The organism is Symbioplanes lichenis, assembly GCF_030709675.1.
Lineage (GTDB): Bacteria > Actinomycetota > Actinomycetes > Mycobacteriales > Micromonosporaceae > Actinoplanes > Actinoplanes lichenis.
In genome coordinates, this window is the sequence record NZ_JAUZQD010000015.1 from 115344 (window position 1) to 230686 (window position 115343).

Annotated in this window: 102 protein-coding genes, 2 tRNA genes and 1 pseudogene (2 of these 105 cut by a window edge); 60 read left to right on the forward strand and 45 right to left on the reverse strand. The window is 71.4% G+C overall.

Going from position 1 to position 115343, the window contains the following annotated elements; all coding sequences use genetic code 11:
• From RAN62_RS31745 to RAN62_RS31760, 4 genes are all read left to right on the forward strand, one after another.
• Nucleotides 1-754, forward strand: partial view of a sulfurtransferase gene (locus tag RAN62_RS31745; protein ID WP_305788506.1) — the 3' portion only. The gene continues 146 nt to the left of window position 1, outside the view; the window shows 754 of its 900 coding nt (coding positions 147-900); its start codon lies beyond the left edge, outside the window; it ends in the stop codon at nt 752-754.
• 92 nt (nt 755-846) lie between these two features.
• Entirely contained in the window at nt 847-1434 is a 588-nt protein-coding gene (locus tag RAN62_RS31750; protein WP_305788507.1) for an RNA polymerase sigma factor, read from the forward strand.
• The gene (locus RAN62_RS31755) at nt 1431-2276 is read left to right on the forward strand and encodes a zf-HC2 domain-containing protein (protein WP_305788508.1); all 846 of its coding nucleotides are present in this window, start codon (nt 1431-1433) and stop codon (nt 2274-2276) included. The genes RAN62_RS31750 and RAN62_RS31755 overlap by 4 nt, the downstream gene beginning before the upstream one ends.
• Nucleotides 2273-3151 carry an ATP-binding cassette domain-containing protein gene (locus RAN62_RS31760; RefSeq protein WP_305788509.1) on the forward strand — a complete coding sequence of 293 codons (879 nt, stop codon included), beginning with the start codon at nt 2273-2275 and terminating at the stop codon, nt 3149-3151. The genes RAN62_RS31755 and RAN62_RS31760 overlap by 4 nt, the downstream gene beginning before the upstream one ends.
• Here RAN62_RS31760 and RAN62_RS31765 read toward each other — a convergent pair.
• The gene (locus RAN62_RS31765; protein WP_305788510.1) at nt 3146-3352 is read right to left on the reverse strand and encodes a hypothetical protein; all 207 of its coding nucleotides are present in this window, start codon (nt 3350-3352) and stop codon (nt 3146-3148) included. The genes RAN62_RS31760 and RAN62_RS31765 overlap by 6 nt on opposite strands.
• 8 nt (nt 3353-3360) lie before the next feature.
• On the opposite strand from RAN62_RS31765, the gene RAN62_RS31770 reads away from it, so the two are divergent.
• The 11 genes from RAN62_RS31770 to RAN62_RS31820 all read left to right on the forward strand — a co-directional run bounded on the left by RAN62_RS31770 (nt 3361) and on the right by RAN62_RS31820 (nt 16617).
• Complete coding sequence (locus RAN62_RS31770) at nt 3361-4230, forward strand: hypothetical protein (protein WP_305788511.1); 870 nt, start codon at nt 3361-3363, stop codon at nt 4228-4230.
• The gene (locus RAN62_RS31775; protein WP_305788512.1) at nt 4227-4928 is read left to right on the forward strand and encodes a hypothetical protein; all 702 of its coding nucleotides are present in this window, start codon (nt 4227-4229) and stop codon (nt 4926-4928) included. The genes RAN62_RS31770 and RAN62_RS31775 overlap by 4 nt, the downstream gene beginning before the upstream one ends.
• Before the next feature lie 11 nt (nt 4929-4939).
• A complete protein-coding gene (locus RAN62_RS31780; RefSeq protein ID WP_305788513.1) occupies nt 4940-5473 on the forward strand; it encodes a VanZ family protein in 534 nt (177 codons plus the stop codon).
• 33 nt (nt 5474-5506) lie between these two features.
• A complete protein-coding gene (locus RAN62_RS31785) occupies nt 5507-6121 on the forward strand; it encodes a TetR/AcrR family transcriptional regulator (protein WP_305788514.1) in 615 nt (204 codons plus the stop codon).
• 15 nt (nt 6122-6136) lie between these two features.
• A complete protein-coding gene (locus RAN62_RS31790) occupies nt 6137-7471 on the forward strand; it encodes an acetyl-CoA carboxylase biotin carboxylase subunit (protein WP_305788515.1) in 1335 nt (444 codons plus the stop codon).
• 4 nt (nt 7472-7475) lie between these two features.
• Nucleotides 7476-8360, forward strand: coding sequence for a hydroxymethylglutaryl-CoA lyase (locus RAN62_RS31795; protein ID WP_305788516.1), 885 nt, complete (start codon nt 7476-7478; stop codon nt 8358-8360).
• Between the two features lie 69 nt (nt 8361-8429).
• On the forward strand, nt 8430-9551 hold the full coding sequence (locus RAN62_RS31800; protein ID WP_305788517.1) for a hypothetical protein: 1122 nt from the start codon (nt 8430-8432) through the stop codon (nt 9549-9551).
• A gap of 243 nt (nt 9552-9794) precedes the next feature.
• Nucleotides 9795-11051: a chaplin family protein gene (locus RAN62_RS31805; protein WP_305788518.1), complete on the forward strand. Its 1257-nt coding sequence runs from the start codon at nt 9795-9797 to the stop codon at nt 11049-11051.
• Between the two features lie 282 nt (nt 11052-11333).
• The gene (locus RAN62_RS31810; RefSeq protein ID WP_305788519.1) at nt 11334-12860 is read left to right on the forward strand and encodes an acyl-CoA carboxylase subunit beta; all 1527 of its coding nucleotides are present in this window, start codon (nt 11334-11336) and stop codon (nt 12858-12860) included.
• Between the two features lie 19 nt (nt 12861-12879).
• Nucleotides 12880-14037: an acyl-CoA dehydrogenase family protein gene (locus tag RAN62_RS31815; RefSeq protein WP_305788520.1), complete on the forward strand. Its 1158-nt coding sequence runs from the start codon at nt 12880-12882 to the stop codon at nt 14035-14037.
• Nucleotides 14038-14148: 111 nt separating this feature from the next.
• The gene (locus RAN62_RS31820; protein ID WP_438874577.1) at nt 14149-16617 is read left to right on the forward strand and encodes an ATP-binding protein; all 2469 of its coding nucleotides are present in this window, start codon (nt 14149-14151) and stop codon (nt 16615-16617) included.
• A gap of 453 nt (nt 16618-17070) precedes the next feature.
• On the opposite strand, the gene RAN62_RS31825 is transcribed toward RAN62_RS31820, so the two are convergent.
• Nucleotides 17071-17562: a MarR family winged helix-turn-helix transcriptional regulator gene (locus RAN62_RS31825; RefSeq protein ID WP_305788522.1), complete on the reverse strand. Its 492-nt coding sequence runs from the start codon at nt 17560-17562 to the stop codon at nt 17071-17073.
• 100 nt (nt 17563-17662) lie between these two features.
• Here RAN62_RS31825 and RAN62_RS31830 point away from each other — a divergent pair, with 100 nt between their 5' ends.
• A complete protein-coding gene (locus RAN62_RS31830; protein WP_305788523.1) occupies nt 17663-18244 on the forward strand; it encodes a YceI family protein in 582 nt (193 codons plus the stop codon).
• Between the two features lie 67 nt (nt 18245-18311).
• On the opposite strand, the gene RAN62_RS31835 is transcribed toward RAN62_RS31830, so the two are convergent.
• Nucleotides 18312-19703 carry a Hansenula MRAKII killer toxin-resistant protein 1 gene (locus RAN62_RS31835; RefSeq protein WP_305788524.1) on the reverse strand — a complete coding sequence of 464 codons (1392 nt, stop codon included), beginning with the start codon at nt 19701-19703 and terminating at the stop codon, nt 18312-18314.
• Between the two features lie 109 nt (nt 19704-19812).
• Here RAN62_RS31835 and RAN62_RS31840 point away from each other — a divergent pair, with 109 nt between their 5' ends.
• On the forward strand, nt 19813-20682 hold the full coding sequence (locus RAN62_RS31840) for a PASTA domain-containing protein (protein WP_305788525.1): 870 nt from the start codon (nt 19813-19815) through the stop codon (nt 20680-20682).
• Nucleotides 20683-20690: 8 nt separating this feature from the next.
• Here the strand turns inward: RAN62_RS31840 and RAN62_RS31845 are convergent, their stop codons facing one another.
• Entirely contained in the window at nt 20691-20990 is a 300-nt protein-coding gene (locus RAN62_RS31845) for a hypothetical protein (protein ID WP_305788526.1), read from the reverse strand.
• A gap of 538 nt (nt 20991-21528) precedes the next feature.
• On the opposite strand from RAN62_RS31845, the gene RAN62_RS31850 reads away from it, so the two are divergent.
• The 3 genes from RAN62_RS31850 to RAN62_RS31860 all read left to right on the forward strand — a co-directional run bounded on the left by RAN62_RS31850 (nt 21529) and on the right by RAN62_RS31860 (nt 23318).
• Entirely contained in the window at nt 21529-22410 is an 882-nt protein-coding gene (locus tag RAN62_RS31850; RefSeq protein WP_305788527.1) for a helix-turn-helix domain-containing protein, read from the forward strand.
• Entirely contained in the window at nt 22374-22598 is a 225-nt protein-coding gene (locus RAN62_RS31855; protein ID WP_305788528.1) for a DUF397 domain-containing protein, read from the forward strand. Before RAN62_RS31850 ends, RAN62_RS31855 begins: the two co-directional genes overlap by 37 nt.
• Nucleotides 22599-22826: 228 nt before the next feature.
• Nucleotides 22827-23318, forward strand: coding sequence for a hypothetical protein (locus tag RAN62_RS31860; RefSeq protein WP_305788529.1), 492 nt, complete (start codon nt 22827-22829; stop codon nt 23316-23318).
• Nucleotides 23319-23375: 57 nt separating this feature from the next.
• Here the strand turns inward: RAN62_RS31860 and RAN62_RS31865 are convergent, their stop codons facing one another.
• From RAN62_RS31865 to RAN62_RS31880, 4 genes are all read right to left on the reverse strand, one after another.
• A complete protein-coding gene (locus tag RAN62_RS31865) occupies nt 23376-24068 on the reverse strand; it encodes a hypothetical protein (protein WP_305788530.1) in 693 nt (230 codons plus the stop codon).
• Nucleotides 24069-24383: 315 nt separating this feature from the next.
• Nucleotides 24384-25190, reverse strand: coding sequence for a WecB/TagA/CpsF family glycosyltransferase (locus RAN62_RS31870; RefSeq protein ID WP_305788531.1), 807 nt, complete (start codon nt 25188-25190; stop codon nt 24384-24386).
• A gap of 43 nt (nt 25191-25233) precedes the next feature.
• Nucleotides 25234-26307 (reverse strand): NAD-dependent epimerase/dehydratase family protein, encoded by a 1074-nt coding sequence (locus RAN62_RS31875; RefSeq protein ID WP_305788532.1) that lies wholly within the window; start codon nt 26305-26307, stop codon nt 25234-25236.
• 293 nt (nt 26308-26600) lie between these two features.
• Nucleotides 26601-26683, reverse strand: a tRNA-Leu gene (locus tag RAN62_RS31880).
• 168 nt (nt 26684-26851) lie between these two features.
• Here RAN62_RS31880 and RAN62_RS31885 point away from each other — a divergent pair.
• The 8 genes from RAN62_RS31885 to RAN62_RS31920 all read left to right on the forward strand — a co-directional run bounded on the left by RAN62_RS31885 (nt 26852) and on the right by RAN62_RS31920 (nt 36939).
• Nucleotides 26852-27631: an FHA domain-containing protein gene (locus RAN62_RS31885; RefSeq protein ID WP_305788533.1), complete on the forward strand. Its 780-nt coding sequence runs from the start codon at nt 26852-26854 to the stop codon at nt 27629-27631.
• Nucleotides 27632-27636: 5 nt separating this feature from the next.
• Nucleotides 27637-28122: an FHA domain-containing protein FhaB/FipA gene (locus RAN62_RS31890; protein WP_305788534.1), complete on the forward strand. Its 486-nt coding sequence runs from the start codon at nt 27637-27639 to the stop codon at nt 28120-28122.
• Nucleotides 28119-29585 carry a protein phosphatase 2C domain-containing protein gene (locus RAN62_RS31895; protein ID WP_305788535.1) on the forward strand — a complete coding sequence of 489 codons (1467 nt, stop codon included), beginning with the start codon at nt 28119-28121 and terminating at the stop codon, nt 29583-29585. The genes RAN62_RS31890 and RAN62_RS31895 overlap by 4 nt, the downstream gene beginning before the upstream one ends.
• Nucleotides 29586-29668: 83 nt before the next feature.
• Nucleotides 29669-31123: an FtsW/RodA/SpoVE family cell cycle protein gene (locus RAN62_RS31900; RefSeq protein WP_305788536.1), complete on the forward strand. Its 1455-nt coding sequence runs from the start codon at nt 29669-29671 to the stop codon at nt 31121-31123.
• On the forward strand, nt 31120-32622 hold the full coding sequence (locus tag RAN62_RS31905) for a peptidoglycan D,D-transpeptidase FtsI family protein (protein ID WP_305788537.1): 1503 nt from the start codon (nt 31120-31122) through the stop codon (nt 32620-32622). Before RAN62_RS31900 ends, RAN62_RS31905 begins: the two co-directional genes overlap by 4 nt.
• Before the next feature lies 1 nt (nt 32623).
• Complete coding sequence (locus RAN62_RS31910; protein WP_305788538.1) at nt 32624-33943, forward strand: serine/threonine-protein kinase; 1320 nt, start codon at nt 32624-32626, stop codon at nt 33941-33943.
• Nucleotides 33940-35766 carry a Stk1 family PASTA domain-containing Ser/Thr kinase gene (pknB, locus tag RAN62_RS31915; RefSeq protein ID WP_305788539.1) on the forward strand — a complete coding sequence of 609 codons (1827 nt, stop codon included), beginning with the start codon at nt 33940-33942 and terminating at the stop codon, nt 35764-35766. Before RAN62_RS31910 ends, pknB begins: the two co-directional genes overlap by 4 nt.
• Before the next feature lie 87 nt (nt 35767-35853).
• Entirely contained in the window at nt 35854-36939 is a 1086-nt protein-coding gene (locus RAN62_RS31920; protein ID WP_305788540.1) for a threonine aldolase family protein, read from the forward strand.
• On the opposite strand, the gene RAN62_RS31925 is transcribed toward RAN62_RS31920, so the two are convergent.
• The 3 genes from RAN62_RS31925 to RAN62_RS31935 all read right to left on the reverse strand — a co-directional run bounded on the left by RAN62_RS31925 (nt 36926) and on the right by RAN62_RS31935 (nt 40750).
• Nucleotides 36926-37801: a LamG-like jellyroll fold domain-containing protein gene (locus tag RAN62_RS31925; RefSeq protein ID WP_305788541.1), complete on the reverse strand. Its 876-nt coding sequence runs from the start codon at nt 37799-37801 to the stop codon at nt 36926-36928. The two genes, RAN62_RS31920 and RAN62_RS31925, sit on opposite strands and share 14 nt — an antisense overlap.
• A gap of 375 nt (nt 37802-38176) precedes the next feature.
• On the reverse strand, nt 38177-40312 hold the full coding sequence (locus tag RAN62_RS31930) for a (Fe-S)-binding protein (protein ID WP_305788542.1): 2136 nt from the start codon (nt 40310-40312) through the stop codon (nt 38177-38179).
• 174 nt (nt 40313-40486) lie between these two features.
• Complete coding sequence (locus RAN62_RS31935) at nt 40487-40750, reverse strand: cell division protein CrgA (protein ID WP_305788543.1); 264 nt, start codon at nt 40748-40750, stop codon at nt 40487-40489.
• Nucleotides 40751-40935: 185 nt separating this feature from the next.
• On the opposite strand from RAN62_RS31935, the gene RAN62_RS31940 reads away from it, so the two are divergent.
• The 6 genes from RAN62_RS31940 to RAN62_RS31965 all read left to right on the forward strand — a co-directional run bounded on the left by RAN62_RS31940 (nt 40936) and on the right by RAN62_RS31965 (nt 47361).
• Nucleotides 40936-41745: a DUF881 domain-containing protein gene (locus tag RAN62_RS31940; RefSeq protein WP_305788544.1), complete on the forward strand. Its 810-nt coding sequence runs from the start codon at nt 40936-40938 to the stop codon at nt 41743-41745.
• A gap of 482 nt (nt 41746-42227) precedes the next feature.
• A complete protein-coding gene (locus tag RAN62_RS31945) occupies nt 42228-43898 on the forward strand; it encodes a class E sortase (protein WP_305788545.1) in 1671 nt (556 codons plus the stop codon).
• A 10-nt stretch (nt 43899-43908) separates the two neighbouring features.
• The gene (locus RAN62_RS31950; RefSeq protein WP_305788546.1) at nt 43909-44178 is read left to right on the forward strand and encodes a hypothetical protein; all 270 of its coding nucleotides are present in this window, start codon (nt 43909-43911) and stop codon (nt 44176-44178) included.
• Between the two features lie 19 nt (nt 44179-44197).
• A complete protein-coding gene (locus tag RAN62_RS31955; protein WP_305788547.1) occupies nt 44198-44857 on the forward strand; it encodes an aminodeoxychorismate/anthranilate synthase component II in 660 nt (219 codons plus the stop codon).
• Between the two features lie 118 nt (nt 44858-44975).
• The gene (locus RAN62_RS31960; protein WP_305788548.1) at nt 44976-46352 is read left to right on the forward strand and encodes a hemolysin family protein; all 1377 of its coding nucleotides are present in this window, start codon (nt 44976-44978) and stop codon (nt 46350-46352) included.
• Nucleotides 46345-47361, forward strand: a complete 1017-nt coding sequence (locus RAN62_RS31965; protein WP_305788549.1) for a hemolysin family protein — start codon at nt 46345-46347, stop codon at nt 47359-47361. Before RAN62_RS31960 ends, RAN62_RS31965 begins: the two co-directional genes overlap by 8 nt.
• A 219-nt stretch (nt 47362-47580) precedes the next feature.
• On the opposite strand, the gene RAN62_RS31970 is transcribed toward RAN62_RS31965, so the two are convergent.
• Both RAN62_RS31970 and RAN62_RS41275 read right to left on the reverse strand, forming a co-directional pair.
• Nucleotides 47581-47651 (reverse strand) — tRNA-Gly (locus RAN62_RS31970).
• 427 nt (nt 47652-48078) lie between these two features.
• Nucleotides 48079-48393, reverse strand: a pseudogene (locus RAN62_RS41275) (pyridoxamine 5'-phosphate oxidase family protein); the annotation flags it as partial.
• A 164-nt stretch (nt 48394-48557) separates the two neighbouring features.
• On the opposite strand from RAN62_RS41275, the gene dcd reads away from it, so the two are divergent.
• Together dcd and RAN62_RS31980 are read left to right on the forward strand one after the other, a co-directional pair.
• Nucleotides 48558-49136 carry a dCTP deaminase gene (gene dcd / locus RAN62_RS31975; protein ID WP_305788550.1) on the forward strand — a complete coding sequence of 193 codons (579 nt, stop codon included), beginning with the start codon at nt 48558-48560 and terminating at the stop codon, nt 49134-49136.
• A gap of 22 nt (nt 49137-49158) precedes the next feature.
• Nucleotides 49159-49437, forward strand: a complete 279-nt coding sequence (locus RAN62_RS31980) for a YciI family protein (RefSeq protein WP_305788551.1) — start codon at nt 49159-49161, stop codon at nt 49435-49437.
• A gap of 1 nt (nt 49438) precedes the next feature.
• Here RAN62_RS31980 and RAN62_RS31985 read toward each other — a convergent pair whose 3' ends face one another.
• Nucleotides 49439-49987, reverse strand: coding sequence for a phosphoribosyltransferase family protein (locus tag RAN62_RS31985; RefSeq protein WP_305788552.1), 549 nt, complete (start codon nt 49985-49987; stop codon nt 49439-49441).
• Nucleotides 49988-50087: 100 nt separating this feature from the next.
• On the opposite strand from RAN62_RS31985, the gene RAN62_RS31990 reads away from it, so the two are divergent.
• Complete coding sequence (locus tag RAN62_RS31990; RefSeq protein WP_305788553.1) at nt 50088-51215, forward strand: PP2C family protein-serine/threonine phosphatase; 1128 nt, start codon at nt 50088-50090, stop codon at nt 51213-51215.
• 2 nt (nt 51216-51217) lie between these two features.
• Here the strand turns inward: RAN62_RS31990 and RAN62_RS31995 are convergent, their stop codons facing one another.
• Nucleotides 51218-51454 (reverse strand): hypothetical protein, encoded by a 237-nt coding sequence (locus tag RAN62_RS31995; protein WP_305788554.1) that lies wholly within the window; start codon nt 51452-51454, stop codon nt 51218-51220.
• A 247-nt stretch (nt 51455-51701) separates the two neighbouring features.
• Here RAN62_RS31995 and RAN62_RS32000 point away from each other — a divergent pair, with 247 nt between their 5' ends.
• Nucleotides 51702-53558: an acyl-CoA dehydrogenase gene (locus RAN62_RS32000; protein ID WP_305788555.1), complete on the forward strand. Its 1857-nt coding sequence runs from the start codon at nt 51702-51704 to the stop codon at nt 53556-53558.
• Between the two features lie 109 nt (nt 53559-53667).
• On the opposite strand, the gene RAN62_RS32005 is transcribed toward RAN62_RS32000, so the two are convergent.
• Entirely contained in the window at nt 53668-54177 is a 510-nt protein-coding gene (locus RAN62_RS32005; protein ID WP_305788556.1) for a SixA phosphatase family protein, read from the reverse strand.
• Between the two features lie 103 nt (nt 54178-54280).
• On the opposite strand from RAN62_RS32005, the gene RAN62_RS32010 reads away from it, so the two are divergent.
• Nucleotides 54281-54592, forward strand: a complete 312-nt coding sequence (locus RAN62_RS32010; RefSeq protein ID WP_305788557.1) for a DUF6458 family protein — start codon at nt 54281-54283, stop codon at nt 54590-54592.
• 11 nt (nt 54593-54603) lie between these two features.
• Here the strand turns inward: RAN62_RS32010 and RAN62_RS32015 are convergent, their stop codons facing one another.
• Entirely contained in the window at nt 54604-55449 is an 846-nt protein-coding gene (locus RAN62_RS32015; RefSeq protein WP_305788558.1) for an SDR family oxidoreductase, read from the reverse strand.
• 89 nt (nt 55450-55538) lie between these two features.
• Here RAN62_RS32015 and RAN62_RS32020 point away from each other — a divergent pair, with 89 nt between their 5' ends.
• Nucleotides 55539-55901, forward strand: coding sequence for a winged helix-turn-helix transcriptional regulator (locus tag RAN62_RS32020; RefSeq protein WP_305788559.1), 363 nt, complete (start codon nt 55539-55541; stop codon nt 55899-55901).
• Here the strand turns inward: RAN62_RS32020 and RAN62_RS32025 are convergent.
• The 8 genes from RAN62_RS32025 to pdhA form a co-directional block, all read right to left on the reverse strand.
• The gene (locus RAN62_RS32025) at nt 55877-56557 is read right to left on the reverse strand and encodes an alpha/beta fold hydrolase (RefSeq protein ID WP_305788560.1); all 681 of its coding nucleotides are present in this window, start codon (nt 56555-56557) and stop codon (nt 55877-55879) included. The genes RAN62_RS32020 and RAN62_RS32025 overlap by 25 nt on opposite strands.
• Before the next feature lie 11 nt (nt 56558-56568).
• Nucleotides 56569-57246, reverse strand: coding sequence for a PAQR family membrane homeostasis protein TrhA (gene trhA, locus RAN62_RS32030; protein ID WP_305788561.1), 678 nt, complete (start codon nt 57244-57246; stop codon nt 56569-56571).
• Nucleotides 57247-57288: 42 nt separating this feature from the next.
• Nucleotides 57289-59064: an NHL domain-containing thioredoxin family protein gene (locus RAN62_RS32035; RefSeq protein ID WP_305788562.1), complete on the reverse strand. Its 1776-nt coding sequence runs from the start codon at nt 59062-59064 to the stop codon at nt 57289-57291.
• 387 nt (nt 59065-59451) lie between these two features.
• Entirely contained in the window at nt 59452-63207 is a 3756-nt protein-coding gene (locus RAN62_RS32040) for an LppU/SCO3897 family protein (RefSeq protein ID WP_305788563.1), read from the reverse strand.
• A 441-nt stretch (nt 63208-63648) separates the two neighbouring features.
• Complete coding sequence (locus tag RAN62_RS32045; RefSeq protein ID WP_305788564.1) at nt 63649-63789, reverse strand: hypothetical protein; 141 nt, start codon at nt 63787-63789, stop codon at nt 63649-63651.
• 166 nt (nt 63790-63955) lie between these two features.
• Nucleotides 63956-65380 (reverse strand): dihydrolipoamide acetyltransferase family protein, encoded by a 1425-nt coding sequence (locus RAN62_RS32050; protein ID WP_305788565.1) that lies wholly within the window; start codon nt 65378-65380, stop codon nt 63956-63958.
• A 5-nt stretch (nt 65381-65385) separates the two neighbouring features.
• Entirely contained in the window at nt 65386-66375 is a 990-nt protein-coding gene (locus RAN62_RS32055) for an alpha-ketoacid dehydrogenase subunit beta (RefSeq protein WP_305788643.1), read from the reverse strand.
• Complete coding sequence (gene pdhA / locus RAN62_RS32060) at nt 66372-67508, reverse strand: pyruvate dehydrogenase (acetyl-transferring) E1 component subunit alpha (protein WP_305788566.1); 1137 nt, start codon at nt 67506-67508, stop codon at nt 66372-66374. The genes RAN62_RS32055 and pdhA overlap by 4 nt, the downstream gene beginning before the upstream one ends.
• 451 nt (nt 67509-67959) lie before the next feature.
• Between pdhA and RAN62_RS32065 the strand changes: the two genes are divergently transcribed.
• Nucleotides 67960-69645, forward strand: a complete 1686-nt coding sequence (locus tag RAN62_RS32065) for a hypothetical protein (RefSeq protein ID WP_305788567.1) — start codon at nt 67960-67962, stop codon at nt 69643-69645.
• A 227-nt stretch (nt 69646-69872) separates the two neighbouring features.
• Here the strand turns inward: RAN62_RS32065 and RAN62_RS32070 are convergent, their stop codons facing one another.
• The 3 genes from RAN62_RS32070 to RAN62_RS32080 are packed head-to-tail and all read right to left on the reverse strand — an operon-like array spanning nt 69873 to nt 74621.
• Nucleotides 69873-71093, reverse strand: a complete 1221-nt coding sequence (locus RAN62_RS32070) for a hypothetical protein (RefSeq protein ID WP_305788568.1) — start codon at nt 71091-71093, stop codon at nt 69873-69875.
• A 34-nt stretch (nt 71094-71127) separates the two neighbouring features.
• On the reverse strand, nt 71128-72801 hold the full coding sequence (locus RAN62_RS32075) for a GTPase family protein (protein ID WP_305788569.1): 1674 nt from the start codon (nt 72799-72801) through the stop codon (nt 71128-71130).
• The gene (locus RAN62_RS32080) at nt 72798-74621 is read right to left on the reverse strand and encodes a GTPase family protein (protein WP_438874583.1); all 1824 of its coding nucleotides are present in this window, start codon (nt 74619-74621) and stop codon (nt 72798-72800) included. The genes RAN62_RS32075 and RAN62_RS32080 overlap by 4 nt, the downstream gene beginning before the upstream one ends.
• A gap of 910 nt (nt 74622-75531) precedes the next feature.
• On the opposite strand from RAN62_RS32080, the gene dnaK reads away from it, so the two are divergent.
• From dnaK to RAN62_RS32100, 4 genes are all read left to right on the forward strand, one after another.
• A complete protein-coding gene (gene dnaK / locus RAN62_RS32085) occupies nt 75532-77433 on the forward strand; it encodes a molecular chaperone DnaK (protein ID WP_305788570.1) in 1902 nt (633 codons plus the stop codon).
• The gene (gene grpE, locus RAN62_RS32090) at nt 77430-78074 is read left to right on the forward strand and encodes a nucleotide exchange factor GrpE (RefSeq protein ID WP_305788571.1); all 645 of its coding nucleotides are present in this window, start codon (nt 77430-77432) and stop codon (nt 78072-78074) included. The genes dnaK and grpE overlap by 4 nt, the downstream gene beginning before the upstream one ends.
• Nucleotides 78075-78147: 73 nt before the next feature.
• On the forward strand, nt 78148-79347 hold the full coding sequence (gene dnaJ / locus RAN62_RS32095) for a molecular chaperone DnaJ (RefSeq protein WP_305788572.1): 1200 nt from the start codon (nt 78148-78150) through the stop codon (nt 79345-79347).
• 27 nt (nt 79348-79374) lie between these two features.
• Nucleotides 79375-79815 (forward strand): heat shock protein transcriptional repressor HspR, encoded by a 441-nt coding sequence (locus RAN62_RS32100; protein WP_305788573.1) that lies wholly within the window; start codon nt 79375-79377, stop codon nt 79813-79815.
• A 7-nt stretch (nt 79816-79822) separates the two neighbouring features.
• Here the strand turns inward: RAN62_RS32100 and RAN62_RS32105 are convergent, their stop codons facing one another.
• The 5 genes from RAN62_RS32105 to RAN62_RS32125 form a co-directional block, all read right to left on the reverse strand.
• Nucleotides 79823-80992, reverse strand: a complete 1170-nt coding sequence (locus tag RAN62_RS32105; RefSeq protein ID WP_305788574.1) for a hypothetical protein — start codon at nt 80990-80992, stop codon at nt 79823-79825.
• A 55-nt stretch (nt 80993-81047) separates the two neighbouring features.
• Nucleotides 81048-81488: a hypothetical protein gene (locus tag RAN62_RS32110; protein ID WP_305788575.1), complete on the reverse strand. Its 441-nt coding sequence runs from the start codon at nt 81486-81488 to the stop codon at nt 81048-81050.
• A 256-nt stretch (nt 81489-81744) separates the two neighbouring features.
• Nucleotides 81745-82950 carry a cation:proton antiporter gene (locus tag RAN62_RS32115; protein WP_305788576.1) on the reverse strand — a complete coding sequence of 402 codons (1206 nt, stop codon included), beginning with the start codon at nt 82948-82950 and terminating at the stop codon, nt 81745-81747.
• A 9-nt stretch (nt 82951-82959) separates the two neighbouring features.
• Nucleotides 82960-83457: a cation:proton antiporter regulatory subunit gene (locus RAN62_RS32120; RefSeq protein ID WP_305788577.1), complete on the reverse strand. Its 498-nt coding sequence runs from the start codon at nt 83455-83457 to the stop codon at nt 82960-82962.
• A gap of 10 nt (nt 83458-83467) precedes the next feature.
• Nucleotides 83468-84673, reverse strand: coding sequence for a sugar efflux transporter (locus RAN62_RS32125; RefSeq protein ID WP_305788578.1), 1206 nt, complete (start codon nt 84671-84673; stop codon nt 83468-83470).
• Nucleotides 84674-84824: 151 nt separating this feature from the next.
• On the opposite strand from RAN62_RS32125, the gene clpB reads away from it, so the two are divergent.
• Nucleotides 84825-87416, forward strand: coding sequence for an ATP-dependent chaperone ClpB (gene clpB, locus RAN62_RS32130; protein ID WP_305788579.1), 2592 nt, complete (start codon nt 84825-84827; stop codon nt 87414-87416).
• A 52-nt stretch (nt 87417-87468) separates the two neighbouring features.
• Here the strand turns inward: clpB and RAN62_RS32135 are convergent, their stop codons facing one another.
• Nucleotides 87469-87621: a hypothetical protein gene (locus RAN62_RS32135; protein ID WP_305788580.1), complete on the reverse strand. Its 153-nt coding sequence runs from the start codon at nt 87619-87621 to the stop codon at nt 87469-87471.
• A 374-nt stretch (nt 87622-87995) separates the two neighbouring features.
• On the opposite strand from RAN62_RS32135, the gene RAN62_RS32140 reads away from it, so the two are divergent.
• The 4 genes from RAN62_RS32140 to RAN62_RS32160 all read left to right on the forward strand — a co-directional run bounded on the left by RAN62_RS32140 (nt 87996) and on the right by RAN62_RS32160 (nt 91602).
• On the forward strand, nt 87996-88991 hold the full coding sequence (locus RAN62_RS32140; protein ID WP_305788581.1) for a hypothetical protein: 996 nt from the start codon (nt 87996-87998) through the stop codon (nt 88989-88991).
• A gap of 92 nt (nt 88992-89083) precedes the next feature.
• Nucleotides 89084-90400 carry a hypothetical protein gene (locus RAN62_RS32145; protein WP_305788582.1) on the forward strand — a complete coding sequence of 439 codons (1317 nt, stop codon included), beginning with the start codon at nt 89084-89086 and terminating at the stop codon, nt 90398-90400.
• 374 nt (nt 90401-90774) lie between these two features.
• Nucleotides 90775-90915, forward strand: a complete 141-nt coding sequence (locus RAN62_RS32150) for a hypothetical protein (RefSeq protein WP_305788583.1) — start codon at nt 90775-90777, stop codon at nt 90913-90915.
• Nucleotides 90916-91224: 309 nt separating this feature from the next.
• On the forward strand, nt 91225-91602 hold the full coding sequence (locus RAN62_RS32160) for an ArsR/SmtB family transcription factor (RefSeq protein WP_014440216.1): 378 nt from the start codon (nt 91225-91227) through the stop codon (nt 91600-91602).
• 720 nt (nt 91603-92322) lie between these two features.
• Here RAN62_RS32160 and RAN62_RS32165 read toward each other — a convergent pair.
• Genes RAN62_RS32165 through RAN62_RS32175 form a run of 3 tightly spaced genes read right to left on the reverse strand, consistent with a single transcriptional unit; the run spans nt 92323 to nt 97504 of the window.
• Nucleotides 92323-93627 carry a DedA family protein gene (locus RAN62_RS32165; protein WP_305788584.1) on the reverse strand — a complete coding sequence of 435 codons (1305 nt, stop codon included), beginning with the start codon at nt 93625-93627 and terminating at the stop codon, nt 92323-92325.
• A gap of 53 nt (nt 93628-93680) precedes the next feature.
• Nucleotides 93681-96140: a polynucleotide kinase-phosphatase gene (locus tag RAN62_RS32170; protein ID WP_305788585.1), complete on the reverse strand. Its 2460-nt coding sequence runs from the start codon at nt 96138-96140 to the stop codon at nt 93681-93683.
• Complete coding sequence (locus RAN62_RS32175) at nt 96137-97504, reverse strand: 3' terminal RNA ribose 2'-O-methyltransferase Hen1 (protein WP_305788586.1); 1368 nt, start codon at nt 97502-97504, stop codon at nt 96137-96139. The genes RAN62_RS32170 and RAN62_RS32175 overlap by 4 nt, the downstream gene beginning before the upstream one ends.
• A gap of 99 nt (nt 97505-97603) precedes the next feature.
• Here RAN62_RS32175 and RAN62_RS32180 point away from each other — a divergent pair, with 99 nt between their 5' ends.
• The gene (locus RAN62_RS32180; protein WP_305788645.1) at nt 97604-98086 is read left to right on the forward strand and encodes a SigE family RNA polymerase sigma factor; all 483 of its coding nucleotides are present in this window, start codon (nt 97604-97606) and stop codon (nt 98084-98086) included.
• The gene (locus tag RAN62_RS32185; protein WP_305788587.1) at nt 98083-99048 is read left to right on the forward strand and encodes an LCP family protein; all 966 of its coding nucleotides are present in this window, start codon (nt 98083-98085) and stop codon (nt 99046-99048) included. Before RAN62_RS32180 ends, RAN62_RS32185 begins: the two co-directional genes overlap by 4 nt.
• Before the next feature lies 1 nt (nt 99049).
• Here RAN62_RS32185 and RAN62_RS32190 read toward each other — a convergent pair whose 3' ends face one another.
• Nucleotides 99050-100441 (reverse strand): hypothetical protein, encoded by a 1392-nt coding sequence (locus RAN62_RS32190; protein WP_305788588.1) that lies wholly within the window; start codon nt 100439-100441, stop codon nt 99050-99052.
• A 41-nt stretch (nt 100442-100482) separates the two neighbouring features.
• Nucleotides 100483-100680, reverse strand: a complete 198-nt coding sequence (locus RAN62_RS32195; RefSeq protein ID WP_305788589.1) for a hypothetical protein — start codon at nt 100678-100680, stop codon at nt 100483-100485.
• Nucleotides 100681-100849: 169 nt separating this feature from the next.
• Here RAN62_RS32195 and fbaA point away from each other — a divergent pair, with 169 nt between their 5' ends.
• Both fbaA and RAN62_RS32205 read left to right on the forward strand, forming a co-directional pair.
• Nucleotides 100850-101875, forward strand: a complete 1026-nt coding sequence (gene fbaA, locus RAN62_RS32200; RefSeq protein WP_305788590.1) for a class II fructose-bisphosphate aldolase — start codon at nt 100850-100852, stop codon at nt 101873-101875.
• Nucleotides 101876-101970: 95 nt separating this feature from the next.
• Nucleotides 101971-102537, forward strand: a complete 567-nt coding sequence (locus tag RAN62_RS32205; RefSeq protein WP_305788591.1) for a hypothetical protein — start codon at nt 101971-101973, stop codon at nt 102535-102537.
• Between the two features lie 7 nt (nt 102538-102544).
• Here the strand turns inward: RAN62_RS32205 and RAN62_RS32210 are convergent, their stop codons facing one another.
• Entirely contained in the window at nt 102545-103708 is a 1164-nt protein-coding gene (locus RAN62_RS32210) for an LOG family protein (RefSeq protein WP_305788592.1), read from the reverse strand.
• 87 nt (nt 103709-103795) lie between these two features.
• Here RAN62_RS32210 and RAN62_RS32215 point away from each other — a divergent pair, with 87 nt between their 5' ends.
• Complete coding sequence (locus RAN62_RS32215) at nt 103796-104218, forward strand: DUF3151 domain-containing protein (RefSeq protein ID WP_305788593.1); 423 nt, start codon at nt 103796-103798, stop codon at nt 104216-104218.
• An 82-nt stretch (nt 104219-104300) separates the two neighbouring features.
• Here the strand turns inward: RAN62_RS32215 and RAN62_RS41445 are convergent, their stop codons facing one another.
• Nucleotides 104301-105461: a MinD/ParA family ATP-binding protein gene (locus tag RAN62_RS41445; protein ID WP_438874578.1), complete on the reverse strand. Its 1161-nt coding sequence runs from the start codon at nt 105459-105461 to the stop codon at nt 104301-104303.
• Nucleotides 105462-106227: 766 nt separating this feature from the next.
• On the opposite strand from RAN62_RS41445, the gene RAN62_RS32225 reads away from it, so the two are divergent.
• Nucleotides 106228-106722, forward strand: coding sequence for a hypothetical protein (locus RAN62_RS32225; RefSeq protein WP_305788648.1), 495 nt, complete (start codon nt 106228-106230; stop codon nt 106720-106722).
• A 463-nt stretch (nt 106723-107185) separates the two neighbouring features.
• Here the strand turns inward: RAN62_RS32225 and RAN62_RS32230 are convergent, their stop codons facing one another.
• Nucleotides 107186-108106 carry a diacylglycerol kinase family protein gene (locus RAN62_RS32230; RefSeq protein WP_305788647.1) on the reverse strand — a complete coding sequence of 307 codons (921 nt, stop codon included), beginning with the start codon at nt 108104-108106 and terminating at the stop codon, nt 107186-107188.
• Nucleotides 108107-108323: 217 nt separating this feature from the next.
• Entirely contained in the window at nt 108324-109616 is a 1293-nt protein-coding gene (locus RAN62_RS32235; protein WP_305788594.1) for an adenylosuccinate synthase, read from the reverse strand.
• Between the two features lie 218 nt (nt 109617-109834).
• Here RAN62_RS32235 and purD point away from each other — a divergent pair, with 218 nt between their 5' ends.
• Nucleotides 109835-111076, forward strand: coding sequence for a phosphoribosylamine--glycine ligase (purD, locus tag RAN62_RS32240; RefSeq protein ID WP_305788595.1), 1242 nt, complete (start codon nt 109835-109837; stop codon nt 111074-111076).
• Between the two features lie 163 nt (nt 111077-111239).
• Here the strand turns inward: purD and RAN62_RS32245 are convergent, their stop codons facing one another.
• A complete protein-coding gene (locus tag RAN62_RS32245) occupies nt 111240-111692 on the reverse strand; it encodes an SCP2 sterol-binding domain-containing protein (protein ID WP_305788596.1) in 453 nt (150 codons plus the stop codon).
• Nucleotides 111693-111810: 118 nt separating this feature from the next.
• On the opposite strand from RAN62_RS32245, the gene RAN62_RS32250 reads away from it, so the two are divergent.
• Genes RAN62_RS32250 through purB form a run of 3 tightly spaced genes read left to right on the forward strand, consistent with a single transcriptional unit; the run spans nt 111811 to nt 115006 of the window.
• Entirely contained in the window at nt 111811-112359 is a 549-nt protein-coding gene (locus RAN62_RS32250) for an ArsR/SmtB family transcription factor (protein WP_305788597.1), read from the forward strand.
• The gene (locus RAN62_RS32255) at nt 112356-113588 is read left to right on the forward strand and encodes an MFS transporter (RefSeq protein ID WP_305788598.1); all 1233 of its coding nucleotides are present in this window, start codon (nt 112356-112358) and stop codon (nt 113586-113588) included. The genes RAN62_RS32250 and RAN62_RS32255 overlap by 4 nt, the downstream gene beginning before the upstream one ends.
• Complete coding sequence (gene purB, locus RAN62_RS32260; protein ID WP_305788599.1) at nt 113585-115006, forward strand: adenylosuccinate lyase; 1422 nt, start codon at nt 113585-113587, stop codon at nt 115004-115006. The genes RAN62_RS32255 and purB overlap by 4 nt, the downstream gene beginning before the upstream one ends.
• A gap of 49 nt (nt 115007-115055) precedes the next feature.
• Here purB and RAN62_RS32265 read toward each other — a convergent pair whose 3' ends face one another.
• Nucleotides 115056-115343 carry the final stretch of a S1 family peptidase gene (locus tag RAN62_RS32265; protein WP_305788600.1) on the reverse strand. 396 nt of this gene lie beyond the right edge of the window, so the window shows 288 of its 684 coding nt (coding positions 397-684); the start codon falls outside the window, past its right edge; it ends in the stop codon at nt 115056-115058.

The window sequence follows — 115343 nt, forward strand, 5'->3', positions numbered from 1 at the left end:
CGGGCACATCCCGGGCGCGGTCAAGGTCGACTGGCACCTCGAGCTCAACGACCAGACCACCCGTGACTACCTCGACCCCGAGCAGTTCGCGGCGTTGTGCGAGGCCAAGGGCATCGGCCGGGACGACACGATCGTGTTCTACGGCGACAACTTCAACTGGTGGGCGGCGTACGCCCTCTGGGTCTTCAGTCTCTTCGGCCACCGCGACGTCCGCCTGCTGGACGGCGGCCGGCAGAAGTGGGCGGCGGAGGGCCGGGAGCTCACCCGGGACAAGACGGTCCGGGAGAAGGCCGCCTATCCCGTGCCGGTCCGCGACGACTCACAGCTGCGCGCCTTCCGCGACGAGGTGATGCAGCACACCGCCGACGGTCGTCCGCTCGTCGACGTCCGGTCACCGCAGGAATACACCGGTGAGCTGACTCACATGGCGGCCTATCCGCAGGAGGGCGCGCTGCGCGGCGGTCACATCCCGGGTGCGGTCAGCAAGCCGTGGAAGTCGGCGGCCAACGAGGACGGCACGTTCAAGCCGGCCGACGAGCTCACGAAGATCTACCGCGACGAGTTGGGCCTCGCCCCGGACGACGACGTCATCGCCTACTGCCGCATCGGCGAGCGGTCGAGCCACACGTGGTTCGTGCTGCAGCACCTGCTGGGCTACCCGCACGTCCGCAACTACGACGGCTCGTGGACCGAGTGGGGCAACCTCGTCCGGGCGCCCATCGCCCGCGGATCCGAGCCGGGCGGCCTCGCCTGACCTCAGCCCGATGATCATCGACGCCGCCCGGCCGATCCGGGCGGCGTCGTTCGTTGTGAACCAAATCCGCGATCCGTAGCGATAGTCCTTGTGTGAGAGGAAAACGGAGAGCGCCGGTCCCGCCGGTCACCGAGCAGAGCAGCGACGGTGACCTGCTGCGGGCCATCGCCGCTGCCCAGCGCGACGCCCTGCAGCTGTTGCACCGTCGGCACGCGGGCTGGCTGCGGTTCCGCCTCTCCGGCCGCTGCGCCGACCACGACGTCGTTGACGCCGCCCTTCAGGACACGTTTGTCGCCATCTGGCGCAACGCCCATACCTACCGCGAGACGAGCGCCGAGCCCGCGGCGTGGATCTGGACCATCGCCGTCCGCCGGCTCGTCAGCGCGCTGCGCGGGCCCGGCCACCGCTGGCTCGGCGGCCCGGTGCCGCTGTCCGACGTCCCCGAGGAGCAGCTCGCCCTCGTGCCCTCCGCGGAAGACCTGGTGCTCCTCCATGTGGAGCACGGCGAGCTCGGCACGGCCCTCGACCGCCTCCCCTCGGAGCTGCGGGCCGTCATCCAGGTGACGGCGGTGGACGGGCTGACGGTGAAGGAAGCCGCGCGCTACCTGGGCCTGCCCGAGGGCACGGCCAAGACCCGGCTCATGCGCGCCCGAGCCCGGCTGCGGGAGCTGCTGACATGACGACGCGAGGAGAGACCGTGCGGTGGCACATCGACGGGGACATGTTCGCCGCCTATCAGCGTGGTGACCTCACCCCGAGCCGCATGATGGCGGTCGACACCCACCTGCAAGCCTGTGCCACGTGCCGGGCCGCGGTGCCTCAGGACCCCGGCTGGCTCGACGCGAGCTGGTCGGCGATCACCGAGATGCTCGACACCCCGCGGCCCCGGCCGGCGGAGCGGTTGCTCACGCTCGTGGGTGTTCCCCACCATCGCGTACGCATCCTCGTCGCCACGCCGGCCCTGCGCTGGTCTTGGCTCGGGGCCACCGTCTCGGTGCTCGCCTTCGGGATCGCCGCGGCCCTGGCGGGACAGAGCGGTGCGCACATGACGCTGCTGCTCTATCTCGTCTTCGCGCCGATCCTGCCAGTCCTCGCCGTGGCCACGGTCTACGGCCCGCCCGTCGACCCGATGCACGAGATCACGTCGGTGACGCCGGTGGCCGGGCCCGCGCTCGTGCTGTGGCGGTCAAGTGCCGTCGTCGGCCTCTCCGTGGTGATCGGCATGCTGGGCGCCGCTTTCGTGCCGGGGCCGGGGTGGTGGGCCGTCGCGTGGTTGTTGCCGGCGTTGCTGCTGTGCGTCAGCACCCTGGCGCTCGCCACGGTGCTGCCGCTGATCAGGGCGGCCGCCGTGTTCGGTGGCGCGTGGCTGGTCGTGGTGGGCGGGGCTGCCGTCGCCGGCTCGCCCGTCCGCCCGCTCATGTTCGGACCGCTCGCCCAGGCCGGATATCTGGCCGCGGCGGTGGTGGCCGGCGTCGTGTTGTCCGCGCGACGTCGTCGACTCGACCCGGGGGAGATGCGATGACAACCGTCAGCATGCGCGGTCTGACGAAGCGCTATGGCGGCACCACGGCGATCGCGGACCTGACGGCGCGGATAGGCGTCGGCGTCACCGGCTTTCTCGGGCCCAACGGTGCCGGCAAGACCACCCTGCTGCGCTGCCTGGCCACGGCGCTCGCGCCCGACAGCGGCCGGCTGGTGGCCTATGGGCTGGACACGGCGGTGGCGGCCGAGCGCACGGCCCTCCGGCGGCGGCTCGGCTATCTTCCGCAGGATCCGGGGCTCTATCCCAACTTCAAGACGGCCGAGCTGCTCGACTATGTCGCGGTGCTCAAGGAGCTGACAGACACGGGCCGGCGCCGGGCCGAGGTGCGCCGGGTCCTCGCCGAGGTCGGGCTCACCGACCGGGCGACGGTGCGGGTGCGCAAGCTGTCCGGCGGCATGCGGCAACGGCTGGCGCTCGCCCAGGCCCTGCTCGGCGATCCGGAGCTGCTGATCCTCGACGAGCCGACCGTGGGGCTCGACCCGGAGCAGCGCATGCTCTTCCGCGCCCTCGTCTCCCGGCTCGGTCACACCCGGACGGTGCTGCTGTCGACGCATCAGACCGAGGACGTCGGCGCCCTCTGCGAGCGGGTGCTGGTCATGCGTGCGGGCGGCATCGTCTTCGACGGCACCCCGGGCGAGCTGGCCGCGCAGGCGGAGGGCCGGGTGTGGGTGTCCGCGGAGCCGCCCAGCGACGCCCACGTCTACTGGCGTAACGCCGACGGTCGCTACCGCACGCTGGGCCCGCGGCCGATCGGCGGGGAGCCGGGGCTTCTCTCCATCGAGGACGGTTATCTGACGCTGCTCGGGGCCGAGGCCGCAGCGGCGGGTTCCGGTGACGCGGAGCGCGTGTCATGACCGGCGTGGTCGGGCCCGAACCGACACCGCGGCCATCTCCGCCACCGCCACCGCCACCGCCACTGACGCCGCCACCGCCGCCGACGCCGCCGACGTCACCGCCACTGACGCCGACGTCACCGCCACTGACGCCGACGTCACCGCCGCCGACGTCACCGCCGCCGACGTCACCGCCACCGACGTCACCGCCACCGACGTCACGGACATCTTTGGCCGCGCCATCGCTGCCGTCGGCGCCGTCGGCGCGGGCGTTCCGGGCGCTGGCCTGGCGGGAGGCGACGCTGCTGCTCACCGCCCCGGCGGTGTGGGCCGGCGTGCTCCTTCAGGTGGTGCTCGGCGTCCTCTGGTACAGCGCGGACGAGCCGCGCTGGGCCGCTTTCGGGCAGGAGGCCGGCCTCTCGGCGCTCGTCCTCGCGGGCTTTCTGCTGCTCACGAGCCACCTCGCCGGATCCCGTGATCACCGGCACGGCGCCGCCGAGGGCTCGAGCGTCCTTCCCGCCTCCGACCTGCGGCGCACGGGTGCGGTGCTGGCGCTGATCCCGGTCGGGGGAGTGTTGGGCGCTGTGGCGCTGGGGGCCGAGCTCGTGGCAGCCTCGCCCCGGTGGCCCGAGGGCCCGCTGAGCCCGTGGTCGCTGGCGATGCCGGTGCTCATCCCGATGCTGGGGGCCGCGGTCGGCGTGGCAACGAGTCGCTGGTGGCCGACCACGGCTGCCGGGCCACTGACATTCTTCGGCTGCACCGCACTTCTCGCCATGATGCCGGTTTTCGGGCAGAGCCCGCAGTCGCTGTCTTGGGTGCTCTTCCCTGTCCTTTTCGACGACGGTCACGTCCAGGCCGGAATGGCCGCGGCCGAGGCGCAGGGCGGAGGCGGCTGGGGCGTGGCCGCGTGGCATGCCGGCTATCTCGCCGCCCTCGTGGCAGCCGCCGCAGCGGTTGCCGTGCTGCGCCAGCGCCGGCTGATCCCGGCTGTGGTCCTGGTGCTGGCCGTGGCGTTCGGGCTGGTGGCCGTGTGGCAGCAGCATCCCGATCTCGGCCCCGCCCCGGGCGCTGCTTCACCTGTCTCGGGGAGCCAGCCGTGAAGTGGCGGCAACTGGTGCTGCTGGTCGGCGGGCTGGTGAGGCGCGGACCCTGGCGCGCGGTGGGTGTTGCGGCGGGGATGGCGCTGGTGGCCATGGCGCCGGCGCTCGGGGGAGCCCCCGCACCGGCCACCCAGGTGTGGGGGCTGCGCATCGCCGCGCTGGTGCTGGGTGCGACCGCGAGCCTCGTCGTGATCGAGTCGATGGCCGCCGTGTCGGTGACGCCGAGTCCGCGCTGGCTGCGGCAGTGGAGCCGGGTCGCCGCCGGGATCCTGCCCGCGGTCGTCATCTGGCCGGTGCTCTACGTCGTGGCGCTCGCCAGCCTGCCCGGCGCCGCAGGTGCCGGGGCCCTGCCCCTGAGCGATGTGGCCGCGGAGGCGCTGGTCTGCTGCCTGTCCGGTCCCGCGGGTGCCGCCGTGGCCTCCCGCTACGGGCACGGTTCTGCTCTCGCGATCGCCGGGCCCGCAACTCAGGCGATCTTGATGGCCGGGAGCCTCTTTGTCGCGCGTGACATGTCCCCGTGGTTGCTGCCCGGGGCGCCGCATTGGCCCACCGTGCACGACGGGTGGCGCGTCGCTGCCGTGGTGGTGGTCCTGGTGCTCGTGATCGCTAATAGGGAGCCACGGTCCCGGGCGAGGGCGAGGGCGAGGGCGAGGGCGAGGGCGCGGGCCCGGGCGGGGCCGGTTGTTCATGCCTCGTAGATTGCGGCGTCATGGGGGCAGCCTGGCGCGATCACGGACTGACGGTTCTCCTCGCCGTCCTGGTGCTGCCGGGGCTGGGCCTCCTCGCGTACAGGTGGCGCCGACATAAAGCCTCCCGGCGCAACGCCCTGGCGGAGATCGGTCTCGTGCTCGGCACGTTGCCGTGGCTGGTCATGCTCTTCACCCCGCAGCCGGCCGACCGGTCGTTGCAGCTCGTGCCGTTGCGGGATTTGGTGTCGTGGGGTTCGACCGGCACAGGCACGGCGATCGCCCAGACGGCGGGGAACCTGCTGGTGCTCGCGGCGGTGGGGTTCTTCGCCCCGATCCGGTTCGTCGCCGTGGCCACGCTGACCCGGGTGCTCGCGGTGGCGGCCGCGCTCGCGGTGGTGATCGAGGCGCTGCAGTGGCTGCTGATGATCGGGCGCGTGTCGAGCATCGACGACGTGCTCGTCAACACGCTCGGGGCGGGTCTCGCGGCGCTGTTGTCCCGGCGGTGGTGGCGGATCCGGGAGCGGACGTCGTTCCACATCCTGAACGCTCGTTAAGCCAGGGCCTTGACGCCGGGTTAGAGTGGCCCGGTGACGGTAGATCAGCAGCAGCCGGTCGGTGCGCCCGCCCCCCGGCGGCGGTCCCGGCGGGACGAGATCCTGGAGATAGCGGTCGGCCTCTTCGCCGCCAAGGGCTATCACGGTGTGTCGATGGACGACATCGGCTCGGCGGCCGGGGTGACCGGGCCCGCGCTCTATCACCACTTCGCCGGCAAGGAGGCCATGCTGGTGGCCGCGCTCATCCCGGTGAGCGAGGGGCTGCTGCACGGCGGCAAGGAGCGCGTCAGCCGTCACCCCGAGGACGCGCACGCCGCCCTGACCGACCTGATCGAGTTCCACGTCGAGTTCGCGCTGGCCAACCCGGCCGTCATCGCCCTGCACCTGCACGAGCTGGCCCGGCTGCCGGAGGAGCCCCGGCGCCAGATCCGGCGCCTGCAGCGGCTCTATGTCGAGGAGTGGGTGGGCGTGCTGGCGGCGCTGCGGCCCGAGCTGGACCCGGCCGAGGCGCGCGTGCTGGCCCATTCGGCGTTCGGTCTCATGAACTCGACACCCTTCCTCGGCGGCGAGGTCGATCGGCACCGCCGGGCCGCGCTTCTCCGCGAAGCCACCGTTTATGCGCTTGTCGGTCAAATCGGTCACCAATAACGAGAAAGGGCGCCAATGATCGAGTCGCTCCTCGTCGCCAACCGGGGTGAGATCGCCCGGCGGATCATCCGGACCGCGCGGCGCCTGAATGTCCGGGCGATCGCCGTGCACTCCGAGGCCGACGCCGATCTGCCCTTCGTCACCGAGGCCGACGAGGCCGTGTGCGTGGGCCCGGCCCATCCGGCCCAGAGCTACCGCAACACCGACGCGATCCTGGCCGCCGCCAAGTCCACCGGCGCCCAGGCGATCCACCCCGGCTACGGCTTCCTGAGCGAAAACGCGGACTTCGCCCGGGCCGTCGAGGCGAACGGCCTGGTCTGGGTCGGCCCCGGCGCCGACGCGATCACGGCGATGGGCGACAAGATCAACGCGCGCAACCTGATGGCGGCGGCCGGCGTGCCGGTGGCCCCGGGCACTCAGGAGCCGGCCGCCGACGCGGAGGCAGCGGTCGCCGCGGCCACGGAGATCGGCTATCCCGTCATGGTGAAGGCCGCCGCCGGCGGGGGCGGGATGGGCATGGCCGTCGCCGCTGACGAAGCCACGCTGCGCAAGGAGTACGACAAGGTCAGCGCGTTCGCCGAGCGGATGTTCGGGGACGGCGCCGTCCTGATCGAGCGCTACTTCCCCCGGGTGCGTCACGTCGAGGTGCAGATCCTCGGGCTCGCCGACGGTCGCGTGATCGCGCTGAGCGAACGGGAATGCTCGGTGCAGCGCCGCAACCAGAAGCTCGTGGAGGAGGCGCCGAGCCCCGCGGTCGGCCCCGAGCTGCGGGCGCGTCTGCTGGCGGCCGCGGTGCAGGCGGGCGAGGCCGTGCGCTATCGCAACGCCGGCACGGTCGAATGCCTGCTCGACCCGGCGACCGGCGAGTTCTTCTTCCTGGAGATGAACACCCGGCTGCAGGTGGAGCACCCGATCACCGAGCTGATCCACGGCACCGACCTGGTCGAGCAGCAGCTGCGCATCGCGTCGGGGCTGGCGCCCAACTTCGACGTCACGCGTCCGACCAGCGGCCACGCGATCGAGCTGCGCGTCAACGCCGAGGACCCCAAGCGGTTCCTGCCCGGCCCCGGCCAGGTCACGACGTGGGTGGAGCCGACCGGCGAGGGCGTGCGGGTCGACGCCGGTTACGGGCCCGGCACCACGGTCACGCCGTTCTACGACTCGTTGCTGGCGAAGCTCATCGTCACCGGGGCCGACCGGGACGAGGCGATCGCCCGGGCCCGCGCCGCGGTGGCCGGCTTCGCGATCGCCGGCCCCAAGAACAATCTGCCGTTCTTCACCGAGCTGCTGGAGCATCCCGAGTTCCTGTCGGGCGACTACGACACGGGCATCGTGGCCCGGATGAGGTGACGTCATGACCCCCGAGCCGGTGAGCATCCGCGAAGTGGCGCCCCGGGACGGACTGCAGAACGAGGAGCCGATCCCGGCCGACGACAAGGTGCGGCTGCTCGACGCCTTGTCCCGCACCGGGGTCCGGCGCATCGAGGCCGTGTCGTTCGTCCATCCCCAGGCGATTCCGCAGATGGCCGACGCGGACGAGGTCTGGGCGCGGGCCTGGCACAACCCGGAGGTCCGCTACTCCGCCCTCATCCCGAACACGCGCGGCGCGCAGCGGGCCCTGGCGGCCGGCTTCCGGGAGATCGAGGTCGTCGTCTCGGCCAGCGACACCCACAACCGCCGCAACCTCAACCGCTCGACCGCCGAGTCGCTCGACGACATCGCCGGCCTCATCCCGCTGGTCCACGCGGCGGGGGCGACCCTCGAAGTGATCGTGGCGACCAGTTTCGGCTGCCCGTTCGAGGGCGACATCGCGCCGGAGCGGGTGGCGTCCATCGTGGAGCGGGTGCGGGCCGACGGCGCCGACCGCATCGCCTTCGGTGACACCACGGGCATGGCGACGCCCCGCCGGGTCCGTGACCTGCTTTCCGAGGTACGCCCGGAGCTGTTGCACTTCCACGACACGCGCGGCACGGGGCTGGCGAACGTGCTGACGGCCTACGAGCTCGGGATCCGTGAGTTCGACGCGAGTGTCGGCGGCCTCGGCGGCTGTCCCTATGCGCCCGGGGCCACGGGCAACATCGCCACCGAGGAAGTGGTGCACATGCTCGAGGACATGGGCATCGCCACGGGCGTGGATCTCGGTGCACTGATCGAGGTGGCCGCCCTGGCGGAAAAGATGGTCGGCCGGACTCTGCCTTCCGGAGTTCTGCGCGCCGGGCCGCGTACGAAATTGGTGTGAGCATTTGGGTCCTGGATTTCTGCATTTGTGCGCGTGACCCCCTCTTGCCCGTCTCGTTACCAATACCGAGTGGCCGATCGAATGGTCACCGGGGCACGAGCCGACGACGAGGGGCGGGACCACATGACGGGCAGGGAGGTCGAGCGCACAGCGCGCCCGGCGCACCGGCCGTCGACCGGTCCGGCCGATGACTCCACGCCCATGCCGCCCCACAGCCAGGGGGCGGAGCGGCGGTCGGAGCGCCGAAGCGGGCGTACGGGATCCCGATGGGGTCTGCGCACGCTGGTCGTCGGAGGTCTGGCCGGCGCGGCCTGGCTCCTCACCGGAGCTGCCGCCCACGCCGCGGACCAGGATCTCGTGCCCGATGTTCTCACGGCCGGCCAGCCGGTCCTCGGCGTCGTCACGCACGACGCCGACCAGCCGGTCTACGGCGTCGGCACGCACGACGCCGACCAGCGCGACAACAGCGTCGAGCACGATGCCACGTCGCCCGATGTCAGGTCGCGCACCGACGGCGTCCTCCCGGTGGTGCACCGGGTGATCAGCGTGGCCGGTGAAACAAGCGAAGCAGCCGGCAGTCTCCTGGAGACGCCGGCGGAGCTGGTCCAGGCGGCAGCCGCGATGACCACGATCCCTCAGCGGATCGTGCCCGTCGCGGACGAGCCCGACCGGCATCACATCGTCCGGGAACTGCCCGCCCCTGATCGCCTTGCCGGCGAGGCGGCGGATTCCCGGCCCGTAGCCCCGGTGACGAGGCCGGTGACCGAGCTGCCGCACACCGCGGCAGCGCCGGCCCCGGCAGCATCCCCGAAGGGTGAGAACGTTCCGGAACCGCAGGTCGCGCCCGTTTCCGTACCGTCGGAGGCGAGTGTCGTCCCGGTGCCGGTGACACCCGTGCCCGTTCTGCACAAGGACGTCGCCCGGGCCAAGGTGGGAAAGACCGTGACCGAGCGGGTCACGGTCCGCGAGACACCCGGTGGTGATGGACCCGCACCGCTGCGGGCGCGCCTCGGGGCAGCGAGTGGTCTCCCGGCCGCAGGGTCGGGAACCGCGACGGACGGTGGCACCTCCGCGGCCGTCCTCCCGGCCACGGTCGCCGGTGGCACGCCCGCTTCCCAGCGGCTGCCGATCACGACCGATGTCGAGGCCCGGCGGCACGACGCCGAGGCACCGACCGTCTCACCTGACTAGTGACACCCCCCGGGCAGGCCGCGTCAGCGCCCGCCCGACGACACCCCCGCGACCGTCGATTCCTGAAACCGTTTGCGCACAAGCGGCGAATCAATCCGGCGTGGGTCGTCACCGCCGCCGGCGCACGGCACCGGCGGAGTCAGGGCAATTTTTTCAGAGCCAGGGCACCGCTGCGCCCGAAGCGCCATTCAAATTGAATACGCGACTCACCGTAGAAATCATTTTCGAAAGGCTTTTCCTCGCATGAAGACGTGGGCTCGTAAGACTCTGAGCATCGGTGTCCTGGCCGCTGGTGCCCTGCTGCTGGCGCCGGCCGCCGCGCAGGCCGACGACAGCCAGACCGCGGTGGCCAACCACGGCATCCTGAGCGGCAACAACACCGTCATCGACCTGATGATCCCGGTCAACATCGCCGGCAACGGCATCGGTGTGGCGGGCGAGGGCCAGGGCGCCGGGTCCGCCGCCAACTACCTGACCGAGAGCGGCAACCGGGGCGACCGGGGCCGGGGCGGCAAGGGCACGCGCCAGGTCTCCGCGTTCAACCGCGGCATCGGCTCGGGCAACAACACGTACGTCCCGGTGCAGCTGCCGATCAACATCGTCGGCAACGGCGTGGGCGTGCTCGGCTACGGCGAGGGCCGGGGTGCCGCCGCCAACCACCTCCGCGAGAGCGGCCAGGTCACCGAGGGCGGTCACCGCGACCGTGACCGGGACCGTGACGGCCGGGGCGGCCGGGGCGGCGACCAGGTCTCGGCCGGCAACGGCGGGATCCTGAGCGGCAACAACACCAGCGTTCCGGTCACCGCGCCGATCAACATCTGCGGCAACGGCGTCGGCATCCTGGGCTTCGGCGACGGCCGGGGCGCGTGCGCCAACTACGTCGAGGCCGGCTCCGGCCGGCAGGTGTCCGCGGGCAACCGGGGCATCGGCTCGGGCAACAACACCTCGATCCCGGTCTTCGCGCCGATCAACGTCAACGGCAACGCCGTGGGCAACGGCGAGGGCCGCGGCGCGGGCAAGAACGACATCGAGAACGGCCGCCGGGGCAACGGTGGCGACCGTGACCAGCTCAGCGTCGGCAACCGCGGCATCCTGAGCGGCAACAACACCCAGATCCCGATCACCGCGCCGATCAACATCTGCGGCAACGGCATCGGCCTGCTGGGCTACGGCGAGGGCGCCGGCTCCTGCCTGAACGACCTCGACGGCGACCGTGACGGCCGCGGCGACCGCGACTGGGACCGTGACGACCGGGGCAACGGCCACGGGCACCACGGCAACGGTGGCAACAAGGGCGACGACGACAACGACGGCGACCACGGCCACGGCAACGGTCACGGCAACTACGGCGGCAAGGACGACGACGTCCTCGGCGACGGCGGCACGCAGGGTGGCGGCAAGTACGGCGACTCGCAGCGGGAGAAGAAGACCGAGTCCTCCGCGCTCGAGGGCCTGACCCAGAACATCACCAACGCCGGCGGCAGCCTGCTCTCCAAGTAAGACCACACCGCCTGCTCGACAGGCCGGATGTCAGCCCGCCCGGGGACCGTGTGTCGCCGGGCGGGTCGCAGGCCGGGTCGCGCCGGTCCCGGGCGTGACCCGAGCGGCGCCGTGAGGCGTCGTGCAGTGCAAGGTCCGGTGCTCCTCCACAGCACCGGCAGCAAAGGGAACGGGAGTCTCCGCAGCCGCGGGGGCTCCCGTTTCGCGCTTTCCCCGCCGCCCGCGATGCGCTAACCTAACGGTCGTTCACCTTAACGAGCGTTCAGTCGGCGAGGGGGTCCCGTGGCACTCGACGAGGAGGCGCTGGCGCAGGCGCGCAAGCGTGCGGTCGCCGGCGGCGCGGAGAAGTATCACGCGGCGAACGCGGCCAAGGGCAAGCTCTTCGCCCGCGAGCGCATCGCGCTGCTCGTCGACGAGGGCTCGTTCGTCGAGGACGGGATCTTCGCCAACGCCCTGGCCGACGGGCTGCCGGCCGACGGTGTCGTCACGGGCACGGCCACGATCGACGGGCGCCGCGTGTGCCTGATGGCCAATGACTCGACCGTCAAGGCGGGCTCCTGGGGGGCGCGTACGGTCGAAAAGATCATCCGCATCATCGAGCGGGCGTACGCGACGGCCGTACCCATGGTCTATCTGGTCGATTCCGCGGGCGCGCGCATCACCGACCAGGTCGACCTCTTCCCCGGCCGGCGGGGTGCGGGCAAGATCTTCCACACCCAGGTACGCGCCTCGGGCTCGATCCCCCAGGTCTGCGCCCTCTTCGGACCCTCGGCGGCCGGGGGCGCCTACATCCCGGCGTTCTGCGACGTCGTCGCCATGGTCGAAGGCAACGCGAGCATGTACCTCGGCTCGGACCGCATGGTCGAAATGGTGACCGGGGAGAAGACGACGCTCGAGGCCATGGGCGGAGCCCGGGTGCACTGCACCGAGTCGGGCGTGGGCCATTTCCTCTGCAAGACCGAGCAGGAGGCGCTCGACGCCGTCCGGTCGTACCTCTCCTATCTGCCGTCGAACTACCGCGAGGACCCGCCGGCAGCCGAGGCGCGCGACGCGGCCACAGTGGATCTCGGGGCGCTGGTGCCGGTGAGCGAGCGCCAGGCGTTCGACATGCGCCGCTACATCAAGGGCCTGGTCGACCAGGGCTCGTTCTTCGAGATCCAGGCGCTGTGGGCCAAGGAGCTGACCATCGGCTTCGCCCGGCTCGGCGGCGAGGTCGTCGGGGTGCTCGGCAACAATTCGATGTTCAAGGGCGGCGTCCTGTTCGTCGACTCCGCCGACAAGGCGACCCGGTTCGTGCAGCTCTGCGACGCCTTCAACGTGCCGCTGCTGTTCCTCTCCGACGTGCCCGGTTTCATGGTCGGCTCGGCGGTCGAGAAGCAGGGCATCATCCGGCACGGCGCCAAGATGATCAGTGCCGTCTCCGAGGCCACGGTGCCGAAGATCTGCGTGGTGGTCCGCAAGGCGTACGGGGCCGGGCTCTACGCCATGGCCGGTCCCGGATTCGATCCCGAGGCCACGATCGCCCTGCCCACAGCCAAGATCGCGGTGATGGGGGCCGAGGCCGCGGTCAACGCCGTCTATGCCAACAAGATCGCGGCGCTGCCCGAGGCCGAGCGGGACGCGTTCGTCGCCGAGCGCCGCGCCGAGTACGAGCAGGACATCGACATCCTCCGCCTGGCCGGCGAGCTCGTGGTCGACACCGTGGTCGAACCAGGTGACCTGCGGGGCGAGCTGATCCAGCGGTACGCCGCCGCGCGTGGCAAGGACCGCACCTTCTCCCGGCGCCGGCACGGCGTCACGCCAGTCTGATCGTTTTGGAGGGCACGTCATGGTCGACTTCCGGCTCAGCGAGGAGCAGGAGGCCCTGCGGGAGAGCGTGCGCGACTTCGCCCTCGAGCAGGTCGCGCCGGTGATCGCCGAGCACTACGAGCGCGAGACCTTCCCGTACGACCTGATCCGCCAGATGGGCAAGATGGGTCTCTTCGGCCTGCCGTTCCCCGAGGAGCACGGCGGGATGGGCGGCGACTACTTCGCGCTCGGCATCGCGCTGGAGGAGCTCGCCCGCATCGACAGCAGCGTCGCGATCACCCTGGAGGCGGCGGTCTCGCTGGGTGCCATGCCGATCTACCGCTTCGGTACGCCCGAGCAGCAGCAACGCTGGCTCCCCCAGCTCACGAGCGGGGAGTCCCTCGCGGCGTTCGGCCTCACCGAGCCGGGAGCGGGCTCGGATGCCGGCGGCACGACCACGCGCGCGGTGCTCGACGAGGCGACCGGCGAGTGGTTGATCAATGGCACCAAGGCGTTCATCACGAACTCCGGCACCGATTTGACCTGCCTGGTCACCGTGATGGCGGTGACGGGCACCCGGCCCGACGGCGGCAAGGAGCTGTCCACGATCATCGTGCCGTCGGGCACCCCGGGGTTCACGGTGGCGCCCGCCTACTCCAAGGTCGGCTGGTGCGCCTCGGACACCCACGAGCTTTCCTTCGACGACGTACGGGTGCCGGCCGAGAACCTGCTCGGACAGCGCGGCCGCGGGCTGGCGCAGTTCTTGCGGATCCTGGACGAGGGGCGCGTGGCGATCGCGGCCCTGGCCACGGGGCTGGCGCAGGGCTGCGTGGACGAGTCCGTGAAGTACGCCAAGGAGCGTCCCGCGTTCGGCCGGCCCATCTCGGCGTACCAGTCGGTGCAGTTCATGATCGCCGACATGGAGCTGCGGGCCCGCACCGCCCGGCTGGCCTGGCACGACGCCGCGGCCCGGCTGAGCGCGGGGGAGGACTTCAAGCACGAGGCCGCCGTGGCGAAGCTGCACGCCAGCCAGGCCGCGATGGAGAACGCGCGGTGGGCGACCCAGGTCCACGGCGGATACGGCTACATGAACGAGTCGGCGGTGGGCCGCTTCTACCGCGACGCCAAGATCCTGGAGATCGGCGAGGGGACGTCCGAGGTCCAGCGCATGATCATCGCGCGTGGACTGGGACTGTGAAAATTCCTGGACTCAAGGGCAGGATTGGCGGCAAATCCGGCGGTCCAGGCGTCGGTTAGTCGACAATCCACCGCCCCCGCTCGGCATTCATCGTCATGTCTGCCTAGGTTCATGCCCATGACGTCCGATCACGGGGCGGACCAGGAAGGTCCGGGATTCGACGCCGTGCTGCGCAGCTACCGGCTGCGGGCGAAGCTGACGCAGGAGGAGCTGGCGGCACGGGCTGCGGTGGGGGTGCGTACGGTCCGTGACCTCGAGCGGGGCCGGGCCTCGCGGCCGCAGCGTTCCACAGTGGAGCTGCTGGCCGCCGCGCTCGGACTGGCCGGGGCCGACCGGCTGGCCTTCCTGGCCGCGTCACGCGGACGCCCGTCCCACGCCGGGCCGGCGGCGCGCTATGTGCGGCTGCCACCGGCGAGCGACTTGATCGGCCGCGACGGTGACGTCGCCGAGCTGGTCACGCGCCTGTCGCAGCCGGTCGGCGAGACGCCGCGCGGCATCACGCTCGTCGGCCTGGCCGGCGTGGGCAAAACCAGTCTGGCGCTGAGCGTCGCGCACAAGCTCACCGACGCGCATCCGGGCGGCGTGGCGGGCATCGTCGTCACGGACGGTTCGACGGCGGGCGAGGTGCTCGGGGGAGTGGCCGCGGTCTTCGGCGTCGGCCGGCCCGAGGACCTCGTGTCGCGGATCGCCGGCCGGTCGACGCTGCTGCTCATCGACGCCGTGGAGCGCGCCCCCGAGGCGGTGGCCGAAACCGTCGCCGGCCTGCTCGCCCAGCACCCCAGCCTGCGGTTCCTCGCCACGGGCCGCCATCCCGTGGGCCTGCCGACCGAGCGGGTGTGGCCGGTCGCACCCCTGATCGCGCCGCCCGCCATGGCCGGGCCGACCCTCGCCGACGTGGCCGGCTACCCCGCGGCGGCGCTCTTCATGGACCGCCTCGTCCAGGTGCGCGGCGCGCCGATCGAGCCGGACGAGGTCGAGCCCCTCGCCGCGCTGGTCCGGCGGCTGGGCGGGCTGCCCATCGCGCTCGAGCTCGCCGCCGCCCGCGGGCGCCTGCTCACCGTCGCCGAGATCTACGACAGGTACGGCGACCGCGTCCTCGATCTCTCCGGACGCCCGGCCGACGGCGGGGTGGTCTCGGTGCGCGACGCCGTCGCGGCCAGTTATCGCCTGCTGACCGTCGAGGAGCGGCACGCCCTGCACCGCCTCGCCACGTTCCGCAACCGGTGGTCGTTGGACCTTGCCGAGCAGATCGTCGACAGCCGTCCCGCCACCGACGTCGTCCACCTGCTCGACCGCTTCCTGGAGCTCGGGATGCTCAGCGCCCGCGGGGCCCGGGCCTTCCGGTTCCGGCTGCTCGACGTCGTCGGCGACTACGCCCTTGAGCAGGCGGCCGCCCAGGGTGACCTCCCGGCCGCCCGCCGCCGGCACGCCGAGGTGCTGGCCGACCTGGCCCTGGCCATCGCCCCGGACCTCAAGGGCGCCCGGCTGGCCGAGGCCGCCGCCCGGCTGGACGACGTGGCGGGCGACCTGGGCGCCGCGCTGACCTGGGCCGCCCGCGAGGACCCGCACACCGCGCTGCGGCTCGCGTCCTGCCTGCCGCGCTGGTGGCGGTTCCGCGGCCGCGACGTCACGGGCCGGCAGTGGTTGCGCCGCCTGCTCGCCGACCCGCGGACGACCGACGCCGACCCCGCCGTACGCGCCTGGGCCAAGGTCGGCCTGGCCCAGCTCGCCCTCCAGCACGGCTCCGGCGCCGAGGAGATCGACTCCGCGCAGTCGGCGCTCGCGGAGTTCCGGGCACTCGACGACGTGTCGGGCCAGTTGACCGCCCACACCCAGCTGGCCGCGCTGTGGATGACGGCCCGGGTGTTCGACCGGGCGCGGGAGCACGGCGAGGCCGCGTTGGAGCTGGCGCGCGCCGCCGGCCGTACGCAGGACATGGCCATCGCCGAGAACAGCCTGACCTGGCACGAGGTGCGCCGGGGTGACCTCGCGGCGGCCCGGGAACGGCTCGCGGAGGTCGACCGGCTGGCCAGCCGCTGCGGCGAGCACCGGATGCGGGCGATCGCCGTGGCCAACCTGGCCGAGGTCGAGCGGCTGGACGGCCACCTCGACGAGGCCGTACGCCTGGGCCGCGCCGCCATCGCCGAGCTCGAGGAGGTCGGCGACCCGGGGCACCGCCGGCGCGTCCTCGCCACGATCGGCAAGGCGCTGGCCGAGGCGGGGCGGGATGCTGAGGCCGCGGAGGTGCTGGCCGAGCTGCGGCCCGCCGACTCCGGCGCGCTGCCGGACGGCCCGGCCGCGATCGTGGACGCGGCGGTGGCGCTGCGCCGGGGCGAGGACAAAAGAGCAGCCGAGGGGTACGCGACCGCGGCGCGCGCCTATGCGGGCGGCTACGACGCCCGGGATGTCGTGGAGGCGTTGATCGGGCTGGCCCGGGCGACCTCGGATTCCTCCTCGCGGGCGCGGGCGCTGACGCAATTGAGGGAGATGGTGCGGGCGGGCAACATCGCCCTGCTGGCCCGGGAACGTGCTGTTTTGGCCGAGCTGCCGGAGTGGGACCGGCCCGGGGGCTCTGACTAGTGCGGGCCTGGAGCGTGGACGGCCGACGCTTCGTGCCCCCCACAAACGCCGGCCGTCGACACGCCCCAGACAGGCCTCGTCCTGCCGGTCACCACGAGATGTCGTGCCCGGCGGGACAGGGCCCAGACGCAGCGAGGACGAAGGCTCCCCCGTTGTGCCCCGCCCCGGCCTCGGCCGCGCCGCGTCCCCTGCGGAGATCACCCTAGCCGGGCTGGCCTGGCGATTTGGGGCGATAAGCGGTTTTCGGCCGCCTGGCGAAACGGTTCTGCCGGTAGTTCTGCCGGTTCCTCACCCGCCCGTGTCACGCCCCCGGGCGCCGTCCTCACGCATACCGATGGTGACGCTCACGTAGTGCCGATGTGCCCGCCGTCCCGCGGTCGTCGCCGCCCGCCCGCTCCCTCGCGGCCGTCGCTGCCGCTCGCGTGGGTCCGCGCCGACGGAGTGTCGGTTCGGTCAGCGGGTGGGGGCGGGCAGCTCGCTCTCGGTGCCGGCCGTCGCGCACGGGTTGACGGCGTCGCGGATCTTGCGGAGGAGACCGAGCAGCTGGTCGAGCTCCTCCTCACCGAGCCGGCCGATGAACCACTCCTGCATCAGCTGCAGGTGCTCCGGCAGGATCTCCTCGAGCCGCTTGATGCCCGCGGGCGTGATCACCGCGTACGAGCTGCGGCGATCGCTCTCGCACGCCTCCCGCCGGATGAGGCCCTCGCGGTCCATGCGGTCGACCACGCGGGTCACTCCGCTGGTGGACAGGGAGGTCTGGCCGGCGAGGTCGGTCATGCGGAGCCTGTGCTGGGGGGACCGGGCCAGCCGCATGAGCACCTCGAACTCGACCGGCGAGAGGCGGTGCTGCTCGAACTGGGCGGCGAAGCGGTTGGTCAGCCCGGTGTACGCCTCGGCGAAGAGGCCGAACGCCGTGAACCGCGGGTCATTGAAGTCAACTGCCACGGTGCCATCCTACCAGCGATCTCTTGACACGTGGAATATTGCGCGGCATATTGTTGCTCCGTCAGACAAACACCTGGCTCTGCCCCTGAGAGGACCTGTCATGACCGACACCAACGCTCCCGGCATCCGCGAGTTCGAGGGCCTGCAGTTCCCGGCGGCCGGCACCTACGAGCTGGACGGCGCCCACAAGCGCGTCGGCTTCGTGGCCCGCCACCTGATGGTCAGCAAGGTCCGCGGTCAGTTCGCCGAGGCGACCGCGACCATCACGGTCGGCGAGGACCCGCTGCAGTCCGCCGTCGTCGCCGAGATCAAGGCGGCCAGCATCGAGACCGGCCAGACCGACCGCGACAACCACCTGCGCACCGGCGACTTCTTCGAGGCGGAGAAGTACCCGACGATCACCTACCGCAGCACCGGCATCAAGTCCCACGCGGGCGCCGAGTTCGTGCTGAACGGCGAGCTCACCATCAAGGACGTCACCAAGCCGGTCGAGCTGCTCGTCGAGTTCGAGGGCGCGACCGTCTCCCCGTACGGTCAGCAGGTCTTCGGCTTCAGCGCCAGCACCGAGATCGACCGCGAGGAGTGGGGCCTCACCTGGAACGTCGCCCTCGAGAGCGGCGGCGTCATGATCGGCAAGAAGATCAAGATCGAGATCGAGGGCGAGGCCATCCGGCAGGCCTGACCGGCCCGGCCCTCGATCGGAAAAGCGCCGCCCAGGTGGGCGGCGCTTTTTGTATGCGGCCGAGGACTCAGGAAGCGGGCGGACCGGCGGGGTCGGCCGGCGGCGGAATTTGCTCGGTGACCGGGGAATTCGGCGGCGCGGCCGGCTTGCGCGACGTGGACTTGGCCGGCGCCTTGCGGGGAGCCGGCGCCTTGGCGGTGACGCCCTTGGTGGGCGTGCTTCGGGCAGCCGGCGTCTTCTTGGCCGGAGCCGTCTTCTTGATCGGAGCGGTCGGCGGCTCCTCGGCGGCCGTCCCTGAACGGCCGCCGGATCTGATCTGGGCCACGGGCGGGTTGCTCGGCGGCGGCTTCACGGTGGATCGCTTCGGCGGAGCCGGCCGGTCGGCGGTCGGCGTGGAAGGCGCAGGCGTGGAGGGGGCCGGCGTGGACGCGGTCGGCTCGGCGCCGGAGGAGTCGGCAGGATGCGGCGCCTTCTGCGCGGGCACCGGCACGACGGCGGAAGACCTGGCGGCGGCCGAGGAGCGTCCGGACGCCCGGAAACGGCCCGTCGACACCGCTGCCGGCTCGTCGGATTCACCCGAAAGGCGGGCGCTGCGGGCGGACTGACGGGCGGCGGACTGCCGGGCGACCGCCACGGCGGCGGCCGAACCCGCAAGACCGGCGAGCACCGCGTAAGGCGCGATCAGGTAGGCCGACTCCAGCGCCCCGAGCGCGCCACGCAACTGCGGGGCCAGCACGAAGAACGACGCCGCGATCAGCAGCGGACCCACGGCGCCCGAGGTGGCCGTACCGATGCCGTGGTTGCCCCGGCGCGCGGCCGGAGCCGCCGCGAGCACGCCGATCGCGAAGGCGGCCGCGAGGGTCAGCAGGGCGCTCGGCCAGTAGATCGTGCCGATCAGCCCGCCGGTGTCCACCGCGGCGAACTGCCAGCTGGCCAGGTAGGTCGCGGACGGGCGGCGCCAGAAGACGTCCATGACGACCGCGGCCACGGCGAGGGCCCACAGCCAGGCCGCCGTCACGCTGAGGTTGGCGGCGACCGGCCGGGAGACCACGGCCCAGTAGGCGACGACCAGGCCGAGCACGACGCCGGCGACGGCATAGCCACCGGCGATTGTCTCGGGGGAGAACGTGCCCGTACGTACGGCCTCGCGAGCAGGCAGCGCGACCAGCGCAACCGTCAGCAGGGCGCCGACCGCCGCGGACGCCGACAGGGCGAAGCGCCACAGCATGCCCGTCGCCCGGCCGAGTCGCCCGGCGATCACCGCCCCGAGCACCGTGGCGCTCGCGGCAATCCACGTCGTCCAGCCGAGGCTGCCCAGCCACACGCTGTCGTCGGTGGTCGCGACGGCGGGCCACACCACGACCCCGAGCCCGTAGCCGAGCCCGATCTGGGCGGCACTCGTCCCGGCCGCCACTCCCGCCGCGGCTGCCACCTGCTTCGTCCAGCCCTTCGCGGCCATGCCGGGCACTGTAGCGCCAGCCGACGAAGCCTGCGAATCGATGAGCGGACGCACCGGGATTGGCTAAGTTGACTTTGTTGCCCCTGGGGTCCACGGAGAGGATGCTGCGATGTCGGACGACACCGGCGAGTTCTTCCCGTTCCGGGACGAGAGCGAGGACGACCCGGAAGTTCCCCCGAAAGGGCGCCCCCGGAAGGGTGACGGCGACGAGACACGGCTCGCCCCCACGGGCGGCGACGAGACGCGGATCGTGCCGGCGGCTGACGACGCGACCACTGTCTACCGGGCGACTCCCGAGAGCGACGCGACGACCGTTTACCGGCCGGTCGGCGGGCACGACCCGTGGGCCGAGGACGACGACGAGGTCTGGGCCGGTCGTGCGGGGGTCCGGCCGGGCGGGCCGGACGCGCCCGATCCGGCTACGGGCTGGGCCGCCGAGCCGGGCCCCGAGGAGCCGAGGGGCCGCTGGTGGACGCCGATCGTGGTCGGGATCGTGGCCCTGATCCTGCTCGGACTGCTGGGCTGGGGCATTTATCTGATCGTCCAGAACACCGGTGGCGACGAGGAAACCCCAGCTCCGGCCGCCAGCGTGACGGCGACAGCCCCCGCCGCGCCGGCCCCGACGGCGGCGCCGAGCGAGGCTCCCTCCACGACGCCGCCCACCACGACACCCCCGTCGGCCGCGCCGACGACCACCCCGGCCGACCTGACGATCCCGGCGCTGCGGGGACTCTCGCTGGAGGAGGCGCGGGCTGCCCTCAACGGTACGGGTCTCAACTACCGCCTCCGCTACGTCCCCAGTACGGAGGCGCCGCCCGGGACGGTCATCGACAGTGACCCGGCCGAGGGCCAGCAGGTGCCGGCGGACACGGTCGTCAATCTGATCATCGCCAGCGAGCCGACCGCGACCCCCACGACGGCGACGCCCACCACGCCGGCAGCTTCGGCCGGGGCGAGCGTCTCGTCCGATGAGGACTGAGCAAGCTTTCAGCGATTGGCGCGCATCGCCCGGGCCTGCACGGAACCCGAGGTCAACCCCGGCTGGCGCCCGTTGCGAGCCCGCGGATCCGGCGCCTTGCCGACCTGACGCAGCCCGCTGACCTGCACGAAGATCGAGCGGCGCTCCACGGCGTCCCCGGTCGAGTTGAGCTCGTAGCCGTCCAGCCAGATCCAGCCCTCGTACGTGGGCCAGTCGTGGACGCGAATGACCCGGAAGAGCATCGGCGACGCGAACTGGACGCTCGCCGCCTTCGTCACATGGATGACATCGCCGGACCGAGGAAGCACGTCATCTCCTGTCCTGGAACCAAAGTCTCGAGGCAAACACCGATTTGCCGCATGTTGAACACAGATGCACCAGTGTGCCCGGCTCGCACGCATTCAACCCGGAGTGAGGATGCCAATCCTCGCCCCGAAGCGCGAACGTCGCCGCCGGCCCCCGCCAGGACCCCGGACTTCGTAAAGTCCACCTAGGACATCGAGGGTCGCTCGGCGCGATCGGCCGGACCGCGCTGAACAATCCTCGTCGTGGGGGCCGGCCGTCCCCGTTCGGGGAAAGCCGGACCCGGCGGCGTCTGTCGGAAATGTGTACCAGTGACGCTCGCCATACCGAAACATTGCACCACGCCTGCAATTGATGCAAGTTGCAGTTCAGCCGTACGTGATCGAATGATCACCGTCGACGCTTGAAGTATCAAGAGATCAACAGCGAGACTGAGGGTTGTTCCGGGCCGGCATCCGCCCAGGTCGGGCAATCTTTCTGGAACAGACAAAAGCCGCAGGTGGAGCGTCTCGCCGGCTCCGCCGCACCCCGAAGGAGGCGAGCGTGAACCCCCGCCGCAGCCCCACCATCCGACGTCGCCGGCTCGGAGCCGAGTTGCGCAGATATCGCGACGCGGCCGGTGTGACGATCGATGTGGTGGCCGATCGCCTCGGTTGTTCACCGTCCAAAGTGTCCCGCATCGAGACCGGGCACACGAGCGCGACCCCGCGTGACGTCAAGGACATGCTGGACATTTACGGCATCGACGGCGTCGCCTCGGAGGAGCTTGTCCAAATTGCCCGAGAAGCCCGGCAAAAAGGGTGGTGGCATCCGTTCAGCACCGTTCTGACCGGCGCCTATGTCGGGCTGGAAGCCGCCGCGAAGTCCGTCCGCGCCTACGAGCAGCAGGTGATTCCCGGACTTCTGCAGACCGACAAGTACGCAATTGCCATGATTCGCGCCGCCCGACTGGGTGACAGCGACCAAGAAATAGAGCAACGGGTACGAGTCCGCATGGCCCGCCAAGCGTTATTGATTCAGGACGATCCGATCGATCTTTGGGTGGTACTCGATGAGGCGGTGGTGAGTCGCCCGGTCGGCGGCGACGGGGTGATGCGCGAGCAGTTGCACCGTCTGGCCGAGATGGCCGACCTGCCGAACGTGACTCTCCAGATCCTGCCGTTCGCGGCGGGGGCGCACGCCGGCATGGACGGCACCTTCTCGATCCTCGACTTCCCGGAGGCCGAGGACCCCGATGTGGTGTTCGTCGAGAACGCGACCGGCGGGCTCTTCCTGGAGAAGCCGGACGAGCTGCGCAAGTACCACACCATCTTCGAGTCCATCCAGGCGTCGGCCCTCTCTCGCGAGGAGTCCAGGAACATGATCGGAATGCTGGCAGAGGAGCCATTGTGGAAGTCGAGACCAAGGGTTTCCGGATCGATCTGAGCCGTGCACAGTGGTTCAAGAGCACTCGTAGCGGCCCGAACTGCGACAACTGTGTCGAGGTCGCGTTCGTCGGCGCGGCCGTCGCGGTCCGCGACTCGAAGAATCCGGCCGGGCCCGCGTTGATCTTCACCGCGGCCGAGTGGGATGCCTTCGTGGGCGGGGCCAAGGACGGGGAGTTCGATCAGTAGCCCACCTCACCTCTCGCCTGACCTGACGCGCTCAGGTCAGGCGAGCGTCGTGCCGGGGGCCCTTGATGTCGGTTTTTGCCCGATTTTGTACCGTCGCCGCGAAGGAGCCGTCTCGTTGAATGCCGTAAGTGCGGACCGGACCGCGCGCCGGCGCCCGCACAGCGCATCGTCCCCCTCGCGTGACGGTGCGGGCGGACCAGATCAACGAGCGAGGCAAGGCGAATACAGATGACGATTGGTTCCGAGAACCTCAGCAACGGGTCCGCCACGGCGCAGGACAGATTCAGTGGCGGCGTGAGCGCGTACCGGCAGACCCGGCGCGAGTCCGCCCTGTCGGACCTGTCCGACGGCACCGAGGGTGAGCTGGTCTCGCGCAGTGTCAGCGGCTCCGGGCTGTCCTCGTCGGGGCTGCCGACCCGGACGCCCATCGAGCCGACCAGCGCGCTGGACCGCGCGGCGAAGCTGCCGTCGCTCGACCTCCAGGGCCTGAGCGAGCCGGTCTTCCCGCCGTCGGCGGGCAGCTGGGTCGACGCGGCGCCCGCGCCGTCGAAGGCCGAGCACTCGCTGTCGATGGCCGACCACCCGCTGCTGCGCGGGCTGCTGCTCGAGCTCCCGGCGCGCGGCACGATGCCGCCGTCGGACTGGCTGGACCGCTGGTTCGAGGCGGCCCGCTCGATCCTCGAGCTGCTCTACGTGCAGGAAGCGAAGCGCGGCAAGTAGCACCCACCCCGGTCGGCGGCGCGCCCGGGCGCGCTCATGGCGCGGCCGGCCCGTGGCTCAGGCGGCCAGATCCATCGGGCCGGCCGGAGCCGCCGCCGGCTTGGTGGTCAGGACGGAGGTCTCCTCGGGTACGGGCGTGTAGCGCTCGGCACCCGAGCGGACCGAGGCCGGGGCCCGCAGTCCACCGCGGCCCAGCGGGGCCAGCACGGCGAGGTTGAGCCGGCTGTGCCGGACGGCGTGCCGCAGGACCAGGGCCAGCACCAGCACGGCGACGACGGTGATGGCGATCCCGGCCACGTCGGCGCCGGGCACCTCGACGACGCCCCCGGCGATCGGCAGGCCGACGAGCGCCGCGAGCCCGGTGACCTGCAGCGGCGTGGCCACCCAGGGGTGGGCTGCGGCGGCGCGCAGGGCCGGCGGCGCGGGAGCGTGCGGCGCGTCCGTGAAGACACCGGCTCCGCGGCGCAGTTGCGCGAGGCGGCGGCTGGTCATCAACATCACCACCACCGCGGGTACGGCCGGCAGCAGCGCGGCCGCCGGAGCGGACGACTCGCCCGGCAGCAGGCCCGTCAGCACCGGCACGGCGAGCAGCACCGCGATCCCCGCACCGACCATCGTGGACAGGAGCCGGGTGCGCCGTCGAAGCTCCCGGGCTGTCCGGGCGCCCGGCAGCGCGTCGGCGAGCAGCCCGGAGGTGAGCCAGGCGGCGGCGAGGGCGCCGATGAGGATGAGGTCCGTCGCGGTGTTCACATTGACAGGTTTCACCTGTGCCGCAAGTCGCGAAACCGGGATAACACCGGATCGGGCCCCCGTAGGGGTTGCTCAATCGCCTTGAGTAATCAAGCGTTCACTGTGGGCTCTCACTCCGCTGGGCGAAGTGGACATTGCCCCCTGTTGCGGCCGTGACGGGTGTCCTAGTGTCGGGTGCCAGACGCCCGGTGCGGCGCGGGACGGGCAGGGTCCTCGCGCGGCGCCGGCGGTCACGGGCTCGACCTGGGGAGGTCGGCCGGGATTCCGCCCGCACCACGGGACAGGGCGGATCCCGGCACCCCCGCCGGGTGGGTCTCAGACCGCGAAGCTGATCACCTTGTCGGTGGTCGGGGCCGGCGGGCGCGCCTTCCACAGGCCCGTGCGCTGCAGGGCGAGCCGGGCGAGATAGTTGGGGTTGAGCAGGATGTAGCGCTTCCACAGCCGCTTCGGCTCGAGGAAGAGGCGCCAGAGCCACTCGAGGGAGTACTTCTGCATCCACGCGGGCGGGTTCTTGAGCAGACCCGCGTGGTAGTCGAAGGCGGCTCCGACGGCGAGCAGCGGCATGTCGAGCAGGGGCCGCATCGCGTACGCCCAGACCTCCTGGCGCGGGCAGCCGAGCCCGACGAGGACGACGCGCGCGCCGGACGCCTTGATCCGGTCGGCGATCTCGACATCCTCGCCGGGGTGGTTCTTGCGGAACTTGGAGGGCTCCACGCCGGCGATCTTCAGGGCCGGGAACATCCGCTCGAGCGCCGGGAGCAGCGCGTCGAGGGTGGGCTGCGTCGACCCGTACAGGTAGACGGGCAGGCCCTCGGCGGCGGCCTGGCGCAGCACGCGCAACGTGAGCTCGGGCCCGTAGACCCGGTCGGCCAGGTTGGCGTGGTGCAGCAGGTTGAGCGCTCCGCGGACGGGCTGGCCGTCCGGCGTCACCAGGTCGAAGGAATTGAGCCGCGCGTTGTGCGCCTTGTCCTGCACGCCGGTCATGACGCCGTGCACCGCGAGGGCGGTCACGGCATAGTGCCGGCGCAGGCGGGCCGCCTCGATGATCTTCGCCGTGGCGGCCTCGTAGTCGACGGCGTCGACCAGCACGCCGAGAACGTTGCGCTTCCCCTGGTCGATCATGCTGTGCCCTCCGGGCGTGCGGTGCCGGCGTGCGTGCGGTCGATCACGGCTGCGGAACCCACTTGCCGACGTTGGCGTCGTGGATCTCCTGGAGGATCATCGGCACGTCGTAGACCTGCTTCCACTCCGGGTAGTCGGCCTGGAACGCGGCCATCGAGCCGATCCACCACTGGTGGTCGCCGATGCGGTTCTCCTCGACATACTCGGTGATCATCTCGGTGCCGCTGATCTCCTCGGCCAGGGCGAACGCCTCGAGGTTGGAGACGTTCGAGTGGCGGCCGCCGCCGAGGTTGTAGACCTTGGCGGAGCCGGGCTTGCGGAAGAATGCCTCGAACGCGCTGAGCACGTCGTGGCTGTGGATGGCGTCGCGCACCTGCTTGCCCTTGTAACCGAAGATCCGGTACGTCCGGCGCTCCATGTTGGCCCGCATGACGTACCCGAGGAAGCCGTGCAGCTCCGTCGCCGAGTGGGCCGGGCCGGTGAGCGTGCCCCCGCGGAAGATCGCCGTCTTCATGCCGAAGTAGCGGCCGTACTCCTGCGCCATGACGTCCGAGGCGACCTTCGACGCGCCGAAGACCGAGTGCAGCGTCTGGTCGATCGACATGTCCTCGGTGATGCCCTCGTACCACTGGTGCGAGGGGTCGAGCTCCCAGCGCGTCTCCTGCTCGACCAGCGGCAGCCGGTTCGGCGTGTCGCCGTAGACCTTGTTGGTCGAGCAGTGGATGAACGGCGACTCGATGCAGAAGTCGCGCGTGTTCTGCAGCATGGTGAGCGTGCCGCCGGCGTTCACGTCGAAGTCCGTGTACGGGTCCCGGACCGCCCAGTCGTGCGAGGGCTGCGCCGCCGTGTGAATCACCACAGCGATGTCCTTGCCGTACCGTTCGAAGATCTTCCGGACCGCGTCCCTGTCCCGGATGTCGACCCCGTGGTGCTCATATTTGCCGCCGAGCTCCTGCTGCAGCCGCTGCACGTTCCACGCGGTCGAGGCCTCGGCCCCGAAGAACTCCTGCCGCATGTCGTTGTCGATCCCGACCACATCCAGGCCGAGCCCGGCAAAGTGCCGAACCGCCTCGGACCCAATCAGGCCACCTGATCCAGTAACCAGAGCAACGGCCACGAGCGAACTCTCCAAGCCTCAGCCACCAAAAAACAGACGCGAGCATACCGCCCACGCCCCACCCACCCCGCCGACCCGCGACACGCCCGCCCAGCGCAACCCGCGCAAGCGAGCGAAGCGAAGCGTCAACAGCGCAGCGTGAAAAAATTTCGCGTCAGCGACTACGGCCCGCCGCCGGCTCCCGCACAGCGCCCACCGCAACGTGGGGTTTCCGGGGGCTCGGCCCCCGGAGCAGGAATAACGAGTGAGGCCCCGTCCGCGCTTTTGCGGACAGGGCCTCACCGACTCACTCGTGGGGATGGGGGGAGTTGAACCCCCACGTCCTTTCGGACACACGGACCTGAACCGTGCGCGTCTGCCATTCCGCCACATCCCCGTGGCACTGCGTTAGCCGGGACAGACTACGCTGTCTCCAGTTACATCGTGAAGAGGTGCTCCCCGCGACGGAGGAAACATTAGCACGGCGTCGGGGGGCGTCATACGAGGGTCAGGAGCGACCGGCTGCATCGGCGCGGGGATGCGCAAGCGGCGGCCGGATACCATCATGTCCTCGGAACCCGAGGAGGAGCCGGTGAGCGTGCTGCAGCGCTTTGAGAAGCGATTGGAAGGCCTGGTCGAAGGGGCCTTCGCGAAGGTGTTCAAGGGTGTCGTGCACCCTGTCGAGATTCTGAATGCCATGCAGCGGGAGGCCGAGGCCCACAAGGCTATCCTCGCCGGTGGCCGGACTCTCGTGCCGAACCGCTACGTGATCGATCTTTCGCCCTACGACCACAGCAGGCTGGCGCCGTACGCCGCCGCGCTGGCCCAGGAGCTGGCCCAGTCGCAGGCGGAGTTCATCGGCGAGCAGGCCTGGACGGTCTACGGCGACGTGATCGTGGAGATCGAGCGGGGTGACGGGCTGGACACGGGCATGTTCCGGGTCACGGCCGAGGTCTACACCGGCGGCGAGGTCGCCCCGGTGCAGCAGCCCGCCTACGACTCCCAGCCGGCGTACTCGCCGTACGACCAGGGTGGCTACCAGCAGCACGGCGGGCACAACGGCCGCAACGTCGGCCTGGTCTCCGGCGACGGGCGGACCTACCCGCTGCAGATGGGCTCGACGGTGATCGGCCGGGGTGACCAGGCCAACCTGCGTCTGCCCGACGTCGGCATCTCGCGCCGCCACGCCCGGCTGGACTACGACGGCAGCCAGGTCGTGCTGACCGATCTCGGCTCGACGAACGGCACGATGGTCAACGGCCAGCGCGTGTCGGCCGTGGCGCTGAACCCGGGCGACATGATCCAGCTGGGCACGACCACGCTGACGTTCCGAGTGGACGGCTAGGCACCTTGCCCGAATTCGTCCTCACCGTCGCCCGCTTCGGCTTCCTCATCCTGCTGTGGATCTTCGTGTTCACGGTGGTCGGGGTGATCCGGAAGGATCTGTTCGCCGGCGTCCGGACCAAGAGCATCGTCGCCACGCCGAGGGGCGTGGGCGGCGTGATGGCTCCTGGCCGCCCGGCGGCGAAGGCCAAGCGGGGCAAGACCGCGCGGCAACTGGTCGTGACCGCCGGTCAGCTGGCCGGCACCCGGATCACACTTGGTGAGGCGCCGATCACGATAGGGCGTGCCGAGGATTCCACCCTCGTCATCACGGACGACTTCGCGTCGGCCCGGCACGCCCGTCTCGTGCCGCGGGAGGGGCAGTGGTTCGTCGAGGATCTCGGCTCGACGAACGGCACGTACCTCGATCGCGGTAAGGTCTCCGGGCCCACCCCCGTCCCCCTTGGCGTGCCGATCCGGATCGGCCGCACTTCTCTCGAGTTACGGCCATGACTCTGACCCTGCGTTACGCCGCCCAGAGCGACCGCGGTCTGATCCGAGACGGAAACCAGGACTCCGTCTACGCCGGACCGCGGCTCCTTGCCGTCGCCGACGGCATGGGCGGCATGGCCGCCGGTGACGTCGCCAGCAACATCGTCATCGCGGCCATGGCTCCGCTCGACGAGGACGTCCCCGGCGATGCGCTGGTCGACGCCCTCCGTCACGCGGTCGGCACGGCCAACCAGACCCTGCGCGACACCGTCGACGCCAACCCGGCGCTGGAGGGCATGGGCACGACGCTGACCGCCGTGCTGTTCTCCGGCTCCAAGCTGGGCATGGTGCACATCGGTGACTCGCGCGCCTATCTGCTCCGCCAGGGCGAGTTCGCCCAGATCACCAAGGACGACACCTACGTCCAGATGCTGGTGGACGAGGGCCGGATCAGTCCCGAGGAGGCGAGCAGCCACCCGCAGCGCTCGCTGCTCACCCGCGCGCTCGACGGCCGGGACATCGACCCGGAATACTCCGTGCGCCAGGTGCTCAAGGGCGACCGCTATCTGATCTGCAGCGATGGTCTCTCCGGTGTGGTCAGTGCCGAGACCATCGGCGACGCCATGCGGGACATCCCGGATCCGCAGGCGTGTGTCGAGCGTCTCGTGCAGCTCGCGCTGCGCGGCGGCGGCCCCGACAACATCACCGTGGTGATCGCCGACGCGACCGACGCCTTCGTCGAGCAGGCGCCCATCGTGGGCGGCGCGGCCGCCCGCGACCGGGGCAACTCGACCGTCGCCGACAGCTCCACCGCGGCGGCCCGCGCGGCCGCGCTGCAGGCGCCCCGCCCGTCCCAGCCGGAGGCCAGCGCCTACGAGCAGCCGGAGCCGGAGCCGCAGCCCAAGCGGCACCCGGTGCGGACCAGCCTGCTGGCCCTGCTGCTGCTCGGTGTCCTCGGCGGCGGGCTCTACTTGGGCTACCGCTACACCCAGGACCAGTACTACGTCGGCGCGACTGACGCGGGCCAGCTCGCCGTCTTCCAGGGCGTGCCCGGGCAGATCGCCGGGCTCGACCTCTCGAGCGTCGCCGAGACGAGCCCCGCCAGCCTCGACGACCTGACCACGGTCGCGCAGGACCGGGTCAAGCAGGGCATCCACGCGGACAGCAGGACCGACGCCCAGCGCCGGCTGCTCGAGCTGACCAGCGAGGACGCGTCCAACCCCAACCTCAAGCCCGTGTGCGCGGTGCCGTCGGAGACCCCGTCGGTGTCCGCCTCGGCCACCCCGTCCGCGGGGAAGTCACCGGCTTCCGCCCGGGCCGGTGCCACCTCGGCCTCGGCCAAGGCCGGTGCCACGTCGGCTTCCGCCAAGGCCGGTGCCTCCTCGACGCCTGACTCCGAGCCCTCCACCTCGCCGGATGCCCAGCCCTCGGAACCGACACCGCCGGTCACCAGCGACCCGGTCGGGTGCCGGCCCGTCGACTGAGCGCCGCGCCCGACCGAAGTCTGGGGACTGCTTTCTTGACCGCGCCCGCCCTTCCGGCTCCCACACCCGCACCCACGGGTGAGATGCCGCGCGTCTCGGGCACGAAGACGGGACGCAACGCCGAGCTGGGTCTGCTCGCCCTAGCCATGATCATCGTGGCGATCTACGCCGCCATCGTGGAGTCCAACCAGCTCGACAAGGTCACGTCGACCTTCTGGGTGCCGGCCGCGCTGCTCAGTGCCCTGTTCCTCGGCCTGCACACGGTGGTGCGCTTCGTCGCCCCGTACGCCGATCCGGTGTTGATCCCGGCCGTTGCCCTGCTCAACGGGCTGGGCATCGGCTTCCTGCGCCGCCTCGACATCGGCGACGCGCTCGGCAAGAAGCTCGATCCGCCCGGCATCTTCGGCGGGCTCGGCGGCCGCCAGCTGGCCTGGACGCTGATCTCGCTCATCCTGGCGTCGGTGCTGCTGGTCATCATCCGGGACCACAAGGTCGTCTCGCGCTACGCGTACACCCTGGGCCTGGCCGGCATCGTGCTGGTGATGATCCCGGCGATCCTGCCCGCCAGCATCTCCGAGATCAACGGCGCCCGCCTGTGGATCCGGGTCGGCCCGCTGTCGCTGCAGCCCGGTGAGTTCGCCAAGATCGCGCTGGTCTCCTTCTTCGCGTACTACCTGGTGCGCAAGCGGGAGGTCCTCTCCCTGGCCAGCCGCCGCTTCCTGGGTCTTGACTTCCCCCGCGGCCGCGACCTGGGTCCGGTCGTCACGGTCTGGCTGCTCTCGCTGCTGGTCCTGGTCTTCGAGAAGGACCTGGGCACGGCCCTGCTGTACTTCGGCCTCTTCGTGGTCACGCTCTATGTCGCCACCGAGCGGGCGAGCTGGCTGATCATCGGTCTGCTGCTGTTCTTCGGCGGCGTCTATGTCGCCTATCTGCTGGGTGCCGCGATCGGCGGCCCGTTCGCGAACTTCTACGACCGCGCCTCGGTCTGGCTGCACCCGTTCGACCAGGAGAACTACTTCCGGGAGTTCGGCAGCAGCTACCAGCTCGTGCAGAGTCTGCTGGGTCTGGGCACCGGCGGCCTGTTCGGCTCGGGCCCCGGTAACGGGTCGCCCCGGTTCGTGCCCGAGGTGCAGACCGACTTCATCTTCGCCGGCATGGGCGAGGAGATCGGGCTGTTCGGGCTGTCCGCGCTGCTGGTCTGCTACCTGCTGATCGTCGAGCGGGGTCTGCGCGCCGCCCTGGGCGTCCGCGACTCGTTCGGCAAGCTGGTCGCCGGCGGCCTGGCGTTCACCCTCGGTTTGCAGGTCTTCGTCATCCTGGGTGGCATCACCGGGCTGATCCCGCTGACCGGCCAGACCACCCCGTTCCTGTCCGCCGGCGGTTCGTCGCTCATGGCCAACTGGCTGTTGATCGCCATGCTGCTGCGGATCTCCGACGCGTCCCGCAGCCCGGTGACGGGCGGCCCGGCCAACCAGCCCGGCCCCAAGCAACCGCCGGTGCAGCTGCACGGCGCCATGACGGAGGTGATCAAGCCGTGAACGCACCACTGCGCAAGGCCGGCGTGGTCATCATGGTCCTGTTCGCCCTTTTGTTCGCCAACCTCAACTGGGTCCAGGCGTACAGAGCGGACAAATACCGGAACAGCGACTGGAACTCCCGGGTCCAGGTCGCCGAGTACGAGGTGCCCCGCGGCACGATCGAGGCGGACGGCAAGGCGCTCGCCGAGAGCAAGCTGACCGACGATGCCCTCAAGTACCTCCGGACGTACCCGGAGAAGCAGATGTACGCCCCGGTGATCGGCTACAAGCCGGTCAACCTGGGCGAGGTCGGCATCGAGCGCAGCGAGGACGAGTTCCTCTCCGGCGCCAGCGACAAGCTCTTCGCCGACCGGGTGAGCTCCATGTTCACCGGCGACCAGCCCGGCGGCGGCAACATCGTGCTGACCTTGAAGACCAAGGCGCAGGAAGTCGCCTGGAAGCAGATGACCAACAACGAGCGCGGCGCGGAGAAGGGGTCGGCGATCGCGCTCGACCCGCGGACCGGCGCGGTGCAGGCGATGGTCTCGATGCCCAGCTACGACCCGAACCCGCTGGCCAGCCACACCACCAAGTCGGCCGCGGCGGCGTACGACAAGCTGATCAAGGACAAGGACAACCCGCTGCTCAACCGCAGCGTCGCGGAGACCTACCCGCCAGGGTCCACGTTCAAGGTCATCGTCTCCGCGGCGGCGCTGCGGGACGGCATGTCGCAGAACGACGAGATCGAGGCCGGCGGGAGCTACACGGCACCTGGGTCCGGCGCGCCGATCCACAATGCCGAGTCGGAGACCTGCGCCAGCTCGCAGGTCACCCTCAAGGAAGCGCTCACGACCAGCTGCAACACCGGCTACGCCCAGCTCGGCGTCAAGCTCGGCGCCGACAAGGTGAAGAAGGAAGCCCAGGCCTGGGGGTTCGAGCAGGACGACCTGACCGTCGGCAACCTCGACGGCTCGGGCCTGCCGGTCGCCACCAGCCGCACCGGCGCCATGCAGAACGCGGACGGCAGCACCGACCAGGCCGCCCTGGCCCAGTCGTCGATCGGGCAGAAGGACGTCCGGATGACGGTCATGGAGGGCGCCCTGATGGCGGCCACGGTGGCCAACGGCGGCAAGCAGATGCGGCCGTACCTGGTGCAGCAGGAGCTCAACGCGGACCGCAGGCCGATCTACAACGCCTCGCCCAAGACGCTGCGCACGCCGATCGACGGCACCATCGCCAACGACCTCAAGGAAATGATGGTCAGCGTCGTCGAGAACGGCACCGGCCGGCGGGCCCGGATCGACGGCTTCACGGTCGGCGGCAAGACCGGCACGGCGCAGAACGGCCCGAACGCCAACCCGCACGCGTGGTTCGTCGGCTTCGCGTACAACGACAAGGGCGAGGCGGTCTCGGCCGCGTGCGTCATGCTGGAGAACGCGGACGGCAGCAGCGTCAGCGGCGAGGCCGCGCGCATCGCCGGACTCATCATGAAGGCGGCTGCCGGAGGGGGAGGGGACTGACGTGATCAGCCCTGGGGTGACCCTTGGCGGCCGCTACCGCCTGGACGAGCGGATCGCCGGCGGCGGCATGGGGGACGTGTGGCGTGGCACGGACGACGTGCTGGGCCGGACGGTTGCCGTCAAGATCCTGCTGCCCGCGCTGCTGGACGAGCCCGGCTTCGCCGAGCGCTTCCGCGGCGAGGCCAGGACCATGGCCACCATCAATCACCCCGGCGTGGTCGACGTCTACGACTACGGCAGCGACCAGCAGCTCGCCTTCCTCGTCATGGAGTACGTCGAGGGCGACGCGCTGTCGCGCACGCTCAGCCGGGTCGGCCGGCTCACCCCGGCGCGGACCATGGCGCTGGTCGCGCAGGCCGCCGACGCGTTGCAGGCGGCGCACGCGAACGGCATCGTGCACCGCGACGTCAAGCCCGGCAATCTGCTCGTACGCCCGAATGGCACGCTGGTCCTGACCGACTTCGGCATCGCCCGCTCGGCGCTCGTCGGCCAGCTGACGGTCGCCGGCTCGGTGCTCGGCACGGCGTCGTACATCTCTCCGGAGCAGGCCTCCGGCGCGGTGGCGACCCCGGCTTCCGACGTCTACGCGCTCGGCGTGGTCGCGTACCAGTGCCTCTCCGGCCACCGGCCCTTCGACGGGGCGACGCCGATAGAGATCGCGATGAAGCACGTACGGGAGCACCCGCGCCCGCTGCCCGCCGACATTCCGCCCGCGGTGCGCGCGATCGTCGACCGGGCCATGGCCAAGGACCCGGGCACCCGCTGGCCGACCGCCGCCGCGATGGCTGCGGTGGCGCGTCAGGCGGCGTCGTCCATCAACACCCAGGTGCACCAGCCCGCCGTCAACGGATCGGTGCGCCCGCACTCGGGCGGCCCCGCGGTCAACCGGCCGCAGTCGGGTGCGCCCACGTCGGGCAGCCCGCAGTACCCCGGCTCGGGCGCGGCGCGGGTGCCGTACCCGCCGGTGCCCCGGCCCGTCTCCGGCGGCCAGGGCGCGCGGGGTGCGGCCTCGGTGCCTCCGGCCCAGCAACAGCAGCAGCCCTACCGGCATCCCGGTGCGCCGGCCATGCCCCATCCGCAGCCCGCGCCCAAGCAGGGTGACGGCTCCGGCGGACGCCAGGTCCTCATCGTGCTCGCCGTGGTGCTCGCGCTGCTCGTCCTGCTCTGCGCCGGGGTGATCTCGTTCCTGCTCAAGCAGGGAAACACGAATGCCCTGGGCGCGGCCGAACCGCAGACCACGGTGGCGTCGTACCGTCTTACGAAGCAGGCTGGCCCTCCGGCCGGCCTCATCCCGGCGACCGAAGGACGACAGACGTTATGACGGCGCAGGCCCGCCTGCTCGGTGGCAGGTATCAGGTCGGCGAGCTGCTGGGTTACGGCGGTATGGCCGAGGTGCACCGGGGTCGCGACCTCCGGCTCGGCCGCGACGTGGCCATCAAGATGCTGCGCTCCGACCTGGCCCGGGACGCCACGTTCCAGGAGCGCTTCCGGCGCGAGGCGCAGAACTCGGCGGCCCTCAACCACCCCGCGATCGTCGCTGTCTATGACACGGGCGAGGAGACGTCGGACGCCGGCGAGCGGCAGCCGTTCATCGTCATGGAGTTCGTCAGCGGGCACACGCTGAAGGACGAGCTGGCCGCGCAGCAGCGCATCCCGACCCGGCGCGCCCTCGAGATCATCGCGGACATCTGCGCCGCGCTGGAGTTCAGCCACCGGCACGGGATCATCCACCGCGACATCAAGCCCGGCAACGTGATGATCACGGCCAACGGGCAGGTCAAGGTCATGGACTTCGGCATCGCCCGGGCCCTGGCCAGCGGCGCCACCACGATGACGCAGACCAGCGCGGTCATCGGCACGGCGCAGTACCTGTCGCCCGAGCAGGCGCGCGGCGAGTCCGTCGACGCCCGCTCCGACGTCTATGCCGCCGGCTGCGTGCTCTTCGAGCTCCTGGTGGGTCACCCGCCGTTCGTCGGCGACAGCCCGGTCAGCGTTGCGTACCAGCACGTACGCGAGACACCGCGCGCCCCGAGCGACATCAACCACGAGGTGCCGCCGGAGGTCGACGCGATCGTCCTCAAGGCGCTCGCCAAGAACCCGCTCAACCGCTACCAGAGCGCGCAGGAGATGCGGGCCGACGCCCTGCGCGCCGTGGCGGGCCGCCCGGTCATGGCCCCCGCGGTCATGACCGAGGCCGAGACCATGGCGATGACCGGCGGCCTGATGGGGGCCCAGGCGCCCACGGCGATGACCCGGGCCATCCCCAACTCCACCACCGGCGCCCGCCCGGTGGTGCAGCCGCAGCGCAGGAATTCCTCCTGGGTGATGGCCGCGCTGGCCGCCCTGGGCGTGCTCACGGTGATCGCGCTGGGCATCGGTCTCGTCCTGGCCAACAACAACGGCGACGAGAGCGGCGACGCGCCTACGACGAAAGCGCTGCCCGAGGTCACCGGCGACAAGCTGAAGGACGCCCTCAACTCGCTCAAGACCGCCGGCTTCACCAACGTGGTGGAGGGCACCGCCGAGGAGCAGAAGAACTGCGGCGACACGGTGATCCGGCAGGAGCCGGTGGCGACCACGCAGGTCACCCTCGACCAGCAGATCACGCTGATCCCGTGCAAGGACCCGGCCAAGGTCCGCGTGCCCTCCAACCTCGAGGGCGGGTCCGAGGACGCGGCCGTCGAGGCGCTGAAGGGTCTCGGCCTGGTGGCCGAGGTCGAGCGTGTTGACAGCGCCTCCGAGGAGGGTCGGGTCGTCGACGTCGAGAAGGAGGGCGAGCAGGTCGATCCGGGCACGGAGATCACGGTCTCGGTGTCCCGCGGCAACCTGGTCGAGATCCCGGACGTGAAGGGCAAGCAGCTCGAGGTGGCCAAGGCCCTGCTCGAGGAGAAGGGCTTCACCAAGATCCAGGTCGAGGAGTCGAACCAGCAGGGCGAGGCGGGCACGGTGGTCGCCCAGACGCCCGGCGCCAACCAGAAGCGCGGCAAGTCGACCACCATCACGCTGACGGTCATCGCCGAGCAGGAGCCGGAGCCCGACCCCTCGTCGCCCGAGCCCGACCCGAGCGGCTCGACCCCGCCGGACGACGGTGGCGACGGCGGCGGTGACGGGGAAGGCAACGGCGTACCAGGCCTCTTCGGCTGACGCCCGAGTTATCCACAGGGCTTCGCGTTGTCCACAGGCCCGGCCATCGTCTCGGTGGCCGGGCCTTGTGCTGGCTAGCCTTCGTCCATGAGCCGGATTCATGACGTGACGTGGCGGGGCTTCGGCAGCGACAACTATGCCGGGGCGCATCCCGAGGTGCTGGCGGCGATCGCCGAGGCCAACGGCGGGCATCAGGTCTCCTACGGGGCCGATGTCTACACCCAGCGGCTGGCCGAGGTCGTCCGCGAGCACTTCGGCGCGCGGGCCGAGGTCTTCCCGGTCTTCAACGGCACCGGGGCGAACGTCGTGGCGCTCACCGGGCTGCTGCCGCGCTGGGGTGCCGTGATCGCGACGAGCACGGCCCACCTGCACACCGACGAGAACGGCGCTCCCGAGCGAGTCGGTGGGCTCAAGGTGCTGACCGTCGACACCCCGGACGGCAAGCTCACGCCCGAGCTCGTCGACCGGCAGGCGTGGGGCTGGGGCGACGAGCACCGGGCGCAGCCGCTCGCCGTGAGCATCACCCAGACCACCGAGCTGGGCACGCTCTACACCCCCGACGAGGTACGCACCCTCGCCGACCATGTCCACGCCCAGGGCATGACGCTGCACATGGACGGCGCGCGCGTGGCGAATGCGGCCGCTGCCCTGGGCGTGCCGTTGCGGGCCTTCACGACCGATGCCGGCGTGGACGTGCTGAGCTTCGGTGGCACCAAGAACGGCCTGCTCTACGGGGAGGCGGTCATCGTCCTCGACCCGTCCGCCGTGCGGGGGCTGACCTATCTCCGCAAGCTGACCATGCAGCTGGCGTCGAAGATGCGCTTCGTGAGCGCGCAGCTGCTGGCGCTCTTCGCGGACGACCTCTATCTGCGCTCGGCCGGGCACGCCAACGCGATGGCGGCCCGGCTGCGCACGACCCTCGAGCGGGCGATCGCCGCCGGGGAGGTCACCGGGTTGGGCTTCAGCCGGCCGACGCAGGCCAACGCCGTGTTCGCGGTCCTGCCCCGGGAGGCGGCGGACCGCATCCGGGAGAAGGTGCCGTTCTACGACTGGGACCGGGCGACGGGCGAGGTGCGCTGGATGACCGCCTTCGACACCACCGAGGCGGACGTGGACGCGTTCGCGGCGGTGATCCGCGCGGAGCTGGCGGGGGCCAGCCTCAGCCGATCATGAGGAACACGTTGTCGATCTGGCCGGCGTACTGGTCGTTGCCCTTGCCGGCACCCTTCCCGCCGACGCGCAGTGGCTCGGCGTTGGCGATGGAGAGGTTCTTGGGGACGGGCACCGCGGCGCGCTCGACGCCGTCGACGATGAGCGAGAGGCGGTTGGCGCTCCGGGCGCACATGAGGGTGTGCCACTTGCCGTCGGCGACGTCGACGCGGGGCTCGGCGCGATAGATCGTCCGGGTGCGGCCGGCCACCACGCAGCTCGGGTGGCCCTGGGTGTGGTCGACCTGCAGCTTGAACTGGCTGCCGCCGCCGACCGAGTAGCCCTTCTGGAAGACGTTGGCCCCGTCGGCCAGGTCGCTGTGGGACATGCGGATGGAGGCGCCGTACCGCATCGGGCGGGTGCCCGGGTTGAGGTTGTCGTCGCGCAGGCCTTGGAGGATCGCGCGGGGGCACTCGCGCTCGCGGACCAGGGTGCAGCGGTTGGGATATTGGACGGCGAGGCCCTTGCCTTGGCGGACCAGGCTCAGGGTGCCGCCGTTCTGCACGTGCGGGCGCAGCAGGTAGCCGCCGTGGGTGTCGGTGATCGGGCGGTTCACGCCGCCGTCGAAGGTGTAGCGGATCGAGACCGATTCGCGCGCGGTGCCGATCTTGCTCGTCTGGGCCTGGGCGGCGAACGCGGCGGTGTCGCTGGTCAGCACGCCGGCGGAGGGCCGGGGCGAGGGCTCGTGGGACACCGGGCGCGGATGCCGCGGGGCGGCGTCGCTCGGCTCGGCGAAGTGGACGGCGCTGAGCAGGGTGATGCCGAGGATTGCGATGGTCGCCAGCGCACCGAACGGGCTGAACCATGACCGGCGAGTGTCGTACATGCGGCTATTGTCCAAATGCCGGCATTAAGTGTTAAGTCCAAACTCCGGGTCGGCGCAAAAGTGGCATAAAGCACTCCCACGCGGTAGCCCGATCGGCGGTCCCACCCCTCCCGACAGCCCCCAAACCTCCAAGCCTATCGCGTTCCGTTGCGGCGCGATCACCGTGCGACGCTCGCCCGTGCCGTAGAACGTCGGCCGCGTGGCGTGGTGTGAGGCGCGGTCGTGCGGCGTGGCTTGGGGCGCGAACCGAGCGGCGTCGTGTGGAGCGCTGGCTGTTCGCAACAGTCGCAGCAAACGCAACCGCGCTGGTCGTCGCGGCTTGGAAACGGCGAACGCCCGACGGGTGGGCCGTCGGGCGTTCGGTGGAGTTCCGGGTCAGGCCGGGGTTTTTTCCGGCTTGATGCTGCGGAGGAGGACGCTGGCGACGTCGACGACTTCGACGTTGTCTTGTTCGCCCTTGCCGGTGACGCCGTCGCCGATCATGGTGTAGCAGAAGGGGCAGCCGACGGCGATGGTCTTGGCGCCGGTGGCGAGGGCCTCTTCGGTGCGTTCGACGTTGATGCGCTTGCCGATCTTTTCCTCCATCCACATGCGGGCACCGCCGGCGCCGCAGCAGAAGGAGCGTTCGGAGTTGCGGGGCATCTCGACGAGGTTGGCGGCCGAGCCGAGGACCTCGCGGGGCGCCTCGAAGACCCGGTTGTGGCGGCCCAGGTAGCAGGGGTCGTGATAGGTGACGTCGCCCTCGATGGGCTGGACCGGGGTGAGCTTGCCGGTCTGGACCAGGTGCTGGAGCAGCTGGGTGTGGTGGACGACCTCGACCTTCAGGCCCAGCTGCTCGTACTCGTTGCCGAGGGTGTTGAAGCAGTGGGGGCAGGTGGCGACGATGCGCTTGACGTTGGCTTCCTGCAGGGTCTCGACGTTTTGCTGGGCGAGCATCTGGAAGACGAACTCGTTGCCGATGCGGCGGGCCGGGTCGCCCGAGCAGGTCTCGCCCTCGCCGAGGATGGCGAAGTCGACGCCGGCCTCGTGGAGGAGGGTGGCGACGGCCCGGGTGGTCTTCTTGGCGCGGTCCTCGAAGGCGCCGGCGCAGCCGACCCAGAAGAGGTAGTCGAAGTCGGCCTCGCCCACGCGCTTGATCTCGAAGTCGAGGCCCTTGGTCCAGTCCTCGCGGGTGTTCTGCGGGGCGCCCCAGGGGTTGCCCTTGTTCTCGAGGTTGCGCAGCATGACGCCGGCCTCGGCCGGGAACGACGACTCGATCAGCACCTGGTAGCGCCGCATGTCGACGATGTGGTCCACGTGCTCGATGTCGACCGGGCACTGCTCGACGCACGCGCCGCAGGTGGTGCACGACCAGAGCACGTCGGGGTCGATGACGCCCTGCTCCTCCTCGGTGCCGATCAGCGGGCGGTTGCCCTCGGCCAGGGCGAGCACGTCCATGTGGGCCAGCTGCGCCTCGGTGGCCTTCTCCTCACCGGTGAGGTCCTTGCCGCCTCCGGCCAGAAGATAAGGCGCCTTCGCGTACGCATGATCGCGCAGCGACAGTACGAGCAGCTTCGGTGACAGCGGCTTGGCGGTGTTCCAGGCGGGGCACTGTGACTGGCAGCGGCCACATTCGGTGCAGGTCGAGAAGTCGAGCAGGCCCTTCCAGGTGAACTGCTCGACCTGGGCGACGCCGAACTGGTCCTTCTCCGGGTCGGCCTCCTCGAAGTCGAGGGGCTTGCCCTGGCTCATCATCGGGCGCAGCGCACCGAGGCCCGAGCCCGCCGGCTTCTCCGGGGCGCGCTTGAAGAAGATGTTGAAGAAGGCCAGGAAGCGGTGCCAGGCCACGCCCATCGTCACGTTGAGCGCGATGGTGATCAGCCAGCCCATGGAGATGAAGATCTTGACCAGGGCCACCCAGGTCGGGCCGTCGGCCGCGGCGGGCAGGAGCGCACCGACGCCGTGGCTGACCGGGGTCGCCCAGGTCGCGTACTCGAAGGTGTCGTTGGCGACCTTGAACCCGCGGATGAGGAAGCCGCAGATCAGGACGCCGACGATGATCGCTTCGACGAAGTAGCCCTGCCACATCGTCGAGCCCGCGAAGCGCGACAGCTTGGCCCGGCGCGATCGCTGGCGCACATAGATCAGGTAGAGGATGCCGAGCAGGCCCAGGACGCCGATCCACTCGGTGACGAAGCCGTAGACGACCCAGTGGCCGATGATCGGCAGGCCGTGCGCCGGGTCGACGATCTCGAAGTAGGCCTCGAGCACGAGCAGGAACAGGATCATGAAGGAGACCATCACGAACCAGTGCGCCGCGCCGATCGCGCTCCATTTGAGCATGCGGGTGTGACCCAGGGTCTCGACCAGCATGGTCTTGGTGCGGGTGCCCTTGTCGGTGAAGCGGGCCGGGTCCGGCTGACCCTGCCGGATCACTGCCGTCATCGAGATGACGGCGCGCACCGCGAGGACGACGGCCACGATCGTGATCGCGCCGGCCAGGACGGTGGCGACGATCTGAGCGACGCCCATCTGCGTTGTGCCTCCTCGGTCGGGGGTCCCGACCTATGTTACCCATCAGTAATCAGATTCCGCGCGCAAGAACCCCCAGCATGACCCGGGTGTACGCGGCCACGCGCGCGACAAAAGCCGAAAGCGCACCTTCGGGAACGTGCCCCGGAGGTGCGCGGTCGGATCAGAGCGGACTCAGCGCCAGCGCGAGAGGATCGCCAGCGAGGCGACCATGGAACCGAAGCCGACGAGCAGGTTCCAGTACTGCCACGACTCCACCGGCCAGCGCTGCTCGGAGAGGTAGTACACGACCAGCCACGCGATGCCGAAGACGATCAGGAAGACGGCCGTGATCGGCAGCCAGACCGGACTCGGCTTCTTCGACGCGGCCGTGACCGCGGGACGGATGTCCGTCGGCGGCGTGTAGACCTTCTTCTTGCGAACCTGTGACTTCGGCACGGTGCTCTCCTGAGGGCAACAAGTGGTGAACAACCCACCTCTGAGCGGCTCCGGGGACTCCGAAAGCTGCCCGTGGCGAATACTGTTCGATAGCTAGCGTAGTCAAGACGGCACGCGCACAGGCACCCGCCGGTGGCTTTTCGGTCACTGCAGGGTCACGGACATCCTCGGGGAGGAAGGCCGACGTGGAGTACACCACGGGGACGCCCTCGTGGCGACTTGTCATGCGCCGCGCCTTGAGCGCGTTGCGGCCACGGCGTCTGGGGCAGCGGCAGGGCGGCTGGGGGCTGGGCGTGCCATTGATCGCCCTCGCTGCCGGACTGCTCTTCACGACCTCCGCCACGACCGCCGACGGCACGGCTCTGCGCGATGACCGGCGCCCCCAGCTGGCCCAGCTGATCGCCGACAAGCGCGAGCGGGTCGAGCAGCAGGACGAGCGCGCCTCCGATCTGCTCGCGGAGGTCGACCGCGACTCCGCCAAGCTCGCCGACACGGACGTTCCGGTGAAGAAGGCCCGCGAGCGAGCCGACGCGCTGCGGCAGCAGGCCGGCTTCACCGATCTCGGCGGCCCCGGTCTCACCGTGACCCTCAACGACTCCTCCCGGCGGCCCGCGGACATGTCCGGAGACGACGTCCAGAACGACGATCTCGTCGTCCACCAGGGTGATGTTCAGGCGGTCGTGAACGCTCTCTGGGCTGGTGGGGCCGAGGCAATGTCAATCATGGATGTCCGTGTGATCTCCACGAGCGCGGTACGCTGTGTCGGCAACACGCTGCTGTTGCACGGCCAGGTGTTCTCGCCTCCTTTCAAGATCACGGCGATCGGCGAACCCACAGACATGCGCCGAGCGTTGGAGTCCTCTGAAGGTGTTCAACAATTTCGGGACGCCGTGGCCAGTTTCGGCCTCGGCTACACGGAGACCGTCGAGAGGAACGTGACTGTGCGGGCGTACGACGGGTCGAGCGACCTCCGATCCGCCGAGGTCACCGAGTGATGGTGCCGGAGACGGGCAACGGGGGAAGAGCCGGATCCGGCCGGCACCGAGCGCCGGACGGCGACGCGCAGACCGCTTTCATCCCCCGGATCAGCGACGCCTCCCCGGACGGCGTCCCCGGCGGGCCACTCGACCCTCCGGTGGGTCTCGGCGGCACATCCTGGCCCTCCGCAGCGAACGCGCCGGGCCGGGCCACCGACACGCCGACGCCGGGCCGACCGGTGCCGCCGCCGGGCAGCGCCTCGGGGACGCCGGCCTTCGAGCCGCTGCCGACCCGCCCGGGAGACCCGGCGCAGATCCGTCCGGCAGACCCGGCGCAGGTCCGTCCGCCAGACTCGTCGCAGGGGCGCCCGGCACAAAGCCGCCCGGCAGAATCGGCGTCGGCGCAGGCGCAGGCGCAGGGCTGGGCAGGGAACTCCGCATCGAGCGGGACACCGGCTCCGGCTCCGGCTCCGACCGAACTGGCCGGTGCGGACCCCGTGGTGGCCAAGGCCGCCGCGGCCGCCCGCGCCCGGTCCGGAGGGGTGCGGCCGAGCTCGCCCGCCGGCGGTGACTTCAGCTTCTTCCCCGGCGGCCAGGGCACGCCCGACCCGGCCCGGCCGAGCAGCCCCGCACCGGTGAACGGCACGACGCCCATGAACAACGTGACCTCAGGGAACGGCACGACTGCGGCCGACGCCGGGTCACCCGCATGGCCGAGCGAACCGCTTCCGGCCCCGGGCGGCGGCAACGCCACGGTGAGCCGCCAGGGCGACCGCGCGCCAGCGGCTGACGGGACAGGTGCCTTCGACGAGTTGCCGGCCGACAACTATCGGCGTGGCCGGCGTCGGGCCGCCGAGCCGCAGGAGTTCCAGGACCAGGGCACCACTTCCCCGGTAGGCGGCAACGACCAGAGCCGTCCCGGCGACGTCGCAGCGTGGGCCACGGCCAGGGACACCGGGGCCTGGGACCGGCAGGACATCCGCATCGACCGCCCGGACCCGCGCACAGCCGACCCGCACCCTGCGGACTTGCGCGGAGCCGACCCGCACCCCGCGGACTTGCGCGGAGCCGACCCGCGCACAGCCGACTCGCGCACAAGTGACCCACGCGCAGCTGCGCCGGGCCTCGACACCGGCGGCTGGAAGCGCCCCGAGGAGCGCCCCGCCGCCCCGGCCGGGCCCGCCGAGACGGCGATCATCCGGACGGCGGACGCGCCCACGGGACTGCTGCCCGCCGTACCGAAGAAAGACCAGGCCAACCGCCCTCAGGAGACGAACGCAGCCGTGCGCACCCCCCTGCCCGACGGAAAAGACGGCAAGGACAAGGGGACGGCGTCCGTCGCCGCGGCGGCGATCGGGCTGCCGCGGGGCGGGGACGAGCCGGTCGAGGACGACAAGCCCAAGCGCGGCGAGAAGGTCGTCAAGCTGCGGCCCGAGCAGACCGACGCCGGCTACAAGAGCGTCTATTCCGAGCTGACCCGGCCGACCCTCGGCTCGCGGATCCGCGCCGGCGTGCGGGTGTCCGGCGAGTTGATGATCACGTTCGGGCTGGTGGTGCTGCTGTTCGCCGGGTACGAGGTGTTCGGCAACTCGGCGAAGGTCGAGAACGAGCAGGACACCCTGGCGCAGCAGCTCGACGAGGAGTGGAACGATCCGACCGTCGCGCCGAGCGGGCCGGCCAAGGCCGCGCCCGCGGCGCCCGGGGAGGGCAAGATCGGGCGCCTTTACATCCCGAAGCTGGACATGAAGTGGGTCGTCGTCAACGGCGTGCGGCCGCAGGACATCCGCTACGCGCCCGGGCACTACCCGGACACGGCGCTGCCCGGGCAGGTGGGCAACTTCTCCGTCGCCGGCCACCGGATCCGCAAGATCTTCTGGCGGCTGGACGAGCTGCACGACGGCGACGTGATCGGGGTCGAGACCCGCACCAACTGGTACGTCTACAAGGTCAGCTCGAGCGAGGTCGTGAAGCCGACAGCGGTGCAGGTCGTCGCGCCCGTCCCCGACCAGCCCGGCAAGAAGCCGACCAAGGCGATGCTGACGCTGACCACCTGCAACCCGAAGTTCAACAACTATCAGCGGCTCATCGTGCACGCGACGCTCGTACAGACGCTCAAGCGCGACGCCAAGCTGCCCGACGCCGGCAAGCCCGCGGAACTCACGAAGGCCTGAGGAACGATCTGTGTACGCCTGGATCTGGCGCAAGCTGCCCTTCGGGCTCTGGGGCAAGCTGACGGGCTCGATCGTGCTCGCCGTCGCGGTCATGTCCCTGCTCTGGTACGTCGTCTTCCCGTGGGCGACGCCACTGCTGCCCTTCGACGACGTGCAGGTCGGCACCGAGCAGACCGAGCAGCAGGACCCCAACGCGGTCATCCCCGGCGACGAGGGGCCGGACGAGATCCCCTACCCGGTCGACTCCAACAACCCCCACCCGTCGGAGAGCCCCCGATGACAGAGGAAGAGAGCCCGCGATGACCAGCGCACCCATCCTGGTGATCGACAACTACGACTCGTTCGTCTTCAACATCGTGCAATATCTCGGTCAGCTCGGCGCCGAGTGCGAGGTGCGGCGCAACGACGAGATCTCGGTGGCCGACGTCGCCGGGTTCGGGGCGGCCGGCATCCTGCTGTCCCCCGGCCCGGGCACGCCCGAGCGCGCCGGGATCATGCTCGACGTCATCCGGGAGTACGCGGGCCAGGTCCCGATGTTCGGCGTCTGCCTCGGCCACCAGGCGATCGGCGCCGCGTTCGGGGCCACGGTCACGCGCGCGCCCGAGCTGTTGCACGGCAAGACCTCCTCGGTGCTGCACCACGGCGACGGAGTGCTCGCCGGGCTGCCCGACCCGTTCACGGCCACCCGCTACCACTCGCTGGCCGTGGTGCCGGAGACGTTGCCGGCGGAGATCGAGGTCACCGGGCGTACGGAATCGGGGGTGGTCATGGCCATGCGCCACCGCACGCTGCCGATCGAGGGCGTGCAGTTCCACCCCGAGTCGGTGCTCACCGAGGGCGGGCACACGATGCTGGCCAACTGGCTCGCCACGTGCGGTTTCCCGGAGGCTCGGGAGCGCGCGCCGCAGCTGGCGGCCGAAGTCGAGACCCGCCGCCGCGCCGCCTTCGCCGACGCATGAGAAGCGGACGCACGGCCGCACGCGAGAAGCGGCCGCACGGAAGTAAGCGAACGCATAAAAAGCAGTAACGCGAAAACCCGTCCGGTTCCGGCACAATAGGGGCCGAGGTGAACCGATCATGGACGGCCTGCTCCTGACCGCGGTGCTGCCGCTGGCGGCCTTCGCGCTGCTCACGGCGGGCAACGCCTTCTTCGTGGCCGCCGAGTTCGGGCTGGTCACGGTGGACCGGGTCAAGATCGGCGCCCGGGCCGACGCGGGCGACCGGCGGGCGGCGACCGTGCGGCACGCCCTGCACGAGCTGTCGTTCCAGCTGTCCGGCACGCAGCTCGGCATCACGCTGACGACGGTGCTGACCGGCTATCTGGCCGAGCCGGCGCTGTCCCGGCTCTTCACCCCGGCGATCGAGCCACTGGCCGGCGGGCACACCGAGACGGTCACGCACGTGCTGGCCCTGGTGCTGGCGACGCTGCTGTCGATGCTGTTCGGGGAGCTCGTACCCAAGAATGCGGCCCTGGCCCGGCCGATGCGCGTCGCGCTGACCACGGCGGCGCCGCTGCGGACCTTCTCCCGGCTGTTCAAGTGGCTGATCAGCGCGCTCAACGGCTCGGCGAACTGGCTGGTCCGGCGGCTCGGCATCGAGCCGCAGGAGGAGCTGGCCAGCGCGCGGTCGCCCGAGGAGCTGGGCCTGCTCGCCGCGATCAGCGCCCGGGCCGGTGCGCTGCCGGCCGAGACCGCGACGCTGCTGCGCCGCACGATCCGCTTCGGCGAGAAACGCGCGGCCAAGGCGATGACGCCGCGCGTCGACGTGGTCGGCCTCAAGACCACGGCCAGCGTCGCGGACCTGCTGCGGGTCGCGCGCGAGACGGGACACACCCGCTTCCCCGTGTACGAATCCACGCTCGACCTGGTCGTCGGCGTCGCAGGCGTGCCGGACGCTCTGGGCGTACCGATGGATCGCCGCGCGACCACCCGGGTGTCGGCGGTGGCGCGCGAGCCGGTGTACGTGCCGGAGAGCCTCGGCCTCGACAAGGTGCTGAGCGCGTTGCGGGCGGCCGATGCGGACCTCGCGATCGTGGTCGACGAGTACGGCGGGACGGACGGCGTGGTCACCGTCGAGGATCTGATCGAGGAGCTGGTCGGGGAGATCGCCGACGAGTACGACTCCGACTTCCCGGACGCGGCCGGCGCGGACCTGACGGCGCCGGACGGGGGCCGGACGTTCCTGGTCGACGGGCTGCTGCGCGAGGACGAGCTGGCCGAGCAGACCGGTTTCCGGCTGCCCGAGGGCCCGTACGAGACGCTCGCCGGCTTCTTGCTCGCCAAGCTCGGCCACATCCCGGTCGCCGGGGAGTCGATCGAGGACGAGGGCTGGGAGTTCACCGTGCGTGAGGTCGACCGGCACCGCATCGAACAGGTCAGAGTCGTCGCCCCGCCCGACTCGGCCTCCGCTCTCGCCTTCCCGCCGCGATCAAAGGCGGAGCCCGCCGATGACTGAGCTGCTGGTCACAGTGCTGCTGCTGGCGGGCAACGCGCTGTTCGTGGGCGGGGAGTTCGCGCTGATCGCCTCGCGGCGCACCGCCCTGGAGCCGCTGGCCGAGACGTCCCGGCCCGCCCGCTGGGCCCTGTCCGCCATGAACCAGATCCCGCTGATGATCGCCGGCGCGCAGCTGGGCATCACGATCTGCTCGCTGGGGCTGGGCGCGATCGCCGAGCCGGCGCTGGCCCACCTGCTCGAGGGCCCGTTCACGGCCGCGGGGCTGCCGGAGAGCGCGGTGCACCCGGTCGCGTTCGTCCTGGCGCTGGTCGTGGTGGTCTTCCTGCACACGGTCGTCGGCGAGATGGTCCCGAAGAACATCACCCTGGCCGGCCCGGAACGCTCGGCGCTCGTGCTCGGCCCGTTCATGCTGGCCTTCTGTACGGCCACCCGCCCGCTCCTCACCGCGATGCGCTGGGCCGCCCGCACCGTCCTCTCGCTGTGGAAGGTCGAGGCCACAGACGCCGTGCAGACCGTGTTCACGGCGGACGAGCTGGCCGGCATGGTCACGCAGGCCCGGGCCGAGGGGCTGCTCGGCACCGAACAGTACGAGCGGATCCACGCCGCCCTGGGCCTCAACGACCGGCAGGCCGCCGACCTCCTCAAGCCGTGGACCCAGGTCACCACGGTGGCCGACGACGCCTCGCCCGCGACGATCGAGGCCGTGGCCACCCGCAGCGGACGCTCCCGTTTCCCCGTGGTCCAGCGCGAGTCGCGACGGGTGCTCGGCTTCGTACACGTCAAGGACGTCCTCGGCTACCAGGGAGCGCAGCGCCGCCTCCCCATCCCGCCCGAAGTCATCCGGCCCCTGGCCGTGGTCCCACCCGACCGCAACGTCGCCGACCTCCTCCTCACCATGCGCCGCGACCGCCGCCACATAGTCCTGGTCACCGACGGCCGACGGCCACTAGGCGTAATCACCCTCGACGACGTCCTCCACGCCGTAGTGGGCGAACCAGCCGTCCGCTGAGCCCCCACGCCCGCACCGGTCCAATGGCACGTTGATGGCACGCGGCCGCTGACGCGCTCAGAGCACTACCGCACTGTGGGGCTCGGGGGCTCGTCCCCCGGCGGGCGACCACCAACGACCGTGACCACCCGCACCGTGGGGGCGCGGGGGGCTCGGCCCCCGGCAAAATGGCGAGGAGGCCCGGTCCGCGCTTTCCGCGGACACAGGCCTCCTCCGACGAGCGGGTGACGGGAATCGAACCCGCACTGTCAGCTTGGGAAGCTGATGTTCTGCCATTGAACTACACCCGCAGGCGGGCCCCACTGTACCTGATTGGCGGGGACAGTGGGGGACCGCCTCGAGTAGGCGCCGGCTGGGCGTGGCGCGGCCCAGTCCCCTCCCGACCTGGCAGCGCGACGCGGTCGCAGTTCGCGGTGCCCGGCCGGCGCCTACGTTCTTGGGGCCGTGGCTACTAGTTCGAGGGTGATGGTCCTGGTGGGGTGGGGTTGGGCGGGGTCGCGCCGCTCCTCGGGGCGGCGGGCGGGGGTGCTGGGGGCGGCGCGGGGTGGTGTCGGCGGTGGTGGGGCTGTCGGCGGTGTCGCGGCTAACGGGGTAGCGGAGGCTCAGGGCGAGGGGGAGGGCGCCGGCGGGGCCGTGGCGGCGGAGCATGGCGGTCTCGATCGTGAGCTCGAAGAGGCGCCAGTCGACGGCGGGGGAGGCGTGGAGGGCGTCCGCCAGACGGGTGATGACGGATCGGTCGGTGACGGGGTGGGCGTGGCCGGTGACGTAGGCCTCGTCGTCGGCCTCCTCGGGTGGGTAGGAGTGGAGGGCGTAGCGGCCGTCGCGCTCGAGGTCGCGGCGTTTGGCCGAATCCACCACGAAGCAGTAGAGGCCCTCGTCGGTGACCACGGGGGAGACCGGGTGCACACGGGGGCCGCCGTCCGCGCGGACCGTGGCGAGGTAGCCCATGCCGGGGCCGTACTGCAGGAGCAGTGCGCGGATGGCCGAGGCGAGCTGGGGCTCGGCTGCGGTGAAGTCGGACCAGGAAGCCATGGGGAGATTCTATCGAACATTTGTTCGATTGGACCACTTGTCGGGTGGGAGGTTCTTTGTGGTTGCGGGCGGCTCTGCTCGGCCGGGGTGGCAGACTTGGGACTCTCTGTCTGCTGCGGCGGGTGGCGGCCGGGGCGGGCGGGCGTGGCCGGTATGGTGGGCCGATGCTGCTCTCCGACCGTGACCTGGTCTCCGAGATCAAGGCCGGCAACCTCGCTCTCGAGCCCTTCGAGCCCGAGCTGCTGCAGCCGTCCAGCATCGACGTGCGGCTCGACCGCTACTTCCGGGTGTTCAACAACCACCTCTACACGCACATCGACCCGGCTGAGCGGCAGGACGACCTGACGGCGCTGGTCGAGACCGCCGACGGTGAGCCGTTCGTGCTGCACCCGGGGGAGTTCGTGCTGGCCTCGACGCTGGAGGTCATCACGGTGGGCGACCAGTTCGCCGCGCGACTGGAGGGTAAGAGCAGCCTCGGGCGGCTCGGGCTGCTCACGCACTCGACCGCCGGGTTCATCGACCCCGGCTTCTCCGGGCACGTGACGCTTGAGCTGTCCAACGTGGCCAATCTGCCGATCAAGCTGTGGCCGGGCATGAAGATCGGCCAGCTGTGCATCTTCCGGCTGTCCAGCCCGGCTGAGCACCCGTACGGGTCCGCGGTCTACGGTTCCCGCTACCAGGGCCAGCGCGGTCCGACGCCGAGCCGCAGCGCCCTGAACTTCCGCACCTGGCCGACGGCCTGAGAGGACGATCGCCGTGTACCTCATGATCTCCACGTACCTGGCCCCGCTGGCGGAGGTCGACGCGGCGCGTGACGCTCATCTCGCTTTTCTGGAGGAGCTCGAGGGCCGTGGCCTCGTCGTCACGGCCGGTCGTCAGGACCCGCCGAACGGGGGCGTGGTGATCCTCGGCGTCGACACCGAGGCCGAGGCCCGGGAGCTGATCGCCCAGGACCCGTACGTCCAGCGTGGCCTCGCCGAGTACCAGGCGGTCGGCTGGCAGCCCAGCCGCGGCGCCCTCGCCGGCTGGCAGCGCCCCGCCTGAGTCAGTCCAGGTCGGCGCCGGTGAGCAGGCCGCGGATGCCCAGCTCGGCGGTCACGGCCGGCGGGCACTCGTTGACGATCACCGCGATCCCGGCGACCTCGGCGCCCAGGTCACGCATGAGAGTGGACAGAGCGCGACACTGCGCCCCGCTGTACGCCCAGTCGTCGACCAGCAGCACGCGGTCACCCGTACCGATCAAATGGGTGCGCACGCCCAGAGATTGAGGGTCGCCGCGGTGGTCGGCCGGGACGGTTGTCCACGTCATCGGTTCGGCGATGGGGCGGCGGGCGCCGGCTCGGTAGGCCTCGACGAAGCCCGTGCCCAGGGCCTGGGCGACCAGTGGGCCCACGAGAAAGCCCGTGACCTCCGGGGAGACGACGACGGTCGGCCGGGTGTCCGGGAAGAGGCCGGCGAGGCCCGCGCCGAGTCCGCTCAGCACCTGTGGTTCACGCCACCATCCGGATCGGTCGCTGACGAGGAGGCCGGTGCCCGGCTCGGGCTCGGTCCAGCGGAAGGTGGCCCTCAGCAGGGCACGCAGATCGGTTGCCACGCCGTCATGCTGCCACCGGCGTGCCGGCCGACGACGCCGACCGGGCAGAACCCGATCGGCCGAGGGGTCAACCTGATGCCGAGGGGGTTCCGGATCAGGCATGCTGTTCGGCGTACCCATGCCTAAGTTGCCGTCGGGCCGTCGCCCGCTCAGTCCAGGATCCCGCGCCGGTCTCGGCGCGGCCCTCGTGCTGCTCGTCGTCGTGGCCGGCGTCGAGCTGGCGGACGGGGTGCAGGCGAATTTCGTCGGGCTGTTCGCCGCGGTGCCGTTCCTGGCCGCCGTGTTCGCCTACTGGCAACCGGTGATGATCGTCGGTGGGCTCGCGACAGTGGTCGGCCTGGTGTTCGCGACGGCGGACGGGAGCTTCGGCTCGGTCGGCATGATCAATGTGCTCGGCATCATGCTGGCCACCGGCATCGCGGCCGCCGTGGCCAACATCCGGCAGCGGCAGGCCGACCGCATCGCCGAGCTCCAGCGCCTCGCCGCGGTGGCGCAGCAGGCGGTGCTGCGCCCGCTGGGCCCGCAGATCGGCTCGCTCGCGGTCGCGGGCCACTACATCTCCGCGACGGCGGCCGCCGACATCGGGGGCGACCTCTACGAGGCGCTCGACACGCCGTACGGAATCCGCATCATCATCGGCGACGTCCGCGGCAAGGGGCTCGACGCCGTCCGGCTGGCGAGCATCGTCCTGGGGTCCTACCGCCATGTCGCGTACGAGCGGGCGGACCTGCGGGCGATCGTCACCGACCTGGACCGGGCGGTGGCCCGCAGCGTCGGTGACGAGGACTTCGTGACCGCGGCCCTGGTCGAGGAGCGCGGCGGCACGCTGACGATCGTCAACTGTGGACACCCGGCGCCGTTGCTGCTGCGCCGGGGTCAGGTGATCGCGTTGGAGCCGCCGGCCCCCGCGCCGCCGCTCGGGTTCATGCCGGTGGCCCGCCCGCGGGTGGAGCGGCTGGAGCCGGGCGACCGGCTGCTGCTCTTCACCGACGGGCTGGGTGAGGCCCGGCGGGAGGGTGAGTTCTTCCCCACCGCCGACCGGGCCTGGCGGCTGCTCGGCCACGGCACTGTGGCCGACGGCCTCGCCTCGCTGGAGACCGCCCTGCGCGACTGGGTGCACGATCAGCTCGACGACGACATCGCCCTGGTGCTGCTCGAGTACGCCGGCCCCGGAGGGGGACCGGCCGCGCCGATGCCGAGCTGGGAAGTCGGCGCAGCCGGTAGCTGAGGTCAGCCCGCCTTGGGCAACGTCTCCTGGGTTGTTTCCCCGACAGAGGAAGTGGCCAGCGAGGCGGGAGCGACCGGTGCGGCCGGCGAGACCGGAGCGGCAGGTGAGGGCTGGGCCGGCAGAAGGGGCACCGAGGCCCGTGCGGTGACGGTCTCCGGTTGCCGGTGCCGCCCCACGTAGTGCCGCGGCTGGTCCGCCTGACGAGGCTCCGGAATCAGGCTCTTGATCGTGGCGAACATGCAAGACCTCCCCTGGTCTGCGTACGTCCTGTGCGTACACCGGGAGCAACGACGGTCCGCGCACGTCGATACGTGCAAGCGGCGCGGCGGCTTGCAAATGGCCGAAAGGTGGTCCCTTTTCCCATCCGATCGGAGACGTTTGCCCCCCGATCCGTCGCACAGGCAAAGTCTTGTCCGGGCCTACCGATCGGTAATACAGTGGTGTTACTGACGGGTAACTCACGTCCGGAGAGCGGGGCCAGAACACATGACTCACTACAAGAGCAACCTGCGAGACCTCGAGTTCAACCTGTTCGAGGTCTTCGGGGCGGATCGTGCGTTCGGCCAGGCGCCGTACGACGGGATCGACGCGGACACCGCCCGTGACGTCCTCGCCGAGGTGAACCGGCTCGCCCGCGAGGACCTCGCGGCCAGCTACACCGACGCGGACCGCAACCCGCCGGTCTTCGACCCGGCCACGCACACCGCGCCGCTGCCCGAGGCCTTCAAGAAGTCGTACGCCGCCTTCATGGCGTCCGAGTTCTGGCGCCTCGACCTGCCGGAGAGCCTCGGCGGCACGCTCGCTCCCCGGGCGCTGTGGTGGGCCATCGCCGAGCAGGTGCTCGGGGCCAACGCCCCCGTCTGGATGTACTCCTCCGGCCCCTCCTTCGCGCACGTCGTCGAGGTCGAGGGCACCGAGGAGCAGAAGAAGTGGGCGCAGCTCTTCGTCGACAAGCAGTGGGGCTCGACGATGGTGCTGACCGAGCCGGACGCGGGCTCCGACGTCGGCGCCGGTCGCGCCCGGGCGATCCCGCAGCCGGACGGCTCGTGGCACATCGAGGGCGTCAAGCGCTTCATCACCTCGGGTGAGCACGACCTCAGCGATAACATCATCCACTATGTGCTCGCGCGGCCCGTGGGTGTCGAGGGCGCCGGCGGCCCGGGCACCAAGGGCCTGTCGCTCTTTATCGTGCCCAAGTTCCACTTCGACGCCGAGACGGGCGAGCTGGGCGAGCGCAACGGCGTCTACGCCACGAACATCGAGCACAAGATGGGCCTCAAGGTCTCCAACACGTGCGAGATGACCTTCGGCGAGCACGGCACCCCGGCGAAGGGCTGGCTGCTCGGCGACGTGCACCAGGGCATCCGGCAGATGTTCATGATCATTGAGTACGCCCGGATGATGGTCGGCACGAAGGCGATCGCGACCCTGTCGACGGGTTACCAGAACGCCCTCGAGTACGCCAAGAACCGCGTCCAGGGCGCCGACCTGCTCCAGAATTCGGACAAGGCGGCCCCGCGCGTCACGATCACGCACCACCCGGACGTACGCCGATCGCTGATGCTGCAGAAGGCGTACGCGGAAGGTCTGCGGTCGTTGGTGATCTACACCGCGACGTGGCAGGACAAGGTCGCCATCGCGGAGGCCGCCGGGGACAAGGCGGCGGCGAAGGCGGCTAGCAAGGTCAACGACTTCCTGCTCCCGCTGGTCAAGGGCGTGGGCTCGGAGCGGGCCTACGAGCTGCTCGGTCACGAGTCGCTGCAGACCTACGGCGGCTCCGGCTTCCTGCAGGACTACCCGCTCGAGCAGTACGTGCGGGACGCCAAGATCGACACGCTGTACGAGGGCACGACGGCCATCCAGAGCCTCGACCTGATCTTCCGCAAGATCGTCAAGGACGGCGGCGTCGCGCTGGCCACCATCGCGACCGAGATGCAGGGCTTCGTGGAGAGCGAGGCCGGCAACGGGCAGCTCAAGGTCGAGCGGCTGGCGCTGGGCAAGGCGCTCGGCGAGATGCAGGCCATCCTCGGCATCGAGATGGGCTGGCTGCAGGCCGTGCAGGGTGGTGACGCCCGCGAGCTCTACAAGGTCGGCCTGACCTCGCGGCGCGTGCTGCTCGCGCTGGGCGACGTGACGGTGGCCTGGCTGCTGCTGCGCGGCGCGGAGGTCGCCCTGGCCAAGCTCGGCACCGAGCTGAGCGCCGCCGACAAGGCCTTCTACGAGGGCAAGATCGCGGCCGCCCGGTTCTTCGCCCGCGAGGTGCTGCCGCGCATCGGCTCCGACCGCCGGATCATCGAGGCCACCACGCTCGACCTCATGGACCTGCCCGAAGAAGCGTTCTGACGGATGGAGAGGGCCGGCGGACGGCCGGCGCTCTGGCGGATGGAGAGGGCCGGCGGACCGCTGGCGTTCTGACGGATGGAGGAGGCCGGCGGACAGCCGGCCTTCTCGCTCAGCCGCGGGCGGTGTGCCCGAGCACGTACGGCAGGGAGCCCGGCTCGGTGGATGACCAGGAGCTGTCGGTCCGGTGCACGGCGAGCCCGGCCGTGCGCAGGGACAAGGCAACCGGCTGAGCCGACTGGAGCAAAGTGGACACGTCCGACATGGTCGGGTTGTGGCCGACGATCAACACGGTGGGCACGGTGTCGGGCACGGCTCGGAGCAGGTCGACGACTTCGGTGCGCCCTCCGTCGTACAAATCCTGCACATAACGCACCTCGGCCGTCGGCGCGTCCGGCGCCGACTGGGCCAGCGAGATCGCGACGCCCTGCCAGGTCTGGCGGGTCCGCACGGCCGGCGAGCACAGCACCAGCCGCGGATGCAGCCGCTGGTCGGCGAGCCAGGCGCCCGCCGCGTCCGCGTCCGCCCGCCCCCTCGTGGTCAGCGACCGCTCGAAGTCGTCGAGGTCGCCGGGGTCCTCCGCCTTGGCGTGGCGGAGCAGGACAAGGGTGCGCGCAGTCATGCCGACGAGCTTGCCTGATTGAGCTTTCCGCCGCCTGGGTAGACACACGGTTCGACGTATTGCCGCGGCTCGGTGCGGCAGCCACGAGCCAGGGAGGTCCACGATGGGCATCGGCGGAAGCATCTTCCTTCTGGCACTGGGGGCGATCCTCGCGTTCGCCGTCAATGCCAACATCAGCGGTCTCGACATCAATGTGGTCGGCTACGTGCTGATGCTGGCCGGCCTGGTCGGCCTGGCCCTGACCCTCTACTTCTGGAACAGCCGCCGGCGCCCCGCCACCGTGGTGGAGGAGCGGTCGGTCGCCCGCGAGGTCCCGCCCGCGCAGGCGCCGGTCTACCGCGAGGGCGAGTCCGTCCAGGAATACCGCGAGACCACCCGGCGTCAGGCCCCGCCGCCTCCCCCGTACGGGGCCTGACCGCCGGAAGATCAGCTCAGGGCCGCTCGGATCGCCTCGCTCAGCGGGGTGGCCGGGCGGCCCAGCAGCTTCTCCAGGTCGGCGGAGCCGGTGTCCAGGGCGCCCCCGGTGGTGGAGCGCTCGACGCCGGCGAAGAGCGCGGCGACGAACGGCGGCTGTCCGGCGCCGGTCAGGAACTCCTCGTACTTCTCCGGCGTCAGGTCGGTGTAGGTCACGTCGCGACCGGTGACCCGGGCGATCTCCGCGGCGAACTCGGCCTTCGTGACGGCGGGGCCGCCGAGTTCGTACACCTGCTGATCCTGGTCGTCCGTCAGGATCGCGGCGGCAGCGGCCTCGGCATAGTCGACCCGCGGGGCCAGGCTGAGCTTGCCCTCGCCCGACGCGCCGACGAGCCCCTGCTCGAGGATGTCGGCGAAGTTGTAGTTCTCGACGTACCAGCTGTTGCGGACGAAGATCGCCGGAATGCCCGAGGCCTTCAGCGCCTCCTCGGTCGCCTTGTGGTCGCCGGCGATCGGCAGGTCCGTCGTGTCGGCGAAGGGCGCGCTGGTGTAGACGATCTTGCGGATGCCGGCGGCCTTCGCGGCGTCGATCACGTTCTGGTGCTGCGGGATGCGCTTCCCCGGGTCGCTGGCGGAGACGAAGAGCAGCTTCTCGGCGCCCGCGAAGGCGGCCCGCAGCGACTCGGGTTCGTCGTAGGAGGCCCGGCGCACGTCGACGCCGCGATCCGCGAGATCCCTGATCTTCTCGACGCCGCGGCCGACGGCCACGATCTCGCCCGCCGGAACACCCCGGCTCAGCAGCGACTCGACGGCAAGACGGCCCAGATGTCCGGTGGCACCGGTAACAACAATGGTCATGCCCCAGTTAACCAGGCTGGTCGTGACCTACTTCCCATCAGATAGTGGGCACCTTGAAGTGCAGTACCCACCTGAGGGATAGTGTCCTGGTGGAAGCGGATGTGTATGCGAAGAACTGTCCCAGCCGGCAGCTGCTCGACCGCATCGGCGACGCCTGGAGCGTGCTGATCGTCGGGGTGCTGAAGGACGGGCCGCTGCGCTACACCGAGCTCGCCCAGCGGATCCCCGGCGTGAGCCCGAAGATGCTCACCCAGACGCTGCGCGGCCTCGAGCGCGACGGTCTGGTCACCCGCACGGTGTACGCGGTCGTGCCGCCGCGCGTCGACTACACGCTCACGACGATGGGGCGCAGCCTGCTCGGGCTGTGCGAGGCGTTGAAGGACTGGGCCGAGGACAACATCGCCGACGTGGTCGAGGCGCGCGATGCCTATGACGCGCGGTCGGTCGCTTGATCCCACGACGCGCGGGCTCGTAACCAGGCCATGGCCGCGTCCGCGTCGCGCAGCACCGAGATGTGGCCGGCGTCCGGAACGACGCACAGCTCGGCGCCCGGGATGCGGCCCGCCAGCCAGGCGCTGTGCGAGCTCGGCGCGATCAGGTCACGGCCGCCGTGCAGAAGCAGGACGGGCGCGGTGATCGACGCCGGGTCACAGCCCCACGGTGACACGTAGGCGTGGTCGTCCGCCTGCTCCGGCTCGGGACCGCTCGCCACGGCCGCTCGGACGACCTCCCCGAACCAGCCCCACGGCCCGTCGAACATGGCCAGGTCGGCGGGGATGAAATCCACTTCATCACCCTTTTCCGTACGGCCGTCGGCAGCGGCTCGTAACGCGGAGGTGCCCGCCGGCCCCATGCCCCGGAAGAAGTCCAGCCCGTCGGCGAACCGGCCGATGCCCAGCTCGTCGGCGACCGTTGTCGCCCACTGCGCCGCGTCGCCGACCCGTCGTCCGGGGGCGGGGGTGGACGCGCCGTAGCCCGGGCGGTCGTACGAGATCCAGCGGATGCCGGGGTGCAGGAGCGGGCGTGGTGGCTCGCCCGTGTTGGGGGTGCCGTGATGCCACAACACCGGCAGACCGTCGCCGCCGGTGTCAAAGGTGCGCAAGGTCATGCGGGGCGAGGTCAGGCGTACAGGGTGAAGTAGATCGCGACGTGGTGGCAGATGGCGGCGATCAGCGTGCAGGCGTGGAAGAACTCGTGGTGGCCGAAGACGGTGGGCCACGGGTTTGGGCGGCGCAGGGCGTAGAAGACGGCGCCCACGCTGTAGATGACGCCGCCGACGATCAGCAGGACGAGGGCTGTCACGCCGCCGCTGTGCAGGATGTCGGGGAGGATCGCGACGGCGGCCCAGCCCAGGGCCAGATAGAGCGGCGCGCCCACCCAGCGGGGCAGGTGCGGCCAGATGCTCTTGAGGGCGACGCCGCCGAGGGCGCCGGCCCAGATCAGGCTGATGAAGACCGTGCGCTTGGTGCCGTCGAGCAGCAGCCAGACGAACGGCGTGTAGGTGCCCGCGATGAAGACGAAGATCATCGAGTGGTCGAGCCGGCGCATGATCTGATAGCCGCGCTCGGACCACACCCGGCGGTGATAGAGCGCACTGATGCCGAAGAGCCCCAGCACCGTCAGGCTGTAGATCAAGCAGCTCAGGAACGGTGCCCAGCCCGGCCGCGAGGCGGCGATCGAGCAGAGCACCGCCCCGCAGGCGAGCGCGACGAAAAACGCGTACTGGTGCAACCGGCCGCGCAAACGCGGCTTGCCGAGATCGGCAGGCTTCATCCGGAACGGGGCTGACGTCGTCACGGTTTCCAGGTTACGGCACCGTAGGTTACTGGCAAGTAGAGATCACGCGTCGAGACCACGCAGGATCAGCGGGAGCCGGGTCGGAGCCGCCGGATCGATGACGACCGGGACACCCCAGTCCTGCCGGGTCAGGTGACAGGCGGCGTGCTCGACGTCCGCGTCGCACGTGGCGGCCTGCGCGACGACCTGCAGCACGCCCTTGGGCACGGCCGGGTTGAGGACCAGGCGCCGGGACAGGTCGGTGCCCGTGCCCTCGCCCTCCAGCAGCAGCTCGGGCGGCGCCGCCGAGACCACGAGCTTGGTCGACGGGCCGAACGTCGTGTCGAGCTTCTGCCCCGGCGGCGGCGTGAACACGATGTCCAACGTCACCTCGCCCGGGGCCAGGGGCGACGCCGGTCGCTCGGTGCGGTGCCGCTCACCCTCGACCTTGTGTACGGCGCCCGGCGCGAGCTTGACCAGGCGGTGCGCGGCGGACTCCACCACGAACACGTCGCCCGCGCGCGTGACCAGCACATCGCTCGGCTCCGCGAGCCCGCTGTCCACGGTGGATACCTGCTCGGTGGCCGGGTCGTAGTGACGTACGGCACCGTTGTAGGTGTCCGCCACCAGCACGGAACCGTCCGCCAGCGCGGCCACCCCGAGCGGGTGCTGCAGCAGCGCCTGCTTCGCGGACCCGTCGACGTGCCCGAAATCGAAAAGCCCCTGGCCGACCGCGGTGTGCAACACTCCGTCCTCGATCCAGCGCAGCGCGGAGGTCTCGCTGTCGGCGATCCAGAGCTTGCTCCCGTACGCCGACAGGCCCGACGGCTGCGCCATCCACACGTCCGGAATCGGGCCGTCCCGCAGCGACTCCACGGTCGTGCCCGCGTACACGCCCGTCGTGCCTCGCGCCGGGTCGAACCACCACAACTGGTGGATGCCCGCCATGGCGACGATCACCTTGTCCTCGAACCACGCGAGGTCCCAGGGGGAGGACAGGGCAACGCCGTCGTCGTCGGGTGAGCGCCACGGCCGGCCCGTACCGGCCAGGGTCGTGACCCCGCCCGTCTCCAGGTCGACGCCGCGCAGCAGGTGGTTGACGGTGTCGGCGACCACGACCGTGCGTCCGTCGGGCAGCAGGCACAGCCCCTGCGGCTCGGAGAAGGTCGCGGCAGTGGCGGGCCCGTCCGTGCGGCCCCGCTCACCCGTGCCGATGCGGCGCACCAGCGTCTCGCCGTCCGCCCCGAGCTCGACCAGCGAGTGCCGCGCCGAGTCGGAGACAAGCAAATTGCCGCTGGGCAGCTCGATCGCCTTGCCCGGGAAGCGCAGCACGGTCGCGTCGGCCGGCGGCGCCACGTACGGGCCGTCGCCGCGGTGCAGCGTGCCCTTGGCCTGGTGCGTGGCGATCAACTCGTTCAGCAGCCGGGACAGCCCCTCGGCATGCCCCTCGCCGGCCATCGACGCCACGACGTAGCCCTCGGGGTCGATCACGCTGAGGGTCGGCCACGCCTTCGCCGCGTACTGCTGCCACATGGTCATGTCGGCGTCGTCGAGCACCGGGTGATGCACGCCGTAGCGCTCGACGGCGGCGGCGAGGGCCACGGGGTCGCGCTCGTGCTCGAACTTCGGCGAGTGCACGCCGATCACGACGAGGACGTCACCGTACTTCTCCTCGAGCGGCCGCAGCTCGTCGAGCACGTGCAGGCAATTGATGCAGCAGAAGGTCCAGAAGTCCAGGATCGCGATCTTGCCCCGGATGTCGGCGAGGTGCAGATCCTTGCCGCCGGTGTTCAGCCAGCCCCGAGCCCGGAACTCGGGCGCCCGTACGCGCGCGTTCATGACGCCAATCGTGCCGCAGCGGGGGCGCTGGGTGGGCCCAGGGTGACGGACGCCTCTTCGGCCGGGTTCTCGTCAGCCCGGCGCGCTCGAGTGCGGGCACAGGGACGACGCTCGCGGCTTGCGAGCCGAGCATCATCGCTGGATCGGGAGGCGACTCGACGAGAGGCCGGGCGCCGTCGCCGGGCGGTTGCGGCTCGGCGGGCGCGATTCCGAGGGGGGCGACTGCGTGGTCCAAGCATCCCAGCCGGCGGTGCGCTGTCGCTGGATGGGCGGCCGGCCGGGCTTCGTCACCGGCCGGGCGGCGGGCCGGGCTTCGTCACCGGCCGGGCTTTGCCACCGGCCGGGCGCCTTCGCGGGGACGGCGCCTGCGGCTCGGCGGGGTGGGCGTCAGGTGCGGGGCTTCAGACAGAGGACCTGGGTCTTGTCGCCGCTCGGGTTGAGGACGAAGGGCTGGTTGGCGTCCGGGCACTCCTTGTTCGAGTTGACCACGGCGACCACCTCGAACGAGCCCGCGTCGCCGCACGTGGCGGTCACGGCCTTGTCGCCGTCGCGCTTGACGCACTCGCCGACGCTGGCCGAGAAGCCGCCGTCGCTGGAGCTGCGCGCGATGAGCCACGTCACGCCGATCGCCGCGCCGACCAGGAGACCGGCGGTGAGGATGACGGCGAGGAGCACGGGGAAGACCCGGACGTTCGACTCGGGCTTGGCCGGCTCCGCGGGGGGCTCCGGCTGGAACGAGTTGAACCGGTCCTGGTCGATCTCCTGAGAAGTGCCCGGCCAGCTGGCCGTCTCCTCCGGCGGCGGGGTCACGGTGGCCCGGCTCGCCGGACTCGTGAACGTGCTGCCCGGCCGCTGCCCGAACGGCTGCCCGGAATCCGGCACGAAGCCGCTGTCGGGACGGTGCCCGTTCTCCGGCCCGAAACCGCTGTCCGGACGGTGCCCCGACTCCGGCCCGAAGCCACTGTCCGGACGGTGCCCCGACTCCGGCCCGAAACCGTTGTCCGGGCGCTGCCCGAACGGCTCGTTGTCGGAGCGCTGCCCGTACGTCTGCGGGTCCGAGCCCGGGAAGGCGCCCTCCGGACGCTGGCCGTAGAGCTGCGTCGAGTCACCCTGCACCGGGAAGTCGTCGCGGGGCGGCGGGGAGTGCAGCGCCGGGGCCGGAACGTAGGGCTGCTCCTGGCCGCGGCCGGCGACGTCGGTGGTGTGCTCGGTGAAGTCCGGCGGCATGGTGCGGCTGGCCGGGTTGCCCGGGACGGGACCGGGGTGGTTCGGCTGCCCGGGGCCGCCACGGCCGGCGATGTCCGAGGTGAACTCGCTGAACGGGTTGCCGTCCTGGTAACCCTGGCCCGACGCGGGCGCGCCGCCCGAGAACGCCTGGCCCGAGGTGGGCGCGCTCTGCGGGAACGCCTGTCCGGAGGTCGGGGCGCTCTGCGGGTACGTCTGCCCGGAGGTCGGCGCGCTCGGGGGGAAGGACTGCCCGGAAGCCTGGCCGTGGCCGGAGTCGTGCCCGGCCGGCTGGCCGTAGGTCTGCCCGTGCGACTGCCCGTTGCCGTCCTCCCGCTGACCGAAGCCGTTGCGGTCCGAGCCATTGCGGTCGAAGCCGTCACGGTCCGAGCCATTGCGGTCGAAGGCGTCACGGTCCGAGCCGTCGCGGTGGAAGGCGTCACGGTCGGTGCCGTCGCTCTGGGACTGGCCGAACGGATCGTCCTGCGGGCGACCGAAGGGGTCGTCCTGCGGGCGGCCGAAAGGATCGTCCTCCGACCGGCGCTCCGGGTCCGGCGAGCGACCGAAGGGGTCGTCCTGGGCGGAGCCGTAACTTCCGCCCTGCGGCTGGCCGTAGGTCTCAGCCTGGGCCGTGCCGTAGGTCACCGGGGAGCCTGGAGCGTGCGGACCGGACTCGGCGGGCTGCGCGGACGTCGGCGAGCCGGGCTGGTCGCCGCCGAAGGGCTGGCCCGGGGCGGACGGCTGGGCCTGGCCGGGCACGCTGACCCGCGCGCTGGCGCTCGCGCGGCCGGACACGCGGGCCGCGCCCTGAGCACTGCCCGAGGTCGGAGCCGTGCCGTAACCACCGGACGACGTGGGCGCCGAAGCGTCCTGCGCCCCAGACGTGGGAGCCGTCGCACCAAAGGCACCCGAGGCAGGAGCCGCCGCGCCCGAAGCAGGAGCCGCTGCACCGAAAGCGCCCGCGGCCGGAGCCGCTGCACCGAAAGCGCCCGCGGCCGGAGCCGGCGTGCCGTAGGCCCCCGATGTGGGAGTGGGCGTGCCGTAAGCCCCCGACGAGGTGGGAGCGGGCGTGCCATAGGCGCCCGAGGACGTCGGCGCGGGGTCGGTGCCGGACGGCGTGCCATAGGTGCCGCCGTGGTCACTTCCGCTGAACCCGTCGCGGGAGGAAGGCTGCTCGAACCCGTCCCGAGCGGCGGGCTGCTCGAACCCGTCGCGGGCGCCGGGCTGCTCGAACCCGTCGCGGGCGCCGGGCTGCTCGAAGCCGCCGTGCTCGTCGGCCGCCCCGAACTGCGGGCGTTCAGCGGAAGCACCGAACTGCGGGCGGTCGTCGGAGGCACCGAAGTGCGGGCGGTCGTCGCCGGAACCGAACGAGGGCCCGTCGAACGGCGAGCGCTCGTCGGGAGCGGCGAACGGCGAGCGGTCATCGGGAGCGGCGAACGGCGAGCGGTCGTCGGCTCCGGGCGCTTCGAAGGCGCCGGCCGAGCCGCCGGCGGACGGGCTGTCGTCGGCGCCCTGGACTGGCTCGCTGACGGCGGGGCGTCCGTACACCCGGGCCTGTGGGGGTGTGCTCTGGCTCTGCTCCTCGGGCTCGGCCGGAGGCGCGACGCGGCTCGCGACGGGCACCGAGGCGCTGGCGGTCGCCGGGCGGGCGGAACCCTGGGCGGGCTCGGCCGGCTCGGGATCGCGCGGCTGGGGCACGGCGGACGCCACGGCCGCGCTGCCGCCGAGGGAGGCACCCGGCACCCGCTGGGGGTAGCCGTCACTCTCGCCGGCCGGAGCGCTGGTGGGCCGACCGGCGCCGGGGTCGTCGAAGGACGCGCCCGGGACCCGCTGCGGATAGCCCTGCCGCGGGCCGGCGTCGTCCTCCAACGTGGACGGACGCCCGCCGAAGGAAGTGCCTCCGTCGGACGGCCCGCCCTGCTCGGACGAGCCGCCGAACGAGTTGTCAGACGAGGCGCCGAGCGAGTTGTCGGGGGAGGCGCCGAACGGGCTCTCCGGCGAGGCGCCGAACGGGCTCTCGCTGCCGCGCAGGCCGGGGAAGCTGGCGCCGTCGCCGGCTGAGTTGCCACGCAACGGGAAGCTGGCCCCTTCGGGTGCGTCGCCGCGGACCGGGAAGCCGCCGGCCTCAGGGGCTCGCGGCGGGCTGTCCGGGAGGTCGGTCAGGGTGGCGCCCGGCACGCGCACGCGCTGGTCGCCGAAGGCGGAGAGACCCGGCTGGCGCTCACCCTGCGGGGCGGCGCCGGCGCCGGTGCCACGGTCGAACGGGCCGCGGGCCTCGCCCGGCGAGCGGCGCGGCAGGTCGGGGTTGGCCCCGAGGCGCTGGGGCTCGGGGGCGGCGGTGGCGGGCGCGGAACGTACGGGCGTGAAGCCGTTGAACTCACTGACCGGGTTGGTCAGGTTGCCGCCCGCCGAGCCGGGGTTGCGCTGCGGGAGCTGGTCGCCCTGGGCCTGGCGGAACGAGCCCTCGGCCGGGATCGGGGGCGTCCAGCCGGAGTCGGGCACCGGCGGCCCGGCCGGGGTCGCGCGCGCGGGCTCGCCGGACTGTCGCGTGTCGGCGGGCCGGGCGGAGCTCAGATCGGTGGCCCGGGCGGAGCCCAGATCGGTGGCACGGCCGGAACCCGCGTCGGCGGGCCGGGCGGAACCCGAGGAGAGGAACTGGGCGGCCGCCGCTCCGAAGGGGGACCCGCCGGTGGAGGGCTGCCCGGCCGGCGGCACCGCGGGCACCACGAACGGCGAGCCGCCGTCGGGCGCGGCCTGCGGCGGCGGTGCGTACGCGCTGGGGGGTGAGCCCTGGGCGTGCGGGTAGGAGGGGGAGCCCTCGGAATCCGGGGGCGGGAAGGCGTCGGTGCCGAACGGCTCGGCTCCGCCGCCCGACGTGGCCCCCGGCTGCCTGCCGGCGTGCTGGCCCTCGGACGTCATAACCGCCTCCTCCATGACTGTCGGCCGTGCGAGCTGAAGCACGGACGCGGCCGACCTTGCAGAGCTGGGTATGACCCAGGCCACCGTGCCTCGGCCGGCCGAGCCGGGGCGAGTGACCGTGCCCAACCGTACCGGGCGTTGCCGACACTCGGAATCCCGGAGTACGCCGTCCGGAGTGGCCGACGTGCGGGGAAACCCCCTGACGTGATCATCCCCACGTATGACAAAAGCCGTCTTATCCGGATGAAGGGTCGCACCCGAGCCGAACTCATGGCTGTTTCGGGGAGCCGGGCCGGTCGAGAAGATTCCTCACGCGCCGGATTTCCGGTTAACGGTCCTGTACGGACAGTCACAGGAAAGAAAGACGCCCGCCGCTCCGACCGGGAGGCGATCGGAACGGCGGGCGGGGTGGCCGGGCCCGGAGCGGCGGGCCCGAGCCGATCAGAAGATGCGCTGCCGCTGGGCGAAGATCGCGAGCTCGTCCCGCATGGCGCGGGTCGGCGCCGCGCTCATGGCCCGCTCGATGGCCCGAGCGTCACGCTTGGCAATGCGGCGGTTACGGATGCGGTCGATGGTGCTCATCGCGGTGCTGCTCCCCCTGGCCTCGTGGGCCGTGTCGGACGCGCCCGGAACTTCCGGCGCTGGGTCCATTTAACCGCGCCGTAACCGGAGGTGCCAACGAATATGGGGGTGATCCCGCTTACTCACCTACGGATCGAAGGCGAGCAAGCAGGGTCAGCGTCGAATGTCAGGTCCAGGCGAGCAGTGCGCCCTCCGGGTCGGTGAGGAAGGCGCCGATGTCCCGCAGGAACTTCGAGCCCAGCTCGCCGTCGACGATCCGGTGGTCGAAGGACAGCCCCAGCGTCGTGACCTGGCGCACCTTGATCTTGTCCTTGTGCACCCAGGGCATCGGCCGGACGGCGCCGAAGGCCAAGATCGCCGCCTCGCCCGGCGGCAGGATGGGCGTACCCGTGTCGACGCCGAAGACGCCGACGTTGGTGATCGAGAACGTCCCGCCCGCCATGTCGGACGGCGGCGTCTTGCCCGACTTGGCCACCTGGACCAGGGCGTTGAGCGCGTCGGCCAGCTCACGCAGGGTCAGCCGCCCGGCGTCCTTGATGTTGGGCACGATGAGGCCGCGTTCGGTGGCCGCGGCGATGCCCAGGTTGACGTACTCCTTGACGACGATCTCGTTCGTCGCCGCCGACCACGTCGAGTTGACCATCGGATGCCGCTTGATCGCGAGCAGCACGGCCTTGGCCACCAGGAGCAGCGGCGAGAGGCGCACGTCCCGGAACTCGGGCCGGCCCTTCAGCCGCTCCAGCACCTTCATCGAGCGGGTCATGTCCACGGTGAGGAACTCCGTGACGTGCGGCGCGGTGAAGGCGGAGGCCACCATGTTCTCGGCGGTGAGCTTCCGGACGCCCTTGATCGGCAGCCGCTGCTCCCGCGAGGTGTCGAACGACGGCGCCGCGACGGGCGCCGGGGCGACGACGGGGGCGGGAGCGGCGACCGCGGCCTGCAGATCGTCGCGCGTGATCGACCCGAGCGGCCCGGTGCCGACGATCGTGGCGAGATCAACACCAAGATCCTTGGCCAGCTTCCGTACGGGCGGCTTGGCCAGGACCGGCCCGGAGCGCACCGGTTCCGGAGCAGCCGGGACCGGCGCGACGGGAGGCTGCGTGACGGGGGCCGACGCAACCGGGGCCGCCGCGACAGGAGCCGACGCAACAGGTGCCGAGCCCGCGCGCGGGCGGCGCTTCGCGGTGACGGTCCGGGGGCCGTACCCGACGAGAACAGCCGTCCGCCCACCCGGCGCCGGACCGCCGATCAGCCCGGGCTCGACGGCACCCTCGGCCGGCGCGACCTCCACGGCTGCCAGCGACTCGGCCGACGGAACCGGACCGGACGGCAGCGGCCCCGCCGACGGATCGGTGTCGATGGACACGATGGTCGCGCCCACCTCGACCGTCGTCCCGGCCTCGACGTGGATGCGCGCGATCACGCCGCCCCACTTCGCCGGGATCTCGACCGCGGCCTTCGCCGTCTCGACCTCGACGATCGGCTGGTTGAGCTCGATCGTGTCGCCGACCTCGACGAGCCAGGTCAGGATCTCGCCCTCGGTCAGGCCCTCGCCGAGATCGGGCAGGGTGAAGTCTTTGATGCGGGACATCCGCGTCACCAGCCGAACGCGCGGTCGACGGCGTCGAGCACGCGGTCCAGGTCGGGGAGGTACTCCTCCTCGACGCGGGCGGCCGGGTAGGGAATGTCGTAGCCCGTGACGCGCAGCACCGGGGCCTCGAGCGAGTAGAAGCACTCCTCGGTGACCCGGGCGGCGACCTCGGCGCCGAGACCGATGTTGCTGGGTGCTTCATGCACCATCACGGCACGACCGGTCTTGCGCACCGACGCGTACACCGGGTCGAGGTCGAGCGGCGACAACGTGCGCAGGTCGATGACCTCGAGACTGCGGCCGTCCTCCTCCGCCGCGGCGGCGGCGTCGAGAGCCACGCGCACCATCGGCCCGTACGCGATGAGGGTCGCGTCCGTCCCCTCGCGCGCGACGCGGGAGGCGTGCAGCGGGTAGGCCCGGTCGAGGGGCAGCTCGAGGTCGACCTCGCCCTTCTCCCAGTAGCGGCGCTTCGGCTCGAAGAAGATGATCGGGTCGTCCGAGGCGATCGCCTGCTGGATCATCACGTGCGCGTCGGCCGGGTTCGAGCACGTGACGACCTTGAGGCCGGGGGTGTGCGCGAAATAGGCCTCGGGCGACTCGGAGTGGTGCTCGACCGCGCCGATGCCGCCGCCGTAGGGGATGCGGATGACGATCGGGAGCCGCTGCTTGCCCAGCGAGCGGTAGAACATCTTCGCGACCTGGCCGACGATCTGGTTGTAGGCCGGGAAGACGAAGCCGTCGAACTGGATCTCGCACACCGGCCGGTAGCCGCGGATGGCGAGGCCGACCGCGGTGCCGACGATGCCGGCCTCGGCGAGCGGGGTGTCGATGACTCGGTTGTCACCGAAGTCCTTCTGCAGGCCGTCGGTGATCCGGAAGACGCCGCCCAGCTTGCCGACGTCCTCACCCATGATCACGACCTTGGAGTCGCTCTCCAGGGCGCGGCGCAGGCCGTGGTTGAGGGCCTTGCCAAGAGTCAGCGTCTCGGTCATCAGTGCGCGCTCCCTTCGAACGAAGCGTGGTACCGGGAGAACTCCGCTCGCTGGGCGTCCAGGAGCGGCGAACCGTGGGGATAGACGTTGTCGAACATCGTGACCGGTTGGGGGTCAGGCATGGCGAGCACCCGCTCGCGCAGGCTGAGGGCGAGCGTACGGGCATCCTCGTCGACCTGGCCGAAGAACTCCTCGCCGGCGATCTCCTGCTTGACGAGGAACGTCTTGAGCCGGCTGATCGGGTCCTTCGCCTTCCACGACTCGACCTCGCTCGCGATGCGGTAGCGGGTCGGGTCGTCGGAGCTGGTGTGCGCACCCATCCGGTACGTGTACGCCTCGATCAGCGTCGGCCCCTGGCCCTGGCGCGCGTTGTCGAGGGCGGTGCGCGTGACGGCATAGGTGGCCAGCACGTCGTTGCCGTCGATGCGTACGCCCGGGAAGCCGAAGCCGTTCGCGCGGCGGTAGAGCGGGATGCGCGTCTGCCGCTCGAGGGGCTCGGAGATGGCGTACTGGTTGTTCTGGCAGAAGAACACGATCGGCGCGTGGAAGACACCCGACCACACGAACGCCTCGTTGACCTCGCCCTGGCTGGTGGCGCCGTCCCCGAAGTACGCGATGACCGCCTCGCCGTCCCCGGCGCCGGTCTTGCCGTCCATGGTGATGCCCATGGCGTAGCCGGTAGCGTGCAGCGTCTGCGCGCCGATGACGATCGTGTACGGGTTGAACTTGAACTCGTTCGCGTCCCAGCCGCCCTGGTCGACGCCGCGGAACAGCCCGAACGGCATGATCGGGTCGATGCCCCGGGTGTAGAGCACGCCGTGCTCGCGATAGGTGGGGAAGGCCATGTCCTGCGGCCGGAGCGCGCGGCCCGAGCCGACCTGGGCCGCCTCCTGACCCAGCAGGCTCGCCCAGATGCCCAGCTCGCCCTGGCGCTGCAGGGCGGTGGCCTCGGCATCCAGCCGGCGCACCGTGACCAGGTCCTGGTAGAGCCCTCGGTACTCCTCGTCGGTGAAGCTGACCGAGTAGGTCACGCCCTCCGCCGTGGTGACGCTGTCGACGCGCTCACCGTCGGGGGTGAGCAGTTGAACGAAACCGCCTGCCGGGTCAGCCCCGACTTCGCTTTCGCCGTTCGCCATCCGTGTCTCCCTGTTCTCCAAATCGCCCACGGCGGGTGTTGCCCGGCCGCGCGGCGGACCAATGGTGCGCCGCGCCTGGCCCGGGTGAGGTTGCCGCGCGGCCCGTCGGCGTGATCACAGACCCCGCCGGGGAGTGACGACCCCCACCGCGTCCCCGCAGATCGCGAGTGACGGCGGCGGTGCCGTCGACCCTCATCCTCGCAGAGAACGTGAGTGGCGCCACAGGTCAGCCTGATCACAGATCTGAAATCTTGCCGTCTTCGAAGTGGTGGTTTCGCGCGCGGTGCGGCGATCCCACCTTGTGGAGCATTTGTCCGAATAAGAGGAATTCGTACCGTCACTTCCGTCGGAACGACGCGTTGCCGCCGCAGCCCGAAGCCCTGTTCATCGTTGCCCCCACTAGCCGAAACGGATCCATGTGGATCTTTGACTCTTGGGGAGGGTGGCGGCCGTGCGGGAGCAACCGGACGACGACGGGCTCGTGCCGCCGATCAAAGTCCTGCGCAAACGCCTCAACGGCGTCTACAGCGCCGAGGGCTTCACCGGCCCGACCCGTCGTTATGTGCTGATAGTGGTGATGCTGGTGGGACTGGCGTCGCTTCCGACCCTCGCCGCGATCACCGCCGGCTCGAATGAGCTCGCCGAAAACCGCCCGCCCGTCACCGACATCCCGTTCATCCCGCCCGTCTCCACCGGCCCGGTCCGCGTCTCCCCGGCGCCGTCGTCCGGCTCCAACGGGGTCGGACCCCAAGGTCAACAACAGAAGAAGAAGCCCCGCGGGTACGACCAGAGCACCCCGCCCCCCACCCACAAAGGAACGACGACGCCGGGCGCCGGGGTGGCCCCCGGTCCAACAGTCCCGCCTGGCTCGGTCTCGCCGCCGGGTCCCGCCTCGCCGTCCGGTCCTGGGTCGCCGCGTCCCGGGTCGTCGTCCGGCGCCCGTTCGTCTGCGGGGTCTTCCAAGTCGCCGCCCTCTCGTGGGGGTGACGGCGGTTGGCGTGACACGTGGCAGTCCGAAGGCAGGCCGGGCCGGGACGAGCCCGCCTTCTCACGGCGGGACCGTTCCGCGTCCCCGCGCAAGCCGGCCGCCCCTGCCCGGCCCGGCTCCCCGGCCGCACCTGCCCGGCCCGGCTCGCCGGCGGCGCCCGCCAGGCCCAGCTCCTCGCCGGCGCCCGCCCGGCCCGGCTCGCCGGCGTCTCCGAACTCGCCCAACTCACCGAGCTCGCCGGCTTTCCCCACCTCGCCGGCTTCTCCCACCTCGCCGACGCCAAGCTCGCCCGCGCCCACCTCGCCGGAGCCGGGCTCGCCGACCGAGCCTGATCACCCGGACGAGCCCGGACTGCCGGACTGGCCGGTCGACCCGGGCTGGCCCGACTGGCCCGCCGACCCCGGCCGCCACCCGGTAGGCGACATCGACATCCCCGGCCGAACCGACCCGGACGACAACACCGGCAGCGACCACGCCAACGACGACGACGCCGCCGGCGACCACGCAGGCGACGCCGATGCAACCGACGATTACGCCGACGACGGTGACGCCGACAAGGACAACGCACCCGACGACGTCGATGACAGCGACGACGGCGACGCCGGTCACAGAGACGACGACTCCAACGACGACGACGGAAACCACCACGACTCCAGCGACGACGACGGAAACCACCACGACTCCAGCGACGACGACGGAAACCGCTACGACTCCGGCGACGACGACGGCAACCACCACGGTGGCGGCGACGACAACGGCGGTGGGCGAGGCGACGGTGACGGTGGTGGGAGCGATGAGGACTGTGAGCGTGGCTACCGGGACGAGCAGGACGCGTCCGAGCACGAGGAACGAGCCCATCGGACGGTTCGTGCCGTCCGCTCCGACTTTCACCGGAGGTCAGTGATGACCGAAAGCCCGTACAACAGCAAGCAGCTCAGCCCCGCCCACCGGACCCACAACAGTCACCGCCACAACGTCGTCGCCGCCCGGGCGGACTCGCGGCGGGCCGAGCCGGCGCGCACCTATCGGGGCAGTCACCGGGCCGGCAATCGGCACAACTCGGACGAAGCCCGGACGCCGGCGCAGCATCGCAGCTCCCGCCCCGGCCGCCATCACGCCGACCCGGGCACCCACCGCCACCGCCGCTGACCAAGCCGCCACCGCCCAGGGCCGCCGCGACACAAGCCGCCACCGCCCAGGGCCGCCGCGACACAAGCCGCCACCGCCCAGGGCCGCCGCGACGCAAGCCGCCACCGCCCAGGGCCGCCGCGACGCAAGCCGCCATCAGCTCATGCCGCGCGAGAGCCACCCCGGCGGACAGCCCGGCCGAGCCGACCCGCGAGCCGGTCGCGCGCGGGGCCGCGTACGGCAAATGATCAGTTGTCGTCCGCGAGCCGGTTGCGGTTCGTCTCGATCCAGGCGTCGATGGCGGCGGGGTCGTCCGGGTCGACGCCTTCGGAGATCAGCTGGGCCACCGCGGCCGTCTCCGGGCTGCGCTTCTCGCCCGTGGCGTAGAGCCGGGCGAACTCCGGCACCATCTCCTCCAGCACGTCGTCGGTCTGCTCGGCGGCGGCTTCGGGGAGGCCGCGCTTGCGCATCGCGTACGCCGACCAGGCGCGCGTGACCCGCGGGAGCATCGCGGCGTCGTCCATGTCGAGGACCGCGCGCCGGTGGACCCAGTCGAGCAGGAAGAGGCCGGCGACGGCGGGGCTCCAGCGCAGTGGGTCGGGGTCGGGGAGGCTCTCGGCGTGGTCGAGCAGGAGTGAGAGGCAGAAGTGGAGCGAGGCCAGCTCGTCGTCGGCGGAGATGCGGTCGATGCCGAAGCGCGCGGCTTCCGGCGACTTGAGGAAGTCGCGCAGGAGAGTCTCGCGGCCGGGTCCGCTGAGCTCCGGCGAGTCGGCCGGGACCGGGACGGTCGACTGCGGGAGGAGGGCGAGCCGGGCGGTGGCCAGGGCGCGGTCGGTGGCGAGGCTGCCGTCCTGGGGGAGGCTGGTCAGCTCGTCGGTGATCTCGAGGTGCCGGTGGACCTCGCCGCGGAGGCGGGCCGGGTCCTCCTCGCGGAACCAGGTGAGCTCGTCGCCGAGGCACATCTGGCGGACCTGGCCGAGGATGCGCTCGGCGGGGCCGCCGACGAAGACGTCCTTGGTGATGCCGATGTTGTGGTCGACGAGGGCGACGACGGCGTGCTCGGGGCCGCCCTCCTCGTCGTCGTAGGCGAAGGTCACCAGGTAGGAGGTCTGGTCGCCGTAGACGTCCCCGTACGCGTAGCAGCCGGTCGGGCGGACCCGGCCGAGCTGGGCCGTCCAGGCCGGGGCCTGCGCGCCGCGGCGGACCTCCGCGGCGCCGTCGGCGTCGGGGACCAGGGCCGCGAAGACCTCGCGGATCGTGGTCGCCGAGGCCGTGCGCCGGCGGGTGGTCGCGCTGAGGAAGCCGCCGACGAACTCGCGCACCGCCGCCGCCCGGTCGTGCTCGGCGATCGAGTAGACGCTGCCCAGGAGCGCGGTGCCCAGCATCTCGGCGTCCAGGGCGCAGCCGAGCTTCGCCACGTCGCGGGCCGCGTGCAGGACCGCGTCGTACGGATTCTGAGGTGCCGCCATGTCGCGAGCCTACCGGCGCCGGGCGCCGCGGTCGCTATTCCGATCGGACGACGGTGAGCGCCTCGCGCGCCTGGGCGTACGCACTGAGCACCTCGCGAACCGGCGCGACCACGTGTTCCCGGCCCACCTCGGTGACCGCTTGACGCAGGCGTTGCTCCGCCCGGCGCTGAGCCCGGCGCGCTGCCGCGTTGACGATCGGACGCAGCAACAGGGCCAGGAGCAACCCGAGCAGCAGCCCGCCGACCAGCAGCAACGTCGGCACCGGCACCACGCCGACCTGGGGATTGTCCAGTTCGGGCAGGCCGAGGAGGCGGACGACGTAGCCGGCGACCAGCCAGCCGAGCCCGGCGACGGCCGCGATGGTGAAGAGCCACTGCAGGCCGCCCACGATCGTCCACCAGATCGGTTTGCGGCTCATGCCGAGATCGGTCTTCGCCACCGCGCGGTCGAGCGCGTCGGGCAGGTCACCGAGCCGCGAGCGGGACGCCGTGGCGAGCGCCGGGGCCCAGACCTCGGGGATCGGGGCGGCTGCGCGTGCGGCCACCGCCCGTACGGACAATCCGACCGCCGACTGCTGCGCGGCATCGGGCGCCGGGATCGACGTACGCGAAACAGGCACCAGATCCGTGGAAGGAGCCGGCTCCTCGAGGTGCAGGCGCTTCAACGGGTCGGGGCGGAGCTTGCGCAGCCCGCGGACCAGCGGCCAGCCCGTGCTGGCGAGGGCGCGATGCTTGTACGCCCCGGCGGTCGCCTCCGCCACGGCGGGCACTCCGGCCGACGCGGCCAGGGCGTCGCTGAGCTGCCGTACGGTGCTGCGGTCGATCTCGTCCTCGGCCGCCGGCGGTCCGATCGTCGCCGACAGCTGCTCGGTGACGGCGTCGAGGTCTCCGGCCAGCCGGCGCAGCGCGGCCTGCCGCTCGGCGACCGTCTTCTCGAGGGCGCCGCGCAGCTCGGTCAGCATGCCGGGCTGCTTCGCGGAGGTCGCCATGGCGGGCACCCCGTCGAGACCGTCCTCCTTGAGCAGCCGCTTGAGGTCGGTCAGCACCAGCTCGGTGTCGGCCGGGGTGAGCCGGTCGGCCTGGTTGAGGACGACGATGGTCACGTCGCTGTGCGACTTGAACTGCTTGAGGTAGGCGTTGTGCAGGATCCGGTCGCCGTACTTCTGCGGGTCGACGACCCAGACCACCTGGTCGACCAGGCCGAGCAGCCGGTCCACCTCGAGCCGGTGGCGCTGGTCGATCGAGTCGAAGTCGGGCAGGTCGAGCAGGACCAGACCGCGCAGCGCGGCCTCGTCCTCGCCGTCGAGGGCGCTCTCGCGGATGAAGCGCTGCCGGGGCAGGACGCCGACCCAGTCGAGCAGCTTGTTGGCCGGTTCGAGCGGGCCCCACACGCAAGCGTGCGCGACGCCCGTGGTGGGCCGGCGCACGCCGACGGGAGAGAGCTTCAGCCGGGCGAGCGCGTTGAAGAGGCTGCTCTTGCCGCTGCCGGTGCTGCCCGCCAGCGCGACCACGGTGTGGTCCTGCGACAGGGCGAGCCGGCTGCCCGCCCGCTCGACCAGCGTGTGCGCGGCGACCAGGTCCTGGTCGGGCAGGTGCGGCCCGGCGACGCGCAGGAAGCGCTGCAGGGCGTCCAGCCGCTCGGTCAGCTGCCGGGCGTCCACCCGGTCGTCGCTGCCCAGGGCACGCTTGACCTTCTCGACGAGGCTCATGACGGCGTCCCGGTCAACGCGAGTTCCTTCCTGGCGCGCTCCACGTCCGCGACGGCCTGCCGCAACGTGGTGCCCGGCTCCAGCTCCAGCCCGACGGCGGCGGTGCGGTCGGTGAACCGGGCCGCCTCGGTGTCGAGCAGCACGTTAACGCGGGCCAGAAGGTCCTCCCGCGCCCGGGCGGCGAGAGTGCGGATCGCCTGGTCACCGAAGATCGCTTCGAGCACCTTCTGGGCGGCCACGGTCGTGCCCGCCCCGACCGCCACCTCGGCGCCGGTCGGGATGAACGCCGTGGACGTGAAGACGCCGATCATCACGGCCAGCCCGACGCCGTTCACCGCATAGGCGGCGCCGCGGGCGACGAACCGCTTGTCGCCGGCCTCCGTACGCACCAGGTCCAGGACCCACTGCTGCCAGTCGCGCACGGTCCGCTCGGCGCGCTCGGCGAGATCGGGCGCGGGCTTCTGCAGCTCCGGCACGAGCAGGCCGCTGCCGGCCGGGAAGGCCTGCCATGACGTGTACGCCTGCTCGGCCGCATCGGCAGCGACCCCGCGCAGCAGCGTGACCAGCTGCGACTCGAGTGCCGCCTTGAGGTTGCGCCCCGGCGCCGGACGGCCGGTGACCGCCGCGACGATCTTGTCCCGGACCTGACCGACCCGCGACTCCAGCATCTTGAGGAACTCGCCCGTCCCCACGAACTCCTGCCACCGCGCCAGCACCTCGCCACGCAGCAGCCGGCCGTCCTGGAGACCGTCCTCCAGCGTGCGGCGGGCGGTGCGATAGGCGGCGGTGATCCGTTCGTCGAGCGCCTTCGCCGCGGCGGCCTGGTCGTCCGCGGCCGACGCGAGACCCTCGACCGCCGGCGCGAGCGAGATGAGCGCGCCGTCGAGCGTCTGCCGGACCACGGCGGCCCGGGCGTTGGCATCGGCCGCGAGCTGCGCGAACCAGTCGTGCAGCGGGCGCATCAGGTCCTCGCTCAGCAGCCCCTGCCGGTCGAGCGTGGTCTCCGGCAGGATGAAGAGCGGCGCCTGCGCCATGTCGTGCTCGCCGAGCATCTCGGTGAGGTGCGCGGTGATGTCCGCGGCGGCCTCACCCGGGACGCGGTCCAGCACGAGTGCGATCACCGTGCCGCGCAGCCGGGCCGTCTTCAGCAGTTCCCACGGTACGGCGTCCGCGTAGCGTGCCGCGGTGGTGACGAAAAGCCACAGGTCCGCCGCCGCCAGCAGCTGCGCCGCCAGTTTGCGGTTGCCCTCGACCACCGAGTCGACGTCGGGCGCGTCGAGGAACGCCAGGCCGGGCCCGAGCGCGGGCGCCGAGACGAGCTGCAGCGTCCGCGGGTCCGAAGTGGATTCCGCCGTCCGCACCAGCCCGGGCAGCAATTCACCCTTGCGGAACCACGACGAGTCGTTGGGGTGACTCACCAGCACCGGCGACCGGGTCGTCGGCCGCAGCACCCCGGCCTGGCTCACGGGCGCCCGCACCAGGCTGTTGACCAGCGTCGACTTGCCCGCGCCGGTGGATCCGCCCACGACCACCAGCAGCGGCGCGTCGAGCCGGGCCAGGCGCGGCATCAGATAATCATCGAGCTGCGCGACCAGGGCGGTGCCGATCCGTCCCGCTTCCTCGGCGGAGGCCAGCTCCAACGGGTACGCCGTCCCGCCGATCGTCGCCCGCAGGCGCGACAACGCCGTGGCGAGCTTGCCCAGCGCGGCCGGAGGCTCGGCGGGCAGCTCCGGGGTCACGGGGCCGCTCGGGGCCGCCGTGATGGCCGCCGGCTGGGTCGCCCTCGGCTTCGGTTTCGCCTTCGGGTTCGGCGTGGCCATCGTCGGCACGGCTGCCGTGTGGGGCGTCGCGAAGGGCAGCGGCGCGAGATCGTCGAGGGTGGCGGGCCGCTTCTGCGTCGTCACCGTGTTCCCGGCGGCGGGGGCGCTCGGCGGGGGCCACTCGGGCTGCTTCGCCGGCTCCTCGTCCTTCCCGGTCGGCTCCTCGTCTTTCCCGACCGGCTCGTCGCCGTCCTCGTCGCCCTCAGCCGCGACCGCGACCTCAGTGACCTTGGTCTCCTCAGTCGCCGGCTCCGCGACGACCTCGGTCGCCTCGGCCTCCTCGGGCTCGGTCTTCGCCTCGGGCTCGGGCTCCGGCTTCTCGACCACAGGCTCGGTCTTCGCCTTGGGCTCCGGCTCCTCGACCTCGGGCTCCTCAGCCTCGGCCTTGGGCTCGTCGGCTTCAGCCTTGAGCTCGTCGGCCTTGGCCTCGTCGGCTTCGACCTCGGGCTCGTCGGCCTCGACCCCGGGCTTTCCGGCCTCGGCCGGCTGCTCGGGCGTCTTTTCGGCGGACGGCTGCTCGGGCTCTGCCCCCTGGGGGCGAGCCTCCTTCTCCGCATCCTGCGGCGCGGCGGGCACGTCGGTGCCTCGCTCCTTCTCTTCGCCGGTCGCTGCCATGGCTCCGGACTTGTCGGTCACGGCGGGCAGGGCCGACGGTCCGACCGCGTCACCGTGCGTCGTCACGGGTAAAGCGTGCCCGATCTATGCATCGCAGACAACAGGTACCCCACCCGTCGTGACCGGACAGGAACCTTCGGCGCCAAGGTTGCGCGTCCTTCGCTCAACTTCGACTTGCGGTCTGGTGATCCCGTGGCATCATTGAGTCCGGTCCACTCAACTTGTGGCCGCAGACTTGCAAGACCCAGCACCAGACCCCGAGCACCACAGCCGTATCAGAAGCGAGGAAGCGAACATGGCACGTGCGGTCGGCATCGACCTCGGCACCACGAACTCCTGCGTCAGCGTTCTGGAAGGAGGCGAGCCCACCGTCATCGCCAACGCGGAGGGCTCCCGGACGACCCCGTCCATCGTCGCCTTCGCGCGCAACGGCGAGGTGCTCGTCGGTGAGGTCGCCAAGCGCCAGGCGGTGACCAACCCCGACCGGACCATCCGTTCGGTCAAGCGTGAGGTCGGCACCAGCTGGTCCATCGACATCGACGGCAAGAAGTACACGCCGCAGGAGATCTCCGCGCGGGTGCTGATGAAGCTCAAGCGGGACTCCGAGGCCTACCTGGGCGAGACGGTCACCGACGCGGTCATCACCGTCCCGGCCTACTTCAACGACGCGCAGCGCCAGGCCACCAAGGAGGCCGGCGAGATCGCGGGCTTCAACGTCCTGCGCATCGTCAACGAGCCCACGGCCGCCGCGCTGGCCTACGGGCTGGACAAGGGCACCAAGGAGCAGACCGTCCTGGTCTTCGACCTCGGCGGCGGCACCTTCGACGTCTCCCTGCTCGAGCTGGGCGAGGGCGTCATCGAGGTCAAGTCGACCTCCGGTGACAACCACCTCGGCGGCGACGACTGGGACCAGCGGATCATCGACCACCTGGTCAAGACGTTCCGCGGCGAGCACGGCATCGACCTGGGCGCCGACAAGATGGCCCTGCAGCGCCTGCGCGAGGCCGCGGAGAAGGCGAAGATCGAGCTCTCCGCCGCCACCACGACCAGCATCAACCTGCCCTACATCACGGCCGGCCCGGCGGGCCCGCTGCACCTCGACATGTCCCTGAGCCGGGCCGAGTTCCAGCGCATGACGCAGGACCTGCTCGACCGCACCAAGGGCCCGTTCGAGCAGGCCATCAAGGACGCGGGCGTCAAGGTCGCCGACGTCGACCACGTCATCCTGGTCGGCGGCTCGACCCGCATGCCCGCCGTCACCGAGCTGGTCAAGTCGCTCACCGGCAAGGACCCCAACAAGGGCGTCAACCCGGACGAGGTCGTCGCCGTCGGCGCCGCCCTGCAGGCCGGCGTGCTCAAGGGTGAGGTCAAGGACGTCCTCCTGCTCGACGTGACCCCGCTGTCGCTGGGCATCGAGACCAAGGGCGGCATCTTCACCAAGCTCATCGAGCGCAACACCACGATCCCGACCAAGCGCTCCGAGGTCTTCACGACGGCCGACGACAACCAGCCGTCCGTGCTGATCCAGGTCTTCCAGGGCGAGCGCGAGATCGCGGCGTACAACAAGAAGCTCGGCACCTTCGAGCTGACCGGCCTCCCGCCGGCGCCCCGCAATGTGCCGCAGATCGAGGTGACCTTCGACATCGACGCCAACGGCATCGTGAACGTCCACGCGAAGGACCTGGGCACCGGCAAGGAGCAGAAGATGACGATCACCGGCGGCTCCGCGCTGCCGAAGGACGACATCGAGCGCATGATGCGCGACGCCCAGGACCACGCCGACGAGGACAAGCAGCGCAAGGAGGACGCGGAGACGCGCAACCTCGCCGAGCAGCTGCAGTGGCAGACCGAGAAGTTCCTCGCCGAGAGTGGCGACAAGCTTCCCGAGCAGTCGCGCACCGAGATCAGCGAGGCGCTGGGCGACCTGCGCGGCGCGCTGGGCGGCAGCGACATCGAGAAGATCAAGGCGGCCCACGAGAAGCTGGCCACGGTCTCGCAGCAGGCCGGCTCCCAGCTCTACGCGCAGCAGCAGGCCGACGCCGCCCAGGGCGAGCCCGGCCCCGACGGTGCCCCGGGTGCCGCCGGTGCCGCGGGTGGTCCCGGTGCGGGTGCCGCCGGTGCCGGTGCCGCGGGTCCGCAGGCCGGTGGCAACGACGACGTCGTCGACGCCGAGATCGTCGAGGACGACAAGAAGTGAGCCGCGCGGACGACGAGAACGACGGTCAGGCGACCGAGCGCGTCGTCATCCGCGATCGCCGCAAGATCGACGTGAAGAGCGAGGACACCACGGTGACCAAGGAGTCCGAGGAGGCCACGCAGCCCTCGGAGCCGAAGGAGTCCAAGGGCGGCGCCCACCGCGCCGCCGAGGAGCCGGAGGACGAGGTGGCCCCGGCGCCGGCCCTCGGTGCCGAGCTGGAGGCCCTGCGGAGCGAGCTGGAGGACCGCACCCGCGACCTCCAGCGCGTGACGGCGGAGTATGCGAACTACCGCAAGCGCGTCGACCGCGACCGCAGTGCCGCGGCCGAGCAGACCACCGGGGCGGTGCTGACGGCGCTGCTCCCGGTGCTCGACGACATCGACCGGGCCCGGGAGCACGGCGACCTGGTCGGACCGTTCGCCACGGTCGCCGAGTCCCTCTCGGCGGCGGCGAGCAAGTTCGGGCTGGTCGCGTTCGGGGAGAAGGGCGACCCCTTCGACCCGACCCGGCACGAGGCGGTCGCCCACCTGACGTCGGCCGACGTCACGGAGACGACCTGCGTCGAGGTCATGCGCCGCGGTTACCAGCTGGGTGAGCGGCTGCTGCGGCCCGCCATGGTCGCGGTCGCCGACCCCGAGTGACCGACATCTGTCCCGCCCGCCGCGAGGCGGGCGGGACGCCTCGTACCCGACGTCTCGTGAGGAGGTGGGCTGAATGAGTTCCAAGGACTGGCTGGAAAAGGACTTCTACGCCGTTCTCGGGGTGGGCAAGTCCGCCTCCGCCGACGAGATCAAGAAGGCGTACCGGAAGCTGGCCCGGGAGAACCACCCGGACCACAACCCGGGCAACACCGAGGCGGAGGAGCGGTTCAAGGCCGCGTCCGAGGCCTACGACGTGCTGTCGGACGACAAGAAGCGCAAAGAGTACGACGAGATGCGCTCGCTGTTCGGCTCCGGTGCGTTCCGCCGGGGCGCCCGGGCGGGCGGCAGCGGCACGTTCGACCCGTCCGACCTCTTCGGCGGGTTTGGTGGTGCCGGGGCGGGCGCGCCTGGCGGGGGTGCCGGCGACCGGCGCTTCGGCGGCGCGGGCTTCTCGGACATCTTCAGCTCGATATTCTCCGGCGGCGGCGCCGGAGGCGGTCCGGGGCGACGGGGGCCGCAACGGGGCCGTGACGTCGAGGCCGAGGTCACGCTCGACTTCGCGCACGCCGTCAAGGGCACGACCCTGCCGCTGACGCTGCGCTCGCCGGGCGTCTGCGACACGTGCCACGGCAACGGCGCCAAGCCGGGCACCACGCCGCGCACCTGCCCGCAGTGCGCCGGATCCGGGCTGATCTCCCGCAACCAGGGGTCGTTCAGCTTCTCCGAGCCGTGCCGCGAGTGTCAGGGCGCCGGCACGATCGTCGAGGAGAAGTGCCCGGAGTGCCGCGGCACGGGCGGTGTCACCAAGAACCGCACGATCAACGTCCGCTTCCCGGCCGGTGTCGCCGACGGGCAGCGGATTCGGCTCAGTGGCCGCGGCGAGCCGGGCGAGAAGGGCGGCCCGGCCGGTGACCTGTACGTCCAGGTCCGCGTCCGCCCCGACGACCTGTTCGGCCGCAACGGCGACGACATCACGCTCACGGTGCCGATCTCCTTCGCTGAGGCCGTCCTCGGCACGGATCTGCGCGTGCCCACCCTGGACAGTCCCGTGACGCTGCGGGTGCCCCCGGGCACGCCCAGCGGACGGACGCTCCGGGCCCGGGGCAAGGGCGTGCAGCGCCGCGACGGTCAGGCCGGCGATCTGCTGGTCACCCTCGAGGTGCAGGTCCCGTCGGGCGTGGGTGGCGAGGCCCGCGACGCGCTCGAGCAGTTCGCCAAACTCACCCCCACGGCGGAGCGCAGCCGTATCGAAGCCCGGCTCAACCGCGGATAATGACAGGACACCTTCGGGAGGTGGCATATGTACGAAGAGATCAGCATCTCGGTGGAGCAGGCCTCCGACGCGAAGGTCCTGATCATCTCGGTCGCCGCCAAGCTGGCCGGGATGCACCCGCAGACCCTGCGCCAGTACGACCGGCTCGGCCTGGTGCAACCGGGCCGGGCCGGCGGCGGCGGCCGGCGCTACAGCGAGCGGGATGTCGCCCTGCTGCGCGAGGTGCAGAAGCTGAGCCAGGACGAGGGCGTCAACCTGGCCGGCATCAAGCGGATCATCGGCCTCGAGCAGCTGGTCGGTGAGCTCCAGGAGCGCGTCGCCCAGCTGGAGGGCCAGCTCGACGACGCCTACCGCCGGGTCGCGGAGATGGAGGCCATGAGCGCCTACCCCCGCCGCGACCTGGTCCGCCAGGAGCGCCCCTCGACCGCCCTGGTCGTCTGGCGCCCCCGCCGCCCGGGCAACCAGTAAGAGCTCTCTAGGGGCGGGTCAGGGGCGCGACCGTCTTGGACACTTCGGGCGCGAGTCGGTCATAGCCGACCGCGTCGCCGAAGGCGTACTCCAGTTGGCGGGCCGGCCAGCGCAGCCACTTCTTCTCGCCCGCCGCTATCGGCCGCCCGTCGGCGTGCCGCACGGTGGCGACCACGAGCCACTGGTTCGTGACGCTCGTGAGCCGGATTGACGTCGGGTCGCCGGTCTCCCGGCCGAGCCCGGTCCACACCCGCCAGGCGACGTCGCTGCGCGGGAACGATACGACGTCGAACTGGATGACCGCGTCGCTGTCGTTCGTGGTGAACTGGAACTCGGAGGAGCGGAGGCACCCGGCGTACCGGTCGCGGCACCCGACGAGGTCGGTGGACGCCGTCCGGGTCAGGACGTCGTCCTCGTACGCACGGGTTCGCCCGCCTCTCCGGCTCTCACCCCGCAGCGTGTCCTGCGGGAAGATCTGCGCGGTCAGGAGAGGGCCGGCGTCCTTGCGGGCGGAGTTCGTGGACACCACACCCACGACGGTGACCAGGAGCAGCACGATGGTGGTGCCGGCCCAGAAGGGGGCCCGCCACTTCTTCTCGGCGAGGCGCAGCGCGCCCAGTGTGCCGAACGCCACCCAGAGGGCACCGATCCCCGCGTTGATGCCCTTGAACAGGGACGGGCCTCCGGGGCTGCGGATCATGCCCTCCGCGCTCGGCCCGTGGCCGATGGCGGCGAACTGAGCTCCCACCACGATGAGCACGACGCCGGCGACGAGCCATGCGATCTTGCCGCGGCGGCCGCACCGGAAGAACAGGCGGACGACGGCCAGGACGTAGAGCAGCGGCACCAGGGCCAGCAGGCACCCGACGGCCACCATGCCGGGGACCGAACATCCGGTCAGCTCGCAGGCGCCGGTCACCGTCGCGTGGCGGAAGCTGTCGGCGGCGGAGAGCCCGATGAGACTGCTGACCCAGGCCGTCACCAACAGCGTGCCTGTCGTCACGAAGAACACGGTCGCCGCGCCCGTCCAGAAGGACTCCTCATCCTCCGAAGCCGCGGAGACGCCCGAAGCCGCGGAGATGTCCAAGGCTGCGGAGATGTCCGTGGCTGCGGAGACCTCCGAGGCCGCGGCGAGCTGCCCGGCGACAAGGTCCTTGCGGTCACGTCGTCGCTCCATCGACCCCAGCGTACGGACGTGGATCAATGAGCGGCGACGGCGGGCGGAGGCGACGTCAGCGGTACATGGCGAGGCGGCGCGGGTAGCGGACCAGGCCGCCCTCGATCCAGTCGCGGTAGTCGAAGAGCTCCGGCCGGTTCATCAGGACGCGGCAGTTGTGGGCCCAGATGGACATGGGCTCGTCGCCGACCTCCTCGGCGCGCTCGACGTACTTCTTGAGGCGGCGCTTGCGCTGGGAGGAGGCATTCGGCCGTACGCCGTCCGCCGCATAGATGTACATGCAGTGCTGCGCGAACCGGCGCGCCGGGCACTGCCGGTCCATCGCCAGCTCGAAGAGGGTCGGCGCCAGGACGTCCCCGGCGATCAGGAGGTCCCAGTCGGCCGGCATGGCACTGACCGGTACGGCCTCGGGGTGGTAGGCCCAGGCCTGGAGCTCCTCGGGTCGCGGGTCCACCGGGTTGGCGAAGCCGGAGAAAGTCTTCTCGTCCACGGTCATGACGCCGCCTTGCTGCGCTCGCTCATCCGCCGTCCTCCTCGGCAGTGAGGGCCCGCCGCACAATGGGGCGAGAAACCCTCGTCGGGAGCAGCGTCCGCGCCTGGGTCCCCTCAGCCGAAGGCGTGTCGCCGGTCACCCGGTTCACTCGATGCTGTCGCGGCGACACGTTAGCGTGTCGATCACGGTCGGCGGAAGTGACCTGAACTCACTTTCAGATACTTGTCAGTAGCATTGAGCAGCCTGGACGGCTGAGTGGTCAGTCGGTCGTGGGGAGCGGATCGGCCGGACGGCGCACCTGGGTCCGGCGGCGGACGAAGTTCTTGAACCAGGTGTAGTCGGGCAGCCGGGCGAGCAGGGGGCCGGTCACGACGGTGATCAGCACATACGAGGTCGCCAGCGGCGCCAGCTTGGGTTCGATGCCCGACGCGACGGCCAGCCCGGCGATGACGATGGAGAACTCGCCGCGCGGCATGAGGGCCAGCCCGGCTCGGATCTGACCGGGCAGCGCGATCCCGGCGCGGCGCCCGGCGAGCATTCCGGTGAGCACTTTTGTGGCCATCGTGAGCACGGCCAGCCCGAGCGCGGGGAGCAGCGCCGGGGGGATCGAGGCCGGGTCGGTGGAGAGCCCGAAGAAGACGAAGAAGACCGCGGCGAAGAGATCCCGCAACGGCGACAGCATCTGGACCGCGCTGTGCGCCACCTGACCCGAGAGGGCGATGCCGACGAGGAAGGCGCCCACCGCCGCGGACACGTTGAGCTCGGCGGCCACCCCGGCCACGAACAGCGTCAGGCCCAGGACACTCAGGAGCAGGGCCTCGGCGTCCTTGACCGACACGAAGTTCGAGATCGCGTGGCCGTACCGGATGGCGGCGACCAGCACCGCGATCACCGTGACCACCGCGACGGCCAGGGCCTTGGCCCCGCCCAGCAGGCCCGCGCCGGCCAGGACGGCCGTGATCAGGGGCAGGTAGAAGGCCATCGCGAGGTCCTCGATGACCAGGACTGAGAGGATGACCGGCGTCTCGCGGTTGCCGAGCCGGCCGAGGTCGCCGAGCACCTTGGCGATCACGCCGGAGGACGACACCCAGGTGATACCGGCCAGCACCAGCGCGGCCTCCCAGCCCCAGCCCAGCAGGAACGCGAAGGCGGCCCCGGGCAGGGCGTTGAACAGCGCGTCGATGACGCCGGCGGGCGCGGCCGAGCGGAGGTTGCCGACCAGCTCCGTGGCCGAGTACTCCAGGCCGAGCATGACCAGCAGCAGGATGACGCCGATCTCGGCGCCGACCTCGATGAATTCCTCGCTGGCCGACAGCGGGAGGAAACCGCCGTGCCCGAAGGCGAGCCCGGCGAGCAGGTAGAGCGGGATCGGGGAGAGGCCGATGTGCCGGCCCAGGCGACCGAGCATGCCCAGGGCGAAGAGGAGCGCACCGACCTCGATGAGCAGGATCGTCGTACCGTGCACCCGCGGCCCTCAGCCGTCGCCGTCGCCGGCCAGGATGGCGCTGACGCCGTCCAGGCCCTGCCGGGTGCCGACCGCCACGACGACGTCGTTCGCCTCGAAGACGAACGACGGGCCGGGCGACGCGATGACCTCCCGCTCGCGCAGCACCGCGACGATCGAGGCGCTGGTGCGCGTACGGGCGCGGGTGTCACCCAGCGGGCGCCCGACGAAGGGTGACCCGGCCGGCAGGGCGATCTGCTCGGTGAGCAGGCCGGCGGCCTGTTGCCGCAGCCCGGAGAGCTGGCCGAGCATCAAGGACGCGCCCAGGACGTCGGCCAGGGCCTCGGCCTCGTCGTCGGTGAGCGGTATCGACGCCAGGCACGAGTCGGGGTCGTCCACGTCGTAGAGCACCAGGTCACGCCGGCCGTTGCGGTGCGAGACCACCCCGACCGTACGGCCGGAGGACGTCACCAGATCATGCCGGACGCCGATGCCAGGAAGCGGAGTCTGCTCTACCCGAACGCGCACAGCTCCCACGTTAACGCTCCCTGGTCATCCGATCCGAACGCAACACCACCAACATCAGCAACCCCACCAAGCACAAACCCGCACACATCCAGTACGCGAACCGCCAGCCGAAGCCCTGAGCGAGCCCGAACAGCGGTCCGGCCAGCATCGCGCCGAGCGGGAACGAGTTCGTGAACAGCGTCGTGGCCCGCCCGGGCTGCTCGGGCAGGAGGTCCTGCATGTACGTGATGCCCAGCGCCGACGTCGCCGAGATGAAGAGGGCGTTGAGCACCTGGCCGCCCAGCAGCACGGGGACGCCGGTGCTCACGGCGGCCAGCGCGTAGTAGGCCACGCCGCACGTGGCCCCGGCGAGCAGCATGGGCCGGAGCGGCAGCCGGGTGGTCAGCGCGCCGATGGCCAGCATGAACGGGATCTCCAGGGCGGCGCACAGGCCCAGCACCAGGCCGGCCTGCGAGACCCGGCCGCCCAGGTCCTCGCTGATGAACAACGGGAGCGCCTGGATGCCGAGCGTCAGCGGCGCCTGCATCAGGGTGAACGCGGCGGCCGAGAGAAGCAGCAGCCACCGGGCTCCCGCGGGCACCGGCGCCTCCACGTGGTCGTCGGGGCGGGGCAGCGCCGGGCTGTGCACCTCGCGCAGCCAGAAGACGCCGATGAAGGTGGCGAGCGCGTACATGACCGCCGCGACGCCGTAGACCAGCCGGAATCCGCCCGCTTCGACCAGGTACGCCGCCACGGCCGGGCCGGCGACCCAGGCCAGCGAGAAGACGGTCCGGAGCGCGCTGATGCCGAGCGCCGCCTTGTCGGGGGCGTCACGTTCGAGGACTTGCCGGGCGTACGCGAAGCTCTGCGGGAAGAGCGACCCGGCAATCGCGAAAGCCGTCACCGCCAGCGCGAGCAGAATCCAGTAGTCGCGGACGAAGGCCGTCGCCACGCAGCCCGCGACGCCCGCGAGGCCGCCGATGATCAGCAGTGCCCGCCGGATCGGGTGGCGGTCGGAGAGCCGGCCGACGACCGTGGAGCCGACCACGCCCGCCAGCGGGTTGACCACCAGGAAGACAGTGATCTGCAGGGGGCTGGCGTCGACCTCGGTGCTGAGGAAGAGCGACAGGAACGGGCCGACCAGGGCGACCGAGATGCCGACCGCGAGAAACACCAGGCCGAGGGGGAGCAGGGCACGAAGCAGCTGCGGCTGCCGCCGCGAAGTGTCCAAGGCCATGACCCGCACGCTACGGCCGACGTCCGACATTTTCGACCGTGATTCCCTCCGCAGGGCTCGCCGCGTGGACTTGAGCGAGCTAGGCTCAACTCCGGGGTTGAGCGGGATACACTCAACTTCGAGCTGCTGACTCACGTCTTCAGGGGAGCGCATGAACGCCGAACGACTGACCACGAAGAGCCGGGACGTGATCACGGGGGCGGTCGCCGACGCCAACCAGCGCGCGCACGCGACCGTCGAGCCGTGGCACCTGCTGCTGTCGCTGCTGGACACCGGCGGCTCCACGGCGCCGGCGCTTTTGCGCGCGGTCGGAGCCAATCCCGCCGACGTGCGCCGGGCCGCCGTGCGCGCCGTCGAGCAGCAGCCCTCCGCGCGCGGCTCCTCCACCGCGGAGCCGAGCCTGTCCCGCGAGTTCGTCAACGCCATCGGCGAAGCCGAGCTGATCGCCAAGCCGCTCGGCGACGACTACGTGTCGACCGAGCACCTGCTGGCCGGGCTGGCCCGGGTCGGCGGCGTGGTCGGCAAGGCCCTGCGCGACGCCGGCGCCACCGAGGAGACCCTGGTCGCAGCGTTCCCGGCGGTGCGCGGCGGCGACCGGCGGGTCACGTCGCAGGACCCCGAGCAGACCTATCAGGCGCTGGAGAAGTACGGCGTCGATCTGACCGCCCAGGCCCGCGACGGCAAGATCGACCCGGTGATCGGGCGGGATGCCGAGATCCGGCGCGTGATCCAGGTGCTCTCCCGGCGTACGAAGAACAACCCGGTGCTGATCGGTGAGCCCGGCGTCGGCAAGACCGCCATCGTCGAGGGCCTCGCCCAGCGCATCGTGGCCGGTGACGTGCCCGAGACCCTGCGCGACAAGAAGCTGGTCTCGCTGGACCTCGGCGCCATGGTCGCCGGCGCGCAATACCGCGGCCAGTTCGAGGAGCGGCTCAAGAGCGTCCTCGAGGAGATCCGCAATTCCAACGGCCAGGTCGTGACGTTCCTCGACGAGCTGCACACGGTCGTGGGCGCCGGCAAGGGCGAGGGCTCGATGGATGCCGGCAACATGCTCAAGCCGATGCTGGCCCGCGGCGAGCTGCGCATGGTCGGCGCCACCACCCTCGACGAATACCGCGAGCACATCGAGAAGGACCCCGCGCTGGAGCGCCGCTTCCAGCCCGTGGTCGTGGGCGAGCCCACGGTCGAGGACACCATCGGCATCCTGCGCGGGCTCAAGGGGCGCTACGAGGCCCACCACCGGGTCCAGATCACCGACGCGGCCCTGGTCGCGGCGGCGGCGCTGTCCGACCGCTACATCAGCGACCGGTTCCTGCCGGACAAGGCGATCGACCTCATCGACGAGGCCGCCTCCCGGCTGCGCATGGAGATCGACTCCCGGCCGGTCGAGCTCGACCAGCTCCAGCGGCAGGTCGACCGGATGCGCGTCGAGAAGCTCGCCCTGGAGAAGGAGACCGACCCCGCGTCGATCGCCCGCCTCGAGCGGCTCGAGCGCGACCTCGCCGACCGCGAGGAGGAGCTGACCGCCCTCAACGCCCGCTGGGAGCGCGAGCGCGGCGGCCTCAACCGGGTCGGCGAGCTCAAGAAGAAGCTGGACGAGACGCGGGCCGAGCTCGAGCGCGCCCAGCGCGATGCCGAGTGGGAAAAGGCGTCCCGCCTGCAATACCAGGAGATCCCGGCGCTGGAGCAGGAGATCGAGTTCGCGGCCGCGGCGGAGGACGAGAAGGCCGAGCCGCCGATGGTCAAGGAGGAGGTCGGCGCCGACGACATCGCCGAGGTCATCGCGTCGTGGACCGGCATCCCGGCCGGCCGGATGATGGAGGGCGAGACCGCCAAGCTGCTCCGCATGGAGGAGTCGCTGCAGGCCAAGGTGGTCGGCCAGCCCCATGCCGTGGCGGCTGTCGCCGGAGCCGTACGCCGGGCCCGCGCGGGCGTGGCCGACCCCGACCGGCCCACGGGCAGCTTCCTCTTCCTGGGCCCGACCGGCGTCGGCAAGACCGAGCTGGCCAAGGCGCTCGCGGGCTTCCTCTTCGACGACGAGCGGGCGATGGTCCGCATCGACATGAGTGAGTACGGCGAGAAGCACTCCGTGGCCCGGCTGGTCGGTGCCCCGCCCGGCTACGTGGGCTACGAGGAGGGCGGTCAGCTGACCGAGGCGGTGCGGCGCCGGCCGTACAGTGTCGTGCTGCTCGACGAGGTCGAGAAGGCGCACCCGGACGTCTTCGACGTGCTGCTCCAGGTGCTCGACGACGGCCGGCTGACCGACGGGCGGGGCCGCACGGTCGACTTCCGCAACGCGATCCTGGTCCTGACGTCGAACCTCGGCTCCTCGGTCATCTCCGACTTCACCCTCGGCGAGGAGGAGCGCCGCGAGGAGGTCATGGCGACGGTCCGGGCGCACTTCAAGCCGGAGTTCCTCAACCGGCTCGACGACATCGTGGTCTTCCAGGCGCTCACCGCCCACGACCTCGCCGCGATCGTCGACATCCAGCTCGGCCGGCTGCGCGACCGCCTCGCCGACCGCCGGCTCACGCTCGAGGTCACGCCGGACGCGATCACGTGGCTGGGCGAGCACGGGTTCGACCCGCTCTACGGGGCCCGGCCGCTGCGCCGGCTCGTGCAGTCGGCGATCGGCGACTCGCTGGCCAAGGCGCTGCTCGGCGGCGAGATCGTCGACGGCGACACCGTGGTGGTCGGGGTCAGCGACCACAAGGACGGTCTGGTCGTCACCCGCGGCCTCTGACAACGAGAAGGGCCCCGAGGCGGTGTGCCTCGGGGCCCTTCTGTCGGTCTTGCTAGCTCGCGGTCGCCTCCCGCTGCCGGTAGGCGTGGCACATCAGGATGTCCGTGAGGGCGTGCTCGCCCTCGTCGGACCAGATCCGGATCCCGTCGCGGTGCAACTGGTAGCGGACGTCCTGGTAACGGGTCCTGGTGTCGTCATGGTGCACGACGGTGAGTGTGTCGGCGTGAGGCATGGGGAAGCACCGGTCCTAACGTTTGTGGGGCGGCCGCGGCGTGGTCACGCGGCCTGCGCAATCGGAAGGGCGCCCGGAACCGGTCTGCCAGGGCCCCTGCGAGCTTTGGGCGGGGGCGGCGACCCGGTCGGGCACAGGGCGGCGCCGGAGGAGTCTCCTGTCGTCGGCGCGCCACGAGATGGAAGTGTATGGCTCGGGATCGAGTCCTGTCGCCCCCTGATCGAGCGATGCATTTCCGGCTATTTCTGGCACTTCGGGCGATAGTGCCACATCGGCGGACCGTCCGGGCGCCGGTCGAGGTTCTGGCACTCACCCGTTACCGTGAGTGGATCTAGGAGGGAGCTCCGATGCAACCGGCCACCCCGCCATCAGCTGTCCGCCCGACCGTCGTGACCGTCTCGTCGTACCTGCTCTATGCGGCCGCGGCGGCCTCGCTCGCCGGTGGCCTGGCGTCGCTGGCAACCGTTTCCACGATCTCCGACATCTACCGCGACGCCTACGCCGGAACACAGGAGGAGGGCTTCGAGGTCGTCGCCGTCGCCGCCTCGGTCATCGGGCTCGCCATCAACCTGATCTTCGCGGCTGGGCTGGTCATCCTCGCGCTCTTCAACAACCGCGGGAAGCAGCCCGCCCGGATCACCACCTGGATCCTCGGCGGCATCTATCTCTGCTGCAACGGCTTCGGCCTGATCGGCGGGGCCGCGACGAGCAGCATGAACTTCGACACGGGTACGGGCGGACCGTCCACCAGCGAGGTCGAGAGCCGGCTGAACGACGAGCTGCCGGGCTGGTTCACCCCGGTGTCGACGACGCTGACCGTGGTGGTGCTGCTGGCGCTGCTCGGGGCGTTGATCCTGCTCATGCTGCCGGCGGCGAACGCGTTCTTCCGGCCCCGGCAGACGTGGGACCCGTCGGTGCCGTACCCGCCGTATCCCGGTTATCCGCCGCAGGGTTATCCGCAGCCTGGGGCTCAAAGTTATCCGCCCGGTCAGCCGCAGCAGGGGTACGGGCAGCCCGGTTATGGGCAGCAGGGGTCCGGGCAGCCGGGTTATCCGGCTTATCCGGGGTATCCGCAGCAGGGGCAGCCGTCGTTCCCCACTTACCCGGGGGCTCCTTCGTCCGGGGCTCCTTCGTCCGGGTCCTCTTCGCCCGGGTCCGCGGACGCGCCGTCGGATCCTTGGGCTGCGCCTTCCTCTTCCCCGCCGGCGTCTGCGCCGCCTTCTTCTCCCTCTGCACCGCCGTCCTCGCCTTCGGCCCCGCCTTCTGAGCCGCCGGCCTCTCCGCCGGTCGGGCCCTCGTCGCCGCCGGGGGATCAGGGGCGGCAGCCGACCGACCCCGCCTGACCTTCGGCATCAGCACGCGCCGCCGGGTAACACCGGCGGCGCGTCGTGTGTCCGGGTAGGTTCGTCGCAACGGATCACCCGGGAGACGTCTCATGTCGTACGCAGTCCAGCCCCCCGCCCCCGCACCGGCCGCCGAAGCGCCCGAGCCGTCGTCCCGGCCCGCCTCGGTCGGGTTGGCGTCCCTGCTGCTCCTGGTCATGGCGGTGGTCGGCCTGGCGTACGCGGTGATCACCCTCGTCGTCGCACCGGGCACCGTGGACCGCTTCCAGGACGCCGCGGCCGGCAGCGACGACGTCGACGGCATCGTGACGGTCGTCTGGATCGGCGCGGCGCTGAGCGCGGTGCTGGCGGTGATCGTCTTCGCCCTCTTCGTCGTCCTGGCGCTGGGCCTGCGCCGCGGCAGCAACGGCGTCCGGATCGCGACCCTCGTCGTGTGCGGCCTCGGCATTCTCGGCGGCCTGGCCTCGGCGCTGACGGTCACCGCCCAGGACGGCACGGACGCCGCGCCCGGCACCCTCGGCGCCGCCCTGGTCGACGCGTACCCGGGCGGGTGGATCCCGATGAACCTGGGCCTGGCCCTCGCGCAGGTGGTGGCCTATGTGATCGTCGGGGCTTTGCTGCTCGCGTCGCCCCGGCCGTTCTTCGGGCGGCCGCCGAAGCCGGAGCCCGCGGACCCGTTCGCCACGCCGACCTCGGCCCCCGCCAGCTACCCGACGTCCGGTCCGGCTGGCTACCCGACGTCCGGGCCCGCTGGCTACCCCACATCCGGGCCCGCTGGCGGCTACCCGGCTCCCGGCTACGCGGCCCCTGGTTACCCAGCTCCGGGCTATGCGGCTCCCGGTTATCCGTCTCCTGGCTATCCGGCCGCTGGTTACCCGTCTCCTGGCTATCCGGCCGCTGGTTACCCGGGTCCTGGCTATCAGGCTTCTGGCTACCCGGGTCCCGGCGGTTACCCGGCTCCGAGTGGCTATGGCGCACCCGGTGGCTTCGGGGCGCCGGGTCAGCCGGTCTATGGCGCGCCCTATCCGGCTCCGCCTGCCGTCCCCACCGAGGCGCCGGGGCAGACGAGCCCCTGGGCCGCGCCCCCGCCGACCGCCCCCACGGCCCCGCCGGCAGTCCCCACGGACCCGTCGCCCGCCGCTGCAGCTCCACCGAGTGCCTCGACGGTCTCTTCGTCCGCCGCCGCAAGCGCGCCCAGCGACTCTCCTGTGGCTGCGGCGGACGCAGCTGACTCCGTGACTTCGGTCACGTCGGAGGGGCAGCCGGCCGTCGGCGGCTCGGGAGAGGCATCGAGTGACGTCATTGGCGGAAGTGCGGCGGCCACGGTGAGTGATCGGAGTGATCGCGGGGATGAAAGTTCGCACGATGCTGCGGAGAAGCCGGCCCGGGAGCCCGGTAACAACGGCTAGGAGCCGCGTCAGTCCAGCTGACGGGGGACCCCGCATCGATGGGTGTAGGTCACCCGAACGGGTGGGACTGCGCGCCGTCAGGGCTTCGAATTTCGCTGAGTGGATGATCTTTCCCAGTGGACGGACAAAGGTCACTCGCTGACATCGGTGTCACCCCGTGAGCGTTCGATGACCGTCGTTGTCTCGGGGCGCGCCGCCGGATCCGGCCAAACGTGCTTTGAGCTGCGTCTATGCAGCTTCTGAAACACCCGCCGGGGGTGTTTCAGTTAACACTATTTCCAGTTACTGACAGGTTTAGGCGTGCGTCAATAGTTCCTTTCCGCCCCGGCAGGGCAGAACGTTCCAGTTTTTCGGCAGGAAGTACTCTCGATGTCATGGAAGCCCACCACGACCTGCGTAAATTCATCACTGAATTGCCCGTCGCGCAGCGTTGTGCCGTGCTTTCATCGGGTCGTGAAGCTGACTGTGACGACCGCTCGCGCCGTGTGACGGTGCAGGGAAGGCGGTTCCGGTGACCGGGCGGGCACCGGGCAGCCGACGTAGTGATCGTGACATCGAAATGTGGGGCGCCTCACTCCATGGGCGGGGATCGAGGAGCTCGACGGCGATGGGCAGCGACCAGACGGCGGCTGAGGCGTTGCAGGAGGCAGAGACCGAAGTCGGTGTCGCGGTAATGGTCGATCGGGGTAGTGGCGGGGCCGTGCGGGGTGCCGGCCGGACGTCGCCGATCAACCTGTCGTTCGACCGGCTCCGGCCTTCTGGCCCGAAAGTCAGCCGGTTCGTTCCTGCGCACATGCAGGAGAATCGATGCAGTTGGTGGAAGGATGGAGATCGTGGGAACTGCGTTGGCGGAAATGACAATGCCTCAGATCTCGCCGCTGGCCGGCGAGCCTATTGAACGAGCCGATGCCGAGCGTCTGGCCGGGGTGCTGAAGGCACTCGCGGACCCGGCGCGGCTGCGGCTGCTGAGCCTCATCCAGTCCGCTACGGACGGCGAAGCGTGTGTCTGCGACCTGACGGCGCCGCTCGGCCTGTCGCAGCCGACGGTCAGCCACCACCTGCGGATCCTCACCGAGGCCGGCCTGCTCGAGCGGGAGAAGCGTGGCGTGTGGGCGTACTACCGCCTGGTGCCGACCGCTATCGCCACGATTGCGGACCTGCTCACGCCGCCGCGCAAGCGGGCGACGAAGAAGGCTCGCTGACCTTCGCGCGGGCCTGACGGCCCGCGCGGAGTGCACGAGGGCCGCGCGGAATCGGTGACCGATCCGCGCGGGGGGCAGCAGGAACCGCGCGGAATGGTGTTGCGATCCGCGCGGGGCAGGAGATCCGCGTGGAATGGCTGACCGTTCCACGCGGGGGGCAGAGGAACCGCGCGGAATGGACGACCGGACCGCGCGGGGGGATGAAGAAGCCGCGTGGAATGGACGACCGGTCCACGCGGGAAGCAGCGGAACCGCGCGGAATCGACGACCGATCCGCGCGGGATGAAGCGGATGCGGCGCCTGATCCGCGCAGGACCGAGCGGATGCGGCGACCGATCCGCGCAGGACGGGCGGATGCGGCGACCGATCCGCGACGGCAGGAAAGGGAGTCCGCTCACGACCCGAGCGGGCCCGGGCAGCACCCGCGGACGGGGCGGGCGAGTCCGAGCTCGACGGGGCGGGCACGGAGCGGCCCACCCACCGCCGGTCAGCCAGACTTTCTCCGGCCTGGCGTCACCGTAGGGCAGAAGTGACGCCAGGCGGAATATCCGACTTTTCCCACGCGAAGACCGGCCACGCCACGAGGGACAGCGTGGGAACCGACCGCGCGAAGATCAACCGCGCCACGAGCGTCCGCGCGGAGATCGACTGCGCCACGAGGGGCCGCGCGAAAGGCGGGCCGCGCGAAAGACCGGACGGAAGCCGCCGGCGCCGGGCGACTCAGCGCGAGCGGCGCGGATCGTCCTCGTCGTACTGCGGGTACTGGCCCGGTTGCGGGTAACCACCCTGCGATGGCCCGGGCTGCGAGTAACCGTCCTGCGAGTTCCCGCCGTAGGAGTTCCCGCCCTGGGGATAACCGCTCTGCGGATGCCCACCCTGGCGATGACCGCCCTGAGGATGCCCGCCCGGCCCGTAGTGCTCCTGAGGCCGGCCGTAAAGATCCTGCGACTGCGCATAGGGATCCTGAGCCTGCCCGTAGGGATCCTGCGGCTGCCCGTAGGAATCCTGCGGCTGTGCATAAGGATCCTGCGGCTTCCCGTAGGCCTGCCCGCCGTAAGTCTGACCACCGTACGTCTGCCCACGCTGGTCACCGCCGCCCGCGTAGGGCTCCTGACCGTACGGATCCCCGTAAGCCTGACCCTGCTGCGGAGACGAAGGCTGCTGATGCGAAGGCTGCTGGTGCGACGGCGCCTGGTGCGAAGAGTGCTGGTGGTCGGTGAACTCCTCGGCCAGCCCGGCCACCGTGGCCGCCGCCACCACACCGATCGCGGCCACCGGCCCCGGCTCGTCAGGGGAGGCGGAAGCCGAACCGGGCACCGACGAGGAGTCGGAACCCTCCAGAGCCGCCCGCTTCTTCGCCTTCCGCTCGCGCAGCGCCTCGATCAGGATCGGCAGCACCGAGATGATCACGATCACGAAGACGACCGGCAGGATGTAGTGGTCGATCTTGTCGCCGATGGCGTCGTAGATCTGCTGGGCCAGCAGGTAGCCGATGAGCAGCACGCCGTCGGTCCACAGGATGGCCCCGACGATGTTCCACAGCAGGAACTGCTTGGCCGGCATCCCCAGCGTGCCCGCCACCGGGTTGAGGAAGGTGCGAACGATCGGGATGAACCGGGCGAGCACAACGGCCTTGGCGGGACCGAACTTCTCGAAGTAGTACTCGGCCTTCTCGACGTACTCGCGCTTGAAGAGCTTGCTGTCCTGCCGGTCGAACATGCGCTTGCCGTAGCGAGCCCCGAGGAAGTGGCCCAGCTGCGCCCCGATGATGGCGCACAAGGGCGCGCCGATCAGCAGGCCCGCGAGGGAGATCCGGGTGCCGTCGCCGAAGATCGAGTCGGCGACGGGGGAGGCCGCGACGCCCGCCAGGAACAGCAGCGAGTCGCCGGGGAAGAAGAAGCCGACGAGCAGGCCGGTCTCCGCGAAGAGGATCGCCCAGACGCCGATGAGCCCGAAGGTCTGGAGCAGATCCTTCGGGTCCATCGGGTTCAATGCGAGCTGCTCGGTGAGCGCTTGGGTAACCACGCCTGGAAGGGTACCGGTAGGTTGCAGTGCCGAACCTGTACGCGGCCTGTGATTCAGAGCCGGGGGTCCACAGGTTCGGACTCCGCGGCCAGGATGGCGAAAACCAGCTCGTGGATCCGCCACAGGGGCGCGCCCTCGGCCAACCGGTCCAGCGCCGCCAGGCCCAGCCCGTGCTCGCGCAGGGCCAGCGACCGCTTGCGGCCGAGCTGCCGCTGCCGGAGGCGTTCGAGCTGCTCGGGACGGGTGTACTCGGGGCCGTAGATGATCCGCAGGTACTCCCGGCCGCGGCACTTCACGCCCGGCTGCACCAGCCGGCCGCGCTCGTCGGTGGCGCCGAGCCCGGCCCACGGCTTGACGACCATGCCCTCCCCGCCGGCGGCGGTCAGGTCGAGCCACCACTCGGTCGCCGCGGCCTCGGCCGCCGGGTCGTTCAGATCGACGATCATCCGCCGGGTGGGCGTGAAGACCGTCGGATCGGCCGCCACCAGCTTGTCGGCCTGCGCCAGGTGCCACCCGTGATCGGCGCCGGCGTAACTGACTCCCGGCCCGGCGAGCACGGCGAACGGCGCCAGCGTCACCCCGTCCAGCCCGTCGACCGGCCGCACGTACGCCCGGTAGGCCGCCGAGAATCCCGCGATCTCCGACGACCGCAGAGCCAGCCGCTCCTGCAGCGCGGACACGTCAAGTCCGCGCGCAGCCGCCCGGTCGAGCACCCCGAGCGCGGCGGGCAGGGCAGCCCGAGCCGCCGCCCCGACGCTCGCGTACCGCTCGCGGATCAGCCCGCCCGCCTTCGCCGACCACGGCAGCACTTCGACGTCGAGCAGCAGCCAGTCGTCGAGCAGATCGGACGCAGCCGCCCGTACCCGGGAAAGCAGGGCCGAGGTCAGGGCAGCGTCGAAGAACGGCCGCCCGGTCCGCGTCCAGATCGCGTCGCCGGCACCGTCGCGGGAGACGCGAACCACCGCCCGCGACCCCATGTGCTTCTCCTCGCACACGACCTTGTCCACTCCGGCCGCCCGCATGTCCGCGAACGCGGTCGACGGGTGCTCCAGGTAACCGGGAAGCTGCGAGGTCGAGCAGGGTGCCATAGTCGGCGGCAGCCACACCAGCGTCGCCGGGTCCAGCGCGAACCGGCTCATCACCTCGAGCGCCGCGGCGGCGTTCTCGGCGGGCACGGTCGTCCGCCCGTACCCGTAATCAATGTGTCGTCGCCCGATGACGTCGGACAGGTCGAGACCGTGCTCCGGGCGCGCTGAGGTGACGAGCGGCCGCACCGGCGCGTAGTACTCCCGCGCGGCCGGTACGGACACCAGCTCCCGGGACGGCCAGCGCAGCGCGGTCAGCTTCCCGCCGAACACGCAACCGGTGTCGAGGCAGATCGTGTTGTTGATCCACTCCGGCTCGGGCGTCGGCACGTGCCCGTAGACCACGGCGGCCGACCCGCGGTAGTCGCGCGCCCACGGGTAGCGCACCGGGAGCCCGTACTCGTCGGTCTCGCCTGTGGTTTCGCCGTAGAGCGCGAAGGACCGCACGCGTCCGGAGGCCCGCCCGTGATAGGCCTCCTTGAGCCCGGCGTGCGCGACCACCAGCTTGCCGCCGTCCAGCACGTAGTGGCTGACCAGCCCGTCGATGAACGCCCGGACCTCGGCCACGAACTCCGGCGGCTCCTGCGCGAGCTGCTCGAGCGTCTCGGGCAGCCCGTGCGTCAGCTGCACGTTGCGGCCGTTGAGCTTGCGCGCCAGCTTCTGCTCGTGGTTCCCCGGCACGCAGATGGCCGAGCCGCTGCGCACCATGCCCATGACCAGGCGCAGCACCCCGGGCGAGTCCGGCCCGCGGTCCACGAGGTCGCCCACGAAGACCGCCGTACGCCCCTCCGGGTGCACCGCGTCGTCGCGCGTGACCGCGTACCCCAGCTTGGTCAGCAGTGCGACCAGCTCGGCGTGGCACCCGTGCACGTCGCCGATGATGTCGAAGGGTCCGGTCAGCTCCCGCTTGTCGTTGAACAGCTTCTCGTAGCCGATCGTGGCGGCCGCGATCTCCTCGGGGCCGCGCAGCACGTGCACCTTGCGGAAGCCCTCCTTCGCGAGCTGCCCGAGCGAGCGCCGCAGGTCACGGTGCATCCGGGTGAGGACCTGCCGCCCGAAGGTACGGTCGGCCCGCGCCTGGGTCCGCTCCCACGCCAGCGCCTCGGGGACGTCGAGCACGATGGCGACGGGCAGCACGTCGTGCTCCCGGGCGACCTTGACCAGTCCCGCCCGGGCGTGGGTCTGCAGGTTGGTGGCGTCCACGACGGTGAGCCGGCCCGCGGCGAGACGCTTGCCGGCCACGTAGTGCAGCACGTCGAAGGCGTCGCCGGACGCGGACTGGTCGTTCTCGTCGTCGGCGACCAGGCCCCGGAAGTAGTCGGAGGAGAGGACCTGGGTCGGGGCGAAGTGGGCTCGCGCGAAGGTCGACTTGCCGGACCCGGAGATGCCGACGAGCGCCACGAGGGCGAGCTCGGGGATGTCGATCATGATCCCTCCCGGGTGAAGACGGCCAGCTGCGTGGGCCGGCCGTGAGATTCGTCCGCGTCGCCGACGCCGCTGACCACGACGGAATAGCCGTGGGCGGCCGCTGTTCTATCGGTCCACGCGGCGAACTCCGCGCGGTCCCACTCGAAGCGATGGTCGCTGTGCCGCATGCCGGTCAACCCCTCGTACAGCACGTTGTACTCGGCGTTCGGCGTGGTGACGACGACTGTCGCCGGCCGCGCGTGCCCGAACACCGCCTCCTCCAGCGCGGGCAGCCGCGGCGGATCAATGTGCTCGACGACCTCCATGAGGACCGCGGCGTCGTACCCGCGCAGCCGGTCGTCGCGGTAGGTCAGGGCCGACTGCCACAGCTTCACCCGGTCGCGCTGCCGCTCGGGCGCGCGGTCGAGCCGCAGCCGCCGGTGCGCCAGCGCGAGCGCCCGCGAGGACACGTCGGTGCCGACGATCTCGGTGTACCGCTTGTCCTTGATCAGCCCGCTGAGCAGTGCGCCGCCGCCGCAGCCGAGGTCGAGCACGCGCGTGGCGCCGGACTCGGCGAGGGCGGCGAGCACGGCTTCCCGGCGCTGCTCAGCGAGCGACTGGAGGCGTACGACCGGCAGCTCGGCCTCCTCGTCGACGCTGCCCTGATCAGGGGCGACGAGCCTCTCCAGGGCGGTCTCGGTCAGCGATCGCCGGTGCGCCAGGTAACGCCGGATGATCAGCACCTTGGCGGGATGCGTGGCCAGCCAGCCCTCCCCGGAGCGGAGCAGCTTGTCGATCTCGTCGGGCGCCACCCAGTAGTGCTTCGCGTCGTCGAGGACGGGCAGCAGCACGTACAGGTGGTTGAGCGCGTCGGCGAGCCGCAGCTCACCGGTGAGCGTCAGGTCGACGTAGGGGCTGTCGCCGGCGAGCGGGTGGCCGTCGGGGACATTGTCCAGCGGGATCGGCCGTGCGGTGACAGCCCAGCCGAGCGGCTCGAAGAGCTCAGCCGGGTCGCCCTTGCACCGCAGCACCGGCACGTGGATCTCCAGCGGGATCGCCTGGGCGGCCAGCTCCGGCCGGTCCTTCGACTGCCCGCGCAACGCGCTGCGGAAGACCTTCGCGAGGGCGCTCGCCAGCAGACTGGACGCCGCGTACGGGCGGTCGTTGACGTACTGACCGAGGGAGAAGGTCGCATCCGCCCGCAGGCGCCGGGGATCGACGTCGAGCAGCAGGGCGGCCGTGCACTTCTCCTCGGTCGCGTCGGGATAGAAGACGTGCGCCGTCCCGGTCGGCACGTCGAAGGAGTGCACCCGGTCCGGGTGCTTGACCAGCAGGAACCCGAGGTCCGTCGCGGGAGCCCGGGTGGTCGTCACGGTGAGCAGCACCGGCCGATGATCGCAAGATCATGCCGCCGCGAGCGAACGATTTGCGCGCCACCGCAATGATTCCGGGGCCCGGTCCCGTCGTACGAAGCGGAGGTGGCCGTGACCTACGAGGAGTTCGCGGGCAGCCGGTTGAGCGGGTTGCTGCGCTACGCCGTCATGCTGACCGGCGATCCGCACATCGCCGAGGACCTGGTCCAGGAGACGATGGTGCGCGTCCAGCTCAACTGGCGGCGGGTGGCGCGCAGCGAGTCCCCGGACTCGTACGTGCGCAAGATCCTCACCAACCAGTTCACAGACCTGCGCCGCGGCTCGTGGTGGCGGCGGGTGCTGCTGCGGGCCGAGGCGGATCCGGCCGTACCGGTGGCGGTCGATCACGCCGACCGGTCCGCCGAGCGCGACCAGGTCTGGGCCATGCTCGGCAGCCTGCCGCGGCGGCAGCGGGCGGCCCTGGTCCTGCGCTACTACGAAGATCTGCCCGACCAGGAGATCGCCGACGTGCTCGGCTGCGCGGTCGGCACCGTCCGTTCGTCCATCTCGCGGGCGCTCGCCACGCTCCGCACCGAGCTGGTGGAGGCCCGATGACCCCGATCGAGGAGGAGCTGCGGGACGCTTTCGCGCGCCACGAGCCGGACACGCCGGCCGCCGGGCCGGTGCACGACAAGATCCAGACTGCCTGGGTACGCGCGAAGCGCCGCCGAACCCTCCGCCGGTCCGCGAGCGTGGCCGCCGCCGTGGTGCTCGCCACCGTGTCCGCGCCCGCCGCCCTGAGCCACTTCCGGCAGTCGGCCGCCCCGGTGACAGCCCCCGCGGCCTCGTCCTCGCCGGCCGTCGCCCGCCCGCTCGACGTCCTCCTGGTGGGCGAGGACGACGCCGGTGACGCGGACACGGTGATGCTCGTCCACCTGCCCGCCGACCGCTCGCACATCTATCTGGTCAGCGTGCCGCGCGACACCGTGGGCATCCGGGGCGTGGACGGCGGCCGCGTGCCAGGTGCCGTCTCCCACCTCACGGGCGTGAGTTTCGACGCCACGGTGACGGTCGGCTTCGACGACCTGCGCGCGCTGGCCGGCGCGGTGGGCCCGGTCGACGTGTGCCTGCCGGCCCCGGCGAACACGAACCGCTTCCGCACCGGCCGTCAGTTCGAGGCCGGCTGCCAGAAGATCGGCGCGGACGACGTGGCACCCCTGCTCCGGGCCCGTTACGGCCTGAAGGAGGGCCTCTACGACCGGGACCGCAACACCCAGCGTTTCCTGCGCGCGGTGGCCGCGAAGATGACGGCCGACGGCACGACCACCGACCCGGCCCGGCTGGCACCCCTGCTGACCATGCTCCGGGGCGACTCGGAAGTCTGGCTGCAGGCGGCCGCCTCGCTGAGCAAGGCCGAGGTGGTGGGGATCAGCGTGCCAGGCGGCGCCGCGCTCGACTCGAGCCGCTATCTGGGCGAGAAGTTCGACGCCGCCGTGGCCCCCGGCCTCTTCGCGGCGATCCGGGGCGACACGCTCGCCGAGTGGACCGCCGGCCACCCCGATCTGCTGCTCGACTGAGTCACCCGCGGCGGAAGCGGACGCGTACGGCATTGTCCTTCCGGGCAGCCGGCAGCTCGAGCTCGTTGTACTCGTCGGACAGAGAAACAGTGGCGACGCCACCGGTGAACGTGCTCGTGGCCCGGAGCAGGACGGTGTGCGTGACGCGGGCCGCTCCCGCGTGCTTCGTCCAGCCCGAGGGGCAGAGCAGGTCGACGCCGTCGAAGTCGCCCAGGGTCAGGCAGGTCGAGGCCCGGACCAGTTTTACTCCCCGGGGGAGCTTGATCTCGGCCATCGTGTAGTTGTTGCCGAAAAGGTCTGGATGCAGGGCGCCGGGCCCCTGGTTGAGCACGCTGACCTTGAAGGAGCGGCGGCCGCCGGGCGTGATGTAGAGCGGCGCCGCCACCACGGTCAGGTTGGGGCGCTTGCCGCGGATCGCGAGCTGCAGGCCGGCGTACTCGCTGGCGGGGGTGGGGTCGACCTGCGGCACCCCGGACGCGGCCCCGAGCGGCGCCAGCGTGAGTTCGGCGCCCGTGCCGCGCCGGGACAAGCCCTCGACCCAGCGCTGACGGTCCTCGAACTCGGCCATGGTGAGCCACTGCACCGAGCTTTCCGCGATGCTCCCGCCCGCCGCGTCGGCCGGGGCGCGCCACTGGATCGGCGCGGAGAGGCCGTAGACGCGGCCGGGCTCGAGGACCGTGTCGAAGACGCACGAGACGACCACGTCGAACCAGCAGTTGCTCGCGTTCGTGACGACGATGTCGACGCTCGTACCCAGTTGCAGGACCGTGCCCTCGATCGCGTTCGGGCCGGCGTTGCGTACCCGCGGCGTGAAGGACCCCACCTCGCCGGGGGCCGCCGAGGAGGTCAGGCCGGCATTCCCCGCGGCCAGGCTCACGCGCTCGGCGATCCGGACCGGCGTGGTGCTCGTGACGGGGTCCTGATCGTCCAGCCGGGCCGTGACCGTGACACTGCCGACGGCGCCCACCGTGGCCGTGGCGGTCGGGGTGACCAGGAAGTCGCCCATCGAGAACAGCCCGCCGCCGATCGGCCGGACGCCGGAGACCGAGCAGGTCAGCACCGTGCCGGCGCGTTTGCACGGCGACCACTCCTCGTCCTCGGTGACGATGAGGAGGGGGAAGCTCTCGAACTCCATCTCCACCAGCTCCGCGGCGCCGGTGAAGTCGACCGTGTAGCTGAGGCGGTGGCTGCGGGCCGGCTGCTCGCGGTGGCTGAGCGTACCCAGCAGGAAGGCGGTCTTCTCCCGCTGAGCCGGCGCCACCGTGATCGGGTCGAGGGCAACAGACAGCGTGGGAACGGCCGCGGCCGGCGCGGCGGTGGCCACGCCGGCCGGGACCAGCAGAACTGCTGCCGCCAGTGGCAGCAGGGACAACCAGAGGCGGCTGATCTTCATGATCGGAATCTAACCGGGGGTTATGCCCCGATGTGACCGCTTCAGCGGTAGTCGTCCTCCAGCTCGACGACGCGCCCCTGCTCGTGGGCGTCCCACTCGGACACCTCGATCGCCGGCGACACCTCCGCGTCCTCCACGCTGTCGTCACCGGCCAGCCAGCCGGGGGCCGCGTCGGTCGCCTGCTCGGCGGCGTCGCCCTCCGGAGCCTCCAGGTCGAGCTCGTAGTCCGGGTATGTCATGACCGACTCCCTCTTGCCGTCACGGGCTCTTTCCATACTCCCCCGTCCCCCGCATGATCGGAGGGCAAACCGGGTGCCTGTGTAACGGGTCGGTTACCGAGGCTCCGGTGACCTGCGGAATACTGGCCGACGGCAGGTCTCCGTCCTTCATGATCAAGGAGCGCTCCCGATGCCCATCGCTTCCCCTGAGGTCTACGCCGAGATGCTCGACCGCGCCAAGGCCGGCGCGTTCGCATATCCCGCGATCAATGTCACGTCCTCGCAGACCCTGAACGCGGCGCTCGCGGGCTTCGCCGAGGCGGGCAGCGACGGCATCATCCAGATCTCCACCGGCGGTGCCGAGTACGCGTCCGGCCCCACCATCAAGAACATGGTGACCGGCGCGGTGGCCCTCGCGGAGTACGCGACCGAGGTGGCCCGCCACTACCCGGTCAACATCGCGCTGCACACCGACCACTGCCCCAAGGACAAGCTGGACAAGTACGTCCGCCCGCTGCTCGCGATCAGCAAGGAGCGCGTGGACAACGGCAAGGCGCCGCTCTTCCAGTCGCACATGTGGGACGGCTCGGCCGTGCCCGTCGACGAGAACCTGCAGATCGCCGAGGAGCTGCTCGCCCTGGCCGCCGCGGCCCACATCATCCTTGAGATCGAGGTCGGCGTGGTCGGCGGCGAAGAGGACGGCGTCTCCGCCGCGATCGACGACAAGCTCTACTCGACCGTCGGCGACGGCCTGGCCACCGCCGCCGCGCTCGGCCTGGGTGAGAAGGGCCGCTACATGACGGCCCTGACCTTCGGCAACGTGCATGGCGTCTACAAGCCCGGCAACGTCAAGCTGCGCCCGGAGATCCTCAAGGAGATCCAGGAGGCGGTCGGCGCCAAGTACGGCAAGGAGAAGCCGTTCGACCTGGTCTTCCACGGCGGCTCGGGCTCGCTGCTCTCGGAGATCCACGGCGCCCTGGACTACGGCGTGGTCAAGATGAACATCGACACCGACACGCAGTACGCCTTCACCCGGCCGGTGGCCGACTTCATGCTCCGCAACTACGAGGGCGTGCTCAAGGTGGACGGCGAGGTCGGCAACAAGAAGCAGTACGACCCGCGGGCCTGGGGCAAGATCGCGGAGGCCGGGCTGGCGCAGCGCGTCGTCGAGGCGTGCGAGCACCTGCGCTCGACGGGCACGACGCTCGCCAAGTGAACTGACGTTTTCTCGCGGCCGGTCTCCCTTCGGGGGACCGGCCGCTCTGCCTTCAGGGGATCGGCCCCGATCATGTTGCGAGGTGACGCTCCGGGGTGGGTACCATCGTCCTCTGCTGTGCGGTGGAGGCGGTGATCTTGCTCGGGATCGAGGGGTACGACCCCGATTGGCACCACGACGCGGCCGCCCTGGCCGCCGTCCACAGAGCACGGTTCTCGCGGCTCATCGGCCGGAAGCTGATGTCCGGCTGGCTCATGTGGAACATGGCCGAGCGCGGCTGGTTCGCCGACGGCCCGGTGATCCTCGGCTTCGGTGAGACGAACGTCGAAATTACCCACCGCAAGTTCGATGAGTGCGCGATCACCTGGAACAGGGTCGACATGAGCGCCCCGATCGACTGGTTCGCGAGCGGGATCCAGCTCGACTGGCGGGCCGACCCGCACTCCGCCCTGCGCAACGCCCGCGACAAGGTCCTGCGCGAGGTCAACATCATCGAGCTGGTCACGGTGGCCGAGTGGCGCCCCCGGGTCCTGCACGCGGTCGAGTTCCTCTTCGAGGGCGCGCGCCTGGCCGTCTACAACGCCATGGACGAGAACGGCCTGACCGACGTCCCTGAGTGGGACCTCCCGGTCAACAACTGGCGCCGCGTCCGCGTCGCCTGACGCTCGCTCAGGCCGCCGGTGCTTCCAGGGCGGCCATCGCCTCGTCGAGGTCGTCGGTCACCACGAGCAGGTGTGACTGGTCGCCGTGCGGGGAGCGGGCGAGCAGCGGCCTGAGCAGCGCTTCGACCGGGAGCCCGGCCCAGTGGGCGCGGCCCAGGAAGACGAAGGCGCCCGACGGGCCGTCGGTGCGATAGAACGTCTTGGTCGCCGCCTGGAACACCTCCTGCACGGTGCCGGCCCAGCCGGGCGCGAAGACGATGCCGCCCCGGGCCAGGCGCAGGATCGAGTCCTCCCGGACGGCGTTGGAGAAGTACTTGCCGATCTGGCCGGCGAAGAGGTTGGCGGGCTCGTGGCCGTACAGCCAGGTGGGGAGGGCCAGACCGCCGTGCTCCAGATCCGCTGGTGCAGGGAAAAGCTCGCGGACCGCCAGGGCCGCGGCCGTGAAGGGATCGTGATCGCGGAAGTCGGGCGCGGGGGCGAGCAGGTCGATCGCCTTCGTCAGCTCCGCGGCCGAGCGCGTGGCGAAATAGGCCCCCAGGTTCGCGGCCTCCATGACCCCGGGCCCGCCGCCGGTCACGATCAGCCGCCCGGCGCCGGCCAGGCGGTGCGCCAGCTCGGCCGCCATCCGGTACGCGTCGGAGCCGCGCGGCTCGGCGTGCCCGCCCATGATTCCCACCGCGCCGCGGGGCCCGTGCGCCTCGAACCACGCGGCCAGGGCCTTGCCCAGCGCGTTGTCGATGCCCGCGTCGTGCAGCCGCTGCGCGATCGCCTCGCGAAGATCCGGCGCCGCGCCGCCGTGGTCGAGGAAGTGCTGGTAGACCAGCGTGTCGTACATGCCGGCGAAGCCGTGCTCGGCGAACCCGGCCGCCAGATCCTCGGGCGTGTAGAGCAGTGCCGGATGGGTCGGGAAGGGACGCTCGTCGAAGGGCGGGATCACGTGCGCCCCGCGCCGGATCACGTCGAGCTCCGCCTCGGCCGACGGCAGCTCGCAGCCCACGAAGAGGGTGCCCGTGACGTCGACCGCCGACAGGTCCGGCGGCTCCCGGTCCAGGCGCAGGCCGAGCACGATCAGGCCGGCCAGCGACCGCTTCGCCAGGTGCGTGTCGAACTCGGCCCGCGACTCGATCTCGAACTCGGTCGCGTCGAAGGGCTGGTGAGGATCGCCGAACATGGTCGTAGGGTAGCCATCGCTGTCCCGGCCGCACGCTCTCGGCACGGCTCGGGATGATCCAGCGGCGGGACCGGGTTGAATGGTGGCATGCAGAATCTCCTTCCCGAGCCCCCGGCCACGCGGATCCCCGCGGACGAGGCCGCCGAGGCTGCCCTGGCCACGGCCGCGCAGACCGGCAGCGACGACGCCTACAAGGAGGTGGCGGCGAAGTTCCCGGCGTTCAGCGGGGGATGGGCCGCCCTGGCCGAGAGCGCGCTGGCCGCGCAGCAGCCGGTGACCGCTTACGCGTACGCCCGGACTGGCTACCACCGCGGCCTGGACGCCCTGCGCCGCAACGGCTGGAAGGGCCACGGGCCGGTGCCGTGGGCGCACGAGCCGAACCGCGGCTTCCTGCGGGCGCTGCACGCGCTGTCCCTGGCGGCCGCCGAGATCGGCGAGGCGGACGAGGCGGCGCGGTGCGCGCAGTTCCTGCGGGACAGCGACCCGGTGGCGGCGGACGCGCTTTCCTGATCGACGGCTGCCGGCTTCGGCGAGGCCCCTCGGATCTCCGGCGGGCCTCGCCGCGTTTCTCGCTTTGTCGTGCCGGCCGTAGTTACAGGCCCTCGGCCACCGCTGCCGCGATCTTGAGCCAGCTGTCGCGGGTGCCGTTGGAGAGGTGCCCGTAACGCAGCGGCTCGCCGGAGTCGATCAGCTTCTCGTAGGGCGCCAGCAGCACCGCCCGCGTCCGCGCCGCGAAGTGCCGCTGGATCGCCGGCAGGTCGATGTCCTTGCGGGTCGGCGGCATCGTGACCACGCTGATCGCCTGCCGCACCAGCCGCTGCCGGCCGCTCTGCTCCAGGTGGTCGAGCATCCGCGCCGCGGTCTCGGCCGAGTCGTTACGAGCCGACATCGTGATCACCAGCTGATCGGTCGCATCCATCGCGGCCTGCCAGTTCTGGGCGCGCACGTTGTTGCCGGTGTCCACGAAGATCAACTTGTAGAACCGGCTGACGATCTCCCGGATCTCCGCGAAGGCCCCGGCGGTCAGCATCTCGCCCGCCGTCGCCGACTCGTCCGACGCCAGCACGTCGAACATGCCCTCGCCCTGCGCCCGCACGTACTGCGACAGGTCACCGACCCGCCCGTGCGACCCGCGGAAGAGATGCAGGTCCCGCATCATGTCCCGCACGGTCCGCGCGTGGAAGTCCTGCTGCGCCCGCATGCCGAGCGTGCCCTGCGTCTCGTTGTTGTCCCAGGCCAGCACGTAGCCGCCGCGCTTCTGCCCGAACGTCATCGCGAGCAGCAGCACCGCCACGGTCTTCCCGGCCCCGCCCTTCGGGTTGACCACGGTCACCTGCCGCAGCCCGCCGAAGTTCCGCCGCACCATCTCGACGTCCCGCTTGTACTCCTGCTCCCGCTTGCCGGGCGCCATGCGCACCAGGCCGCCGGTCCCCTTCCGCAGCAGCGCCCGGGGCCCCATCGTCGCCGTCGGCTCGGCCGGCTTGGCCAGCCGCCGCCGCGCGAACTCCTCCGCGGTCGGAGTGCCGTCCGAAACCCACGGCAGCTGCTGGTAGGGGTCGGCCTCCGGGTCAACCTGCGGAAGCTGCTGAGCCCCGGCCGCGGCCGCCCGCGGGTCCACAGCGTTCGGGTCCATGACCGGCGGGTACGGCCCGGGGATCGGCTGCCCGGCCTGCCACTGCTGCCGCGGCTGGCCGTAGGCGTCCACCGGATAGGCCGCCTGACCGCCCTGGTCCGGCTGCCCGGGGTAGCCCACCTGTCCGCTCTGGTCCGGCTGGCCCGGGTAGCCGGGCTGTGCGGGGTATCCGGGCTGGCCCCAGGGCTGCCCCGGCTGCGGCTGACCGTACGGCTGTCCCGGCTGAGCGTGGCCCGGCTGCGGCTGTCCCGGCTGAGCGTGACCCGGCTGCGGCTGCCCCGGTTGGGCGTGGCCCGGCTGCGGCTGTCCCGGTCGGGCGTGGCCCGGCTGCGGTTGCGCCTGCGCCTGGGCGGGAGTCGCTGGGCCGGGCTGCGCTGCCGAGGGCGGCGGTGTCGGAGACTGCGAGGCCGGAGCCTGCGCCCCGGGCGGAACCGTCGCGGACCCGTGGGGCGTGGTGCCCCCGGGCGCGCCGGCGCCATACGGACCGGGCGCCGCCGGAACATTCGGCCCGGGCCCCTGCTGCGTGGAACCCGGCTTCCCCGGCGCAGCCGGAGTGGCTTGCCCCGCCGCTGGCTTCCCCGGTGCTCCCGGAGTGGCTTGTCCCGCAGCGGGCTTCGCCGGTGTCCCCGGCGTGGCTTGCCCCGGCGCGGCTTGTCCGGCTGCGGGCTTCGCCGGTGCTCCTGGAGTGGCCTGACCGGTCGAGGGACGCTGCGGCGGCTGGGACCAGGGCGAATCCGCGCCCGGTGCCCCCAGCGACACCGATCCGCCGGCCGGCCTGAGCGCCACAGAACCGCTGGCAGGCGCCTTCCCGGTCGCATCACTCTGGGCGTCGTTCGCCGCCGCAGGTGCCCCGGAAGCAGGAGCCGCAGAGATCGGAGCCGCGGAAGTGCCGGCCGGCACCCCGGAAGCCGGAGTCGCGGAGCTTCCCGCAGGCGCCGCCGAAGCCGGAGCCGCAGCACTCGACGCCGGCTGCGAGCCGGTCGTCGGCTGGGCGCCCGTGCTCGTGGCCGGCCGCGCGGCCGCGCCCGTGGTCGGCTGGGCGCCCGTGCCCGTGGCCGGCCGCGCGGCCGCGCCCGTGGTCGGCTGGGCGCCCGCGCCCGTGGTCGGCTGGGTGGGGGCACCCGAGGTCGGCCGGCCCGGCGCCCCGGAAGTCGGCTGGGGCGCGCGCCCGTTGGTCCCGCTCACGCTGGGGCCGGAAGGCGTGCCCGGACCCCGGAACAGGCTGGCGGGCGGCGTCGGGTGGCTCTCCGGCAGCGGGGCCGGGCTGACCTGGCCGGAAGGCGAGGCGCCGCCCTGCGACCAGGGCCGGCCGGTGCCGTCGGGAGCCGGTGGCACATTGTGTCCCGGAACGCCGGCGCCAGAAACGCCGCTGCTTCCGTAGGTGCCACTCCCCGGGCCGCTTCCATAAGCGGTGCCGGCCGGGCCGGACGTCGGGATCGGGCCACCCGCCGGACCGGGCGTCGGGATCGGGCCGTTGCCGTGCACCGCCGGCCCGCCACCGTTGCCGTTACCAGCGGGGCCACCGTTGGGGAAGTTGCCATAGGGAGAGGACGGGCCGGGCTGCTGCGACCCGCGCTCACCCGGGCGGTAAACGCCGCCGGCGGGTGCGGGCTGGGCCGGGGGCGGGTACGCCGGGGCGGGGGTGTGCGGCGCCGGCCGGCCCCCGGGTGCCGGCGTGTTGTCCAGCTCCTCCGGCGGCCAGAAGGGCTCGACGTCCCGGTCGGGTGTCGTGCCGTTCGTGCCCGGGACGTAGACGCGGTCGGCGTGCTCGTCCTCCACGGATGGATCCTCCCCGTCAAGCTCAGTCGTACCTGCGTGCTATCTCTTCAGACTCGCACAAACGGTCATGCCTCGTACACTGCCCAGGCCCCGGGCTCGGTCCACCACGAGCGCTTGCGGGCCATGGTGCCCGCGACGCCGTCGTCGAGGAACTGCAGCTCGCCGTCGCGGGGGAGCACCGAGACGGCTCGGCCCCGGGCGCGGCGCACCTCGACGCGTACCGTCGGCTTCTTGAAGCGCTGCTTGACCACTTTCGGCACCGCGACCGCGACCTCGACCCGGCCGTCGGTGGGGTCGCCGTCGGCGAGCAGGCGCAGCCCGTCGAACTCCGCGTAAGCCCCGGCGTTACCGATCGCACACGCGACGATGCCGTCTGTGCCGTCGGAGAGGACCGCGTCGTCGACCTCGATCCGGCCGCGCCACGGCACCGCGCGGCCGGCGTCGTCGACTCCGCCGACCAGGGCGCCGTCCACAGTGACCGATCCGCCGTCGTTGCGCAGCAGGTCGAGCCGCCGCACGCTGCCCTTCAGAACCGCGGCGGCCACCGCGGCGGGCTCGCGAGGCAGGCCCAGCTGCGCGGCAAGGTCTCCCTTGTTGCCCGGATCGAGCGGCAGGATGCCGATCGGCGGCAGGTCCGGCACCGTGCGGTTGTCGGCCAGGTCGGCGGGACGCTTGCTCGGCGGCGGCGCATAGCGCCGGACGAGTCGCCGCATCACGGCCCGGAGCTGCCCGTCTGTCGCGGTGGCGACCACGAGGCGCACCTTGCTGTCCGCGTCGGGCCAGGACAATCCGTCGGTACGCGGCGCAGCGTCGAGCCGCGCGATCACCGCGTCGATCTCGGCGTCCGACCCGGCGACCACGGTCTCGACCCGCGCCCCGGCCTCGGTGAGCGCCTCGGCGCACTTGAGCACAGGCACCCGCGGCGCGGCGCACGATCCACAGCCACCCTCGCCGTGATCGTGCCCACACCCGCTCGCGCTTCCCATGCCGTCCACACGGCCCGCACCGCCCGAACCGTTCACCGAACCCGCAACGCCGCCCGAATTGTCCGCCGCGTTACCGCCCGAGCCGCCCGAGTGGCCGGTCGCAGCGCCCGCCGGGGCGCCCGAATTGTCCGTGACGCCGCACGCGCCGCAAGCACCCCCGCAGCCGCCGGCGTCCGAGCCGTTCTCCGCGAGGCTCAGCAGGATGACGTCGTACATGTCAGGCCTCGCTCAGCACCGAGTGGCGCTCGATGACCTCTTCCCGGCCGGGGCCGACGCCGACGATCGAGATGCGGGCGCCGACGCGGCTCTCGACGAACTCGACGAAGCGCTGGGCATTGTCGGGCAGCTCGTCGAAGTTGCGGCACTCGCTGATGCTCGTCTTCCAGCCCGGCAGCGTCTCGTAGACCGGCACGGCGTGGTGGAAGTCGCTCTGGCTCACCGGCATCTCGTCGTGACGGACGCCATTGACCTCGTACGCGACGCAGACCTTGATCTCGTCCATGCCGTCGTAGTTGTCCAGCTTGGTCAGCACGAAGTCGGTGACGCCGTTGATCCGCTGGGCGTAGCGGCCCATGACCAGGTCGAGCCAGCCGATCCGGCGGGGGCGGCCGGTGGTGGTGCCGTACTCGTGGCCGACCTCGCGGAGGTGGTCGCCGACCTCGTCGTGCAGCTCGGTCGGGAAGGGGCCCTCGCCGACGCGGCTGGTGAAGGCCTTGAGCACGGCCACGACCCGGTCGACCCGGGTCGGCGGGATGCCCGAGCCGGTGCAGGCGCCGCCGGCGGTCGCGTTGGAGCTGGTCACGAACGGGTAGGTGCCGTGGTCGACGTCGAGCAGCGTCGCTTGCCCGGCCTCGCAGAGCACCACCTTGCCCTCGTCGAGCGCCTGGGACAGCTCGAGCGCGGTGTCGGCGACCATGGGTCGCAGCCGCTCCGCGTACGAGAGAAGGTCCTTGATGACCTCCTCCGGCTTGATGGCGCTGCGGTTGTAGATCTTCGACAGGACCTGGTTCTTGAACGACAGGGCCGCCTCGACCTTCTGCCGGAGGATCGACTCGTCGAAGAGGTCCTGGACGCGGACGCCCATGCGGTTCATCTTGTCGGCGTAGGTCGGGCCGATGCCGCGGCCGGTGGTGCCGATCCGGCGGGCGCCGAGGAAGCGCTCGTTCACCTTGTCGAGCGAGCGGTTGTACGACGCGATGACGTGGGCGTTGGCGCTGATGCGCAGGCGGGAGGTGTCGATGCCGCGGGCCTCGAGCCCGTCGATCTCCTCGAAGAGGACGGCCAGGTCGACCACGACGCCGTTGCCGATGACCGGGGTGACACCCGGGGTGAGGATGCCGCTCGGGAGGAGGTGGAGGGCGTACTTCTCGCCCTTGATCACGACGGTGTGGCCCGCGTTGTTGCCACCGTTGAACTTCACCACGTAGTCCAGCCGGTCGCCCAGCAGGTCCGTGGCCTTGCCCTTGCCCTCGTCGCCCCACTGGGCGCCGACCAACACGATCACCGGCACTTTGACTGACGCCTTCCGTTGACACACGGCGTACGCGGAGAGGTCCGGGTACTGCCGAAGTTTACGCGACTCCGCAGCTCAACGCCGGACGGTTGTCCACAGGTCGGACCCGTTATCCACAGGGTCGCCGAGTTATCCACAGGCTGTGATCACGTGATTGCGCCGGGTGCAATGTGGACAAGTTCGGTCGTTCCAGCGGCGGCCCGTAGGATCGCCGGGTGCGCGTACTTCTCATCGGATCCGGCGGGCGTGAGCACGCCCTCGCAGTCGGCCTGGCCGCAGACCCCTCGGTGGAGCAGCTCTTCGCCGCCCCCGGCAACCCGGGCATCGCGGCGGTCGCCGAGCTGCGCGACGTCCAGGCCACCGATCCCGCGGCGGTGGCCGCGCTGGCGGTCGAGCTGGCGGCCGACCTCGTGGTGATCGGCCCGGAGGCCCCGCTCGTGGCGGGCGTCGCCGATGCCGTACGCGCGAAGGGTGTCGCCTGCTTCGGCCCGAGCGCCGCCGCCGCGCAGCTCGAGGGCTCGAAGGCCTTCGCCAAAGAGGTGATGACCGCGGCCGGCGTGCCCACCGCCCGGGCCCACGCGTGCTCGACGGCCGAGGAGGTCACCGCGGCGCTGACCGAGTTCGGCGCGCCCTATGTGGTGAAAAACGACGGCCTCGCCGCGGGCAAGGGCGTCGTGGTCACCGACTCGCTGACCGTCGCCGCCCAGCACGCCTCCGAGTGCGGCCAGGTCGTGATCGAGGAGTTCCTCTCCGGCCCCGAGGTGTCGCTCTTCGTGGTCACCGACGGCACCACGGCCGTCCCCCTCATGCCGGCCCAAGACTTCAAGCGCGTCGGCGACGGCGACGCCGGACCCAACACCGGCGGCATGGGTGCTTACGCGCCGCTGCCCTGGGCGCCCGCCGACCTGGTCGACCGCGTCCTGGCCGAGACGGTCGAGCCAACCCTGGCCGAGATGCGCAAGCGCGGCGTCCCGTTCGCGGGGCTGCTTTATGTCGGCCTTGCCCTGACCCCGGCCGGCCCCAAGGTCATCGAGTTCAACGCCCGCTTCGGCGACCCCGAGACCCAGGTCGTCCTGGCCCTCCTCGAGACGCCCCTGGCCAAGCTCCTCCACGCCGCTGCCGCCGGCACGCTCGCCGACTTCCCGCCCCTGACCTGGCGCGACGGCTCGGCGGTGACCGTGGTGATCGCCAGCCACAACTACCCCGGCACCCCTCGCACGGGCGACCCGATCGAGGGCGGCGAGCAGCCCGGCGTCATCCACGCCGGCACCGCCCGCACCGCCGACGGCACCCTGGTCTCCGCGGGCGGCCGCGTCCTGAGCGCCACAGCCACGGGCGCCGACCTCGCAGCGGCGCGCTCGGCGGCCTACGCCCTGGTCGACAGCATCAAGCTGGAGGGCTCTCACCACCGCACCGACATCGCCCTCGCCGCCGTCGAGGGCCGCATCACCATCTGACCGGCTGCCGTGAGGCCATCGCATTCCACCTCGCGGGGCTGCGGGAGTCCGGCGCGGTGGTTCCGGCTCCGACGGCGGAAGCGGTGGAGCTCGTCGCGGCCTGACACGCGAACCGGCCCGGATCCGCGAGGGGTCCGGGCCGGCGGCGTCAAGAAAACGCGGGTCAGCCCTTCGGGATGTCGAAGAGCTTGGCGACCGAGGCGGCCAGCCCCAGGTCGCCCTTCGCCTTGATCTTGCCGGTCATGAACATCATCATCGGGTTGCCGTCGCCCGAGACGACCTTGAGGAAGGTCAGCGGGTCCATGGTCATGGCCAGCTTGGGCTCGCGGGCCGGCTGGTTGGTGACGGTGCAGGCGCCGTTCTCGATGACGGTCTCGTAGGTGTCGGTGGTGCCGCCCGGGCCGCCCGTGATGTTCCAGTGGATGACGGCCTGGGTCGCGCCGGCGCGGTCGGCGCGGAAGAGCGTGGGCATCCGGCTGAAGACCTCGTCGAGGATCTTGCCGCGGCCCTCGGCGCCCATGATCTCGGTGATCTTCGAGTCCGGCGTCGACTTCACCAGCTGGGTGAACTCCTTCGGGCCGATCTGGGCGAGCGTCTCGGGGCTGAAATCAGTCATCGGTGACCTTCCGGGTTGAGCGCCAGTCCTACTCACGAGTAACCCTAGCGACCGCCACTGGGAACCGCAGTCTCTCAACCCCCCAACGACCGTTGGACAGTGAGGTAGACTCCCCAACATGTCTTTGGGAGACGAGGACGCCAAGCGGCAGGCGGCGCTGCGGGCGATGGCCCATCCCGTACGCCTCCAGATCCTGTCCCTGCTCACCGGCAGCTCGATGACCGCCGCCGAGGTGGCGCGCGAGCTCGGACTCACGCACGCCAACGCCAGCTATCACCTGCGGAACCTGCTGCACGGAGGCCTGATCGTCCCCGACGGCGAGGAGCGGATCCGGGGCGGCGTGGCAAAGCGCTACCGCTACCAGGGCGAGCGGGACCGCGGCACGGACAAGCCCCGGCCACTGGATGCCGCGGGTGCCGAGGCCCAGCGCGCGCTGCTGATCGCGTTCGCCAACGAGCTGATCCGGCGGACGTCCGAGGCGGATCTGACTGTCGGCAGCACGGTGACCGATGCGGAGCTGTGGGTCACTCCGGAGGCGTACCAGGACGTGCGCGACAAGATCACCGAGGCCAGCCGGGCCTTGCACGCGGCGGCACAGGCCCCGCGGACACCGGGGGCCATCCGCACGAGCACCACGATCGCCATGTTCCGGATGGAGGACAAGTGAGCGTGCTGGCGCCTCTGCGGCATGCGCCCTACCGCTTCCTGCTCGCCGGCCGTACGGTCAACGCCCTCGGCAACGCCGTCGCGCCCGTCGCTCTCGCCTTCGCCGTGCTGGATCTCACGGGTTCGGCGAGCGATCTCGGGCTCGTCGTCGGCGCGCGCGTGCTCGTCAACGTGCTGTTCCTGCTCTTCGGCGGAACACTCGCCGACCGGCTGCCGCGCTATCTGCTGATGGTCGGGTCCAGCCTCGCGGCGGCGGTCACCCAGGGCGCGGTGGCGCTCTTAATTCTTTCCGGTACGGCCACCATCCCGCTGCTGCTGGCGCTGGGTGCCGTGAACGGGATGGTCAGCGCCCTCGCGCTACCGGCCTCGTCGGCGATCCTGCCTCAGCTCGTTCCGGCCGAGGTCCGCCAGCAGGCCAACGCCCTCACCCGGTTGTTCTTCAACGGGGCTGCGATTCTCGGCGCACCCCTGGGCGGGGTCCTCGTGGCAGCGACCGGCGCCGGCTGGGGCATCGCCGTCGACGCCGTGTGCTTCCTGGTGGCGGCGCTGCTCTTCGCCCGTCTGCGCCCGGCCGCCGTGGCGACCGCGGTCGAGGAGCGGACCAGCATCGTCACCGAGTTGCGGGAGGGCTGGACGGAGTTCCGGTCCCGTACCTGGCTGTGGGTGGTTGTCCTCGCCTTCATGGTGATCAACGCGTGCCTGAGTGGCGGGATCAATGTCCTCGGCCCGGTGGTTGCGGACGACACGATCGGACGCCGGCTGTGGGGCGTGGTGCTCGGCGCGGAAACGCTGGGCATGGCGCTCGGGGCGATCGTCGCCATGCGGCTGCGGGTCCGGCGACTGTTGTTCTTCGGAGCGGTCAGCACGGCGTTCATCGCCCTGCCGCTGCTGACCCTGGGAGTGGTGCCGCACATCGTGCCGCTGCTGGTCGCCATGTTCGTCGCGGGGCTCATGATCGAGCAGTTCAGCGTCGCGTGGGAGACGACGATGCAGGAACATGTGCCGGCCGGGAAACTCGCGCGCGTCTACTCGTACGACATGGTGGGGTCCTTTCTCGCGATCCCGCTCGGGCAGGTCGTGGCGGGACCCGTGGCGGAGGCCGTGGGTGTGGAGGCGACGCTGGTCGGGGCGGCGGTGCTCGTGGGGCTCGCGGTGCTCGGCATGGTGACCAGCCGCGATGTGCGTACCCTCCGGCACGAGATCGTGCCCGTGAAAGAATTGACGGCGTGAGCATCCCGAACGTCCTCGCCAGCCGCTATGCCTCCGCCGACCTCGTGGCCCTCTGGTCGCCGGAGGAGAAGATCCGGATGGAGCGCCGGCTCTGGCTGGCGGTCCTGCGCGCCCAGCGTGACCTCGGCGTCGCGCTGCCCGACGGGGTCGTCGAGGCCTACGAGCGGGTCGTCGACGACGTCGACCTGGCGAGCATCGCGGAGCGTGAGCGCGTCACCCGGCACGACGTCAAGGCGCGGATCGAGGAGTTCAGCGCGCTCGCCGGCCACGAGCACATCCACAAGGGAATGACCTCCCGGGACCTCACCGAGAATGTCGAGCAGCTGCAGGTTCGTGCGTCGCTCGAGCTGATCCGCGGCCGGATCGTCGCCGCCCTCGCCCGGCTGGCCGAGCTGGCCGTGACGCACAGCGATCTCGTCATGACCGGTCGCTCGCACAACGTCGCGGCGCAGGCCACGACGCTCGGGAAGCGCTTCGCCAGCGCGGCGGAAGAGCTGCTCATCGCGTACGAGCGGCTGTCCGACCTGATCGACCGCTATCCCCTGCGGGGCATCAAGGGCCCGGTGGGTACGTCCGCCGACCAGCTGGACCTCTTCGACGGCGACGCCGCCAAGGTGGCCGAGCTGGAGCGCAAGGTCGCCGAGCACCTGGGCTTCGAGCGGGTGCTGACCAGCGTGGGCCAGGTCTACCCGCGGTCGCTCGACTTCGACGTGGTCTCCGCGCTGGCGCAGGTCGTCGCGGCCCCGTCGTCGCTGGCCACCACGATCCGGCTGATGGTCGGCCAGGAGCTGGTGACCGAGGGCTTCAAGCCGGGCCAGGTCGGCTCGTCGGCCATGCCCCACAAGATGAACACCCGCTCGTCCGAGCGCGTCAACGGTCTCGCGGTGATCGTGCGCGGCTACCTGTCGATGGTCGGTGAGCTGGCCGGCGACCAGTGGAACGAGGGCGACGTCTCGTGCTCGGTGGTTCGCCGGGTGGCGTTGCCCGACGCGTTCTTCGCGACGGACGGGCTGTTCCAGACGTTCCTGACGGTGCTCGACGAGTTCGGGGCGTACCCGGCGGTGATCGCCCGGGAGCTCGACCGCTTCCTGCCGTTCCTCACCACCACGAAGATCCTGGTCGCCGCGGCCCGCAAGGGCGTCGGGCGCGAGGTGGCCCACGAGGCCATCAAGGAGCACGCCGTCGCGGTGGCCCTCGCCATGCGCGAGAAGGGCCTCGCCGAGAACGACCTCTTCGACCGGCTCGCCGGTGACGAGCGTCTCGGGCTGTCGCGCGCCGAGATCGACACCCTGGTCGCCGACCGTGCCGCCTTCGTCGGTGCGGCTCCGGCGCAGGTGGAGGCGGTTGTCGCCCGGATCGCTGCCATCGTCGCGGCGGATCCGGCCGCCGCTTCCTACTCGCCGGCCCCCATCCTGTGAAAAAGGGCCGGCCCCTGGGGGAATGGGCCGGCCCCTTCTCGCCGCGACGTCAGACGCCGGCGACGCTCGTGATCCAGCTGCGGTTGTAGGCGACGCTGCCGTAGTACTGCGCGGTCGTGCCATTCGCCGTGGAGGCGACGCCGACCTGGGCGCCGTTGTAGACCTGCGGGCCGCCGGAGTCGCCGCGCCACGCGTTGCCGTTGATCCGGGTGCTGCCGATCGCGCGGCCTCCGTAGGCGTCCGTCTGGTTGGTCGAGGTGACCTGGACCGTCGCCGTCTTCAGCACGGTGCTGGCGTCGCAGCCGCTGTAGCAGGTCATGCCCCAGCCGTAGATCGA

Bases quoted from the DNA above. Each gene is read 5' to 3' on its own strand.
- RAN62_RS31755 (WP_305788508.1), top strand. From the start codon at position 1,431: ATGACGACGCGAGGAGAGACCGTGCGGTGGCACATCGACGGGGACATG.
- RAN62_RS31760 (WP_305788509.1), top strand. From the start codon at position 2,273: ATGACAACCGTCAGCATGCGCGGTCTGACGAAGCGCTATGGCGGCACC.
- RAN62_RS31780 (WP_305788513.1), top strand. From the start codon at position 4,940: ATGGGGGCAGCCTGGCGCGATCACGGACTGACGGTTCTCCTCGCCGTC.
- RAN62_RS31790 (WP_305788515.1), top strand. From the start codon at position 6,137: ATGATCGAGTCGCTCCTCGTCGCCAACCGGGGTGAGATCGCCCGGCGG.
- RAN62_RS31795 (WP_305788516.1), top strand. From the start codon at position 7,476: ATGACCCCCGAGCCGGTGAGCATCCGCGAAGTGGCGCCCCGGGACGGA.
- RAN62_RS31805 (WP_305788518.1), top strand. From the start codon at position 9,795: ATGAAGACGTGGGCTCGTAAGACTCTGAGCATCGGTGTCCTGGCCGCT.
- RAN62_RS31815 (WP_305788520.1), top strand. From the start codon at position 12,880: ATGGTCGACTTCCGGCTCAGCGAGGAGCAGGAGGCCCTGCGGGAGAGC.
- RAN62_RS31820 (WP_438874577.1), top strand. From the start codon at position 14,149: ATGCCCATGACGTCCGATCACGGGGCGGACCAGGAAGGTCCGGGATTC.
- RAN62_RS31830 (WP_305788523.1), top strand. From the start codon at position 17,663: ATGACCGACACCAACGCTCCCGGCATCCGCGAGTTCGAGGGCCTGCAG.
- RAN62_RS31835 (WP_305788524.1), bottom strand. From the start codon at position 19,703: ATGGCCGCGAAGGGCTGGACGAAGCAGGTGGCAGCCGCGGCGGGAGTG.
- RAN62_RS31840 (WP_305788525.1), top strand. From the start codon at position 19,813: ATGTCGGACGACACCGGCGAGTTCTTCCCGTTCCGGGACGAGAGCGAG.
- RAN62_RS31860 (WP_305788529.1), top strand. From the start codon at position 22,827: ATGACGATTGGTTCCGAGAACCTCAGCAACGGGTCCGCCACGGCGCAG.
- RAN62_RS31870 (WP_305788531.1), bottom strand. From the start codon at position 25,190: ATGATCGACCAGGGGAAGCGCAACGTTCTCGGCGTGCTGGTCGACGCC.
- RAN62_RS31885 (WP_305788533.1), top strand. From the start codon at position 26,852: ATGTCCTCGGAACCCGAGGAGGAGCCGGTGAGCGTGCTGCAGCGCTTT.
- RAN62_RS31895 (WP_305788535.1), top strand. From the start codon at position 28,119: ATGACTCTGACCCTGCGTTACGCCGCCCAGAGCGACCGCGGTCTGATC.
- RAN62_RS31900 (WP_305788536.1), top strand. From the start codon at position 29,669: ATGCCGCGCGTCTCGGGCACGAAGACGGGACGCAACGCCGAGCTGGGT.
- pknB (WP_305788539.1), top strand. From the start codon at position 33,940: ATGACGGCGCAGGCCCGCCTGCTCGGTGGCAGGTATCAGGTCGGCGAG.
- RAN62_RS31920 (WP_305788540.1), top strand. From the start codon at position 35,854: ATGAGCCGGATTCATGACGTGACGTGGCGGGGCTTCGGCAGCGACAAC.
- RAN62_RS31925 (WP_305788541.1), bottom strand. From the start codon at position 37,801: ATGTACGACACTCGCCGGTCATGGTTCAGCCCGTTCGGTGCGCTGGCG.
- RAN62_RS31930 (WP_305788542.1), bottom strand. From the start codon at position 40,312: ATGGGCGTCGCTCAGATCGTCGCCACCGTCCTGGCCGGCGCGATCACG.
- RAN62_RS31955 (WP_305788547.1), top strand. From the start codon at position 44,198: ATGACCAGCGCACCCATCCTGGTGATCGACAACTACGACTCGTTCGTC.
- RAN62_RS31960 (WP_305788548.1), top strand. From the start codon at position 44,976: ATGGACGGCCTGCTCCTGACCGCGGTGCTGCCGCTGGCGGCCTTCGCG.
- RAN62_RS31965 (WP_305788549.1), top strand. From the start codon at position 46,345: ATGACTGAGCTGCTGGTCACAGTGCTGCTGCTGGCGGGCAACGCGCTG.
- dcd (WP_305788550.1), top strand. From the start codon at position 48,558: ATGCTGCTCTCCGACCGTGACCTGGTCTCCGAGATCAAGGCCGGCAAC.
- RAN62_RS31980 (WP_305788551.1), top strand. From the start codon at position 49,159: ATGATCTCCACGTACCTGGCCCCGCTGGCGGAGGTCGACGCGGCGCGT.
- RAN62_RS31990 (WP_305788553.1), top strand. From the start codon at position 50,088: ATGCTGTTCGGCGTACCCATGCCTAAGTTGCCGTCGGGCCGTCGCCCG.
- RAN62_RS31995 (WP_305788554.1), bottom strand. From the start codon at position 51,454: ATGTTCGCCACGATCAAGAGCCTGATTCCGGAGCCTCGTCAGGCGGAC.
- RAN62_RS32000 (WP_305788555.1), top strand. From the start codon at position 51,702: ATGACTCACTACAAGAGCAACCTGCGAGACCTCGAGTTCAACCTGTTC.
- RAN62_RS32005 (WP_305788556.1), bottom strand. From the start codon at position 54,177: ATGACTGCGCGCACCCTTGTCCTGCTCCGCCACGCCAAGGCGGAGGAC.
- RAN62_RS32010 (WP_305788557.1), top strand. From the start codon at position 54,281: ATGGGCATCGGCGGAAGCATCTTCCTTCTGGCACTGGGGGCGATCCTC.
- RAN62_RS32015 (WP_305788558.1), bottom strand. From the start codon at position 55,449: ATGACCATTGTTGTTACCGGTGCCACCGGACATCTGGGCCGTCTTGCC.
- RAN62_RS32025 (WP_305788560.1), bottom strand. From the start codon at position 56,557: ATGACCTTGCGCACCTTTGACACCGGCGGCGACGGTCTGCCGGTGTTG.
- RAN62_RS32035 (WP_305788562.1), bottom strand. From the start codon at position 59,064: ATGAACGCGCGCGTACGGGCGCCCGAGTTCCGGGCTCGGGGCTGGCTG.
- RAN62_RS32040 (WP_305788563.1), bottom strand. From the start codon at position 63,207: ATGACGTCCGAGGGCCAGCACGCCGGCAGGCAGCCGGGGGCCACGTCG.
- RAN62_RS32045 (WP_305788564.1), bottom strand. From the start codon at position 63,789: ATGAGCACCATCGACCGCATCCGTAACCGCCGCATTGCCAAGCGTGAC.
- RAN62_RS32050 (WP_305788565.1), bottom strand. From the start codon at position 65,380: ATGTCCCGCATCAAAGACTTCACCCTGCCCGATCTCGGCGAGGGCCTG.
- pdhA (WP_305788566.1), bottom strand. From the start codon at position 67,508: ATGGCGAACGGCGAAAGCGAAGTCGGGGCTGACCCGGCAGGCGGTTTC.
- RAN62_RS32070 (WP_305788568.1), bottom strand. From the start codon at position 71,093: ATGGCGGCACCTCAGAATCCGTACGACGCGGTCCTGCACGCGGCCCGC.
- RAN62_RS32075 (WP_305788569.1), bottom strand. From the start codon at position 72,801: ATGAGCCTCGTCGAGAAGGTCAAGCGTGCCCTGGGCAGCGACGACCGG.
- RAN62_RS32080 (WP_438874583.1), bottom strand. From the start codon at position 74,621: ATGGCCACGCCGAACCCGAAGGCGAAACCGAAGCCGAGGGCGACCCAG.
- dnaK (WP_305788570.1), top strand. From the start codon at position 75,532: ATGGCACGTGCGGTCGGCATCGACCTCGGCACCACGAACTCCTGCGTC.
- dnaJ (WP_305788572.1), top strand. From the start codon at position 78,148: ATGAGTTCCAAGGACTGGCTGGAAAAGGACTTCTACGCCGTTCTCGGG.
- RAN62_RS32100 (WP_305788573.1), top strand. From the start codon at position 79,375: ATGTACGAAGAGATCAGCATCTCGGTGGAGCAGGCCTCCGACGCGAAG.
- RAN62_RS32105 (WP_305788574.1), bottom strand. From the start codon at position 80,992: ATGGAGCGACGACGTGACCGCAAGGACCTTGTCGCCGGGCAGCTCGCC.
- RAN62_RS32110 (WP_305788575.1), bottom strand. From the start codon at position 81,488: ATGACCGTGGACGAGAAGACTTTCTCCGGCTTCGCCAACCCGGTGGAC.
- RAN62_RS32125 (WP_305788578.1), bottom strand. From the start codon at position 84,673: ATGGCCTTGGACACTTCGCGGCGGCAGCCGCAGCTGCTTCGTGCCCTG.
- clpB (WP_305788579.1), top strand. From the start codon at position 84,825: ATGAACGCCGAACGACTGACCACGAAGAGCCGGGACGTGATCACGGGG.
- RAN62_RS32140 (WP_305788581.1), top strand. From the start codon at position 87,996: ATGCAACCGGCCACCCCGCCATCAGCTGTCCGCCCGACCGTCGTGACC.
- RAN62_RS32145 (WP_305788582.1), top strand. From the start codon at position 89,084: ATGTCGTACGCAGTCCAGCCCCCCGCCCCCGCACCGGCCGCCGAAGCG.
- RAN62_RS32150 (WP_305788583.1), top strand. From the start codon at position 90,775: ATGGAAGCCCACCACGACCTGCGTAAATTCATCACTGAATTGCCCGTC.
- RAN62_RS32160 (WP_014440216.1), top strand. From the start codon at position 91,225: ATGGAGATCGTGGGAACTGCGTTGGCGGAAATGACAATGCCTCAGATC.
- RAN62_RS32170 (WP_305788585.1), bottom strand. From the start codon at position 96,140: ATGATCGACATCCCCGAGCTCGCCCTCGTGGCGCTCGTCGGCATCTCC.
- RAN62_RS32185 (WP_305788587.1), top strand. From the start codon at position 98,083: ATGACCCCGATCGAGGAGGAGCTGCGGGACGCTTTCGCGCGCCACGAG.
- RAN62_RS32190 (WP_305788588.1), bottom strand. From the start codon at position 100,441: ATGAAGATCAGCCGCCTCTGGTTGTCCCTGCTGCCACTGGCGGCAGCA.
- RAN62_RS32195 (WP_305788589.1), bottom strand. From the start codon at position 100,680: ATGACATACCCGGACTACGAGCTCGACCTGGAGGCTCCGGAGGGCGAC.
- fbaA (WP_305788590.1), top strand. From the start codon at position 100,850: ATGCCCATCGCTTCCCCTGAGGTCTACGCCGAGATGCTCGACCGCGCC.
- RAN62_RS32210 (WP_305788592.1), bottom strand. From the start codon at position 103,708: ATGTTCGGCGATCCTCACCAGCCCTTCGACGCGACCGAGTTCGAGATC.
- RAN62_RS32215 (WP_305788593.1), top strand. From the start codon at position 103,796: ATGCAGAATCTCCTTCCCGAGCCCCCGGCCACGCGGATCCCCGCGGAC.
- RAN62_RS32230 (WP_305788647.1), bottom strand. From the start codon at position 108,106: ATGGGAAGCGCGAGCGGGTGTGGGCACGATCACGGCGAGGGTGGCTGT.
- RAN62_RS32245 (WP_305788596.1), bottom strand. From the start codon at position 111,692: ATGACTGATTTCAGCCCCGAGACGCTCGCCCAGATCGGCCCGAAGGAG.
- RAN62_RS32250 (WP_305788597.1), top strand. From the start codon at position 111,811: ATGTCTTTGGGAGACGAGGACGCCAAGCGGCAGGCGGCGCTGCGGGCG.